The following is a 92,486-nucleotide window of genomic DNA, read 5'->3' as shown; positions in this document are numbered from 1 at the left end:
GGGGGTGCAGTTCTACACGCGGGGCAAGGTGGTGACCTCGCGTTGGCTGGACCCGTCCCACGGCGGTGTGAACCTCGGCTTCCCCACGAACGGGTGACCCCGCGCCCGCCCTCCTCACAGGATCGACTCGAAGCCTGTGCGGCCGTTGCATGAGGGCGGGATGATCGGGTAGGCAGGGCGGCATGTCACTTTCGCACTGTGCGGGCTGGTTGCTGGCCGGACGCTACCGGCTGCTGTCCGAACTGGGCCGCGGTGGCATGGGCCGGGTCTGGCGGGCCCACGACGAGCTGCTCGACCGGCAGGTCGCGGTCAAGGAGGTCACCCTCGGGCACGCGCTGGGGACCGAGCGGGAGCGGCTGCTCGGCCGGACGATGCGGGAGGCGCGGCTGGCCGCCCGGCTGAGCCATCCGCACATCGCCGCCGTCTACGACGTGGTGGTGGCCGACGAACGGCCGTGGATCGTGCTCCAGCTCGTGCCTTCGCGCAGCCTCGCCGACGTGATCGCCGAACGCGGGCCGCTGTCCCCGCCCGACGCCGCGCGCCTCGGGCTGCAGGTGCTGGAGGCGCTGAGCGCGGCGCACGCCGACGGCATCGTGCACCGCGACGTCAAGCCCGGCAACATCCTGCTGAACGGCGACCGGCACGCCCTGCTCACCGACTTCGGCCTGGCCACCACCCTCGAAGACCAGGCCGACATCACCCAGTCGGGCATGGTGGTGGGCACGCCCGCGTACATCGCCCCGGAACGCCTGCGCGGCGGCCACGCGACCCCGCAGGCCGACCTGTGGTCCCTCGGCGCCACCCTGTACGCGGCCGTCGAGGGCCAGTCGCCCTTCCCGCACAGCGGCCACCTGGCCGCACTGACCGCGGTGCTCACCTCCGAGCCCGCGCCGTTCCACCTGGCCGGGCCGCTCGCGCCGGTCATCGCCGGTCTCCTGACCAAGGACCCCGCCCGCCGGATCGACGGCGAGGAGGCCCGGCGGCGCCTGACCCGGGTGGCCGCGCTGCGCGACGAGGAACCCCACGACACCGCCGCCATCCCCCTGGCCGATCCCCTGCCCAACACCGGCGACCTCCTTCCTCCCACCCGCTTCCCCGCGGCGCCCGCCCCGGAGGTCTCCCTCCCCGCCCCGGAAGCCGTTCCCGATCCCGTCCCGGTGGCCGATCCCGTCGCGGTGGCCGATCCCGTCCCGGTGGGCGTCCGGGACGTGGGGGCCGTCGCCGGGGCGCGGCCGGACGCCAGGCGGCGGATCCCGGGCTCGGACCGCGCGGTACGCAGGACCGGCGAGCGGAACCACGCCGTGCGCCGGACCATGCCCGACGCCGCGCGCGGGCTTCGCGCGCACCGCGAGCTGCTGCCGTTCTCGGTGTCGATCCCGCAGCCGGGCAGGCCGCAGCGCTGGCGGCAGCTCACCGCCCTGGCCGCGCTCGTCGCCAGCGTGCTCCTCACGACGTCCTGGAACGGCGACGGCGGCCCGCCCGCCGCCACCCGCACGCCCTCCTACGCCGACCCGGCGCCGAACCAGGCCACCGAGCACGAGGGCATCATGCACGCCGTGGCCATCGCGCGCGACCGCTCTTCGGAGGGCGCCTCCGACCGCGCGGCCGAGCAGAGCGGCTCCCGCCGCCGTCCGCCCGCCCAGCCCGTCGCCCAGCCGCCGGCCCAGCGGCCCGCCGTGACCGGCGCCCGGTCCGGCGCCCGGTCCGGCGCCACGTCCGCCGCCGGCTCCGGCAAGGGGCGGAAGGTCGGCCATCAGGCCGCCAAGGCCAAGCACGGCAAGGGCCTGGCCCGCGGCCACGGCAAGCACTAGAACCCCGCGGCCACGGCAAGCACTAGAACCCCGCGGCCACGCCAAGCACCGGAACCCCGCGGCCACGCCAAGCGCCAGACCCCGCGGCTCCGCACCCGTCAGGCGAGGGGGAGGCGGAGGACGAAGCGGGCGCCCTTGGGGGAGTCCTCGATGGTCAGCGTGCCGTGGTGCGCGGTCGCGATCTCGCGGGCGATCGGCAGCCCGAGGCCGGTGCCGCCGGCGTCGCGGTTGCGGGAGTCGTCCAGGCGGATGAAGCGCTGGAAGACGAGCTCGCGCTGGGCCGGTTCGATGCCTGCGCCGTCGTCCAGGACCTCCAGCACGGCCCGGCCGCCCTCCTGCCGGACCGTCACGGCGACCTGAGTCTCGGCGTGCCGCTCGGCGTTGTCCAGCAGGTTCGTCAGCAGACGGGTGAGCTGCAGCCGGTCGCCCATGACCACCACGCCCTCGTCCGGGCTGGTGACCACGCGCTTGGCCCGCGGCCTGGCGGTCTCGGCGGCCACCAGCTCGCCCAGGTCCACCGGCTCACGCTCGCTCGGCGCTCCGGCGTCCAGCTTGGTCAGCGTGAGCAGGTCGGTGACGATGGCCTGCAGCCGGTCGAGGCTGGCCAGCACCTGGGTGCTGGTCTCCCGCCAGTCGGTCTCCTCCGGATGCAGCATGGCCTCCTCGACCTGCGCGCGCATGGCGGTGATCGGGCTGCGCAGGTCGTGCGAGGCGTCCCCGGCGAACCTGCGCTGCTGCTCCATCGCGGCCTCCAGGCGGGCCCGCGCCGTCTCCAGCCGTTCCAGCGTCTGGTTGGCGGTCTCGGCCAGGGCTCTGATCTCGTCGTCGGTGTCCGGGACGGGCACCCGCAGGCCGCCGCCGTCCGCGGTGATCTCGGCGAGCCGCTTGGTGATGCTGCTGACGGGGGCGAGCGTCCTGGCCACGACCCGCGACACCCCGAAGAAGGTCAGCCCGACCAGCAGCGCCGACACCACGATCTGGAACAGCACGACCTGCGGGCTGACGAACCAGGGGACCGCGGGGTCGAAGGCGTAGATGATCCAGGTGCCCTCGGGCTGGAAGGCGCGCAGGGCGACCACGAGCTCGCACCGGCCGGGGAAGGCCGGCAGGTCGCAGCTCCTGCTGACGTAGTTCGCCTGGTCACGGGGGACGTGGGCGGTCTGGCGGGGGGCGCCGGCCAGGTTGGGCGTCCAGGCGACGGCCCGTCCGGCCGGGTCGACGACCTGGATGCCGTCGAGGCCGAGGGGTTCCAGCACCTGGGGCAGCTGGTTGCGCTTGACCATGAGGAGCACGCGCAGGGCCCGCCCGGACACGTCGCTGGCGCGCACGTCGGCGACGTCGTCGTGGATGCCGAACATGACGAAGCCGCTGACGACGACGTTCAGCAGCAGCATGGCGATGCCGGCGAGCAGTGCCAGCCGCGTACGCAGCGACCGGCGCAACCGTGTTCTCACCCGTCTCCCCCCGGGATCAGCAGAACACGGTTGGTGCACCAGGCCCTAACTTAGGGAGATTCCTCGATAAATACGGTTACGCCGGGACGAGTCGCCCCCGCTGCTACTCCTCCACCGCCTTCAGCACGGCGTCCGCGATCGACCGCGGATCGACCCCGAAGTGCCTGCGCACGGCCTCCCTGGTGTCGGAGAGCCCGAACCCGTCGGTGCCGAGCGAGGTCCACGGCCGGTCGATCCACGGCCTGATCTGGTCGGGCACGGCCCGCATCCAGTCGCTGACCGCGATCACCGGCCCCTCGGTCCCGGCCAGCGCCTGCCGCAGGTACGGCACCCCGGTCGCCGACATGGCCTCGCGCCGCAGCTCGCTCCACGAGGTGACCGACCAGACGTCCACGCCCACCCCGTACTCCTCGGCCAGCAGCCGCTGGGCCTCCAGCGCCCAGTGGATCGCGGTGCCGCTGGCCAGCAGGTGCGCGGCGCCGCCGCCGGCGGAGTAGCGGTAGATGCCCTTGACGATGCCCTCCTCGACGCCCTCGGGCATCGCGGGCTGGGGCAGCGGCTCGTTGTAGAGGGTCAGGTAGTAGAACACGTCCTCGGCGGCCTCGCCGTACATGCGCCTGAGCCCGTCGCGGACGATGACGCCGACCTCGTAGGCGAAGGCCGGGTCGTAGGCCAGGCAGGCGGGGTTGGCGGAGGCCAGGAGCTGGGAGTGGCCGTCGGCGTGCTGCAGGCCCTCGCCCGTCATGGTGGTGCGGCCGGCGGTCGCGCCGAGCAGGAAGCCGCGGCCGAGCTGGTCGGCCAGGGCCCACATCTGGTCGCCGGTCCGCTGCCAGCCGAACATCGAGTAGAAGATGTAGAACGGCACCATCGGCTCGCCGTGGGTGGCGTAGCTGGTGGCCGCCGCGGTGAAGGAGGCCATCGAGCCGGCCTCGGTGATGCCCTCGATGAGGATCTGCCCGTCCACCGCCTCCTTGTACGCCAGCAGCAGCTCCCGGTCGACGGACTCGTAGCGCTGGCCGAGCGGCGAGTAGATCTTGGCCGTGGGGAACAGCGACTCCATGCCGAACGTCCTGGCCTCGTCGGGCACGATCGGCACCCAGCGCCGCCCGGTCTCCGGCTCCTTCATCAGGTCCTTGACCAGCCGGACGAACGCCATCGTGGTGGCGATCGGCTGCGTCGAGCCCTTGGCCAGGGCCGCGAACGGCCGCTCGCCCGGCTGCGGCAGCGGCCGGCCGGCGACCGTGCGGCGGGGGATCGGGCCGCCCAGCTCCCGGCGGCGCTCGGCGACGTACTCGGCCTCGGCCGAGCCGGGCCCCGGGTGCAGGTACGGCGGCAGCTCCCCGGCCAGCGCCGAGTCGGGGACCGGCAGGCCGAGCCGGTCGCGCATGACGCGGAACTCGTCGAGGGTGAGCTTCTTCATCTGGTGGTTGGCGTTGCGCGCCTCGACGCCCGCGCCCAGCGTCCAGCCCTTGACCGTCTGGACCAGGACCACCGTGGGCGCGCCCCGGTTCTGCAGCGCCCGGTGGTAGGCGGCGTACACCTTGCGCGGCTCGTGCCCGGCCCGCGAGCCGCCGACGATGCGCCGCAGGTCGTCGTCGGAGTACGGCACGTCGAGCCCCTGGAACAGGTGCTGCCTGATGTAGGCGCCGTCGGCGGCGGCGAACGTCTGGAACTGCCCGTCCGGCACCTCGCCGAGCCTGGCCACGAGTTCGTCGGAGCCGAGCAGGCCGTCCCACTCGGCGCCCCACAGCGCCTTGACGACGTGCCAGCCCGCGCCCCGGAAGACGCTCTCCAGCTCCTGCACGATCCGGGTGTTGCCGCGTACCGGGCCGTCGAGCCGCTGGAGGTTACAGTTGATCACGAAGGTGAGGTTGTCCAGCCCCTCCCTGGCGGCCAGCGTCAGCGCCGCGGTGGACTCCGGCTCGTCCATCTCGCCGTCACCCAGGAAGGCCCAGACATGGCTGTGCGAGGTGTCCTTGATGCCGCGGTTGTGCAGGTAGCGGTTGAACCGTGCCTGGTAGACCGCGTTGAGCGGGCCGATGCCCATCGACACCGTCGGGAACTGCCAGAAGCCCGACATCGCCCTCGGGTGCGGGTACGACGGCAGGCCGCCCTGCGTCTCGCGCCGGAACAGGTCGAGCTGCTCCTCGCTCAGGCGCCCTTCGAGGAAGGCCCGCGCGTAGACGCCGGGGGAGGCGTGCCCCTGGAAGAAGACCTGGTCGTCCGTGCCGTGGAAGAAGTGGTTGAAGCCGACCTCGTACAGCCAGGCGGCCGAGGCGTAGGTGGCCAGGTGGCCGCCCAGCCCGAGCTTGCTGCCCCGGCTGACCATGACGGCGGCGTTCCACCGGTCGTAGGCCGCGACGCGTTCTTCGAGCGCCAGGTCGCCGGGGTAGGCGGGCTCCTCGGCGGTGGGCACCGTGTTGAGATAGCGCGTGCTCGTGGCGAGCCTGCGCAGCAGGTAATCGGCCCGATCGGGGCCGGCCGCCCGCCGGACCGCCTCAAGCGATTCGAGCCATTCGGCGGTCTCCTGTGGATCCAGGTCTTTCTCCATGCTTCCATTAAACACCATATGATCGATCATCCGATGAAAGGATTATCTGTGGAGCCCGTGGTGCGGCCGCCGTTGCGCGAGGAGATCAGGAAAGTGCTGCTCGATGGCCTGATCAGCGGCCGCTGGGAGCCCGGCGAGCGCATCGTCGAGCGCCGCCTGGCCGCCGAGCTCCAGGTCAGCCAGGCCCCCGTACGCGAGGCGCTGCGCGAGCTGGAGGCGCTCCGGCTGGTCGAGTCGGCGCCCCACCGCGGTGCCCGGGTGCGCGGCTTCACCCTCGACGACCTGCGCGAGGTCTACCAGGTCCGGGCCGGGCTGGAGGAGACCGCCACCCGCCTCGGCCGGCCGCCGGTGGCCGCGCTGCGCGCCCACGTGGCCCGCCTGCACGCCGCCGCGGCCGCCGGCTCCCTCGACGACCAGGTCCGCCACGGCGTCGCCTTCCACCGGGAGATCGTCGCGGCGTCCGGCAACGCGCTGCTGGTGTCGGTGTGGGAGTCGCTCGGCGTCGAGGTCTGGACGCACGTGTCGATCCGGCTGTTCCGGATGCGGCCGCACGAGAACGCGGCCGACCACGAACCCCTGGTGGAGGCGTTCGAGCGGGACGACCCGCGGGCCGGCCGCCTGCTGCACGACCACGTCCTGGCCTACGCCCCCGACTGACTCGACGGGCCCGTCCCTTGAGGCCGTGCGCCGGTCAGGCGCGTTGCGCGGCGGGCTCGGACCGCGGGGCGCGCAGGCCCGCGGCGGCGACGGCGACCAGCGCGCACAGGCCGAGCATCGTCAGCCACACCCCCTGATACGCCCCGATCGCCCCGAGCCGGTCGCCCGACAGCACCAGCACCAGCGCCGAGACGCCGATGACGGCCCCGACGGCCCGCGAGGTCACCGACAGGGCGGTGCCGGTGGCCAGCCGCGCAGGCGGGATCTCGGCCACCGCCGCGCCGCTCAGCGACGTGATCAGCACGGCCACCGCGACCCCCGACAGCACCACCGCGGGCAGCACCACCGTCAGGTACGCCGGGGAGTCCCCCGTCGCGAACGCCAGGTACGCCGTGGACAGGGCCAGCAGCGCCACCCCGCACAGGGCGAGCAGGCGATGGCCGGTCCTGGCGGCCAGCCGCCCGGCCAGCGGCGCGGTCAGCACCTGGGCGAGCGCCCCCGGCGTGACGGCGAGCCCCGCGGCGGCCACGGAGTACCCCCAGATCCCGGTCAGGAACAGGATGTTGGCCAGCGGCAGCGCGAACATCACCAGCCCGACCAGGAACATCGCGAGGTTGGCCCGCTGCGTGCCGCGCGCCCGCAGCGCGCCCAGGTCCACGATCGGCGCGGGATGCGTGCGCGCCCGCCGGACGAACAGCACGGCCACGACGACGCCCGCGACCAGCGCCGCGATCGTGCCGGGGCTGCCCGGCCCCCACGCGTCGCTCTGCACGATCGCCAGCGAGGGCAGCCCGATGGCCCCCACCAGCAGCAGCAGCCCGGCGATGTCCGGCAGCCGGGACGTGGCCGCCTCACCCGCCCCCTTGGGCACGATCCGCCAGGCGCCCGCCAGCACGGCCGCCCCGACCGGCAGGTGCAGGAAGAACACCGTCCGCCAGTCCCAGACGCCGACCAGCATGCCGCCCAGCGACGGCCCCGACGCCGTCGCCACCGACTGCGCCGCGCTCCACAGCCCGATCGCCGTGCCCCGCCGTTCCGGCGGGTAGTACGGCAGGATCAGCGCGAGCGTCAGCGGCGTGATCACCCCGCCGCCCACGCCCTGCACGACCCGGGCGGCGATCAGCGCGCCGGCCGACGGCGCGACCGCGCACAGGGCGGCGCCGACCACGAACACCGCGAGGCCGGTCAGGAACACCCGCCGCGCGCCGAACCGGTCGGCCAGGCCGCCGGCCGGCAGCAGCGCCGCGGTGAACACGATCGCGTAGCCGTTGAACACCCACGACAGCTCCGGCAGGCTGCTGCGCGGGAAGCTGCGCAGGATGTCGGGGAAGGCGATGTTCGCGAGCTGCACGTCGATCGCGCCGAGGAAGGCGCTCCCGCACAGGACGGCGAGCGGGAGCGCCCGTGAGCCGGCCACCTCAGTCCGACGCCGCGCCGAACCGCTCCCGCAGCTCGACCTTGCGGATCTTGCCGGTGACGGTCCGCGGCATCTCCTCGACGATCTCCAGGCGCTCGGGCCAGAACCAGTCGTTCACGCCGGCCTCCTTGAGGTGGGCGCGCAACTCCTCCAGCGTGGGCGGCTCGCCCGACGGCGTGACGACGGCGCACACCTGCTCGACCAGCGCCGGGTCCGGGATGCCGATGAGGGCGATGTCGCGGATCGCCGGATGCCGCCCGAGCAGCGCCTCGATGTCGCTGACCGGCAGCTTGAGGCACATGTTGGCGATGATGACGTCCTTGGTCCTGCCGGAGATGCGCACGCCGCCGTAGCCGTCGTCGCGGGCCAGGTCGCCGGTGTCGAACCAGCCGTCCGGAGTGATCGACTTGGCGTAGATCTCGTCGCGCAGGTAGTAGCCGAGGCACTGGGCCGCGCCGCGTACCTGGAGCGCGCCGATCTCGCCCTTCTCGACCGGCTTGTTCTCCTCGTCGACGATGCGCACCTCCATGCCGGAGATGACCGTGCCGTCGCTCTCGCCGGCCCGCTCGGGCGGGTCCTCGGGCCTGGTCATGGTGACGCCGCCGTTCTCGGTCATGCCCCACAGCGCGTACACGCGCACGCCCAGCGTCTCGGTGACCCGTTCCACCAGGTGCGGGGGGACGGGGGCCGAGCCGGAGACGAAGACGCTCAGGCTGGGCAGCTCGCGCGGGCGGGCCGCCTGCTCCTCGCTGATCTCCCGGGCGAACGGCGGCGAGCCGTAGTACATGGTGACGTCGTGGTCGGCCATCAGGTCGAGGTAGACGCCTGGATCCCAGGCGTCGGCCGTGACCGCGGTGCCGCCCAGCGTCAGCGCCGTCAGGTACGCCATCACCAGGCCGACGTAGTGCATCGACGTCTGGGCCGTCATGATGACCAGGCTCGGGTCCAGCCCGAACGCCTCCGCGTAGCCCTTGATGTCGGCGTACAGGGTGTTCTGGCTGTGCAGGGCGCCCTTGGGCTCGCCGGTCGTGCCCGAGGTGAACAGGATGAGGAACGGGTCGTCGGGGCCCAGCTCGCGGCCCTCGATGTCGGCCGGGTCGCCCGGTTCCGGGTTGAGCAGGAGCTCGTCGAAGTCGAGCGAGCCGGGCGGGCCGTCGCCGCCGACGACGATCACGTGCTCCAGGCTCGGGATCTCCCGGGCCAGGGTCATCCCCGTCTCGGCCGTGTCCAGGTGGCCGATCCGGCTCGTGGTGACGAACAGCTTCGCCTCGGTCAGCCGGATCATGAAGTCCAGCTCGCGGTGCCGGTAGATGGGCATCTGCGGGGCGATGCGCGCGCCGACCTTCATGCACGCCAGCGCGAGGGGCAGCGTCTCCCTGCGGTTGGGCAGCTGGATGGCGACGAAGTCGCCCGGCCGCACGCCCAGCCGGACCAGGCCGTGCGCGATGCGGTCGGTCATCGCGCCCAGCTCGGCGTACGTGACGACGTCGGTGACACCGTCGGCGACCCGCCGGCTGATCAGTGCCGCCTTGTCGGGAGACGTACCTGTGTTGCGGCGTAAGTCGTCCAGAAAGGTCTCGTCGCGCCACCAACCATTGCGCCGGTATTCCTGGCTCGTGTCCGACACGGTCACCGCCTTTCGTCGTTCTCGTTCTACTCGATTGCTATGAAGTGGGAAATACGGTGTTTTCCCCGGCGGGGGTGACCAGGTAGAACAACCCCGGCAGATGCACTGCGACGCCCTCGTACACCTCCGCGCAGACGGCCACGCCCGGCCGGGCGAACGTGCCGGGCGGCGGCTCGGCCACCCGGATCACCGAGCGGCCCGCGTCCAGCAGCCTGGCCGCCACGGAGATGTCGCCGACCAGGGCGTCCCCGGGGGCGACCCACCGGTTGCGGCTGACCTTCATGCCGTTGCCCTCGGCCAGCTCGGCCAGCAGCCCGCCCCGGCCGATCAGCCGGTGGTAGTAGTCGCGCGGGTTGACGATCATCGCGTGCGGGGTCGCGCCCGACTGCTCGACCTCGTCGCAGGCCGACAGCACGCCGTGGACGTAGTCGTCGTACGGCAGGCGGGCGATCTCCGGATGGCCGAGCAGGGCGGTGGTCAGGGCCAGGTTCTCGGCCGTGGCCAGCCGGACCAGCAGGCGGTAGTCGAGGAAGGTGGCCAGGGCGTCCGGGTCGGCGGCCAGGCCGTCGGGGATCTGCACCCACGCCCGGATCGGATGCACCTTGGCCTCCGACATGCCGAACCTGAAGGCCGCCTCGCGGCGCACGTCCGAGTCGCGCACCGACCGCCGCTCCTCCTCGCCGGGCGGCGACTCCGTCCAGAACCGGGCCGTGTCGCCCTCGACGGGGACGACCTTGAGCAGGTTGCGCACGGTCAGGCGGGGCCGGTCCTTGGTCGGCTCGTGCGCCTCGGTGATGGTGTAGTCGAAGGTCACTTCCGCGTGGCCGGGGTCCTCGGCGTAGGCCCGCGCGAACAGCCGGCCCGGTGACTCTGACATGGATGCTCCCTATTCGTCCTGGACGAGGCGCTGGTAGAAGGGGAGGTGGTGGTCGTAGAAGGCCCGCAGGGCCGGATGGTTGTCCACGGTCGCGGCGTAGACGTTGCCGCGGTCCTCGAACCCGGCGCTGCCGCTCGCGTCCAGGTGCCAGCGGCGGGTCCGTCCCCACTCCGGGCGGTCACCGGCGGCCCAGCTGAGCGAGCCGGGCAGGAAGGGCAGGCCGGTGTAGGCGCAGAACTCCTCGACGACCGCCGCCGGCTCGCGGATCAGCCGTTCGGTGCGGATCACCAGCGGCCGCCGGCCGGTCGCCTCCCGGACCAGCTCGTGCAGCAGGAACAGCCGCTCGTAGCCGATCTCGTCGCAGGTCACCGCCGGTTTGATCGCGTAGTGCGAGGCGATGGTCGGCCGCGGGTCGCGCACGATGAACGTGTGGACGATCCCCGCCAGGTCTTCGGGATGCTTGAACAGGTGCGGGTACTCGTAGTCGAGCACCTCCTTGACGAACACCGGCCGCGCCCGCGCCAGCTCGGCCAGCCGGACCAGCAGGTCCTTCTCCGACCGGGCCGTCACCTCGCCGCCGTCCGGCGCGGGCAGCGTCAGCGAGCCCTCCTCGGTCAGCGCCAGGAACGGCTCGTGCAGGACGGCCACGTCGCCCCGCTCGATCATCATGCGCAGGAACGCCGTCGAGGCCGAGCGCGAGTGCGCCCACATGGCGACCAGCGGCCCGCTCACCCCGACCACCAGGCCGGCACCCGGTCCCAGCGGTGCCGCCGCAGCTCGCTCAGCAGGTCAGGGTCGAGCGGACGCCCGTCGGAGACGCCGAGATTGGCCCGCACGTGCGCCGGCCTGCGCATCCCCGGGATCACCGTGCTGACCGCCGGATGGTGCAGCACGAACCGCAGCGCGACCTCCGGCAGCGACAGCCCCTCAGGGAGCGCCGCCTTGAGCCGTTCGGCCCGCTCGACGCTCGGCCCCAGGTTCTCCGGCCCGAAGTACGTGCTGCGCCAGTCCTCCTCCGGCCACGTGCTGTCCGCGGTCAGGGTGCCCGTGAGGGTGCCCTCGTCGAACGGCACCCGGGCGATGATGCCCACGCCCTCGCGCAGCGCCCGGTCGAACAGCTCGTCCTCGGGCGCCTGGTCGAAGATGTTGTAGATCACCTGGATGACGTCGATCAGGCCGGTGTCGAGCGCGGCGAAGCAGTTGGCCGGCTCCCACCGGTTGACGCTGATGCCGACCGCGTCGATCAGGCCCTCGCTCTTGAGGTCCCTGATCGCCTCCTGCCACCGCTCGTCGCGGGCCCAGCGGTCCTCCCAGGTGTGGAACTGCATGAGGTCGATGCGCGAGACGCCCAGGTTGTCCAGGCTGCGGTGGGTGTACTCGCGGATGTGCTCGGCGGGGTAGGCGTCGTCGAGGGTGTCGTCCGGTCGTGGGGGCCATTCGCGGTTCTTCGGCGGGATCTTCGTGGCCACGTACAGCCGGTGGCCGGAGTGGCGGCGCAGCAGCGCGCCGAGCAGCTGCTCGCTGACGCCGCGGCCGTAGACCCAGGCGGTGTCGAAGAAGGTGCAGCCCAGTTCGACGGCCTCGTCGAGGCAGCGGGGGGCGACGTCGTAGTCCCAGCCGGTGAAGCCGCCGGGGCCGCCGCCGATGCCCCACATGCCGTAGCCGACCTCGCTGACCTCCCAGCCGAGGTTTCCCATCTTGCGGTAGCGCATTCCTGACCTTTCCTGATCAACCGGTGGGCACCCGCTGCCCGGCCGTGCCCGCCAGGCGGGCGTGGTAGGCGGCGATCGGGCCGTCGAGGGTGCCCTCGCCGAGCCGCCATCGCTGTTCGAGCCTGTGGCACTCGTCCTTGCGGAACAGCGCGGGGTTGTCGGTGAGCAGCCCGCCGAACGCCCGGCGCAGCTCCTCCTCGTCCGCCGCGGCGGGCAGCAGGGAGGCGAGCGTGATCAGCTCGCGGTCCCCGCTCGCCCGGCCGGTCTCGCGCACGAGCCGCGCGAAGTCGCCGCACGGGATCGGCGTGACCGGCACGCCCGCCCGCGCCGGCACGTCGTCGATGCGGACGCTCTCGGCGCGGAAGACGTGCAGCGTACGGCCCCAGACCTCCGGGTCGGCCACCGCCGCCCCGACCCGCGCGGCGACGTAGTCGACCGGCGTGTAGTCGGTGCGCGTGGCGACGTCCGGACGCACGCCGAGCCGCACGAACGCCGACAGCAGCAGGTGGGTGAAGGCGACCGGGTTCGGATAGCCGTTGTCGGCGCTCGGCATGATCTCGCCCAGCCGCAGCACGGTCACCAGCGCGCCCCGGCGCCGGGCCTCGGCCAGGTAGCGCTCGGCGATCCACTTGGACCGGCTGTAGCCGCCGCCCGGCGGCCTGGCCAGCGCCGGGTCGCAGTCCTCCGGGACGCGCTCGCCCCTGTGGAGCGCCTCCGTCTGCAGGGCGCCCAGCGTCGAGACGTAGTGCAGCGGCACCGGGTGGTGGGCCATCGCCAGCCGCACCAGCTCGATCGTGCCGCGCACGTTGGCCTGACGGTGGGCGCGGTAGTCGAACAGGAAGTTCACCATCGCGCCGTTGTGCAGCACCAGGTCGCAGGCTCGGGCCAGATGCTCCCAGGTGGAGCCGTCCAGCCCGAGGCCGGGTAAGGACAGGTCGCCCGCGTAGCCCTCCAGCCGGTCGGCGAAGCGCGGCTCCCACAACCCCCGCTCGGCGAGCGCCGCGACGACCCGGGCCGTGGCCGCCTCGTCGTCGGCCGCCCGCGCCAGGCAGCACACCCGCAGCCCGCCGCGGCTCAGCAGCTCGTGCACCAGGCGGCTGCCGACGAACCCGGTGCCCCCGGTGACCAGCACCGTGCGCAGCCGCTCCGGCCTGGACGCCCGCCGGATGGGCTCCCCGTCGGGCACCACGGAGTCGCGCGCCATCAGCACCGACTCCTCCTCGATGGCCTCGTGGTCCTGCCGTCGCCGCTCGATCAGCCGGGCCAGCGCGCCGGCCGTCGGGTGGTCGTACAGGTCCTTGACGTCCACGCGCACGCCGGTCTCGGCGGTGATCATGTGGACCACGGACAGGGCCTGGATGGAGTCGCCGCCCGACTCGGCGAAGTGCGTCTCGGCGGTCAGGCCCGGCCAGCCCAGCGCCGAGCGCATCGCCCGCAGCACCTGGTCGCCCAGGCACGCGGTCGGCGCGCTCTCGGCCAGCAGCGCGGTGTCCTCGGCCAGCCGGCCGTCGAGGATCTCCTGGAGCCGGCCGCGGTCCACCTTGCCGTTGTCGTGCAGCGGCATCTCGGCCAGCGGGAAGAAGTAGCGGGGGACGCTGGTCCGCGGCAGCGTGCGGCGCAGCTCGGCGGCCAGCGCGGCCTCGGTCAGGCCCCTGCCGGAGGCGAACAGCGCCAGCGCCTTGACGCCCGCCTGCTCGGCCACCAGCACCTCGGCCTGCAGCACGCCGGGGCAGCGCTGGGCCGCCGCGGCGATCTCGCCCAGCTCGATGCGCACGCCGTGGATCTTGACCTGGAAGTCCTTGCGGCCGGCGAAGAACAGGCGGCCGTCGTCGTCCAGGTGGCCGAGGTCGCCCGTGAGGTAGAGGCGCTCGCCCGGGATCTCGCCGGGGAACGGGTTGCCGACGAACGCCCTGGCCGTCGCGGCCGGGTCGCCCAGGTAGCCCGCGCCCAGGCAGACGCCGCCGATCGCGATCACGCCGGTCGTGCCGGGCGGGACCGGGCGCAGGTCGTCGTCCACCACGACGGCGTAGCAGTTGTCGATCGGGCGGCCCAGCGGGACCGCGTCGCCGTCGGCCGCCGACACCCGGTGGAAGACCATCCCGATCGACGCCTCGGTGGGGCCGTAGCCGTTGGTCAGGTCGAGGCCGGGCAGGAGGGCCATCAGACGGTGCACCGCGCGCGGGCTGACCGCCTCGCTGCCGACGACGAGCCGGCGCAGGGACGACAGCGCGCGCAGGGCGGCGGCGTCGCCGTCCACGATGGCGACCAGGGCGTTGAAGACGCTGGAGACGAAGTCGGCGGTGGTGATGCCGTACCGGGCGATCAGGTCGATGGTGTGCCGGAGGTTGAGGAAGTCGCCCTGCACGGGCAGCACCGTGCGCCCGCCCGTGGTCAGCGGCCAGAACAGCTGCCACAGCGCGGAGTCGGAGGTGTGCCTGCTGTTCTGCAGCACGACGTCGTCGCCGGTCGCGGCGAAGTAGCGGGTCATGAAGCGCAGCCGGTTGGCCAGGCCGCCGTGCCGGTTCATCGCGCACTTGGGGGTGCCGGTGGTGCCGGAGGTGAAGTAGCCGTACGCCAGGTCGTCAGGGCCCAGCTCGACCGCCGGGCGCTCGGCGGTCGGGACGATCGTGTCGATCCCGACGATCACCGCCCGATCGGCCGCGCCCGGCGGCAGCGGTTCGCCGCCCGCGCACAGGATCGGCCCGTCCGGCAGCACGTCCAGTGTGTCGCGCACGCGCTCGACCGGCCACGACGGGTCGAGCGGCACGAAGGCCGCGCCCAGCTTCATCAGCGCCAGGTACGCGACCGGCAGTTCCAGCGAGTTGACCAGCAGGGCGGCGACCACGTCGCCCTTGCCCACGCCGTGCCCGGCCAGCGTCGCCGCCAGGCCGTTGACCAGGTCGTCCAGTTGCCTGTAGGTGAGGGTCCTGCCGTCGTAGGTGACCGCCGGCCGCTCCGGGCACCGGTCGGTCTGCTCCTCGATCAACGCCGGGACGGGACGGAACGGGCCGAAGTCGACCGCCCGGCCGGTGAAGCCGCGGGTGTTGCCGGTCATCTCCACCTCTCTGTCAGGAATGTACGAACGGCGACCGGCCCCTTTGCCTCACACGCCCCCGTCGCCTTCCTCATAGGCGTTCCAAGTCGTTCCGGAGCCGGCCCGGCGCGTACGCCGGTTCGGCGGCCCCGTCCGTCGCCGCGGCGGCGGCGAGCCGGCCCGCCTCGGGCGACGTCTGCACCCCGTAGCCGCCCAGGGCGGCCAGCCAGACGAACCCCGGCGCGCCGGGCTCCGGCCCGATCACCGGCGTCCCGTCGGCCACCTCGCTGCGCAGCCCCGCCCAGGCGTGCCGGACGCTGCGGATCTCCAGCGTCGTGGCCTCCTGGACGCGCCGCACGCCGACGGCGACGTCCAGGTCGTCGGGGCGGGCGTCACAGGGCGGGACGGGCGTGGCGTCGGCGGGGGAGACCAGCAGCCGCCCGGACTCGGGCTTGACGTAGAACGTGTCCGCCACGTCGGTGACCATCGGCCAGGACCGGGCGTCCGTCCCCTCTGGCAGGTCCACCAGGAACGCGGTCCTGCGCAGCGGGCGCAGGCCCACCGGCCGCACCCCGGCCAGCCCGGCGACCTCGTCGGCCCACGCCCCGGCCGCGTTGACCAGGATCGGCGCGGCGTGCTCGCCCGCGTCGGTGACCGCCCGCCAGACGCCGCCCGTGCGCGACAGCGCCCGGACCCGGGCGGAGGTGACCACCTGGCCGCCGCGCGCCTTGATGCCGCGCAGGAAGCCCTGGTGGAGGGCGTCCACGTCGATGTCCATCGCGCCGGGCTTGAGCATCGCCCTGCTGAACCGGCCAGGACGCAGGATCGGGCAGTGCTTCGAAGCCTCGGCGGGGTCGATCTCCACCGCCGGAGTCGGGGCCCGCCGCCCTTCGGCCAGCACCTCGTCGAACAGCCTCTCGCCGCCGTGCGGGCACAGCGCGAGCACGCCGCGCGGGCTCAGCAGCGGGACGTCGGCGAAACCCGGTGGAGGCGCGGCGAGGAAGTCCCTGCTCGCCGCCGTGAGAGCCCGGACGGCCCGGTTGCCGAAGTACTCCGAGAAGAGCGCCGCCGACCGTCCGGTCGAGTGGTGGCCGGTGACCTGCTCGGCCTCGAGCAGGGTCACGGTGCCTGACCTGGCGAGGAAGAACCCCGCACAGGCGCCCGCGACGCCGCCCCCGACAATGAGAAAATCTCTCACGTCCGTAAACTGATCACATTTCACCGTGTTTCGGCAAACAGTTTGTACGTCCTGACAGAAATGACTTGTCCGAAATGCGTAGTAAGTCAGGTCGTAAATGCTGTAATTCAAGCATTTATATAAACGATCTTGTGATTACCGGCCTGTCAGGGCCTCGGCGGCGGTGGCCGGGCGTTCCGGCGGCGTCAACCCCTATGTCAGAAACGGCGCAGGCGTGCGCTCCGAGTGTCAGATCCGATCGCCATCAGGGGCTCGCTCCGCATGAGCGTCCGCGGGCCCGACGCCGCGAGCAGGTTCGCGGCGAGCGCCGAGGCGCGGCCCGTCCGCCGGCCCGCTGATCGCCGCCCCCGCCACCAGCGCCCGCGTGCCGCGTCGCCTCTACGAACCGTAGTACTACACGCTATAGAGGGGACTGGCGGGTGTGAAGCGGCCCATCGGTGGTAGCCGAGCGTCGGGAAGCCGACGACTTGGGGGGCAACATGGCCGAGCGCCTGACCGACGAGGACATCGACACCGCCCTGGCGGCGCTGGAGGGCTGGCGGCGGGACGGCGACGCCCTGGTCAAGGACGTGCCGATCACGCCCGACAGCTACGGCTGGCTGAGCGAGGCGGTGCACAACGAGGGCGCAACGCTGGGGCACCAGGCCGGGATCGAGCGCACGGCGGAGGGCATCCGCTTCCGGCTCTCGACGGGCGAGGCCGGCGGGGTCACCGAGCGCGACGTCGAGCTCGCCGCCCACATCGACCAGGTCCTCGACGGCGGCGCCCGCGACCGCGGCTGACCTGGCCTTTCAGCGGCTCGCGTCGCGTAGGGCCCCTTCTGCGGCCAGGCCGATGTGCAGGGCGCACAGGTTGTGCAGGGGGCACATCCTGTGTAGGGTGCATTCGGACAATAGGGGGATTAATGGTGCATTCCGCGCCCAGCCCGCGCTCCGGCGGCGGGATCGTCAGCGTGCTCGCGGTCGCCGGCATCGTCGGCTCGCTCATGCAGACGCTGGTGGTGCCGCTCATCGGCCAGCTGCCGCGGCTGCTGCACGCGAGCGCCGCCGACACGTCATGGGTGATCACCGTGACGCTGCTGGTCGGCGCGGTCGCCACCCCCGTGATCGGCAAGCTCGGCGACCTCTACGGCAAGCGCACCATGATGCTCGTCTGCTCGGTGCCGCTCGTCGCCGGGTCGGTGGTGTGCGCGCTGTCCGGCTCCCTGATCCCCATGATCGCCGGACGCGGTCTCCAGGGGCTGGGCGTCGGCATGATCCCGCTCGGCGTCAGCGCGCTGCGCGACCTGCTGCCGCCTCAGCGGGTCGGTCCGGCCATCGCGCTGATGAGCTCGTCCATGGGCATCGGCGGCGCGCTCGGGCTGCCGATCTCGGCCGCGGTCGCCGAGTACGCCGACTGGCGGGTGCTGTTCTGGGGCTCGGCCGCGCTGAGCGTGCTGGTCGGGGTGCTGATCTGGCTGCTGGTCCCGGCCACGCCCACCGCCGCCGTCCGGGGCCGGCTCGACCTGGTCGGCGCGTTCGGCCTGGGCGCGGCGCTGGTCTGCCTGCTGCTCGGCGTGTCGAAGGGCGGCGACTGGGGCTGGTCGAGCGGCACCACCCTCGGGCTGCTCGGCGGCGCGGTGCTGCTCGCCCTGCTGTGGGGGCTGTGGGAGCTGCGCGTCCGCGACCCCCTCGTGGACCTGCGCACCACCGCCCGCCCCCAGGTGCTGCTCACCAACGTGGCCTCGATCCTCGTCGGCTTCGCCATGTACGCCCAGTCGCTGGTCCTCATGCAGATCCTGCAGCTGCCCGCGGCGCTCGGCTACGGCCTGGGCCAGTCGATGCTGGCCGCCGGGCTCTGGATGGCGCCGTCCGGGCTGATGATGATGGCGGTCTCCTCGCTCGGCGCCCGGCTGTCGGCCGCCCGCGGGCCCAAGACCAGCCTGTTCGTCGGCGCGCTGGTCATCGCGGCCGGCTACGGCACCGCGCTCGGCCTGATGGGCTGGAGCTGGGGCCTGATGATCGCCGGTTGCGTCGGCAGCGCCGGGGTCGGCCTGGCGTACGGCGCGATGCCCGCCCTCATCATGGGCGCGGTCCCGAGGAGCGAGACCGCCTCAGCCAACAGCTTCAACACCCTGATGCGCTCCATCGGCACCTCGGTCTGCGCCGCCGTGATCGGCGTCGTCCTGGCCCAGCTCACCGTGACGGTCGGCGGCCACACGCTGCCCTCGGAGACCGGCTTCCGCACCGCCCTCCTGATCGGCTGCGGCGTCGCGGTGGTCGCCGCGCTGGTCACCCTCACGCTGCCGAAGACCAAGACCGCCGACGCCCCGGCCCCTGTCGCCGCCGCGACCCCCGCCGCGACCCCCGCCACGACCCCTGCCCCGGCGCCGGCGGCCGGGCCCGCCCCGGCCGCCGCCGACGTCCTCGGCCCCTGGGGGGACGCGTTCCGCACGCACGACCCGGCCCCCGAGGGCCGCCACCACCCGCGGCCGGTCCAGCCGGAGGAAACGGGCGTGCTCTCCCTGGAGGAGCGGGACGAGCTGCTCTGGCTGCGCCGCGAGAACGCCGAACTGCGCCGTGAGCTGGACGTGCTCATGCGGGGCGCCGGCGTGTGGCTCAAGAACCTGGCCGACGACAAGCCGGCGGGCTGACCTGCCGATCCACATGTCCGGCAAATAATGATTTGAACGAGCGAGTACTCACTCATTACGCTCGTCCGCATGACCAAGAGGCGACGGGTGCCCGCGATGGCGCCCGAAGACCGCCGTGCCGCCCTCATCGAGGCCACCGTCCCCCTGCTGCGCGCGCACGGCACCGCCGTCAGCACCCGCCAGATCGCCGAGGCCGCGGGCGTGGCCGAGGGCACGATCTTCGGCGTCTTCCCCGACAAGGCCACGCTGCTGCGCGCGGCCCTGATGAGCGCCTTCGACCCCCGTCCGGCCGAGGAAGCGCTCGCCGCCATCGGCGCCACCGCCGGGCTGCGCGCCCGGCTGCGTGAGGTGGCGGCGCTGCTGCGGGCCGGCATGAAGGCCAACGTCAACCTCTTCACCGTGCCCCGCGAGCTCATGGCCGAGGACGCCGAGTTCCGCGAGCACATGCTGGACAGCCGGGCCCGCATCACCGCCGCGATCGCCGCCCTCGTCGAGCCCGACCGCGACCATCTGCGCCGCTCGCCCATGGCCACGGCGCAACTGCTGCTCATGCTCGTCTCGGTGAGCGTCCACCGCGGTTTCGGCCTGTCCGACGACTTCGGCGACATGGACGACGAGGAGCTCGTCTCCGTCCTGCTCGACGGGCTGCTGCTGCCCTCCTACCGCACCCCCATCACAGAAAGCGTCCGTTGATGCTGCTGCGCCTGCTGCGGGTCCAGCTCAGGCCGTACGGGAAGGAGATCACCCTCGTGGTCCTCTTCCAGTTCGTGCAGACACTGGCCACGCTCTATCTCCCCACACTCAACGCCGACATCATCGACCACGGCGTCATCACCGGCGACACCGGTTACATCATGCGCGTCGGGCTGGTGATGCTCGGCGTGACGTTCGTCCAGATCGTCTGCTCGATCGTGGCCGTCTACTACGGCGCCAGGACGTCGATGGCCCTGGGCCGCGACCTGCGCGCCGCGATCTTCCACCGCGTGCAGGGCTTCTCGGCGCAGGAGGTGAACAGGTTCGGGGCGCCGTCGCTGATCACCCGGACCACCAACGACGTGCAGCAGGTGCAGCTGCTCGTGCTGATGACGTTCACGATGATGGTGGCCGCGCCGATCATGTGCGTCGGCGGCATCGTGCTGGCGCTGCGCCAGGACACCGCGCTGTCGTCGCTGCTGCTCGTCGTGCTGCCGGTGATGATCGTCATCGTCGGCCTGGTCGTCTGGCGGATGCGGCCGCTGTTCCGCACCATGCAGGAGCGCATCGACCGGATCAACCAGGTGCTGCGCGAGCAGATCACCGGCATCCGGGTCATCCGGGCGTTCGTCCGCGACCGGCACGAGCGCGAGCGCTTCGGCGTGGCCAACGACCGGCTCACCGACGTCTCGCTGCGGGTCGGCCGGCTGATGGCGCTGATGTTCCCCTCGGTCATGCTGGTCGTGAACGTCTCCAGCGTCGCCGTCATCTGGTTCGGCGGCCACCGCATCGCCGACGGCACCATGCAGGTCGGCGCGCTGACCGCGGTCATCTCCTATCTGATGCAGATCCTGATGTCGGTGATGATGGCCATGTTCATGTTCATGATGATCCCGCGCGCCGAGGTCTGCGCCGAGCGCATCGAGGACGTGCTCGGCACCGACCCGACCGTCCACCCGCCCGCGGACCCCGTCACCCCCGACGGCCACCGCGGCGAGCTGGAGCTGCGGTCGGTCGACTTCCGCTACCCGGGCGCCGAGGACCCGGTGTTGTGCGGGGTGAGCTTCGCCGCGCGGCCGGGCCGGACCACCGCGATCATCGGCAGCACCGGCAGCGGCAAGACCACGCTGCTCAACCTCGTCCCGCGGCTGTTCGACGCGACCGCCGGCGACGTGCTGGTGGACGGCGTCAACGTCCGCGACCTCGACCCGGCGGCGCTGTCCCGCGCGGTCGGCCTGGTCCCGCAGTCGCCCTACCTGTTCTCCGGCACCGTGGCCTCCAACCTGCGCTACGGCCGGCCCGGCGCCACCGACGAGGAGCTGTGGCGGGCCCTGGAGATCGCCCAGGCCCGCGAGTTCGTCGAGGCGATGCCCGGGGGCCTGGACGAGCCGATCTCCCAGGGCGGCACGAACGTCTCCGGCGGCCAGCGCCAGCGCCTGGCCATCGCCAGGACCCTCGTCCACCGGCCCGGGATCTACCTGTTCGACGACTCCTTCTCCGCCCTCGACTACGCCACCGACGCCCGCCTGCGGGCCGCCCTGGCCGAGGAGATCGCCGACGCCACGATCGTCATCGTCGCCCAGCGGGTGAACACGATCCGCGACGCCGACCTCATCCTCGTGCTCGACGAGGGGCGGGTGGTGGGCAGCGGCGACCACGCCGAGCTCATGGAGACCTGCCCGACCTACCGCGAGATCGTGCTGTCCCAGCTCACCGAACAGGAGGCCGCGGCATGACCGCCCAGGCTCCCGCGCGCCGCCCGCAGCCCGCCTTCGGGCCGGGCAGGATGATGGCCGGCCCGGCCGAGAAGGCGCTCGACTTCGGCGGCACGCTGCGCAGGCTGCTGCGCCTGCTGCGGCCCGAACGCGCGATGCTCGGCGTCGTGCTGGCGCTCGGCACGGCCAGCGTCGCGCTCACCGTCACCGGGCCCAAGATCCTCGGCCACGCCACCGACCTGATCTTCTCCGGCATCATCGGCGCCCGGCTGACCCCCGGGCTCACCAAGGAGCAGGCCGTGGCGGGCCTGCGCGCCAAGGGCGAGGACAACTTCGCCGACATGGTCGCCTCGATGAACGTCGTGCCCGGCCAGGGCATCGACTTCACCGCCCTGGCCCACGTCCTGGGCTGGGTGCTGGCGATCTACGTGGTGGCGGCGCTGCTCGGCATCGCGCAGTTCCGGCTCACGACGACCATCGTCCAGCGGGCGGCGTCCCGGCTGCGCGAGCGGATCGAGGCCAAGCTGGGCCGGCTGCCGCTCAGCTACTTCGACGGCCAGCCGCGCGGCGAGATCCTGAGCCGCGCCACCAACGACACCGACAACATCGCCCAGACCCTCCAGCAGACCATGAGCCAGCTCATCTCCTCGGTGCTGACCGTCGTGGGCGTGCTGGTGGTGATGTTCTGGATCTCGCCGATCCTGGCGCTCATCGCCCTGGTCACGGTGCCCGTGTCGGTCTACGTCACCACCGTCGTCGGCAAGCGGTCGCAGCCGCAGTTCGTCAAGCAGTGGTCGTCCACCGGCAAGCTCAACGGCCACATCGAGGAGATGTACGGCGGCCACACCCTGGTCAAGATCTTCGGCCGCCAGCAGGAGGCCGTCGCCACCTTCGAGGAGCACAACCAGGCCCTGTACGCCTCCAGCTTCCGCGCCCAGTTCATCTCCGGGCTCATCCAGCCGGCGATGATGTTCATCGGCAACGTCAACTACGTGCTGGTCGCCGTCGTGGGCGGGTTCAAGGTGGCCTCGGGCGCGATCTCGCTGGGCGACGTGCAGGCGTTCATCCAGTACTCCCGGCAGTTCAGCCAGCCGCTGACCCAGGTGGCCGGCATGGCGAACCTCGTCCAGTCGGGCGTCGCCTCGGCCGAGCGGGTCTTCGAGCTGCTGGAGGCCCCCGAGCAGTCGGCCGAGCCGGCCGAGCCCGCCCGTCCCGCCGAGCTGCGGGGGCGCGTGGCGTTCGAGAACGTCTCCTTCCGCTACGCCCCCGACCGGCCGCTGATCGAGAACCTGTCGCTGACCGTGGAGCCCGGCCAGACCGTGGCCATCGTCGGCCCCACGGGAGCGGGCAAGACGACCCTGGTCAACCTCATCATGCGGTTCTACGAGGTGACCGGCGGCCGCATCACCCTCGACGGCGTCGACACGGCCGAGATGTCCAGGGAGGAGCTGCGCGCCGACATCGGCATGGTGCTCCAGGACACCTGGCTGTTCGGCGGCACGATCGCCGAGAACATCGGCTACGGGGCCGAGGGCGCCACCCGTGAGCGCATCGAGGCCGCCGCCCGCGCCGCCCACGTCGACCGCATCGCCCACACGCTGCCCGACGGCTACGACACGGTGATCGACGAGGAGGGCGCCACGGTCAGCGCGGGTGAGAAGCAGCTCATCACGATCGCCCGCGCGTTCCTGTCCGAGCCGGCGATCCTCATCCTGGACGAGGCCACCAGCTCGGTCGACACCCGTACCGAGGTGCTCATCCAGCGGGCGATGAGCTCGCTGCGCGAGGGCCGGACCAGCTTCGTGATCGCCCACCGTCTGTCCACGATCCGCGACGCCAGCCTCATTCTGGTCATGGAGGAGGGCCGAATCGTCGAGCAGGGCACCCACGAGGCCCTCCTGGCGGCGGACGGCGCCTACGCCCGCCTCTACTCCGCCCAGTTCGCCCAGGCCGCCGTCGAGGTGGACTGACCGCCATTCTCCCGGGCCTTCGCTTTTACGTCATTGACGGCCGGACTATCTCCTGGTCAGCGGCGTTCTGACCAAAAAGCGAAGTGCCCGGGAGGCCATTCCCGGGCACGTGCTCTCTTTCGCCTTCCGCGGTGCACGGCCCGCCACGATGGAGGGCGGACCTCTCAGGACCGTTCCGGCTCGTAGTGCAGGCCCACCACGCCGCAGTCGAAAGCGCGCGCGCCGGCCAGACGCAGCCGGTGGTAACCCTCGCCCGCCGGGAACAGCGGCAGCCCGGCCCCGATCGCGACCGGGTTGACGAACAGGTGCAGCTCGTCGATCAGCCCCCGCGAGATCAGCTGCCGGCCGATCGAGGCGCCGCCGGCCACCATCACGTCGCCGCCGGGCTTCGCCTTCAGCTCCTCGACGGTCTCGGCCGGGTCGCCGCCCGCCACGACGGCGTTCTTCCAGGGCGACTCGGTGAGGCTGCGGGAGATGACGACCTTCGGAGTGTTGATCATCTTGTCGATGCCCTCCTCGGTCTCGCCCGCCGGCCGCGACTCCCAGGCCGGGATGAAGCCCTCGGCCAGCTTGCGGCCCAGCACGATGGTGTCGACCGGCTCCCAGAGCGCCGCGACGTGGGCGTTGATGTCGTCGGTCCAGGGGAACGTGACCCAGTCCATCTCGCCGGCGGGGCCGCCCACGAAGCCGTCCGTGGTGATCTGGAGCTGCAGCTTGACCTTGCGCATCTGATATGTCCCTTCCGGTTTCGCTCTGTGTGGTTCCCAGCTTGCCGGAGCCTGCTTACGGTCTGCTTCCGCCGGGCTTAAGGTCGCCGGTCTTGTGGCCGCCGGTCTTATGGTCGCCGGGCGGCCCGGCGCCTGGCCGACGACCAGGACGCCGCCCACAGGATCACGCCGATCACCAGCAGGATCCCGGCGATCTCGTACTGGCCCGCCGGACGCCCGGAGGACCACGGCAGCACCAGGTAGAGGCAGGTGACCGTGCCCACCACGGGGAGCACCCGGCCCGCGTTGAAGTGCTCGGCGCCGGTGACGTCCCGGCGCAGGACGAGGACCGCCACGTTGACCGCCGCGAAGACGGCCAGCAGCAGCAGCGAGGTCGTGCCGCCCAGCAGCGCCACGACGGGGCTGTCCGGGACCAGCGAGACGAACGTGATGAGGCCGATGGCGATCACCGTGGTGAACAGGATCGCCGCGTGCGGCGTGCGCCGGGTGGCGTGGACCGCCGACAGGAACGGCGGCAGCACCCCCTGCTTGCTCATGCCGTACAGCAGCCGGCTGGCCATCAGCATGTTGATCAGCGCCGAGTTCGCGACGGCGAACATCGAGATGAACGGCAGCAGCGAGGCGATCGGCACGCCGGGAGCCGCCGTCTGCACCACCGTGACCAGCGGCGTCTCGCTGGCGGCCAGCTGCCCGACCGGGACGACGGCGACCGCGCAGATCGACACGAGCACGTAGATCACCCCGGTGATGCCGATGCCGGCGAACATCATGCGCGGGAAGATCCGGGTCGGGTTCTTGGTCTCCTCGGCCATGTTGACGGAGTCCTCGAACCCGACCATGGCGAAGAAGGCCAGCGACGTCGCGGCGCTGACGGCCAGGAACACGCCCTTGTCGGAGGGCGTCTCGAAGGCGATGACGCGGGAGAAGTCGGCGTGGCCGCCGGAGATGAAGTACCCGCTGAGCACGATGACCATCAGCAGCCCCGACAGCTCGACCGCGGTGAGCACGACGTTGAGCTTGACGCTCTCGCCGACGCCGCGCAGGTTGACGGCCAGGATCAGCAGCATGAACCCCACGGCGATCAGCAGGATGACGCCGTTGCCCGCGTCGAGGCCGAACCCGGTGGCGAGGTTGGCGGCGAAGGCCCGCGAGGCCGCCGACGCCGACGTGATGCCCGAGCACATCACCGCGAAGCACACCAGGAACGTCAGCGCGTGCTTGCCGAACGCCTTGTGCACGTAGAGGGCGGCGCCCGCGGCCTCCGGATACTTGGTCACCAGCTCCAGATAGGAGCAGGCGGTGATCAGCGCGACGACGAAGGCGATCGTGAAGGGCAGCCAGGCCGCGCCGCCCACCTCGCCGGCGACCTGGCCGGTCAGGGCGTAGATGCCGGTGCCGAGGATGTCGCCGACGATGAACAGCAGCAACAGGCCGGGGCCCATCACCCGCTTCAGGCTGGGCTGGCCGCTGCCGGCCTCGGGCGGGCTGGGGGGACTGATCTGAGCCATGGGGGTGGTCCTTCTCGTCCGTGAGGATGACGGCTACGTCAGGTGCGCGGGCGACGGCGAGGCACGGCCGGTCGCCGCGCGCCGCCGCGACCACGTGATCTCGACCGTCATCCTGACACTGTACGATCCCGGCTTGTCATCCGTGAACAGGCCGTCACGCTGAGCATCCGCCCCGGCACGGGGGAAGCGGGGGCGGGGGTAAGGGTTGCAAGTCGGGAGCAATCCCTGCGCAAGGGGCGGGTCCTAACGTCGGGGCGTGTCCAGACGACTGGTTCTCGGCGGCGCCGTCCTCGCGGCGACCGCCACGCTGACGCTCGGCCTTCCCGCCGCCCCCGCGCTCGCCGCCGCGCCCGCGCTCGCCGCCGCCCCCGCGCTCGCCACCGCCCCTGCGCTCGCGGCCGCGCCCGCCCCCGGCAAGGTGGCGGGCGAGTTGTTCCGCGCGTGGCTGGCCGGCGACCGCGCCGCCGCGGCCGGGGTCGCCACCCCCGCCGCGGTGCGCACGATCTTCGGTTACGCCTACCGCGCGCCCGACCGCTTCGACGGCTGCTCGCGCGGCGTGTGCCGGTACGTGCACACCAGCGTGCGCGTGCCCGGCGGCCTCAACGGCATCGCGATGGCCGTGACCGGCTCCAAGGTCACCAAGGTCTACCTGTCCCGGCACGTCGTGCGGCCGTCCGCCGCGGCCGGGCACCTGTTCGCCGCCTGGAAGCGCGGCGACCGGTACGCCGCCCTGGAGGTCGGCGCCGAGGACGCGGTGCGGACGCTGTTCCGGGTCAGGTACGACCCGCGCGGCGTCACCCACCACTTCCAGGGCTGCGCCAAGGAGCCGAAGGGCTACGCGTGCGCCTGGTCCTACGAGGGCGGCGCGATGTTCATGCACGTCCGCGGCTCCACGGCGAGGGGCTACGACGTCCGGTCGATCACGTACACGGCCGACTGACGGTCAGCCGCCGGCCAGGTCGTTCGCGGCCACGTAGCCGAAGGTCATGGCCGGTCCGATGGTCGAGCCCGAGCCCGCGTAGCTGTGGCCCATGACGGCGCCGCTGGCGTTCCCGGCGGCGTACAGGCCGGGGATCACCGAGCCGTCGGCGCGCAGGACGCGGGCGCGGGCGTCGGTGCGCAGGCCGCCCTTGGTGCCCAGGTCACCAGGGACGATCTTGAAGGCGTAGAACGGCGGCAGCCAGAGCGGCGCCAGGCACGGGTTCGGCCGGACGTACGGGTCGGCGTAGTAGTGGTCGTAGGCGCTGTCGCCGCGGTGGAAGTCGGCGTCCCGCCCGGCCAGGGCGAACCCGTTGAAGCGGGTGACCGTGGCGCGCAGGGCGGCCTCCGGCACTCCGATCTTGCGGGCGAGCTGCTCGATCGTCGGGGCTCTGAACAGGGCGCCGCTGTCGTACCAGGAGTCGGGGAAGGGCAGCAGCGGCGCGATGTCCTTGAACAGGTACTTGTTGCGGTACTGCTGGTCGATGATCAGCCAGGCGGGGATGTGCGGGTCGGACGGGGTGTTGCGGTCGTACATGACGTGCACGACGTCGCTGTAGGGCGCGGCCTCGTTGACGAACCGCCGGCCGGCGCCGTTGACGATGACGCAGCCCGGCAGGGTCCGCTCGGCCAGGCAGAAGTACGGCTCGCCGGGCAGCGGGATCACCGGCCCCCACCAGGCGTCGTCCATCAGGTCCAGCGCGCCGCCGGCCTGCTCGCCGGCCTCGATGCCGTCGCCGGTGTTCTCCTTGGCGCCGACGGTCCAGCTCGTCCCGATGGGCTGGCGCTGGAACTCGGCCCGCATCACCGCGCTGTGCTCGAACCCGCCCGATGCGACGATCACCCCGCGCCTGCCCCTGACCACCCCGGCCGGGGTGACCACGCCCGCGGCCCGGCCGCCCTCGACGTGCAGGCCGAGCAGCGGGGTGTTCAGCCACACCGGCACCCCGGCGGCCAGCAGTCCGGCGCGCAGCCCGGCGGCCAGCGCCTGGCCCATCGTCAGCGGCTTCTCGCCGCGTAACGCCGCCTGCGTGCCCCGCAGCAGGCACGCCGCCGACACCTCCGCGCCCTTGGGGTTGACCAGGGCGAGCGTCAGCCACTTGTAGTCGGCGCTGAAGACGACCATGCCCGCCGGGGTCGCCATGTACGGCGGGTTGAGCCGGGCCAGCTCCGGGCCGAGGAGGTTGCCGTCGAACTGGTCGGGCTCGATGGAACGCCCGCCCGGCATCCCGCCGGGGAACTCCGGGTAGTAGTCGGAGTACCCCTCCATGAACCGGAAGCGCAGCGGGCTGTTGCGCGTCACGAACGAGATCATCTGCGGCCCCGCGTTCAGGAACGCCTGCTGCCGCGCGGCCGGGACGGTGTCGCCCACCACGCGGGCCAGGTACGCGGCGGCCTTGGCGGGCGTGTCGGGCACCCCGGCGGCCAGGATCACCTCGTTGCACGGGATCCAGATGCCCGCGCCCGACCGCGCCGCCGACCCGCCGAACGTCGGCGCCTTCTCCAGCACGACGGTGCTCAGGCCGCGCTTGGCGGCGGTGAGGGCGGCGGTCATCCCGGCGGCCCCGGAGCCGACCACCACCACGTCGTAGTCGGCCTCGGCGTAGGCCGGGTCCTGGCCGAGCGCCGCGCCGGTGACCAGGATCCCGCCCGCGACGAGCAGGGTACGGCGGCTGCGCCCGCGGGGGGTGAGGTCGTCGGAGGCCGGTGAGGCTGGTCGCATCGATGATCCCTTCGACAGGGGAGAGCCGGTCGGCCCCCTCGCCGAAACGAGCATGCGCTTGGTTGGTTACCCTGTCAACGGGCCCGCCGCACGGCCAGATCCTTGACGTGGCCCGACGTGGCGGTCGCCGTCAGGGCGGTGGCGAACAGGATGAGCTGGTTGAGCACCTTCAGGAACAGCAGCATGCCCGCCGCGCCCGCGACCACCCGGTAGGCGGGATTGGCCGCGGTGAGGTTGACGTAGACCTGGCCGATCGTCTTGAGGATCTCCAGCCCGGCGGTGATCACCAGCGCCGGGCCGATCACGCGGCGCAGCGGCACCCGCAGCCGCGGCGGCGCGGTCAGCAGCGCCATGGCCAGCAGCGTGTTCACGCCGAGCCCGAGCACGATCCCGGCCGCGGTGAGCACCCACTGGGCCGGAAGGGCCTCGACGCCCACGGTGAGCACGGCCAGCCAGGTCAGCAGCCGTTCGGCGGCGAAGGCGACGGCGAGCGAGAGGGCGAGCAGCATCCCGAGCCCGGCCATCACGCCCAGGTCGATGAGCTGGCGCAGGAGGAAACGCCCCGGATACTCCTCCAGCCCCCAGATCGCCCGGGTGGCCGAGCGCAGGGTGTCCATCCAGAACAGCCCGGTCATCGGCAGCGCGACGAAGGCCACCGCGCCGGCCGTGCCCCCGGCCTCCCGTAACGCCTGGACGTCGAGGCGCGGGAAGTTCTCGCTCAGGTAGTGCTGGACCGTGGCGAGGACCGTCGGGTCGTCCATGACGTGGCCGAGGATGCCGAACGCCAGCAGGGCCAGGGCGAAGGTGGCGAAGAAGGAGTAGTAGGTGAGGGCCGCCGACAACCGGCCGCCGTCGGCCTTGTCGTAGCGCAGCACGGCGCGGGACAGGTGGTCGAGCCAGCCGTGCCGGTCGCGGGCCCGCCGCCAGGCCGCCGCCGGGCCCTTGTCCGGTCCGGTGGCGTTCATGGTGCGCGGGTCCCTTCGCTTTCCGTCCCGGTGGCCGTACGCCGCCGGGTGCTCACCGTACCGCCATGAGCGGATCGGCAGGGCGGCGGCCCGCGCGCCGCCGTACGGCCTGCCGGTACCCTCCGGCAGGTGATCACGTACCGTCCCACGGCCCGCGTCGTCCTCGCCGAGCCCGCCGGCCGCGTCCTGATGTTCGGTTTCGTCCCGCCCGACCCGTGGCCCGCCGAGCCCGCCTGGCACCTGCCCGGCGGCGCGGTCGAGCCGGGGGAGACGGTGGCGGAGGCGGCCTGCCGGGAGGTGCGGGAGGAGACCGGGTTCGTGCTCGCCGCCGCGGACCTGGGCGGGCCGGTGGCCGTCAACGCGGGGGAGTGGTCGGTGCGGGGACACCGGTTCCACACCGTGCACACGTACTTCTTCGCCCGGGTGCCCGGCATGGAGCTGCCCGAGCCCGCTGACGACGGGCTCGGGCATCGCTGGTGGAGCGCGGGCGAGCTCGGCCGGGCCACCGAGCGGGTCTTCCCGCCGGGGCTGGCCGGGCTGGTCGAGGGGCTGCTCGAAGGCGTACGCCCAGACTCGCCCGTCACGCTGGACTGGTGACCGCGCCGGGAGGACCCGCGGATCCCGCCCGGCGGGTGACCGCGGCCGCCGGGTGGGCGGGCGGGGGGGGGGGGGGGGGGGGGGGGGGGGGGGGGGGGGGGGGGGGGGGGGGGGGGGGGGGGGGGGGGGGGGGGGGGGGGGGGGGGGGCGCCCCCCCCCCCCCGCGGGGTGGGCGGCCGCGGTCGGCGGGGTCAGCGGAGGTCGAAGGCGCGCAGGGTGGTCTGCCTGAGGCGGTTGCCCGCCGCGTCCCACGCCTCCACCTTCAGGCTCACCGCGCCCTTGGTGGCGCGGTGGGCCGGGTACTTCGCGCCGGCGGTGTAGACACCGTCCCGGCCCCGCCTGAGGTCGGCGGGCTGCCAGGTGGCGCCGTCGTCGGTGCTGGTCCACAGCCGCACGCCCGCGATCGCCGGCATCTTCGCCGCCGACGGCCCGTGGTAGGCCTCCAGCTCGAACGTGTGCCTGCGCCCGGCCGCCACCGTGTTGCCGGCGGACAGGGTGTCACCGAGGTCGTAGCTGACGTAGACCGCGGGGGTGGTGCGGCACTGCTCGACCAGCCCGTCGACGAACCAGGCGTAGCAGTTGGCGCCCGGCCTGAGCTGCTCCTTGGCCGGCGGCGCGGTGAACGTCCACTCGATGTCCGACAGGGCGTTCCTGGCCGTCAGCCGGTAGGTGCCCGGCTCCTTGGGCAGCGGGTAGCGCGGCAGCGTGTCGAAGCCCGGCAGGGGGGCGTTCGGCAGTTCCTTGCCGTCGCGGTACAGGTGCAGCTCGTACTGGGGCACCAGGTCGCCGAACGCGACGCCGTCGTCACGCCGGTCCCCGACCCCGTTGACCATCGACGGCGTCACCCACAGGTTGCCGTCGTGCACGCAGATCGCGCACGGCACGCCGATCACGAGCTGCCTGAGCGGGGGCGCGTCCGCGGGGCCGCCGAGCGCGTACAGCTTGTCGGAGGCCGTCGAGGCGCCCGGCGTGCTCGGGGTGGCGAACCACTTCTGGACGGTGGTGCCCGGCCGGTCGAACACCTCGTGCCGGTAGCGGGTCTCCTGGACCTCCTCGCCCGGCGCGGACGCGACCAGCGCGGACAGGCCCGCCTCGCTCACGACCTTGGGGTCGAGCGGCCAGATCCACTGCGTCCTGCGCTCGGGCAGCGGGGCCGACCACTGCAGGATGTTGGTGTTGGTCGTCGTGTACGAGATGTCGTCGGTCCGCCACGAGGCCCGCCAGTTCATGTACTTCGTGTACGGCCCGGCGTGCACGTCGAGGTCGACCCGGTGGAGCCGGCGCTCGGTCACCTCGTACCGCATCGAGTCGGGGACGCGCCCGTCCACGGACGGGCGGAACACGTACGAGTACGGCGTGTTCGGCGTGCCCTCGACCCGGACGGTCACCCCGCCCCGGCCGGCCTCCTCGCGGATCTTCAGGCCCTCGGCGTTGGAGACGTAGGCGACGGGGATGTTGACCGGCTGGAACGGGCCGCTGAACGGCTTCTGCGAGATGGGCAGCGGGATCGGGCAGGTGGCCGCCTTCTCGTTGAAGGCCAGGACGCCGGCGGCGCCCGCGTCCCTGATCGGGCCCACCCGCTCGATCTGCAGGCCGCACGCCACCCCGAAGATGCCCTCGGCGGGCTCGGCGTCGATCAGCACGAGCGCGCCGCGCAGGTCCTTGCCCGCGAGGTCCTCGGGACGGCCCTTGCCGGCGTCGACCACCCGCAGGTCCTTGGTGCCCTCGAACGGGACGTAGCCCGGGTGGATCTCGCCGGAGTCGATCGTGTGGACCCGGGAGACCGGGTGCAGGGTCGTGCGCCTCGGCGTGCGCATGGTCATGGTGACCTCGGGCACGCCCAGCTCCCACTGGCCGGCGAAGCGGAAGCCGCCCTTGGTGACCTTCTTCGTCGGCAGCGCCCACACCTTCTCCCAGCCGCCGAGCGGGCGACCGGACAGCAGCGTGCCGCCGAAGACCTTGCCGTTGGGCAGGGAGCGCTGGAAGAAGACGTCGTAGGTGTTGTTCAGCGGCTGCGCGGTCTTCGGCGCGCGGAAGCTGACCTCGGTGGCCTTGCGGGCGTCGAGAGTGATCTCCATGTCGCCTGTGACGGTCAGCTCGGGCTCGAACAGCCAGGCCCGGTTGGCGCGGTCGTCGGCGTCCACCCAGTCGAGCACCTGCAGCAGGCTGACGGTGCCGGCCGGGACGCGGCTCACCACCAGGCCCACGTCGTCGATGCGGTTGGGGCCGAGCTCGCCCTTGTTGCCGTCGACGTCCAGGACGCTCATGGCCGACGGGGTACGCGGCCTGCCGTCCCGGTCGATGGTGCGGATGGTCAGGTCGTACTTGGGGACGTCCCGCACCGCGCCGAGCGGCGTGCTGAGCCGGACGCCGTCCGCCTCGGCCGTCACGGCCCCGCTGTAGAGGCCGACGGGCAGCTCGGCCGGGTCGAGGGTGACGGTGGTGGCGGCGGTGCCGCCGGCGGGGACGGTCAGCGTCGCGTCGGCGAGGACCGGCCTGGCGGCGCCCATCGCCGCCTTCAGCGTGAGCGTGACGGGCTGGTCGCCCAGGTTGCGGTAGGAGATCTCGCCGGTCTTCGCCGCGCTGCCGGTCTCCAGCAGGCCGAAGTCCACGCCGCCGCTCGTCGCGAACACCTGCTGCCGGGTCGCGCGGTCCAGGTCCACCCGGCCGGCGCCCTGCTCGTAGACGGTGAAGCCGTCGTCCGTGGAGGTGGACATCAGGGCGGACTTGAGCTGCTGGGCCGTCCAGTCCGGGTGCCGCTGCGCCATGATCGCGACCGCGCCGGCCACGTGCGGCGTGGCCATGGAGGTGCCGGAGGCGCCGGTGTAGTGGTCGTCCACCGGGGAGCCCATGGCGGTGCCGGCCGCCCGCGCGGCCACGATGTCCACGCCGGGCGCGGCGATGTCGGGCTTGAGCCCGCCGCCGGGTCGCGGCCCGCGGCTGGAGAACGCGGCGAGCTTGTCGCTCTTGTCCACCGCGGCCACGGTCAGCGCGGCGTCGGCCGCGCCGGGCATGCTGATCGTCTCGGCCTCGTACAGGTTGCCCGCGGCGACCACGAACAGCGTGCCGGTCTCGGCGGTCAGGTCGTTCACGGCCTGGCTGAGCGGGTCGGTGCCGTCGCTGGGCGGGCCGCCGAGGCTCATGCTGACGGCCTTGGCGCCGCTGCGCGCGGCCCACTCCATACCCTCGATGATCCACGACTCCTGGCCGGAGCCGGTGTTGTCGAGCACCTTGCCGACGACGAGCTGCGCGCCCGGGGCGACGCCCTTGAACTTGCCGCCCGAGGCCGCGCCGGTGCCGGCGATGGTCGAGGCGACGTGGGTGCCGTGCCCGTGCCCGTCCTGGACGGGCTGGTCGGGGACGAACGACTTGCTGTCGGCGATCCTGCCGGCCAGGTCGGGGTGGCCGGTGTCGGCGCCGGTGTCCAGGACGGCGATCTTCACGCCGGTCCCGTCCTGGCCGCGTTCCCATGCCTTGGGGGCGCCGATCTGCGGGACGCTCACGTCCAGGTCGGCCTTGACCTTGGCGTCCAGCCACAGCTTGGCGATGCCGCCGCGCAGCGTGCCGGGCGACTTGGCCAGGCCCTCGCCGGCGGGCCGGCCGCCGCGCACGGCCTCCCAGAACGCGCCCGCCTCGGCCTTGGTGACGTCGAGGGCGGAGGCGTGGATGCTCTCCAGCGTCCGGGTGGGCTCGCTGGCGGGGACGGCGGCGGCCGAGCGCTTGACCGCGGCCTCCGGCTGGTCGCCCGGGTACTGCACGATGACCGGCAGCCGCTTGGCCACCTCGTCGGAGTAGCCGTTCTCGGCCAGGTACTTGACGTCGAACAGCCGCCTGTCCACCAGGCCCGCCTGGACGGCGGAGACCGCGTCGTCCGGCAGCACGAAGACGCCGTCCGGGGTGAACTGGGTGAACAGGTTGATGCGGCGGCCGTCCTGGCGGGTGCCGGGGGCCGGCTCGACGCGGTACCGGCCGGTGGCGGACCGGGTGAGCTGGACCTTGTCACCCGTGATCAGCGTGACGACGACCTTCTGGGCGCGCACCCCGGACAGGGCGACGTCCTTGGCGGGCTGCGCGGGCTGCGCGGGCTGCGCGGGCGCTGTGGGCGCTGTGTGCGCTGCGGGGGCGGCGGGGGCGCCGGGTGCGGGGGTGTCCGGTGTCGCGGCGGTCGCCGGTCCGGCGGTCAGCACGCCGGCGAGCGCGGTGACCGCGGTCAGCAGGACGCCTGTCCGGCGCGCCAGCGGGGGGCGGGGCAGTGCCATGGTGGCCTTTCTGGCGGGGGAGGGGTTCGGACGGCGGCGGCGGGCTCATGGCCCGGAAGGAGGAACCGTCCGTGAGGGTGTGGACGGGGGCATGACCGTCCGGGAAGGGCGGGGTTCCGTGACCGTCCGGAAGGGTCAGACGGGTTCGAAGCCGTCCGGTGGGCGGGGGGGCTCCGGGGTCTCCTCGTGCGGGGAGGGGACGTCGGGGGCCGGGTCGTCCGGGTCCGGCCGGTCGGGGTCTTGGATGGTGTCGGACATGCCGAAAGTGTCGCGGCAGACGTATGGGGTGGGGTATGGGGTGCCCTATGGGGAAAAATCCCCATTTTGGGGTTAGTCGCTGGGGAGGAGGTGGCGGGCCAGCTCCGTCCGCGACCGCGCCCCCACCTTGCGCATGGCCGCGCTGACGTGCTTGTCCACCGTCTTCGGCGACAGGAACAGCTCCCTGGCGATCTCCTGGTTGGTCAGCCCCTCGGCCGCCAGCCGGGCCACCTGCTCCTGCCGGGCCGACAGGGCGTGGTCGTTCCCCGCCTGCGCGGGCGCGCTCTGCGCCGCCGGGCGGACGCCCCACCTGCGGCCCAGCCCGGTCGCGCGGTCGAGATCCCAGCGCGCTCCGAGCTCGGCGTACACCGCGACGGCCCGGCCGAGCCGGACGGCCGCCTCGGGGTCGTCGAGGGCGAACAGGCAGGCGGCGGCCTGCTCGCTCGCCTGCGCCGCCTCGTACCGCGCCGGGACCGTCTCGAAGGCGTCGGCGGCGGCGGTGAACTCGGCCGCGGCCCGCGCCCACTGCTCCCCGGCGGCCGCCAGCAGGCCGCGGGCCTGCGCGAGCGCGGGCCCGGCCAGCGGCGCGTCGCGCCCGGCCAGCCGGGCGGCGTGCCGCGCGACGACGTCGGCGGCCTCCTGCGGACGGCCCGCCACGAGCAGCGCCTCGGTCAGCGCGGGCAGCGCGCGGACCGCCACCGGCCACAGCTCGCTCGCCTCCCAGTGGCGGCCCGCCTCGACGGCCGCCTCGATCGCCGCCTCCGGCTCGCCCCGCGCGGCGCTCAGCCGGAGCGACATCGCCAGCGGCAGCACCAGGTCGTCGTACTGCCCCCGGGTGCGGGCCTCGGCGGCGGCGTCGAGCAACGACGGCAGCGCGGCCTCCTGACGGCCCTGCACCACGGCCAGGCAGGCGGTCACGATGTCGAGGAGGATGCGCTCGTGCGGCTCGTCGCCGAACTGGTCGCGCAGCTCCTGGAGCCTGGCCGGCAGGCCCTGCCAGGAGCCCTCGAAGTAGTCGGCCGCGGCCAGGTTCACCAGGCAGCGCAGTTCCAGCCGCTCGCGCAGGTCGGGCTCGGCGCCCTCCTCGACCGCCGCGGTCAGCAGGCGGCGGCCCCGCCGGTGGTGCCCGCTGAACAGGGCCGCGCCCCCGATGGAACGGTAGGCGTTGACCTCGCGGCGCAGCAGCCGCCGTCCGCCGGTCTCGCGCAGCAGGTCGTCGGCGAGCACGGCCCAGCGCGGGTCGCCCATCACCACGAAGATCATCGCGATCTTGCCGAGCACCAGCATCCGCATGGCCGGGTCGGCGACCGCGGGCAGGGTCGCCAGCGCCCGCTCCAGCCACGACCTGCTCTCCTCCGGCGGCAGGCCGCTGGGCGGGCGGCCGACCCCGGCCATGGCCCACGCCGCCAGCCCCGGCTCGCCGGCCAGGTCGTCGGCGGCCCGCGCGAAGGCCTCGCCGATGCGGGCGCCGTCGGTGCGGGTGCGCTCCAGGTGCAGCGCGAGCAGCAGGCGCAGGTGGCCGCGCACCGGGGGCGGCACGTCCTGCTCCAGCGCGCCGGTGACCAGGTCGGCGACCGGCGGCGGGCGCAGCAGCTCCAGCGCGGCCCAGCCCAGCTTCACCGTCAGCTCGGCCCGCCGGGCGGCGGGCAGGTCGGCGCCGCGCAGGACGTCCTCCAGCAGGCGGGCGGCCTCGGCGTCGTCACCGAGCCGGGACGCCTGCTCGGCCGCCTCGATCGCGGCCGCCACCCACTGCCCGGCCCGGCCGGCCTGGCGCAGGTGGTGGGCCAGCCGGCCCAGCGGCACTGGGCGCAGCTCGCGTACGGTGTCGGCGGCGGCTGCGTGCAGGGCCTGCCGGCGGCCGAGCGGGATCGCCTCGTATACCGCCTGCGCCGCCAGCACGTGACGGAACCCGACCAGGCCGCCGGTGTCGGCGAACAGCCCTGAGCCCAGCACATCGTCGATCGCCCCGACGTCGGGCCCCGACAGCAGCGCGACGGGCACCGGGAGCTGCAGCACGGCGGCGCGCTCGGCCACCTCCTTGGCGCCCGGGGAGAGCCGGGCCACCCGTTCCTGCACCGAGGCGCGCACGCCGCTCGGCACGTCGAGCTCCTCCAAGGCCCGCCGCGCCCAGCCGCCCTCCCACCGGATCAGCGTGCCGCGGTCGCGCAGCAGCGCCAGCAGCTCCTGCACGGCCAGCGGCAGGCCGGAGGCCCGCCCGCACAGGTGCTCGGCGAACTCGGCCGTCACCTCCTCGGCCCCGAGGATCGCCGAGGCCATCACCCGGGTCTGGGCGGCGTCGAGCGGCGGCAGCACCAGGTGCTCGGCCGTGATCGTGTCGGGGGCGCGGGCCGTGATGGCCCGCACCGCCCCGGACGCCTCCTCGCTCCGGTACGTCAGCACCACCCGCAACGTGCCCGGCAGCACGGACATCAGGTACGTCAGGAACTCGACCGTCTGCCCGTCGGCCCAGTGCAGGTCCTCCACCGCCAGGACGGCGGGGCCGAGCGCGGTCAGCACCTCGGCGAGCCCGCGGAAGACCCGGTGCCGCTCGGCCGCCCGGTCGTCCAGCGGCGGCGGCGTCTCCGGCAGCACCCCGGCCAGCTCGGGCAGCAGCTCGCGCAGCGCCCCGGCGACCGGTGACAGCGCCGCGCCGGCCAGCTCGGACGCCCGTCCGCGTAACGCCTCGACGACGGGGCCCAGCGGGAACGGCTCCCTGATCTGCACGCAGGCCCCGCTCAGCACCCGCAGGCCCGCCACCGCGGGACCGCCGAGCAGCTCGGCCGTCAGCCTGGACTTGCCGATGCCGGCCTCGCCCTCGACGACGGCCACGGCGGGCGCCCCGGCGACCAGCGCGACGAGCCGGGCGAGCTCCTTCTCCCGCCCAACCAGAACAGGAGACACCACCCGCCCAGCACGCACCCGCTCATTCAACTGCACCCGAAGTCACAGATCAACGTCACAACCCCGCGAAACGCCCGAACCGGGAGGAAGCGACGGCAGCCTCCGGCTTCCGGCTCCAGCGGGGGCGCCGTGGGCGGGTCAGGCCGGGGCGATGCCGTCGTAGTCGATCAGGAGGTGGCGGGGGCCGCGGAGCACCGGGCTGGGGCGGTACGGCGGCGGGTCGGCGACCAGCCGCGGATTGCGCACCCTGCGCACCAGCTCACCCAGCACGATCTGCGCCTCCAGCCGGGCCAGCGGCGCGCCGAAGCAGTAGTGGACGCCGCCCCCGAACCCCAGGTGCTCGTTCGGCCGGCGGCACGGGTCGAACCGGTCGGGCTCGCGCACGTGGGCCGGGTCGCGGCTGCCCGCCGCCAGCGCCAGCACGACGGGCGAGCCGGCCGGGATGGTCACGCCGCCGACCACCACGTCGTCGAGGGTGACCCGCGAGGAGACGAGCTGCACGGGCGGCTCGAAGCGCAGCAGCTCCTCGACCGTGGTGATGACCAGGTCGGGGTCGGCGCGCAGGCGTTCCAGCAGCATGGGGTCGCGCAGCACGGTGAGCATGCCGTTGGCGATGAGGTTGATCGTGGTCTCGTGCCCGGCGATGAGCAGCAGCAGGGAGGTGGCGACGACCTCCTCGGGCGTCATGCGGCCGTCCGGGCCCTCGTAGGTGACGAACCCGGACAACATGTCGTCGCCCGGCTCCCGCCGCCGCGCCTCGGCCAGCCCGGCGAGGTAGCGTTCCAGGTTCTGCGACACCGCCTGGCGCTCGCGGGCCCGCTCGGCGCGGTCCTCCTCGCCCGGACCGAGCGTCTCGACGATCTGGTCGGCCCAGGCGTGGAACTGCTGCTCGTCCTCGGCCGGCACGCCGAGCAGCCGGCAGATGACGGCGATCGGCAGCGGGTAGGCGACCTCGTCCACGACGTCGGCCCGGTTCTTGCCGGCCAGGGCGTCGATCAGCTCGGTGGTGGTGGCCAGCATCATCGGGCGCAGCCCGTCCACGACGCCCGGCGAGTGCGGCGGGCCGAAGTGGCGCATGGTCAGGCGGCGCAGCCGGTCGTGCTCGGGCGGGTCGAGCCTGATGAAGGCGGGCGCGTGCTCCGGCTCCTCCGGCGCGTTCGCCAGGTTGCGCCGGTCGGAGCTGACCCGCGGGTCGTGCAGCAGCTCGACGATCTCCCGGTACGTGCTGACGACGTACGAGCCGTCCGCCAGCCGCGTCACCGGGTTGCGGCGCAGCTCCCCGAGGAAGGGGTAGGGGTCGGCGCGGCCGGCCGGGTCGAGGATGCGCTGCATGGCGGCGTCCGAGGTCATGTCCTGCACTCCTGTCCTGAGTTCCTGCCGGGTCAGCTCTGCGGCTCGTGCCGCAGCGAGGCGCGCCGCTCGGCCGGGTCGTGGCCGGTCACCACGACCGTCGCCCCCTCGGCCGCGACCAGCCGCTCGGGCACCCGGGCCGGTACGGGCCGCGCCTCCCCCCGCATGTCCATGTGCCGGAAGGCGGGCGGGAAGGGCGTGGCCCGCTCGATCAGCCGCTGGTAGAACTCCAGCCACATGCCCTGGTCGAAGGTGACCGCGGCGGTGATCCGGCCCTTGTAGCCGTAGACGGCGACGAAGCGGCGCTCGTCCGTCGAGCCCTGGGTGACGACGAGCTCGTCGGCGAAGGTGGGCACGCCCACCGACTTGATGTTGACCCCGAACTGGCTGGACCAGAACACCGGCACCGACAGGTGCGGCCAGCGGTGGGTCTGGTCGCTGACCATGTTGTGGGCCGCGATCTCGGCCTGGGTGACGGCGTTCCCCCAGTGCTCCAGCGTCATGAACTGGTACTGGTACAGCGGGTGCGGGAAGCGGGCGATGTCGCCGGCGACGAAGACGTCGTCGGTCACCAGGCCGTTGGTGTCCACGGCGCGGCAGCCGGCGTCGCAGGCCACGCCCCACACACCGGCGGCCAGCCCCGAGTCCAGCAGCCACTCGACGTTGCGCACCGAGCCGAGCGCGACGACGGCGACCTCGGCCTCGACCGTGCTGCCGTCCGACAGATGGGCGCCGCGCAGCCGCCCCTGCCCGTCGCCCTCCAGCGCGGTGACCGTGGTGCCGCACCGCAGGTCCACGCCGTGCTCGCGGTGGAGCTGGGCGGCGACGTCGCCGATCACGCCGCCGAGGGCGTTGACGAGCGGGGCCGGGCCGCGTTCGACGACCGTCACGGGCAGGTCCAGCTCGCGGCAGACCGAGGCGATCTCGCTGCCGGTGAACCCGGCGCCCAGGATGAGCACCCGGTTGGGGCGGGCGGCCAGCGCCTCCCGCAGGCCGGCGGCGTCCCGCATCGAGCGCAGCGTGTGGACGCCCGTCAGCCGGGCCTGCTCCTCGTGCGGCCAGGGCCGGGCGCGGGTGCCGGTGGCCAGCAGCACCCGGTCGAAGCCGACCTCGCGGCCGTCGGCCAGCAGGACGCGTTTGCCGGCCACGTCCAGGCCCGTCGCCCGGGTGCCCCACAACCATTCGGCCTCGACCTCGCGCAGGTGGGGCAGCATGACGTGGTCGGGCGCGACCTGCCCCATGAGCACCTGCTTGGACAGCGGCGGCCGGTCGTACGGCTCGGCGGGCTCGTCGCCGATCACGGTCAGCGATCCGGTGAAGCCCTCCCGTCTGAGGACGCCGGCGGCCCGCGCCCCGGCCAGGGACGCGCCGACGATGACGATGCGCCCGTCGGTCATCCCGCGCGCCGGCGGGCCGGGCGGCTCGGGCGTGAGCCGGGTGGCCGTCCAGTCGAGGTGGATGGCCTGGACGGGGCAGGCCGCCGCCGCGCGCAGCACGTGCTCGCGCCGCTCGTCGCCGGGGTCGAGGTCGTACAGGAGGGACTCCTCGCGCATGGTGAAGACGTCGGGCGCGAGGAAGGCACACTGCCCGTACCCCTGGCACCGCGTCAGATCGACGACGACTTTCACCGGCCATCCCCCTGTCGAGCGAGCCGCGCGCCCGTTCCCCGGTCGGCGCGCCCGGCCCGGACTGGCCTACCCCCGCCGCCCGCGCCCGTAGCCTGCGCGCGCCGATCCTGCCCTGCTCTTTAGGCGGTACGGACGGTCCTTAGGCGGTACGGACGGTCCTTGGGCGGTACGGACGGTCTTCAGGCGGTACGCACGCGATTCACGCCGTCCCGGACGGACCCCGCTCGCCGAGGGGACCCGGCGCCGTAACCGGGCCGTCGGGCAGTCGGTAGGCATTTGTCAGTGATCGCCGATAACGTTCCGCGCAACGTGGCGGCGGGAGATCCGCGCCGCGACACATTCCCATGGCTTGACGGCATGGCTGCATGCCATGGCTGCGCGAGGAGAGGCGGCGGCAATTGGGTTGGCTGGCGGCGGGCGACGCGTACGAGGTCGCCCTGATAGAGGGCCGGGTCACGGCCAGGGCCACGTCCGGCCGCTCGGCCGGACGGCAGCTGAAGACGCTGCCGAAGGCGGTGCGCGAGCACCCCGAGGCGGACCGGCTGCGCCGCTTCGCCGAATGGCTCGACCGGCACGCCGCGTCCTGCGTGGCGCACGTGGACGCCTGGATGGTGTCCTCGCTGCCCGTGCCGACCGAGCTGATCGCCCGGGTGTGGCCGGACGAGGCGTGGCAGACGGCGCTGCGTGACATGGCGGTCGTCGGCGACGACCCCGACGAGGTGGGCTTCCTGCGCGACGCGACCTCCTCCGGCGAACTGCGCATGGTCAACCTCGACGGCGAGACCGTCAGGCTGGCCCCGCGCACGGTGACGCTGCCGCACCCGGTGCTCCTGCCCGACCTCGACGACCTGCGCGAGTTCGCCGCCGAGCTGGGCATCACGCAGAAGGTCGAGCAGATCCACCGGGCCATCTGGCGCAAGCCCGCCGACCAGGGCGAAGGGGTGCGCCAGGTGAAGGACTTCGCGGGCGGCACGTACGCCTCCCGGTTCGGCGTGGCGGCCCGCGCCACCCAGCTCGGCTACCGCGTCTCCGGCGGCTACGCCACCTGCCAGGTGCGCGACGCCGGCCGGCTCACCGAGGCAGCCGTCTGGATCGGCGAGCCCTACTGGGACAGCGAGACGTCCACGGGCGATCTCACCTGGCGCGACCAGGACGGCAGGACGCTCACGCTGCGCGAGGTCGGCCCGGTCGCCTGGTCGGAAGGCATGAGGATGGCCGCCGCGCTGCACGCCGGCCGGCAGGTCGAAGAGGGGAAGGGCGCATGACCGGGGACATCTCGCAGAACGCCGAGGCGCGGGAGCTGCTCGACGCCGGCGCGGTGCTGCCGGCCGGCACCGAGGGCGCGGGGGAGCGGGCCGTGCCGCTGGTCGCCCGCGCCTACCGGCACCCCGGCCTCGACGACCGGGTGATCGTGCGTCTGGTCACCGAGGAGCTGAGCGGCGCCGAGGACGCGGTGGGCGGCTTCCTCGGCCTGGTGCCCGAGGGCGAGGCCGCGGTGGTCGGCCTGGGCCTGCGGCGCTCGCTCGGCTTCCCCGAATGGGTGCTGGTCCACCACCCGCAGGACGGGCACCACGCCCTGGCCGTCGTGCCGGAGCTGGAGCGCGTCGCCCGTCAGGCCAGGACCAAGCCCAAGACGGCGCTCGACGCCTACCAGCGCCTGGCCGGGCAGCTCGCCGCGGCCGTCCCGCACTTCCTGCCGACCTTCTACGAGCAGGCCGCCCGCGTGTTCGCCGCGGCCGACAACGCCCAGTACGCCGGGCAGCTCTTCTCCGCCGCCCGCCGGGCCGAGGCCCAGCACGGCCTCCCCGTGGACGACGACCGCCTCGACGCGGTGTTCCTGGAGTTCGCGCTGGCCGGGGCGCTGCCGGTCAAGGCGCTGTCCGGGTACGCCAAGGAGCTGACCGCCCGCCTGCCCGCCGCGGAGGCACTGAACAGGTACGCGCGGCTGTGCGTGCGCAGGACCGCCGGCGGCCTCGCCCCCTCGGCGCAGATGGCCGCCGACATCCGCAGGCTCGCCAGAGCCGCCGGCGTGGACGCCGAGGCGGCCGAGCAGGACTACCTGGCCGAGGTGCTGGCCCTGCCGGCCGCCATGCAGGCCCCGACCGGCTGGTGGAAGTCCCACGCCCCGGCCGTCGCGGCGCTGGCCAGGCAGCGGCCGGAGCTGCGCGGCACGCTGCTGAACGTCATCCCCGACAGCCACGACCGGGAGCTGCCGGGCATCTGGCTCGACATCCTGGAGAGCGCGGGCGCGACCGCCGGCCTGCACACCGACGTGCCCGAGGCCGAACGCCCGGCCGACGGCGCCGCCGGCTGGCTGCGCAGGTTCCTCGCCGCGCGGCAGCGGGCCTGGGGCGTCGCGCCGCGCCTGCCCGCCCTCCACGCCCTGATCGAGCGCATGGCCGACCGGCTGCGCGCCGAGCTGACCGCGACCGGCGCGACGATCGCGGTCGACGACGAAGCCGACCTGATCGACCTGCTGCTGGCCCTCGGCATCCCGCTGGCCGACCCCGGCGACGGCGCCCGGCTCCGGCTGACGCACTGGGCGGAGCACGACGACCGGCGCGACCTGCTCGCCCTGGCCGCCGACGGCCGCTTCCACACCGCCTTCCGGCACGGCGCCGACCACCTCGACGCCGACGACGTGGGCAGGGCCACCGTCCGCGCCCTGGCCGCCTCGCCGGGCGGGCGTCCGCTGCTGGCCGAGTGGGTACGCCTGGTCGCCCGCCGTTCGGCCGCCGCCGGCCTGCCCAACCTGCCCGACGCCCTGCGCCGCCTGTCCTGGCTGCCCGGCGAGGCCCTGGCCCTGGCCGAGGACGCGGTGCGCCAGGCGGTGACCGACGCCGACGTGGCCGGGGTGCTGGCCCGCGCCCTGCGGTCCGGCGTGATCGACGAGCTGGGCTGGCCCGCCTTCGAGCAGGCCGCCACCCAGCTCGTGCCGGAGAAGGACATCGACGACCTCGTCGTCTGCGACGCCTGGCCCAACCTGGTCGTCGCGGGCACCGCGCAGGCCCGGGTGCTCTCGGCCGACGGCGTCCTGCTCACCCACGACCTGCGCGTCCCCAGGGACGACACCTGGAGCGATCCCGGCTTCCACTACGTGGACGGCGAGCTGCTCGTCTACTGGGACTCCCGCGACCGCGCCAACGGCCTGCGCGGCTACTGGCACACCTCCGCCGACCGGGTGCGCGACCTGGACGGGAAGGACCGGAGCCGGGGCACGCGGCTGGACTACTACCAGGGCGACGACCCGGTCAGCCTGGCCGTGCCCGGCGGCGGCCGGACCACCGGGTACGGCGTGCTGCACGCCGGTGACACGGCCGTCCCCGACGAGCGGCACCTGCTCACCGACGGCACGTCCTTCTGGACGTGGACCTGGTCGGAGCACGACACCGGCTGGTACGAGTTCGACCCCGCCGGCGGCGGCGTCGGCAGGAAGTCGCTGCCCGGCTTCCTCGCCGGCACCCCGTACGTCCGGCCCGCCGAGGGCTGGCTGCTGCCCGCCCCCTCCGACGAGCCCACCCCGGTCGGCGCCCCCGTGGACGGCCTGTACGGCCTGCGCGTGGTCAGGCTGCCCGACGGCTCCCACCGCGCCGAGGACCTGTCCGGGATCTCGGTGACGCTGCCGCCGGACGCCGGCGTGCCGGTGCGCGTGCTGACCTTCCCGGGCGCGGAGCGGGCCTGCGCCGTCGTCCGCGGCAGCTACCGGATCAGCCTCGTGGACGCCGACGGCGTCGTCCTGGCCGAGTACCGGACCGACGCCAAGCCGGGCGCGTTCGGCGCGGGCACGCCCATCCTGCCGCCCGAGCGCTACTGGTACTGCCTGCGCCCCCGCGACCTCGAAGGCTCGGCGGCGCTGCGCCGCGCGGACCGCGAGACCGCCGCGGCCCTGCTCGAAGCGGCCACGCCCCAGGGCGCCGACCTGGCGGCGGCCGTCCGCGCGCTGCTGCCGGGCATCACCCACGAGGCGCTGGTCAAGGGCGTGGCCGGGATCGTCGGCTTCGCCGCCACCCAGCAGGACGCGGTGCGCACCGTCGTGGCCAACCTCAACCGCGCGCTGGCCGGCGACCCGGCCGCCGAGCGGGGCCCGTCCGGGCCCGCCGACCACCTGCTGGACGAGGCGCTCAACGGCCTCGGCGACGGCCGCGGCTACCACCGCCACAACGCCGACGCCGCCTTCCAGCAGATCCGCGCGGTGGGCGGGGCCGTGACCGCCGGGCAGGACCGCCCGCAGGTGGCCAACCACCTCCGCCTGCCCGGACTGCCGGCCTCCGGCCTGCGGTGGGAGCGCCTGCTCGACCACTGCGCCGCCGTGGCGTACCGGTGCGCGGCGCCGACCACCCCGGCCGAGCACCGGGACGCGCTGGGCGTCCTGCTCGGCGAGCTGCGCGACGGCGGCCTGCCGGTCGCGTCCGGCTCCTCCCGCTGGCGCCGCATGACGGTGACGCTCAGGCGCGAGCACATGGTGGCCGTGGACGGCACCCCGGCGGACGGCTCGCTCTCGGGCGTGCTGCCGCTGGGCGGCGGCGCGTTCGTCGTCTTCCTCGACCTGCGCGAGACGGACGTCGACGGGCTCGAATGGACGGCGCTGTGCCACGACCCCGCCGGGGTGTTCGAGGTGCCCGCGCCCTACACGGTCCGCGACACCTCGCCCGTCGGCGGGGACCGGGAGGCGAGTTGGCTCGCGGCGTTCCTCACCGAGCTGGCCGCGCGCGGCCCGGCGCCCTGGCACGACGCCGCCGCCGAGGAGTTCGCCCGGCTCACCGGGGTCTCCCGGACCGCCGCGCGGCTGGTCGTGGCCGGGTTCCCGCAGGTGGACACCTACGAGCGGACCTACCTCGACAAGGAGGCCCGCGCGACGATCGGCGTGAAGGTGGCCGAGGCCGCCGTCGCCAAGGACGAGCTGCGCGCCCTCGGCGCCGGCGTGCGGCGGGCCGTCACAGCGGCGCTGCTGCCCGCCGACCCGGCCCGCCTGTGGACCGACGGCCCCGACGCGGCCGCCGCCGCGCGGGTGTGGAACGAGCGCGTCGGGCAGCGGCTCGCCCTCCCCGAATGGCTGCTCGGCGAGGCCGCCCGCGCGCTGCGCACCGTCGAGGGCGACCCGGCGCCCGCCCTGCGCGCTGTGCTCGACCCCGCCGCCGCTCCCGAGCTGAGCGTGGACCTGGAGTGGGAGGTGCGCGGCGACCGCGTCCACCCCGTCGGCCAGGGCACCGGGTTCGGCGGGCGGTCGCTGGTCACGGCCGTCGCCACGGCCGCCTGGCTGGCCCACCGGCTGCCGGCCGGGGATCCGCTGCGCGCCGGGCTGCCCGCCGCGCTGTCGGCGGTCCGCGACCGGCTCGCCCACCCCGGGCTGCTGATCGACCTCGACGAGTACGTCGGCCTGCCCGCGTTCAAGAAGGTCGCGGGCACGCCGACCGAGGTCGGCGACGGCTACGAGCGGTACGGCGCGGTCGTCATGGCCACCTACGACAGCCAGCCCTCGCCCGCGCTCCGCCCGCACCTGCTCGACGCGGCCGGCGAGGACCCCTACCTGCGGGCCCTGATCGGGCTCAACGGCTCGTTCCCCGCCGTGTCCGCGCTGCGCACCGCCCTCGACCCGCGCTTCGCGGCGCTGCTGGCCGACCCCGGCGACCCCGCCCAGGGCGACCGGGACGCCGACGGGACCTGGTGGCCGCAGGACCCCACCCGCTCGGTGCCCGACCTGGTGGTGGACGTCGCCAAGGCGCACGGCCTCGGCGAGGACGCCGCCGCCGTCTACCTGATGCTGCTGGCCATGCCCGACCCCACCGACCGCAACACCGCCCGGTGGACCGGCTGGAAGCCGGCCCGGCTCAAGGCCGCGCGGGCCGAGCTGGCCCGCACCGACCTGGTCGTCCAGGCCGTGCGCGCCCGCGCCGGACGCTCGTTGTTCCTGACCGGCGGCTGGTCGGAGGAGCGCACGCCGCGGCTCCCGCTGGAGCAGTGGAAGCTCCCGATGTTCAGCCCGAACGCGGGCCTCGGCGGCCTCCTCGTGCCCGGCGAACCCGTGGCCGACCTGTACGCCAGGGCCTGGCGGCGCGTCCAGGACGGCGACGTGCCCCGGTTCGAGCAGCTCGACGTCAAACGCGGCCGCCGCCGCTGACCCTGTCATCACCACACGAAGGACACGAAACCCCATGACCCTCACCGACGAGGCGACCCCCGCCACGCAGGTGGTCTCCGCCGAGCAGCGGTACGCCACCGAACTGGCCTTCCTCGCCGCCCACGACGACGGCCCCCGCCCGCCCGGCTGGCTGCTGACGCCGCGCGCCGTCGTGACCTTCATCTGCGGCAGCGGCGAGGAGACCCTCTCCCTGCCCGCCCGGGACGGCCTGCCGTCCAAGCTCAAGGTGGCGCCCAAGTTCGTCGGCGAACGCGCGCTGGTCGAGCGCTGCGTCGTGACGCTGGCCGGCGAGCGCGGCCTGCTGCTGGTCGGCGAGCCCGGCACGGCCAAGTCGATGTTGTCGGAGCTGCTGGCCGCGGCGGTCTGCGGCACCAGCGCGCTCACCGTCCAGGGCACCGCCGGCACCACCGAGGACGCCTTCCGCTACGGCTGGAACTACGCGCTGCTGCTGGCCCAGGGGCCGAGCCGGGGCGCGCTGGTGGACTCCCCGGTGCTGACCGCCATGCGATCGGGGCGGGTGGCCAGGGTCGAGGAAATCACCCGCTGCCTGCCCGAGGTGCAGGACGCGCTGGTGTCCATCCTGTCCGACCGGCGGGTCAGCGTCCCCGAGCTGGCCGGGACCGACGACGCGCAGGTGGCCGCCGTCCCCGGGTTCACGGTGATCGCCACGGCCAACCTCCGCGACCGCGGCGTGTCGGAGATGTCGGCCGCGCTCAAGCGGCGCTTCAACTTCGAGACGGTCGATCCCATCTCCGACGCCGCGGCCGAGACGTCCCTGGTGCGGCGGCAGGCCACGGCGGTCGTCCAGCGCGCCGGCGCCGGGTTCGCCGTGGACGACGCGGTGCTGGAGGTGCTGGTCACGGTCTTCCGCGACCTGCGCACCGGACGGTCCGGCGAGGGCTGGGACGTCGAGCGGCCGGGCACCGTGATGTCGACCGCCGAGGCGGTGCAGGTGGCGGCCTCGCTCGGCGTCGCGGCCGCGTACCTGCCGGGCGGCGACGTCCTCGACCTGGTGCCCGGCCACCTGCTGGGCGTCGTGCGCAAGGACGACCCCGCCGACCACGGACGGCTGCTCGGCTACTGGGACGGGCCGGTGCGGCGGCGCGCCGAGGACGGCTCGGCCATGTGGCGCCGCCTCTGGGACCTGCGGGAGAACCTCCGTTGACGCCCCACACCCCGGCCGCCCCGGCCGCACCGGCCGCGCCGCTCGACCTGGCCGCGTCCCTCGACCCGGCGGATCCGCGGGTGGTGGTGGCCGGGCTGGCCGCCGCGACCCGGCCGTACCTTGTGGGGGTGCGGCACCACAGTCCGGCCCTGGCCGTCGTGCTGCCCGAGCTGCTGGAGGCGGCCGACCCGGAGACGGTGTGCGTCGAGCTGCCCGCCGACTTCCAGCAGTGGCTGCCCCACCTCGCCGACCCGGCCACCATCGCCCCGGTCGCCCTGGCCGGGAACGGCGCGGACGGGCTCGGCTTCTACCCGTTCGCCGACTTCTCCCCTGAGCTGGTGGCGATCCGGTGGGCGGTCAAGCGCGGCGTGGAGGTGCTGTGCTGCGACCTCCCGCTCTCGGACCCGGGCCGGCAGGCCGCCGGGCCTGAGGCCGCCGAGGGCCGGCAGGCCGCCGGGCCTGAGGCTGAAGCCGCCGGCGGGCCGCGCTTCGCCGACGCGCTGACCGCCGCGGGCACCGGGCGGGTGGGCGACGACATGTGGGACCGGGCCGTCGAGGTCCTGGCGCCGGGCTGCGAGCCGGAGGCCGTCCGCCGGGCCGCGCTCGGCGTGGGCTGGGCGCTGCGGCGCGACGCGGCAGCGGGCGGCGGCGTCCAGGCCAGGGACCTGGCGCGGGAGGCGTACATGCGCCGCGTGGTGTCCGCCGCCGCGGCCGGTGGACGCCGGGTCGCCGCGGTCGTGGGCGCCTTCCACGCCCCCGCCCTGCTCACCACCGACGAGACCCCCGCCTCCGCCTCCGCCCCCGCCTCCGCCCCCTCCGACTCCGCTCCCACCGCCTCCGCCGGGTCCGTGCCCGCCGGGTCCGCGCCCGTCGGGTCCGCGCCCGATGGAGTGCGGGCCGTCACCTCGCTGGTCCCGTACGCCTTCGATCTGCTCGACTCCCGGTCGGGCTACCCGGCCGGGATCCGCGACCCGCGCTGGCAGCAGGCGGTGTTCGAGGCGGACGGCGTACCGGACCGGGTCAGGGACGGCGCCGCCCGCGCGATCACCGACCTGTGCAGGGAGCTGCGGGCCGCCGGGCACACGGCGGGCACCGGCGAGGCCGTCGAGACGCTGCGCCTGGCGTGCGACCTCGCCCGCCTGCGCGGCCTGCCCGCCCCCGGCCGCGGCGAGCTGCTGGAGGCGGTGACGACCGTCCTCGGCCAGGGCGAACCCCTGGGCCGCGGACGCGCGCTGGCCAAGGCGCTCGACACGGTGCTCGTCGGGACGGCCAGGGGCCGCACCGCCCCCGGCACCCCCCGCTCAGGGCTCGGGCCCGCCGTCGAGGAGGAGCTGGCCGCGCTCAGGCTGCCCTGCCCGGACGACCCCGACCCGCGCGAGGTGCGCCTCGACCCGCTCCGCTCCGACCTGGACGCGCGCCGGGAGGTGCTGCTGCGCCGGCTGCACGTGTGCGGCATCGGCTACGGCGAGCCGATCCAGGTCGCGGGCACCGGCGACGCCGGCGCGCTCACCACCAAATGGCGCCTGTCCTGGACGCCCGCCGCCCCCGCGCTGCTCGACCTGGCCGGCGTCCGGGGCGTGACCCCGGCGCAGGCCGCGGCGGGCACCTTGCGGGAGACCTACCGGCGCGAGTCCGCGGACGGCGGCCCCACCTGCCGCACCATCCTCGACGGGCTGCGCGCCGCCGCCCGCTGCGACCTGCCGGAGCTGGTCGGGCAGCGGCTGGCCGACGCCGCCGGCACGCTGCCCGCCACGGCCACCCTCCCCGAGCTGCTCGACGCCCTCGACCTGCTGGAGGCGCTGCGCCGCGAGCACCTTCCCGGCACCACGCCGGAAGGACGCGAGCAGGCGGGCGAGCTGGCCGTCACGCTGCTGGAGGCCGCGGTCCGGTCGCTGCCCGGACTCGCCGGCAGCGACCGGCCCGAGGACGCGGTCGCGCTGGTCGCGCTCGCCACGCGGGCCGGGGAGGACCGGCTGGGCCTGCGGCTGGACGACGCGCTGGGCGCGCTCGCGAGCACCGGGGCGCCGCTCGTCCAGGGGGCCGCGCTGGCCGCCCGCGTGCTGCTCGACCTGGACGGCCCCGAGCTCCTGGGCGCGCGGGCCGCCGGCTGGATCGACACCGCCACCACCCCGGACGGCCGCCGCCGGCTGAGCCTGCTGCTGACCGGCGTGCTCACGGCCGCCGGACCGCTGCTCCAGGCGGCGCCCGCCGCGCTCGGCCCGCTGATGGACCGGGTGGACGAGCTGGCGGACAAGGAGTTCCTCGACCGGCTGCCCGCCCTGCGCGGTGGGTTCGACACGCTCGCCCCGGCGGCCCGCGGCCGGCTGCTGGCGGCGGTGTCCGAGCGGCTCGGGGACCGTCCGGACCTGACGCTGGACGCGCCGCCCGACCTGCTGGCCACCTGGACCGCCGCCGACCTGGCCGGCCTGACGGCCCTGCACACCCTCGGCCTCCTCACCCCGCACGACGTCCCGGCCTCGCAGGGCGCCCCGGCCTCGCAGGGCGCCCCGGCCTCGCAGGGCGCCCCGGCCTCGCAGGGCGTCCCGGCCGCGCAGGGCGGTCCGGTCCCGCCGGTGGAGGGCGGGGAACCGGTGCCTCTGGTGTCCACGCGCCAGGCGGAGGGCGGGGAACCGGTGTCCGGGCGGCGGGTGGAGGGCGGGACGCGGATCGGCCCCGCCGACCGGTGGCGGTTGCTGCTCGGGCGGGAGCGCGAACGGCTGCCCGCCGGCGCCCGCCCGTACGCCCGCGCCCTGGACGAGCTCTACGGCGCCGGCCGCGGCGAGGGCGCCGACGACTTCGGGCAGCAGGGCGACACCGGAGGCCAGGGCGACCCGTTCCCCACGGCCCGCGAATGGGCCGACGAGCTGGAGTCCCTGTTCGGCGGCGACGTACGCGAGGAAGTGCTGGCCAGGGCCGCCGACGCCGGACGGCACGACGTGCTCGCCGAGCTGGACCCCGCCGCCGTGCGGCCGTCCGTCGAGCTGCTGACGTCCGTGCTGTCGCTGGCCGGCGGGCTGCCCGAGCAGCAGGTCGCCAAGCTCAGGCCGCTCGTCCGCCGCCTGGTCGCCGAGCTGACCCGCGAGCTGGCGACCCGGCTGAGACCCGCGCTGACCGGCCTGGCCAACCCGCGTCCGACCAGAAGGCCCGGCGGCCGGCTCGACCTGCCGCGCACGCTGCGCGCCAACCTGGCCCACACCCGCCGTCTCGACGACGGGCGGCTCGTGGTGGTGCCGGAACGGCCGGTGTTCAGCACGCGGGCCAGGAAGGAGGCCGACTGGCGGCTGATCCTCGTGGTCGACGTGTCGGGGTCGATGGAGGCGTCGGTCGTGTGGTCCGCGCTGACAGCGGCCGTCCTCGCGGGCGTGCCGACGCTCTCGACGCACTTCCTGACGTTCTCCACCCAGGTGATCGACCTGACCGACCGGGTGGAGGACCCGCTGTCCCTGCTGCTCGAAGTGCGGGTCGGTGGCGGCACGCACATCGCCGCCGGGCTCGCGCACGCCCGGACGCTGGTCACCGTGCCGAGCCGTACGCTCGTGGTCGTCGTCAGCGACTTCGAGGAGGGCTACCCGGTGGGCGGCCTGCTCGCGGAGGTGCGCTCGCTGGCCGGGTCCGGCGTCCACCTGATGGGCTGCGCGGCGCTCGACGACCAGGGCGTGCCCCGTTACTCGCTGCCCATCGCCCAGCAGCTCGTCGCGGCCGGCATGCCGGTCGCCGCGCTCAGCCCGCTCGCCCTCGCCCGCTGGGTGGGGGACCGCCTCCGGGGAGAAGTCCGGTGAACACCTCTGCAACGCTCCCGCCTGCCGCGCCGCACGTGGTGGCCGCCGCCGTCGACGGCCTGACCAGCAGGTTGCGCAAGAAGCTGGACGCGGCCGTCGACCAGTACGCCGCCCTCGACCGGGTGGCCGACGGCATCGACGTGGTGGTCACGTGCGGCGAGGACGCGGTGGTCACGCTGTCGCCGGGGCCGTCGGGGGTGATCGCGGAGGAGGGGCAGGCCCGCTGCTCCTGCCTCCTCGCCCCCCGCTGCCTCCACCGCGCCGCCCTCCTCACCGCCTGCCCCCTGGCCGACCCGGCCGACACCCTGCCCCTGGACGTGGAGACGGACACATCCCCTTCCCCTTCCGGGCAACCGGACACGCCCTCCACCGACGGACGTCCCGCCCAGCCGGCCACCGAACCCGGCCGGCGACCGGACACCGACCAGGCGGGTGCCGAGCCGGCGCCCGGCCCAGGAGCCGGCCAGGCGGGTGGCGACTCCGGGTCGGGTCCACGGTCCGGGCAGGCGGATGCCGCGTCCGGGTCGGGCTCAGGGGAGGCGGTCGTTCCGGCTGCGCCCGGGGCGGCGCAGGTGGCGGCGGCCGCGGGGTTGTGGCGGGCGGCGGCCGCCGTGCTGTCGGCGGGTGTGCCGGGCGCGGGCGCGGTGCCGCAGGCTGAGCTGCTCAGAGCCGCCCACACCGCCCGCCTGGCCGGGCTGCCCAGGGCCGAGGCCGCCACGCTGCGGGTGGTGCGCGGGCTGCGCGCCGCCCGTGCCCGCTACGACAGCCACCGCCTCGCCGACCTGGTCTCCGCCCTGCGGGAGCTGCTGCTCACCGTGGGCCGGCTGGCCGCGTCCGATCCCGACCCGGCGCTGGTCGGCACCGTACGGCGCGGCTACCGTCCGAACGGCGGCCTGAAGGTGTACGGCGTCTTCCGCGAGCCCGTGATCAGCAGCACCGGCTACGGCGGGGTGGTCACCCACCTCCTCACCGAGGACGGACGCTGGTTCTCGGTGGCCGACGTCAAGCCCGGCGGCCCGGCCCGTGCCCGTGGCGCGGCGACCGCGACCGTCGCCATCGGGGCGGCCATGATGAGCCACGCGCAACTGGCCCGCGGCGGACTGCTGATCGCCGGGGCCACCGTCTCCCCGGACGGCCGCCTCGGCGCGGGCAAGGGCGTACGGGCCACCCCGGTCGCCGGCCTGGCCTGGACGGACGGGCCGCTCGGCGCGCTGTTCGCCCGGCCGCTGTCCGAAGCGGTGGGGGCCCGGCTGTCGGCGGGGGCGTGGAGCGAGGAGGAGTCCGCCGAGCAGGTACGGGAGCCGGTCGGCTGCGACCTGGTGATCGTCGGCGCGGCGGGCGACCACGTCCTGGCCCGCCACCTCCCACCCACCGCCCCGCCACAACCGGCCGAAGCCGAGGGAACGGCGGAAGCCGGGGGGGCGGCGGTCGGCGGTGAGGGGCCGGTGGTCCGGCTGGTTCCGGCGAACCGTCATCCCGAGCTCGCGTACGTCGAGAACCTGCGGCGGCTCGCCTCGCGCCCCGGCCTGCGGGTGCGCGTGGTGGCCAGGGTCGAGCCCGGCCGGGCGGCGACGCTCGTCCCGCTCGCCGTGGGGCCGGTCGCGGGGGAGGAGGTGACGCTCAGGCTGCCCCCCGAGTGGCAGGGCCGGGCCGACCTCGGCTACGACCGCCTCCAGGGCTCGCACCTGCCACCCGCCGACGCCTGCCCCCCACCCGCCGACGCCAGCCCCTCGCCCGGCCGGGACGCGTACGCCGAGGTGGACCCGCTGGACGGCGCGCCGCTGTGGCGGGTGCGCCGGCTGGTCGAGCTGGCGGTCTCCGGCGGACGCAGGGCGGTCGCCGAGTCCGCGCGCGGCGGCGACGCCCGCGGGCAGGCCGCGTCCCTGCGCCGCGCCGGGTTCCGCACGGCCGCCGACCTGGCCGTCGCGCTCGCCGACGAGGCCGACCGGCGTGAACGTGACGTGTTCGGCAGGCTGGCCGAGGCCGAACCGGACGGGTACGCGCGGGCCTGGCTCGCGGCGGCGACCCATCTGGCCGCCACCGAACGCGCCCTCGTCCGCACCTCCTGGCAGGCCACCCCCTGAAACCCGGCGACCGGGCCGCCCGCCCCACGGGCGGCCCGCTCCCCGGGGCAGGCGAAAGGGTGCGGTGGGGGCGAGAAGGCAGCCGCGCGCGACGACGGCCCCGGCCCCGATAGCTGGCCGCCCTCCCAGGAGGTGTGGGGGGAGACGGCCCCAAGCCCGGGTGCGGGAGGGGGCCGTCCTATTCGGAGGTGTGGGGGGTGAAGCGGGGGCGGAGGCGGTTTTCGTACAGGGTGAGGGCGGCGGCGATGGCCATGTGCATGTCGAGGTACTGGTAGGTGCCCAGGCGTCCGCCGAACCAGACGTCCCGCTCGCCCTTGGTCAGGTCGCGGTACCGGCGCAGCCGGGCGCGGTCCTGCGGCGTGTTGATCGGGTAGTACGGCTCGTCGGCCCGGCCGGCGAAGCGCGAGTACTCCCGCATGATCACGGTGGCGTCGGACGGGTACCAGGTGCGTTCGGGATGCAGGTGGCGGAACTCGTGGACGCGCGTCCACGGCAGGTCCTCGTCGGCGTAGTTGATCACCGACGTGCCCTGGAAATCGCCGGTCGGCAGCACGGACGTCTCGAAGTCGAGCGTCCGCCAGCCCAGCTCGCCCTCGGCGTAGCCGAAGTAGCGGTCCAGCGGCCCGGTGTAGACGACGGGCACCGCGCCGGCCAGGCTCTCCCGCAGGTCGAAGAAGTCGGCGCCGAGCCGGATCTCGATGTTGGGATGGTCGGCCATGCGTTCCAGCCAGGCGGCGTACCCGTCGGTGGGCAGGCCCTGGTAGAGGTCGTCGAAGTAGCGCCCGTCGAAGGTGTAGCGCACCGGCAGCCGGCCGATGATCTCGGCGGGCAGCTCGGCCGGGGCCGTCTGCCACTGCTTGGCGGTGTAGCCCCGGATGAACGCCTCGTACAGCGGCCGGCCGATCAGCGAGATCGCCTTCTCCTCCAGGTTGCCGGCGCTGGTCACCTCGGCGGCCTGCCGGGCGACCAGGTCGCGGGCCTCGTCGGGGCTGAGGTGGCGGCCGAAGAAGGCGCAGATCGTGCCCAGGTTGATGGGCATCGGGTAGACCTGCCCCTTGTGCACTGAATAGACCCGGTGTTCGTACGGCGTGAACGACGTGAACCTCTGGGCGTACTCCCACACGCGCGCGTTGGACGTGTGGAACAGGTGCGACCCGTACCGGTGGACCTCGATGCCGGTCTGCGGCTCGCGCTCGCTGTAGGAGTTGCCGCCGACGTGGTCCCTGCGCTCCAGCACCAGCACGCGCATCCCCAGCTCGGACGCGCACCGCTCGGCCACGGTCAGCCCGAACAGACCGGAGCCGACGACGACTAAGTCGGCGTTCATGCGGCCGCGGGGACGAGCCGGTCAAGCCAGCGCCGCACGGGCAGCGCCAGCACGACCCCGGCCAGGGCGAGGTGGACGAGGAAGAAGATCACTGCCACGGCGACGCTCGGCGGCCCGCCGACGAACACCGCGATGTGCGAGGCCCACGTCAGCGTGCCGGGCCGGCCCTGCGGCCAGTCGCCGAGCAGCCACATCGACAGGTCGTTCAGCCCGGAGATCACCACCAGGACACTGGCGAGCCCGACCTTCAGCACGCGGTCGGAGCGCGCCCCGCCCAGCCGGTAGGCGAACAGCACGGCCAGCACGGTGAAGGAGTTCATGAAGAGCATGAACTGGTAGAGCTCGGGGAAGGCGGCCTTCTGGTCGGCGGACTCGGCGTAGGAGAAGATGTGCAGCACGTTGACCGTGTCGAGCACGCCCATGTACCCCACGACCAGCGCGCACATCAGCGCCATGCCCAGCCCCGGACGCCGGGGGAACCCGGCCACGGCCAGCACCGCGAACACCAGCGGGCTGACCTTCCACAGCGCTTCGAGCGGGTTGTCCAGAGTACGGTCGGGCGGCAGGATCACCATGATCAGGGTGGCCGCCCCGGCGCCCAGAACGGCGGGCGCCAGCCACAGCCAACGCCTCAACGAACGTCCTTCTCGGTGAAGAACGGTCCCAGGGCCAGGGCGTCCATGTCGGTCTTGAGGTAGCAGCGCACGGCGTCCTCGGGGGTGCACACGATGGGCTCCTCGTTGTCGTTGAACGAGGTGTTGACCACCATGGGCACGCCGGTCAGCTCCGCGAAGCGGGAGATCATCGCGTGGTAGCGCGGGTTGTCGGCCGCCGAGACCGTCTGGACGCGGGCGGTGCCGTCCTCGTGCGTGATCGCCGGCACCTTGTCCCGCTGGTGCTCCAGCACGTCGAACACGAGCAGCATCACGGGCGAGGGGTAGCCGCTGGCGAAGTACTCGCCGGCGTGCTCGGCCAGGCAGGAGGGCGCGAAGGGGCGGAACGGCTCGCGGTGCTTGACCTTCTCGTTGAGCCGGTCCTTGGCGTCGGCGCGGCGCGGGTCGGCCAGGATCGAGCGGTTGCCGAGCGCGCGCGGCCCGCACTCCATGCGGCCCTGGAACCAGCCGACGATCTTGCCGTCGGCCAGCGCCTGTGCCGTCGTGTCGTTGATGTCGTCGGTGCGCCGGTAGTCGAGGCCGGCGTCCTGGAGCGCCCGCTCCATCTCCTCCTCGCCGAACTGCGGGCCGAGGAAGATGTACTCCTCGTCGCGCGGGCGCCGCATGCCGTACTTCTCCACGCCCAGCAGCAGCGCCGCACCCAGCGCCGAGCCGTCGTCGGCGGCGGCGGGCTGGGCGAAGAAGTCCTCGAACGGCGTCTCCAGCAGGATGCGGCCGTTCATGACGCTGTTCAGCGCGACGCCGCCGGCGGTGACCAGGCGGGTCTGCCCGGTCTTGGCCTGCAGCCAGCGCGCCACGTGCAGGCCGGTGCGCTCCAGCGTGGCCTGCAGCGCGTACGCGACGTCGGCGTAGTGCTGGTTGGGGATGGCGCGCTCGCGCGGCCTGGCCGGGCCGAAGCGCTCCAGGAACTTGGCCGACATCTGGTGCTTGCCGGTGGCGTGGTGCCGGAACCAGCTCAGGTCCAGCTCGAAGTGGCCGTCGGGGCCCAGGCGGACCAGGTCGGCGAAGTCGTCCACGTAGCGGTCGGTGCCGTACGCGGCCAGGCCCATGACCTTGCCCTCGTCCCGGGTCGGGTTGAAGCCGAGGTAGCCGGTGACGCCGGCGTACATGGCGCCCAGCGAGTGCGGGAACTTGACCCGGCGGATGTCGTGGATCCGGCCGCCCTTGCCCAGCCCGAGGTAGGTGGAGGTGCCGTCGCTGCCGATGCCGTCCCAGGTGATGATCGCCGACTCCTGGTACGGCGAGATGAAGAAGGCGCTGGCGGCGTGGGCGCGGTGGTGGTCCATCAGGTGGACCTTGAACTTCGTCCGGCCCCGGAAGTTCTGCGACTCGCGCAGGATCTTCTCCAGGGTGAACCCGCGCCGCAGGTGCAGCAGCAGCGCGCCGCCCACGTTGTAGTCGTCCGGGTGGGCCTGGCCCTTCTGGTCGGACAGCGTCTCCAGCAGGCCGCTGGCCTTGTCGCCGTAGTCGCCGGCGTCGTTGCGGAAGACGGCCAGCGTGTGGGGCAGGTGCCGGGCGAAGTGGCCGAGCGCGTGCAACGTCTCGCGGGGCGCCTGCCAGTAGTAGGCGACGTGGTCGACGTCGGCCAGCGTGATGCCGGCCTCCTCCAGGCAGTAGCGCACGGCCTGCGCGGGAAACCGGCCGTCGTGCTTGACCCTGGTGAACCGCTCCTCCTCGGCGAAGGCCACGATCTTCCCGTCGGCCACCAGGGCCGCCGCCGAGTCGTGGACCTGGCTGATGCCGAGCACAAACATGAATGCCCCCTGACAATGCGCATGACCCAGCGGCCCCGCGTCGGAGATCTTCCTAACAAACCGGCCGTAAAGAAATCAATACCTAGCTTTTGTCTGACACGTATGGATATATTCCGCAACCGGGGTCGTAGCCGGGTGGGAATGCCCGGGCCCTGTCACAGGGTGAACCGGGGTTGATACACGTGGTGAAGACCGTTCCATGAATGAGCATCCGCTTCCGGTTCCGCCGGACGGCCTGGCACTCACCGTGGTCGTTCCGTGCCTGAACGAGGCCGACAACATCCCTGACACCTATCGCGAAATCGCAGACGCGCTGGGTGACCAGGGAGAACTCGAAATTCTCTTCGTCGACGACGGCAGTACGGACGACACGCTCGCGCGCATTCGCGCGATCGCCGAGAGTGACAATCGTGTGTCGTTCATATCGTTGTCCAAGAATTTCGGCGTGGAGGCCGCCTTCTCGGCCGGTTATCGGTACGCCCGGAACCCCTGGGTGCTGCACCTCGACGCCGACCTGCAGTTCCCGCCCACCGAGGCCAAGCGGCTGATCGAGCGGGCGGCCGACGGGTACGACGCGGTGTTCGGCATCCGGGTGGACCGCAAGGACCCCTGGCCGCGGCGGACCGCGTCGATCGTGCACGACTGGCTGGCGCGGCGGCTGCTGGGCATCGAGATCCCGCCGCGCGCCACGACGTTCCGCCTGGTCCGCACGGAGATCGCGCGACGGATCGTGGACCTGCGGCTCGGCACGCCGTACTTCCTGGCCACGCTGCCGCGCCTGACGCGCGCCTGGACGACCGTGCCGACCGCGCACCGGCCGCGGGTGCACGGCTCGTCCAAGGTGACCGTGCGCGGGCTGGCCAGGCACTCGCTGGACCTGTTCTTCGGCTTCTCGTCGCGGCCCATCTCGGCCGCGGTGTGGGCGGGGCTGATCGGCCTGCCCGTGGCGCTGCTGGCCGGGATCACCGGCAGCGCGCTGCTGTTCGGGCTGGCGCTGGCCGCCGCCCTGTTCGGGCTGAGCATGATGGCCCGCACGCTTCTGCACATCTCTCGCGGTCAGGCCCGTCCGCCGCTGTTCCTCGTACGGGAGGCCAACGTGCCGGTCGATTCCGCTGACCTGCTCGCCGGGAGGCTCACGTGACCGGCGCCGGCCGCACCATCGCGGTCCTCGGCGGCGCGGACGGCGCCATCAGCACCATCCGCGCCGCGGCCCGCCTCGGCGTGCGCACGATCTGCGTGGACATGCGGGCCGACGCCCCCGGCGTCGCGCACGCCGACGAGTTCCTCGACCTCAGCACCCGCGACGTGCCGCGGGTCGCGCGGGCCCTGGCCGAGCGCGACGACCTGGCCGGCGTGGTCTCCCCGGCCAGCGACGTCAACCTGCCCTCGCAGCTCGCCCTGGCCGCCCGGCTCGGCCTGCCGTGCGGGCTGTCGGAGGGCGCGGTGCGCGGCTCGGTCGACAAGGGCTGGTTCCGCGCGATGTGCGCCCGGCTCGGCCTGCCCGGTCCCCGCCACGTGAGCGGCGCTGCGGAGGAGGTGCTGCGCGACGCCCCTGAGCTGGGCTTCCCGCTCATGGTCAAGCCGGTGGACTCCTCCGGCAGCCGCGGCGTGTCGCTGTGCCACGCGCCGGACGAGCTGCCCGAGGCCGTGGGGCTGGCCAGGGAGTGGTCGCTGTCCGGCCGCGTCGTGGCCGAGGAGTTCCTGGAGGGCACCCACTACACGGCCGAGGCGTTCGTGATCGGCGGCAAGGTGGCCCTGATCGGCCTGGCCGAACGGGAGCTGACCCCGCCGCCGCTGTTCATCACCGTCCAGCACACCATGCCGGGCCCGGACCACGTCACCGACGCCGTGCGCCCGATGCTCGACGCGATCTGCGCCGAGACCGGGCTGCGCGAAGGGCCGCTCAGCGCCGACGTGCTGGTCACCGGGGCGGGCGAGGTCGTGCTCGTCGAGATGGGCGCCCGCCTGGGCGGCAACGGCCTGGCCGAGCTGCTGGGCCTGGTGCACGGCGTGGACGTGGTCGAGCAGTACGTGTTGTCGGCCATGGGCGAGACGCCGTCCCTGACCCCGGCGGCGACCCGGTACGGCGCGGTCCGCGTGCTCAACGCGGAACGCGACGGCAAGCTGGTCAGGGTGGACGGCGAGGAGCAGGTCAGGGCGCTGCCCGGCGTCGTCGACCTGGTGCTGGCCGCCGCCCCCGGCGACCACGTGGAGCGCTACACGCGGGCGGGCGCCAAGCTCGGCTACCTGACCGCCGCCGCCTCCGGCCGGGACGCCCTGGCCGGCGTGCTGGCCGAGGCCATCGGGCTGCTCCGCTTCGAGATCGGGGACGGCCTGTGAGCCATGGACTGGGCGTAGCCGTGCGGGAGGTGCGGCACGTCGTGGACGCCTTCCGCGCCATCCGCCGCCCGCGCGCCGAGACCGACCGGCTCACCCTCGACGGCCTGCGCGACCTGCTGGCCTTCGCCCGCGCGCACGTGCCGCACTACGCCGACCCGCGCTACGACGTGCCCCTGCACAGCCTGGCCGACCTGGCGAAGCTGCCGATCCTGGACAAGGCCACCGTGCTGGACGGCGACCTGTCCCGCTTCCACACGCCCGGCCTGAGCACCAAGGACTACCGGCTGGACCGTACGAGCGGGACCACGGGCCGCGTCCTGGAGGTGCGGCACGACGTGGCCGCCTACGGCTACCACGGCGCGACCATCTTCCGCCGCTTCCTGCTGTCGGGCTACCGGCCGTGGTGGCGGATCGCGCACATCAAGCCGTTCCCCCGCCCGCTGCGCTGGTTCCAGCGGCTCGGCCTGTTCCCGCGCACGGTCATCGGCGCCGGGCAGGGCGACGCGAAGATCCTGGCCGACGTGCTGAAGGTGCGCCCGCACCTGATCATGGGCTACCCGGTGGTGCTGCGCGGGCTGCTGCGCGCCGCCTCGCCGGCCCAGGTGGCCGAGCTGCGGCGCACGCTGCGCATGGTCATGACCGACTCCGAACTGCTCACCGACGAGGTGCGCGAGCTGCTGCAGAACGGCTTCGGCGTGCCGGTGTACGACGAGTACTCGGCCTACGAGGTGCTGACCGTCTCCACCCAGTGCGACCGGGGCGCGATGCACGTGGACGAGGACCGCGTCCGCCTGGAGATCGTGGACGACGACGGCATGCCGGTGCCCGACGGCCAGGACGGCGCGGTCGTGGTGACCCACTTCAGGGAACGGGCGATGCCGCTGATCCGCTACCGCCTGGGCGATCGCGGCATGATCGTGCCGGGGGAGTGCGGCTGCGGCAACCGGTTCACGCGCATGCGGGTGACCGGCGGCCGGTCCGACGACTACATCACCTTCCCCGGCGGCCACCGCGTCTACACCGCCACGTTCCTGTCGCTGGCCATGTGGACGCCGGGCGTGGCCGAGAGCATGGTCCGCCAGGACGCCGACGGCAACGTCACCGTCCACCTGGTCCCCGAGGCGGGCCGGGACTTCGACGAGGTGGCCGCGGCCTACCGGGACGGGCTGGCCAAGCAGGTGGGCGGCCCGGTCGAGGTGCGCTTCGAGCAGGCCGAACGGGTCACGCTCACCCCCGGCGGCAAGGGCAGGTTCGTCGAGTCGGCACAGGCCGGCCCGTGACCGTGAGCCTGCGCCGCAGGCCGCCGCCACGCCTCGTGGCGGTGACGGCGGCCCTGTTCGCCGGGCGCGGCGCGTTCCGCGCCGCCCTGTGGACCGCCAACCTGGTGCTGCTCGGCCTCTGGGGCGCCGACGAGTTCGCCCTGTACGCCACCGCCAACGGCGTGTCCGGCTGGCTGCTGGCGCTGACGTCCAGCGGCATCGAGAAGGCGGCGCTGGCGCTGGTGCCGCGGCGCGGCGGGCAGACGTTGCGGCCGCTGTTCATGCTGCTGGCGGCCACGCCGTTCACGCTGGCCGTGCCCGTCTGGCTGGCCCTGGCGGCGGCCGACCCCGGCGGCGCGCCCGCCCGGTACGCGGCGGCCGCCGCCTACGCCTGCGGGCTGGGCTGCTGCGCGGTCATGGCGGCGCTGAACCGGCTGCGCGGGCGGGCGCGGGCCGACGTGTTCGCCTACCTGACGCTCGCCGTCGCGCAGGCGTCCGGCGTGGGGCTGGTGGCCCTGACCGGGATGCGGGCCAACGCGCTGCTGGCCCTGCACGTCGGCGTGCTGGCGGTGCTGAACGCCGTGCTGGCGGCCGGGCTGATCCGCGGGCGCTCCGGCAAGGCGGACAAGGGCGCCTACCGGCCGGCCGTGCGCGCGGCGGCGCTGCTCAGCGTCGGCGAGGTGACCGCGGTCGCGGCCACCTCGGTGACGTTCGCGTACTTCGCGCACCTGGACGACGCGCAGCAGACCAGCGTCTTCTACGTGTGGTCGGTGGCGCTGTCGGTGGTCGTGATGGGCGTGTCGTACCTGCTGCGCATCCTCCAGCCGCGGGTGGCGGTCTGGATCGAGGGCACGGGCGAGGCCGGCGCCCGCCGGATGGCGCGGCGCATCCTCGCGCCCGCCGTGCCGGCCGGCGCCCTGGCGGTGGTCGTGCTCGGGGTGGTGCTGGCGGGCGGCCAGCGGGGCATGGTGGCGACCGGCGCGGCGCTGCTGGCCGAGGCGGCCCTGACGGTGGCCGTGCTGCCCGCGTTCCTGCTGGTGGAGAACACCGACGACCGGGGACGGCGGCTGGCCGCGGTGGCCGCGTGCCTGCAGTTCGCGGTGGTCGCCGCCGCCGGTTGGTTCCTGGTGCCCGCCGCGACGGCGTTCGGCGCGCTGCTGGCGTACTGCGCGGGCGAGGTGGTCAAGGGCGGCGTCATGCTGGCCACGCTGAAGAAGGAGACCTCATGAAGGGCTTGCCCAGCACGATCCCGGTGGTGCCGGTGGTGCGGAACCTGTACCTGGCGCGCTCACGGGACCGGATGGACCCGGCCCGGCTCCAGGTCGTGCAGGACCGGCTGCTGACGGGGCTCGTCCGGCACGCGCACGCCAACGTGCCGTACTACCGCCGCGTGTTCCCGGCCGACGCCGTGGCGGCGCTGTCCACCGCCGCCGACCTGGCCGAGCTGCCGATGCTGAACCGGACGACGCTGCGGGACCTGCCGCCCGCCGAGCTGATGGCCACCGGGTTCACCCCCGACAACACCCGCGAGGCGCCCACCAGCGGCTCCTCCGGCGTGCCCATCCGGCCCTTCTACTCCGAGGGCGACCTCGGCTACCTGCGCGCCACCTACCTCCAGGACCTGCTGGCCTCGGGCCTGCGCCCCTGGGACCGGATCGGCTACTTCCGGGTGGGCGAGTTCCGGCCGCACCGGCTCCAGCGGCTCGGCCTGGCCCGTACGGTCCACGTCAACACCAGCCGCAGCCTGGACGAGCAGGTCGAGGCGTTCCTGCGCGGACGGCCGACGTTCCTGTGGGGCTTCCCCGGCTGCATCGTCACCCTCGTGGACGAGCTGCGCCGCAGGAAGATCGCCTACCGTCGCGTGCACACCGTCATCTTCGCCGGCGAGACGCTCACCCCCGAGGCCCGCGAGCACGTGCTGAACTACTTCGGGGCGCGCGGCCACGAGGTGTACGCCTCGGTGGAGGCGTACACGATCGGCCGCACCTGCCCCGAGGGCGCGATGCACCTGCGCTCGGCCGACGTGGTGGTGGAGGTGCTGCACGACGACGGCGGCGTGTCGCTGGCCGACGGCGAGGGTGAGGTCCTGGTGACCCGGCTGCACGCCGAGGCGATGCCGCTGATCCGCTACCGGCTCGGCGACCGCGTGCTCATCGAGCCGGACGACTGCCCGTGCCGCGCCTTCCACACCCCGATCATCCGCCGGATCCAGGGACGGACCGAGGACCGCGTCGTGGCCGCCGACGGGCGCACGGTGCACGCCAACTTCCTCACCAACCCGGCCGTGATGCCGACGGCGGGCGTGCGCGGCGTGCAGGTGCTCCAGTACCGGCCGGGCGCGGTGGAGATCCTGCTGGTGCCCTCGCCGTCGGCCCCCGCCGACCTGGCCGGGCGGGTCCGCGACGCCGTGGCCGCCGTCGCCAAGGACTTCGAGGTGACCGCGCGCACGGTGGACAGCATCACCCCGGAGCCCAACGGCAAGGTGCGGATGGTCAAGATCATGCACAACACCCCCGCCTCCTGACGCCCGCCGCGGCCCGGCCGTTCGCCGCCGCTCTGCCCGCCGTCAGCTCGGCCCGAGCCATTCACTCAGATCGGCGAGGTGGCCGAGCTCGGACTCGACGCGCCGCCTGTCGTCGGGGGTGAGCTCGGTGCCGCGCAGGTCGGCCAGCCACGGCTCGGCGGGCTCGCCGAGCGCCGTGGCGAGGTCGGCGAGGTGGCACAGGGCGATGGCCCGCTCGGCCGCCGGAGCCTGCGGGCCGTGCCGGCGCACGGCCGACTTGAGCGCCCGGTAGGCCTGCAGGTCGTCGTTCTTGAACTCGCGCAGGATCCGGGCGTTGTCCAGCGCCTTGGCCAGGCCCGTCAGCTTCGTGGAGCCGCCGTACTCCAGCTCGGCCGGCTCGTCCCGCTGGATGAACATGATCGAGTTCCCGGACGGGTCCATCAGCGTGAACCTGGACGCGCCGGGCCGGTAGCGGGTGATCCGCGGCAGGCCCGAGCTCAGCACCTTGCCGTAGGCCCGGCGCATGGCCGCGACGAGCGCGGCGTGGTACGGCGCCACGGCGTCGACCAGGACCAGGCACGCCCCGGTCGCGTCCCGGGCGGGGTCGAAGTCCTTCGGCGCGGGGCCGAAATGCAGGTCGAACCCGCTCCAGCGCATCGCCAGATAGACGTAGGGCCGGGTCTGCCGGTGGGTGACGGTGAACCCGAGCGCCTCGAAGAACTCCAGGGTCTGCTCGGGGGAAGGGCAGGGCAGCACCGGAACCGTCGTCTCGTTGGGACGGATCGCGGGCTCGCTCACGGATTCCACCTCTCGGGTCATCCGACGATGCTGGCATCTCCGGCGGCCTCTCGCATATGGATCGTTCCAGGACGGTTCCGCAGCCTTGTTCGCTGAATTCCGGGACGCAATTGATCGGACAATGCGCTTTTCCCGAATCATTTGAACAGCGATCGGGCGGCGGTGAATTTTCGGCGATCCACCCGCCCTGAATTCGCCGATGAATTGTTTTCCACTGAATCATGCGCGAGGCGAAGAATGCATGGGAAAGGAGCGCCGATCACGTTTCGGTGACTCCGGCGGCCGGAGGCGCGCATCGAGGCTGGTGGCGTCCTGTTCGCGCGGGTCTGGGCCAATCGCCGCCGGGGCGTGGGGCGCGGACCTTCCTTGACACCGCCTCCGACCGCCTTCTCCACAAGGGAGCCGCTTTATCGGCCGACCGAAATTCCGGCCGACGCCATCCTTGAAGATCAAAAAGGATGGCGTCCCCCGAACCGGTCCGCGCCCCGCGACCGGCCGGTCAGGCGGGCAGGGCCGGGTAGTCGGTGTAGCCCGCGGCGTCGCCGCCGTAGAAGGTGGCCGGGTCCGGGGCGTTGAGCGGCGCGCCGGTCGCCAGCCGGCGGGGCAGGTCGGGGTTGGCGAGGAAGAGCCGGCCGAAGGCGATCAGGTCGGCGGTGCCGTCCTCGATCAGCGCGAGGTCCTCCGGGCCGGTCGGGCGGTCGCCGGTGTGCGGGTTCAGGACGAGCGGGCCGGGGAAGAGCCGTCGCAGGGCACGCGTCAGCTCCCGGTCGGCGGCCTCCATGACGTGCAGGTACGCCAGCCCCAGCCCGGACGTCCGGCCCAGCAGCTCCTCGTAGACCGGCCGCGGGTCGGGCTCGTGCATGTCGTTGTTCGGCATCCCGGGGGAGATCCGCAACGCGGTGCGGTCGCCGCCGATCGCGCCGGCCACGGCCGAGACGACCGCCACGGCGAACCTGGCGTGCCCGGCCGCCGAGCCGCCCCAGCCGTCGGTGCGCCGGTTGCTGCCGGGGGCGAGGAACTGGTGGATCAGGTAGCCGTTGGCGCCGTGCAGCTCCACGCCGTCGAAGCCGGCCTCGACGGCGTTGCGGGCGGCGTCCGCGAAGTCGGCGACGGTCCGCTCGATCTCGGGCTCCGTCAGCTCGCGCGGGGTGACGAACTCCTTGACGCCGTCGGGGGTGAAGAGCTGCCCGCGCGCGGCCACCGGCGACGGCGCGACGGGGACCGCCCCCTCGGGCAGCAGCACCGGATGGCCGATCCGGCCGGTGTGCAGGAGCTGGGCGAAGATCTTGCCGCCCGCCGCGTGCACCGCGCCGGTGACCTCCCGCCAGGCGGCGACCTGCGCCGCACTGTGCAGGCCGGGCGTGAAGGGATAGCCCTGGCCGATCACCGACGGCTGGACGCCCTCCGTGACGATCAGCCCGGCGGAGGCGCGCTGGGCGTAGTACCGCGCCGTCAGGCTCGTCACCAGCCCGTCGCGGGCGCGGCTGCGGGTCATCGGGGCCATGACGACCCGGTTGGCCAGCTTCGTGCCGCCCACGGCGATCGGATCGAAGGCGATGGACATGGAAATCTCCTTGGTGGAAGGGGTGGGGGTGGGTCAGGCGCGGCGCGGCAGCAGGAAGCCGCCCGCCGCCAGGGCCAGGCCGAGCCCGGCCGCGATGAGGAAGACCAGGCCGTAGCCGTCGGCGAGGGCTTCGGGGGAGCCGGCGGCGCCCGCGGCCGTCGCGAGGACCGCCAGGCCGATCGACGAGCCCACCTGGCTGGTGGTGTTGGCCAGGCCCCCGACGACGCCCGCCGATCCTTCGGGCGCCTCGGCGGTCGCCGCGGCCATGAGGGTGGGGAAGGTCAGCCCGATGCCGGCCGCGACGAGCAGCGTGGGCCCGAGGACGCCGGTGAGGTAGCCGCTGCCGGCCTGCGCCAGGGACAGCCAGCCGAACCCGGCCACGAACAGCGCGCCGCCGCCGAGCGTCAGCGCACGCGCCCCGGCCCGCGGCAGCAGGGTGGCGGACGCCCGGGCGACCAGCATGAACGTCACCGCCGCGGGCGTCTGCCCGAGCCCCGCGAGCAGCGCGCTGAAGCCCAGGACGTTCTGCAGGAACAGCGACGTGAAGTACCACATCGCGATGGTGATCCCGCCGAACAGCAGCAGCATGCCGTTCCCGACGGCCACCCCCCGGATCCGGAGCAGCCGCAGGGGCAGCATGGGCCTTCCGGCGAAGCGCGCCTCGACCACGACGAAGACGGCGAGCAGCAGCAGGCCGGCGAGCACGGGCACGAGCACCCGTCCGGACGACCAGGCGTGCTCGGCGCTCTGCATGACCCCGTAGACCAGCGCCGCCAGGCCGGCGGTCGCGGTGACCGCGCCGGCCAGGTCGAGCGGCTCGCGCCGCGCGTTTCGTACGGTGACCAGCGCCGCGAGGGCCACGGCGATCAGCAGCGCGCCGACCGGCACGTTGATCAGGAAGACCCAGCGCCACGACAGGCCGGTGGTGATGGCGCCGCCTGCCACCGCGCCGATCATCCCGCCGACGCCGCCCGCGGACGACCAGGCGCCGAACGCCCTGGCACGCGCGCCCGGCTCGGTGAAGTACGTGTTGATCACGGCCAGCGTGGCGGGGGCCATCATGGCGGCCCCGGCGCCCTGTGCCACGCGGGCCGCGACCAGGACCTCCGCCGCGGTGGCCAGGCCGGCGGCCAGGCTGGCGGCGGAGAACAGCAGCAGCCCGGCGACCAGCGTCCGGCGCGGGCCGAACAGGTCGGCGGCCCGGCCGCCCAGCAGCATGAAGCCGGCGAAGGCCAGCAGGTAGCCGTTCACCACCCAGGCGAGCCCGGTGGGGGTGAAGCCGAGCTCCGCGCGGATGGCGGGGAGGGCGACGTTCACGATGGAGGCGTCCAGGATGACCATGAACTGGCCGGCGCAGGCCAGCGCCAGGATCAGCCAGGACGGGATGGTTCGTGGGGTGGCCCGCCGGGCGGCGGCGCCGATGCTCGTCATGAGGTGTTCCGTTCTTGTCTGCTTGCCCTGGGGACGCGCCGCGTCGGGGCTCTTCGCAATCCCGGCTCCTGTGGGCGGTGCCCGGCCGTGTAGGATTGGTTACGCGAATAACTATTATGCACATAACTAATTTGCGTCAAGGAGCGATCATGGACTTCGCGCAAGCCGACGCCGTCAACCAGGCGATCCGCCTGCTGAGCCTGCGCCACCGGGCCAGGGCAGCCGCCCTGCTGGCCCCGCTCGGCCTGCATCCGGGGCAGGAGGCGCTGCTGCTCGAACTCGCCCGCACCGGGCCGAGGATCCAGGCGCAGCTCAGCGAGGCGCTGGGATGCGAGCCGCCCAGCGTGACGCTCATGAGCCGCAAGCTGGAGGCCTCCGGTCACATCCGCCGCACGCCTGCGCCGTCCGACAAGCGGGCCAGCGTGGTCGAGCTCACCGACAGCGGCCGGGCGCTGGCCGAGCAGGTCAAGCGGCTCTGGGTCGACCTGGCCGAGGAGACCGTGGCCGGGCTGCCGGCCGAGACGGTGGCCGGGCTGCCCGCCCTGATCAACACCCTCACCGACAACGTGGACAAGCGCCCCGGCCGGCGGCACGGCCCGGCGGAGGCGGCGCGGCGGGCCGGGCAGGGGCCGACCGGCGAGTACGAGCCCAGCACGTCGGACTGGGTCCGCGAGCACGTCGAGCAGATCATGCGCACCGGCACGACCGACGGCGTCACGATCAAGGACCGGCCCGTCGTGCTGATGACCTACCGGGGCGCGAAGACCGGCAAACTGCGCAGGACGCCGGTCATGCGGGTCGAGCACGAGGGGCGCTACGCGGCCGTCGCGTCCCTGGGCGGCGCCCCGGTCAACCCGCAGTGGTACGCCAGCGTGCTCGCCGAGCCCGTCGTCGAGCTCCAGGACGGCACGGCGACCGGCGTCTACCGGGCGCGCGAGGTGTCGGGGGAGGAGAAGGACGCCTGGTGGCGGCGGGCGGTGGCGGCCTACCCCGACTACGCCGACTACCAGACGAAGACCGAGCGCCTGATCCCGGTCCTCGTCCTCGAACCGCTCGCCGGAGAGCGGTGACGACGGCGGCCCGTGGGTAGACGGAAGGGCACCCGCCGGCCCAGGAGGAGGGACACTCGATGATCGAGACGCTCGTCCCGGACAACGTCGCCGTCTCCACCGCCTACGGCGACCCGCCCGGCGTGCGGCTCTTCCCCGAGGAGCGGCACGCCGTCAGGAAGGCGGTCGCCAAACGCCGGCGCGAGTTCGCCACCGTCCGCCACTGCGCCCGCGAGGCGCTGGCGGCCCTCGGCATCCCGCCCGCGCCCATCGTCCCCGGCCGGCGCGGCGCGCCGCGCTGGCCGGCGGGCGCGGTGGGCAGCATGACGCACTGCGCCGGGTTCCGCGCGGCGGCCGTGGCCGACGCCGGCGACGTGCGCAGCATCGGCATCGACGCCGAACCGCACGAGCCGCTCCCCGAAGGCGTCTTCCGCATGGTGGCCAGGCCCGAGGAGGCCGCGATGGTCCGCGAGCTGCGCGACCTGCGGCCCGGCACCTGCTGGGACCGGCTGCTGTTCAGCGCCAAGGAGTCGGTCTACAAGGCGTGGTTCCCGCTGACCGGCGAGTGGCTGGGGTTCCACGACGGCTCACTCGCCTTCTCCCTCGACGGCCGCTTCCGCGCCAGGCTGCTGCCGCCGGACGCGCCGCTGGCGGAGTTCGCGGGCCGCTGGACGGCCGCCCCCGGGCTGCTGGCCACGGCGATCGTCGTCCCCCGATAGGTCAGCCGCGGCGGCCGGGCTCGACCAGCTGCTCGTGCTCGGCCCGGCGCAGGCGTTCCTCGGCGGTGAGCTCGACGCGTCTCATCGCGACGCGCAGGATCGGCGGCGCCATGAGCGAGGTGACGATCGCGACGACGATCACGATCGTGTACATCGCCGTGTCGATGATGCCGATGCGCAGCCCGACCATAGCCACGATCACCTCGATGACGCCGCGCGCGTTCATGCCCGCCCCCAGCGCGAACGCCTCCCACGCGCTCAACCGGCTCAGCAGCGCCCCGAGGTACGCGCCCAGGAACTTGCCGACGATCGCCACCCCCAGCACGACCCCGGCCGCCGCCAGCACGTCCGGCCTGGCCAGCAGCGTGAGGTCCATGCGCAGGCCGGCCGTCGCGAAGAACAGGGGCGCGAGCACGCTCAGGACGATCGTGCGCAGCGGGGCCAGCCACGCGGCGTCGGCGTGGCCGGACCGTCCGATCAGCGCGCCGCAGACGAACGCCCCCAAAATGGCCTCCAGGCCGAGCGCGTGCGTGCCGGCGGCGGCCAGCAGCACCAGCACCACGGCGGTGGCCACGGCCGGGCCCGGCTCGTCCGAGCGGGTGGCCGCCCGCATCGTCCAGCGGACCAGCGGCCGGCCCACCCACAGCGCGAACGGCACCAGCGCGACCAGGTAGACCAGCGACAACACGATCTGCCCGGTGCGCACGCCGGTGGTCGCCATGGCCGAGACGACCGAGAGCATGAACCAGCCGAACGCGTCGTCCACCATCCCCGCGGTCAGGCAGAGCTGGCCGACGTCGCGGTGCAGCAGCTTCATGTCCGTCAGCGTCTTGGCGATCACGGGGATGGCGCTGACGCACGTGGCCACGCCCAGGAACAGCGCGAAGACGGTCACGCTGGTGCCCTCGACGAGCAGGGAGGCGGGCAGCAGGAAACCGGCGGCCACGCCGAGCCCCAGCGGCACGACCAGACCGGCGACGCTCACCTTGACGGCCGTCGCGCCGCGCCGCCGGACCAGGCCGAAGTCGAGCTGGACGCCGGTGATGGCGACCAGCAGCAGGACGCCGACCTGGCCCACCGCGTCCAGCAGGTGGAGCTGGGTGAACTTCAGGGCGGGGGCCAGATGGTTCAGCAGCGACGGGCCGAGCAGCACGCCCACGGTCAGCTCGCCGACGATGGCGGGCATGCGCAGGCGCACGGCCAGCCGGCCGAGCAGGACGGCGAGACCGAGGAGCAGGCCCAGCTGCAGCATGAAGACCAGCAGTTCGTGGGCTCCCAGAGGCATGTCAGGCACAGGAGAGGCTAGGCCGATCGGGCCGCCGTCCTGCTGCTCAATATTGAGCCCGCCCGCGACGGGCGCGCCGGGGGCCTGCTCAATATTGAGCGGAGCTTCCCGCCCCTGTGGGCGACATTCGGGGCATGACGAAGCCGGCGCAGTATCAGACCACCCTGCCCCCCGACCAGTTGCTGCACTCGGGCAACGCGGGCCTGATCATCCACCGCGTGGGGATGCTGGAGTACGGCATGGCCCGCGAGGGCCGCGACTTCAGCGTGGACCTGCTCGACTACATGAACCGCGCCCAGGCCGGCGTCGCCACGACCTTCTGCTACGAGGAGGTCTTCGGCGTACGCGAGCGGCTGCACTGGTTCGTGCACATGAAGTCCCCCGAGAAGTACAGCAAGCTCATCGAGATGGTGGACCACGACGAGGCGTTCCAGCAGATCTCGCTCAAGGACCGGCTGCCCAAGAAGGGCGGCGGCAACTGGGAGAAGATGTTCGTGCACGGCAGTCTCCAGGAGACCGTCATGTGCCCGCAGCACGGGTTCACCGACGACGTGCACGACGTGCCCGGCACGTTCGTGCCGCCCGCGACCTACCAGACCACGCAGCAGGAGCAGCTCAACTCGGCGACCGCCGGCGCGATCGTGCTGCGCACCGCCGACGCGCGCTACGAGCTGCGCGAGGAGGGACGGCAGTTCCTCTACGACTGGTCCCGCTACCTCAACGCCAACCTCGAAGGCCGCGCCACCGCCTTCATCTACGAGCAGACGTGGGGCCGGCAGGACCGCCTGCACGCCCTCATCCACCTGCGCGAGCTGGACGACTACCAGGCCGTGCGGGAGCTGGACCGCGGCGAGGGCATGCGCAAGGAGGTCTACGACGTGGAACGGGTCCCGGAACGGCACGGCGGCGGGCAGTGGGACCGGCTGTTCGTGCCGACCAGCATCCACGACGTCCTGATGGTGCCCTAGGCCATGGCTCTCGGGATCGAGGCGATCAACGCGTACGTCGGCAGGGCGTACACGGACGTCCGCGCGCTGTTCGACGCGCGCGGCCTGGACGTGAACCGCTTCGGCAACCTGATGATGGAGCAGCGCTCGGTCAACCTGCCCTGCGAGGACCCGGTCACCAACGCGGTCAACGCCGCCAAGCCGCTGCTGGACGCGCTCGCCCCGGAGGAGAAGGACCGGATCGAGCTGCTGGTCGTCGGCACCGAGTCGGGGCTCGACTTCGGCAAGCCGATCAGCACCTACATCCACCACCATCTCGGGCTGAACCCGGCGTGCCGCTCGTTCGAGGTCAAGCACGCCTGCTACGGCGGGACGGCCGCGCTGCAGTGCGCCGCCGCCGTCGTCGGCGCGAGCCCGATCCCTGGCGTGAAGGCGCTGGCCATCGCCACGGACGCGGCCAGCGGCACCGCCAAGTCCACCTACTGGGAGCCCTCCGAGGGCGCCGGCGCGGTGGCGATGCTGGTCGGCGCGGACGCGCGGGTGCTGCGGCTCGACCCGGGCGCCAGCGGCTACCACACCTTCGAGGTGATGGACACGGCCCGGCCGCGCCACGACACCGACGCCGTCGATCCGGACCTGTCGCTGCTGGCGTACATGCGCTGCGCCGAGGAGTGCTTCGCGGCCTACGGGCGGCGGGTGGCCGGGGCCGACATCGTGGACACCTTCGACTACCTGGCGCTGCACACGCCGTTCGCCGGGATGGTGAAGGGCGCGCACCGGATGTTGCTGCGCAAGCTCAAGGGCATGGGGGCGCGGGAGATCGAGGCCGACTTCGCGGCGCGGGTCGCGCCGTCCCTGGCCTACGGCGTGCGGGTGGGCAACACCTACTCGGCCGCGCTCTACCTGGCGCTGTGCTCGCTCATCGACCACGGCGCGTTCGACGCGCCGAAGCGGGCGGGGCTGTTCTCGTACGGGTCGGGCTGCGCGTCGGAGTTCTACAGCGGCGTGATCCCGGCCCAGGGGCGCAGCGGCATCGGCCGGGCGCTGGACGAGCGGCGCGAGATCGGCGTCGCGGAGCTGGACGCGCTGACCGAGCTGAGCGCCGACCGCGCCTTCGGGGTGCGGGACGCCGTGCTCGACCCCAAACCGTACGGCGACCTGTACGAGGACGCCTTCGACGGTCGCGGCCTGCTGGTGCTGGACCGCATCGCGGACTTCCACCGGGAGTACAGATGGAGCTGACCTCGGCGACCCTGCGGCACCGGCTGCGCAGCCGCACGATCGACGACCGCGCCATCGACGAGCTGGGCGCCGCCCTGGACGAGGCCGAGCGCGCGCCCGGCTGCCGCATCCTGCTGCTGGAGGGCGGCGACGGCGTCTTCTGCACCGGCATGGACCTGGAGGAGGCGGCCGGCAGCGACGTCGCCGACGGCGGCCGGGCGTTCTACGGCCTGCTGCGCCGCTTCACCGAGACGCCCGTGACGGTGGTGGCCCGGGTGGACGGCCGGGTGGCCGGCGGCGGCGTCGGCCTGGCCGCGGCCAGCGACTTCGTCTTCGCCAGCGAGCGCAGCACCTTCAGCCTCCCCGAGGCGCTGTGGGGGCTGCTGCCGTGCTGCGTGCTGCCGTTCCTGATCCGGCGCACGGGCTTTCAGAAGGCGTACGCGATGACGCTGAGCACCCAGCCGGCGAGCGCCGCAGAGGCCGCCGCCTTCCACCTGGTGGACGAGGTGTCGGACGACCCGGAGGCGCTCGTGCGGCGGCTGGCCTACCGGCTGACCAAGCTGGACAGGTCGATCGTCACGGACATGAAGCGCTACTTCCGCGAGCTGTGGATCCTGTCGGACGAGACCGAGCAGGTGGCGGTCAAGGAGTTCGGCCGGCTCATGTCCAGCCCCGAGGTGCGCCGCAGGCTCGTCGACTACGCGACCGAGAAGAGATTCCCCTGGGAACGCTAGAGAGGAACGCGCCTGATGTCCGTCGTGTGGGTTTTCCCCGGGCAGGGGTCGCAGCGCAAGGGCATGGGCGCGGGCGTCCTGGAGCGGTACCCCGACCTGTGCGCCCGCGCCGACGAGATCCTCGGCTACTCCGTCGCCGAGCTGTGCGACGACCCCAAGCGGCTGCGGGAGACCCGCTACGTGCAGCCCGCCCTGTTCACGGTCAACGCGCTGAGCTTCCTCGCCCAGCAGGACGAGGGCGGCCGGCCCGACTACCTGGCCGGGCACAGCCTGGGCGAGTACGCGGCGCTGTTCGCGGCCGGCTGCTTCGACTTCGAGACCGCGCTCGGCCTGGTCAAGCGGCGCGGCGAGCTGATGTCCGCGGCGGGCGGCGGCGCCATGGCGGCGGTGCTCGGCGCCGACCGGGAACGGCTGGAGGAGCTGGTGGCGGGCACCGGCGTCGACATCGCCAACTACAACTCCCCGGAACAGGTCGTCCTGGCCGGGCCCAAGGACGAGCTGGACGCGCTCAGCCGCGGCGGCCCCGGCAAGTGGGTGCCGCTGAGCGTGAGCGTGCCCTCGCACTCGCGCTACATGGAACCGGCCGCCGACGCCTTCGCCGAGGCGCTGGAGGGCGTCCGCATCGAGGAGCCGCGGGTGCCCGTCGTCTCCAACGTGACCGGACGCCCGTACCGGGCCGGCGAGGCGGCCGAGCTGCTGCGCCGCCAGATCTGCAACCCGGTGCGGTGGGTGGACGGGCTGCGCTACCTGATGGACCAGGGCGTCTCCGAACTGGAGGAGATCGGCCCCGGCGACGTGCTCACCAAGCTGTGGACGGTCACCCGCCGCTACCCGCCCGAGCCCTCTGCCGAGCAGGAGCCGGCCGAGAAGCCCCCCGTCCGGGAACCGGCCGAGAAGCCCCCCGTCCGGGAACCGGTCGAGGCGCCCGCCGTCCGGGAGGCCGGGATCGTGCTCGGCTCGGCCGAGTTCCGCGCCGACTACCGCGTCCGCCACGCCTACCTGGCCGGGTCGATGTTCAAGGGCATCGCCTCGGCCGAGCTGGTGATCAGGATGGGCCGGGCCGGGCTGATGGGCTTCCTCGGCGCGGGCGGCCTCACCCTGGACCAGATCTCCGACGCGCTCGACACCGTCCAGTCCGCCCTCGGCCCGGACGGCTCCTACGGCGTGAACCTGCTCTACGGCTTCGACGAGGACGGCCTGGAGCGCGAGACGGTGGACCTGCTGCTCCGCCGCGACGTGCGGTACGTCGAGGCCGCCGCCTACCCGCACATCACCGCGCCCCTCGTCCGCTACCGCTACAGCGGCGCGCACCGCGACCCGGCCGGGCGGCCGGTCGCCGTCCGGCACGTGGTGGCCAAGGTCTCCAGGCCGGAGGTCGCCGCCGCCTTCATGCGGCCCGCCCCGCAGGCCGTCCTGGACCGGCTCGTCCGGGAGGGCGCGCTGAGCGCGGCCGAGGCGGAGGTCGCCGCCGAGCTGCCGGTCAGCGCGGACGTCTGCGTCGAGGCCGACTCGGCCGGGCACACCGACGGGCGCTCTCCGTACGCGCTGATGCCGGCGATCCTGCGGCTGCGCGACGAGGAGATGGCCGCCCACGGCTACGCCCGGCGCATCAGGGTCGGCGCGTCCGGCGGCATCGGCGCACCGGAGGCGGCCGCCGCGGCGTTCGTGCTCGGCGCGGACTTCATCGTCACCGGCAGCGTCAACCAGTGCACCCCGCAGGCCGGGACGTCCGACGCCGTCAAGGACCTGCTGGCCGGGCTCGACGTGCAGGACACCGCCTACGCCCCGGCCGGTGACATGTTCGAGATGGGCGCGCAGGTGCAGGTCGCCAGGAAGGGCACGCTGTTCCCGGCCCGCGCCAACAAGCTCTACCAGCTCTACCGCCAGTACGGCTCGCTGGAGGAGATCGACGAGCGGACCAGGCGGACGATCCAGGACAAGTTCTTCCGCCGCTCCTTCGAGGAGGTGTGGGAGGAGACCCGGGCGTTCCTGGCCGCGCGCCGGCCGGCCGAGCTGGCCCGCGCCGAGCGCGACCCCAAGCACCGGATGGCGCTCGTCTTCCGCTGGTACTTCGTGCACACGATCAGGCTGGCGCTGCGCGGCGAGACCGGGCGGCAGGTGGACTACCAGGTCCACTGCGGGCCGGCGATGGGCGCGTTCAACCGGTGGGTGGCGGGCACGGAGCTGGCCGACTGGCGGGCCAGGCACGTGGACGTCATCGCCGACCGGCTGATGGAGGCCGCAGCCGGGCTGCTCGAAGCCCGGCTGCGCGACCTGTCCAAGGACGGTTAGACGCTGAGGACGGCTAGACGTTGAGCAGATGGCGGTTCAGGTCCTCCTGGACCGCCGTCAGCACCTCGGGCCGCGGGCCCTTGAGGTAGAAGTGGTCGCCGCCGAACACGCGCAACGTGAAACCGCCGCCGGTGGCGTCGGCCCAGGCGCTGATCTCGTCCGGGTCGACCTCCGGGTCGGCGTCGCCGGTCAGCGCCGAGATCGGGCAGTCCGGACGCGGGCCGGGCAGCGGCGTGTACGACTCGTTCAGCTCGAAGTCGGCGCGCAGGCCCGGCAGGAACACCTCCAGCAGGCTGCGCTGGTCCATCACCTCCGACGGCGTGCCGTTCAGCTTGCCCAGCTCGCTCAGCAGCTCGTCCTCCGACAGGTCGGTGAAGCGGCGGCGGCGGGTCGGCAGGTGCGGCGCGCGGCGTCCGGACACGAACAGCACCGCGGGCGGGAAACGGCGGGCCGTCTCCCAGGCCACCACGGCCCCCATGCTGTGCCCGAACAGCGCGAACGGCCGGTCGGTGTACGGCTCGATGGCCTCCGACAGCGGCCCCACGAGCTGCTCCATGCGGTTGTAGGGCCGCTCGCGCAGGCGTGACTCGCGCCCCGGCAGCACCACCGGGCAGACGTCGACGTCCGGCGACAGGTGGTCGTCCCATTTGCGGAACAGCGCCGAGCCGCCTCCCGCGTGCGCGAAGCAGAACAGTCTGATGCGGGCGTCGGCTCTGGGCTCGCCGCCCGCTATCCAGGAACCAGGCATGGTCAGAAAGCTACGGCCGATCGCCTTGCGCCGCCTGCTCAGTCTTGAGCAGGCAGCGCCCGCCGTCCTCACTAGCGTCGCAGTGAGGGAGGAGGCCCATGGAGCACGACGAGCGCGTGACGGAGACGGTCATCCGCCTGCTGGCCGAGGTGCTGCCCGGCGGCGCGGAGCTGACCCCCGACGCTTCACTCAAGGACAGCGGACTCGACTCGATCTCCGCGGTACGGGTGTGGTTCGAGATCCAGCGGGAGTTCTCGCTGGACCTCCCCGTCGAGCGGCTGGGCGGCTGCGCGACGCCGGCCGAACTGGCCGCGCGGATCGCCGAGCTGGCCGGGACGGCGGAGCGCGACACCCCCGTGACCGTGGCGGAGATCAGCCCGGCCCCCGGCGACCGGCACGAGCCGTTCCCCCTGACGCCCCTGCAACAGGCGTACGTCATGGGCGCGGACGAGGACGCCACCCCCGACCCGGTCGGCTGCCAGGTCTACCGCGAGTTCGAGGTGCCCGGCGTGGACCCCGACCGCCTGCGCGCGGCCTGGCAGCGCGTCGTCGACCACCACGACGCCCTGCGCCTGGAGCTGGGCGAGGACGGCACCCAGCGGATCCTGGAGCGGGCCCCCTCCTGGGACCTGCCGGTGGACGAGCCCGGCGCCCGCGAACGCCTCGCGCACCGGCGTTACGAGCCCGGCGTCTGGCCGCCGTTCGCCGTCGAGGTCACCACGCCCGGGACCGTGCACTTCGGCATCGACGCGAGCGTGACCGACGGCCGCGGGCTCGACGTGCTGCTGCGCGACTGGTGGCGCTGCTACCGCGACCCCGGCCACACGCTGGAGGAGAGCGGGCTGTCCGTCCGCGACTGCCTGCTGGCGCTGGACGCCCAGCGGCGCGGCCCCCGCCACCAGGAGGACCTGGACTACTGGCGGGAACGCCTGGCCGACCTGCCGCCCGGCCCCGCCGCCGGCGTGCCCGACGGGTCGCCGCGCTCCGCGCTGACCGGCTCGCTGACCGCCGCCCAGTGGGGCGCCCTGCGCGCCAGGGCCGCCGAGCTGGACGTCTCGCCGACCGCCCTGGTGCTGACCCTGTTCGCCGAGACGGTCGGCAGGGGCGAGGACTGCTCCCTGGCCGTGACCACGACCGGCCGGGCCTGGCTGCCGCGCGAGGTGGACGAGGTGGTCGGGCCGTTCACCGGCACCGCCGTGTTCGCCGCCGAGAGCACGCTCGGCGAGCCGCTCCCGGAGGCGGTCCAGGAGGTGCACCGGCGGCTGTGGCGCGACCTCGGCCACGCGGGCGTCCCCGGCGTGACCGTCATGCGGGAGCTGCGCGAGCGCACGGCGCTGCCCGTGGTCTTCACCAGCCTGCTGGACGCCCGGCCCGACGAGGCCGTGCCGCCGGTGACGTACGCGCTGAGCCAGACCTCCGGCGTCGCGCTCGACCACCAGATGTGGGAGCACGACGGCGAGCTGCGGGTGCGCTGGGACCTGGTGCCCGGCTGCTTCGCGCCCGGCGAGCCGGAGACCCTGTTCGCCCGCTTCACCAACGCGCTGCGCGCCCTGGCCGCCGACACCGGCGAGGAGAAGATCCGGCCGCTCAACGAGCTGCAGAAGGCGTACTACGTGGCCCGCGCGGGCGGCTCGCACCCGTACGACGGCTGCCAGGTCCACCACAGCTTCCACGTCCGCGACCTGGACCGGGACCGGCTCGAACGGGCCTGGCTGCGCCTGGTGGCCGCGCACGACGCGCTGCGCTCGGAGGTCACCCACGACGGGACGCTGCGGGTCAGGCCGCACGCGCCGGAGAACTGGGACATCCCCGAGATCCCCGGCGCCGAGACGGGGGAGACGGCGGGGGAGACGGCGGGGGAGACGGTCGCGGAGATGGCCGGGCGGGCGTTCCCGCTGGGCCGCTGGCCGCACTGGGAGCTGCGGGTCAGCGGCGAGACGGTGCACGCGGCCGTCGACCTCGCCGTGCTGGACGGCCGGAGCATCCACATCGTGCTGCGCGAGCTGTTCAGGCTGTACGCCGACCCGTCCGCCGAGCCGCGGCCGCCCGCCGAGGCTCCGGCCGCCCCGGAGCGTCCGCGCGAAGGGGGCTACTGGGACGAGCGGTTCCGCGACCTGCCGCCGGGGCCCGAGCTGGCCACCACGCCCGCGCGCCGCGTCCGGCTGAGCGGCAGCGTCGCCGCGGTGTCCGACGAGACCGTCTTCGCCGCCCTGGCCGGCGCGCTGCGCGGGCGCTTCGCCGATCCGTTCAGCGTGTCCGTGGTGCGCTGGACCGCCGAGTCAGAGCCGCGGCGACCCGGCGAGCACACCGCCCTGAGCTGGGTCACCGACGCGGAGTCCTACCCCGACCGGATCGCCGCCGACGCCGCGAACGGCGCCCTGACCGGCCTGGCCACGCTGCGCGGCCACGTCATGAAGGAGCGCCGCCGCCGCGCCTACGCCTTCCCTGTCGTCTACACCAGCACCCTCGACCTGACCGAGCACCCCCTGCCGGACGGCGTCGAGGCCGGGCCCTGGATGACCTACACCCCGGACGTCGCGCTCGACTGCATCGTCATCAGGGAGGGCGACCGGCTGCACTACCACTGGGACGCGCTGGAGCCGGAGTTCCCCGACCTCGCCGAGCTGTTCGCGGCCTTCGAGGACCGGCTGCGCCCCGCGCACCGGCTGTTCGAGCGGCAGGCCGCCGCCCGTTCCGACGCGGTCGCGCTGCGGCACGCCGGCGGCACCATGACGTACGGGGAGCTGAACCGGCGTGCCAACGCCGTCGCCTGGCGGCTGAAGGAGCTGGACGTGGGGCCGGGGACGGTGGTCGCCGTGCGCCTGTGCCGCGGGCCCGACATGGTGGCCGCCGTCCTCGGGATACACAAGGCGGGCGGCGCCTACCTGCCGGTGGAGCCGTCCCTGCCCGACGAGCGGGCCGCCGTCATGCTGGACGACGCCGCCGCCGGGATCGTCCTCACCTGCGCGCAGACGCCCGGCTGGGCCGTGCCCGAGGGCGTGCGCGCCGTCGAGCTGGACGCCGGCGGCGACGACCGCGGCGACCCGCCCCTCGCCGGCACCGTGGACGACCTCGCGTACGTGATCTTCACCTCGGGCAGCACCGGCAAGCCCAAGGGCGTCGAGGTCAGCCACCGGCCGCTGCTCAACCTGCTCGACTGGTGCTACCGCACCTTCGACTTCGACGCCTCCGACGTCGGGCTCTGCGTCACCTCGCTCGGCTTCGACCTGTCGGTGTTCGACATCTTCGGCCTGCTCGGCCGGGGCGCCTCGCTCTACATCGCCGACGAGGGCCAGCAGCGCGACCCAGAACTGCTGCTGGACGTGCTCATCGACGAGCCGATCACGTTCTGGAACTCCGCGCCCACCACGCTCAACCAGCTCGCCCCGCTGCTGGCCGAGCGGCAGGGCGGGGAGGGCACCGGCGACCTGCGGCTGGTCTTCCTCAGCGGCGACTACACGCCGCTGCCGCTGCCGGACGCCGTGCGCGCGACCTTCCCGCGGGCGCGGGTGGTCAGCCTGGGCGGCGCCACCGAGGCCACCGTCTGGTCGAACTGGTTCGAGGTGGGCGAGGTCGACCCGTCGTGGCGGAGCATCCCGTACGGGCGGCCGATCGACGACGCCCTCTACTACATCCTCGACGAGGACCGGCGGCCCTGCCCCGAAGGCGAGGAGGGCGACCTGTTCATCGGCGGCAGGTGCCTGAGCCTCGGCTACCGCAACCAGCCCGAGCTGACCGCCGAGCGGTTCGTGCCGGACCCGTTCGCGGGCGGGCGCATGTACCTGACCGGCGACCGGGCCGCGCTGCTGCCCGACGGGAACATCACGTTCCTCGGGCGGGCCGACAACCAGGTGAAGATCCGCGGGTTCCGGGTGGAGCTGGGCGAGATCGAGCACCGGCTGCGGCAGCATCCGGGCGTGCGGGACGTCGTCGTCCTGGCCCGCGACGACCGGTCGGGGGAGCGGAAGCTGGTCGCGTACGTGATGGCCGAGGGCGCGGAGCCGGACGTGGGGGAGCTGCGGGCGCACGCGGCCGGGACGCTGCCGGCGTACATGGTGCCCAACCACGTGGCGTTCGTGAGCACGTTCCCGGCCACCGCCAACGGCAAGCTGGACCGGGACGCGCTCCCGTGGCCGCTCACCGATCGCGCCCCCGAGCCCGAGCCCGAGCCGGAACCGGAGCCCGAGCCCGCGGTGACGGGGCGGACGGTGACGGAGATCGCCGAGCTGTTCGCCGAACTGATCGGGGTCGAGGAGGTCGATCCCGGCCAGGACCTGTGGGACCAGGGCGTCACCTCCTTCACCATGGTCCAGGTCTCCAAGGCGCTGCGGAAGCGGTACGGCAGGCGGGTGCCGGTGGCGCTGCTGCTGGAGAACCCGACCGTCACCGGCATCGCCACCGTCGTCGGCGCCCCCGCCGACGAGCCCGCGCCGAAGAAGCCCGCCACCGAGAAGCCCGCCACCGAGAAGCCCCCCGCCGAGAAGCCCGTCGAGCAGCCTGTGCGGGCCGACGTCGAGGCGGACGGGCCGGGGGAGGTGGACTTCTTCTCGCCCGAGGACCGGGAGGCGTTCAAGGCGGGCCGATGGAACCTGCGCCCGCTGGAGCCCGACGCCAGCCTCATCCGCCTCGACCGCCTGGACGTGCCCGAGGAGCACTACGCCTGGCGGGCCAGCGTGCGCGACTTCGCGCCCGGCTCGCTGCCGTACCGGTCGTTGTGCCGGCTGCTCGGGCTGCTGCGCGAACGGCGGCTCGGCGACCGCGCGCGCCACCTGTACCCGTCGGCCGGGGACACCTACGCCGTGCAGGCGTACCTGCACGTCGCCAAGGGCGCGATCAGCGGCGTCGCCGAGGGGATCTACTACTACAACCCGGTCGAGCACGCGCTCCAGCTCGTGAACGGCCGCCCGGAGCTCGACCGTACGGCCCACTTCGTCTACAACCGCGACCTGTACGACCGCGCCGGCTTCAGCCTCTACCTCATCGGCCAGACCAAGGGCATCGAGCCCCTGTACGGCGAGCAGAGCCTGCGCTACCTGACCCTGGAGGCGGGCTACCTCGGCCAGCTCCTGATGACCGGCCAGGCGGCCTGCGGCATCGGGCTCTGCCCCATCGGCGAGGTCGCCTTCGACCAGGTGCGCGACCAGTTCGACCTGGACGACGGCCACCGCTTCCTCCAGGCGTTCCTGGGCGGCCCCGCCGAGTACGCGACCGGCGACGCCACCCCCGTGTTCGCCACTCCCGTTCTCTCCGCCCCCGTGCCCTCCACCCCGGAGACGGAACCGGCCCTCCGCGCCGAGCCCGCCCGGCACGAGGAGCCGGCGCCCGAGGAGCCGGCGCACGGGGAGCGGCCGGGCGGGCTCGCCGTGATCGGCATGGCCGGACGCTACCCCGGCGCCGACGACCTGGACGGCTTCTGGCACAACCTCAGCACCGGCACCCGCAGCCTGGGCCCGAGCCCCAGGGGCGAGCGTCCCGGCGGCTACCTGGAGCACATCGACCGCTTCGACAGCCTGCTCTTCCACGTCTCGCCGAAGGAGGCCGCGACGCTCGACCCGCAGCTCCGGCTCCTGCTGCACAGCGTCTGGGAGTGCCTGGAGCACGCCGGTCACACCCCCGCCTCGCTGCACGCGACCGCGCCCAGGGTGGGCGTCTTCGTCGGCTCGATGTGGCACGACTACCAGCACGCGGGCGCCGCCGCCTGGCGCGCGGGCGGCCCGGCCGTGGTCTCGGCGACCGCGTCCGACATGGTCAACCGCGTCTCGTACTTCTTCGGCTTCACCGGGCCGAGCATCGCCGTGGACACGTCGTGCTCGTCCACGCTGACCGCCCTGCACCTGGCCGCCCAGGCCATCCGTACGGGCGACTGCGACGCGGCCGTGGTCGCGGGCGTCAACCTGCTCGCCGACCCCTACCACGCCGGGCTGCTGGCCGGGCTCGGCCTGCTGGCCGAGGAGGCCGGCGCCGCCGCCTTCGACCCCGACCGGCCCGGCTGGACGGTCGGCGAGGGCGTCGGCACCTTCCTGCTGCGGCCCGTCGCGGACGCCGTCCGGGCGGGGGACGCCGTCCACGGCGTGGTCGAGGCCACCTGGGTCGCGCACACCGGGCGTACCGGGCGGTTCACCGCGCCGAGCGCCGACGCCATGGCGGCGTCCATGCGCCGGGCCCTGGAGCGGGCCGGGGCCGGGCCCCGCGACGTCTCCTACGTCGAGTGCGCGGCGGCCGGCGCCGCCCTGGCCGACGCGGCCGAGGCGGAGGCGCTGGCCGAGGTCTTCGGCGAGCGGGCCGAGCCCGTCGCGGCGGGCACGCTCAAGCCGAACATCGGCCATCTCGAAGCCGCGTCCGGCGCCTCCCAGCTCGCCAAGGTGCTGCTGCAGCTCCGGCACGGACGGCTGGCGCCCACTCTGCTCGCCGAGCCGCCCACCGACGCGGTCACCGTGCCGGAGCAGCCGCAGCCGTGGACCGGCGAGCGGCGGGCGCTGATCAACGCCTTCGGGGCGACCGGCACGCACGCCCACGCCGTCGTCCGCGCGCCCCTTCCCGAGGAGACCCCGGGCAGCGCGGCCGAGGACGGACGGGAGCACGCCGTCCTGGTGTCCGCCGCGACCCCGGAACAGCTGGTCACCGCCGCCCGCCGCCTGGCCGAGACCGGGGAGCGGGACGTGCGCCGGATCGCCTACACCACCCAGACCGGGCGCGCTGCCCTCGCGCACCGGCTCGCCGTCGTCTGCCGTGACGCGGCCGGGCTGCGGGAGGGGCTGGAGGCGTTCGCGGCGGGCAGGACGCATCCGTCCGTGCTCGCCGGAGGCTCCGGCGGGCGTCCGACCGGCGCGGAGGCCGAGGCGGCGGCCGCCTGGGTGGCCGGTCAGGACGTCGACTGGGCCCGGTTCTGGCCGGAGCCGCCCGCACGGGTCGCGCTGCCCGCCTACCCGTTCGAGGCCGAGCCGTACTGGATCGAACGGGCGGAGCCGGTCGCGTCGGAGGCCGCCGCCGGGGACATGGAGGACTACCTCAAGGGCGTCTACGCCGAGGTCTCGGGCATCGACGCCGACCGGCTGGGGACGCGGGTGCCGCTGGAGCAGTACGGGCTGACGTCGTCCCAGATCGTGGAGCTCAACGCGCGGCTGGAGCGGGACCTGGGCGAGCGGTCGCGCACCCTCTTCTTCGAGCACAAGGACCTGGCGGGGGTCGCCGCCGCGCTGTCCGCCAGAACCCCCGCCCCGCCCCCGACGGACCGGACCGATCGGACCGAACCGCGCTCCGCCGGGACGGACAGCGCAGACGACGGCGCGATCGCCGTCATCGGGATCGCCGGGCGCTACCCCGACGCCCCCGACCTGGGCATGTTCTGGGAGAACCTGGCGGCCGGGCGGCACTCGCTCTCCCGCGTCCCCGCCGACAGGACCCGCGACGGCTGGCCCGTGGACCTCATGTGGGGCGGCTTCCTCGACGGCGTCACCGACTTCGACCCGCTGCTGTTCGGCATCACCCCGCGCGACGCGGCCCTCATGGACCCGCAGGAGCGCGTCTTCCTGGAGGTCACCTGGGAGGCCCTGGAGGACGCCGGCTACCCGCGCACCCGCCTGCGCGACCGGCACGGTTCGAACGTCGCCGTCTACGCGGGCGTGATGTACAACGAGTACCCCTTCTTCGGCGTCGAGCAGAGCCAGCGCGGCACGCCCCAGGACACCGGCGCGACGCTCGGCGGCGTGGCCAACCGCGTCTCCTACCACCTGGACCTCAAGGGGCCCAGCATGTCGGTCGACACGATGTGCTCGTCGTCGCTGGCCGCGCTGCACCTCGCGGTCCGGTCGCTGCGCCAGGGGGAGTGCGAGCTGGCGATCGCCGGCGGCGTCAACCTCAACCTGCATCCGAACAAGTTCGTCCAGCACGCCCGCATGCGGCTGACCGCCGGTGACCGGCGCTGCCACAGCTTCGGGGCGGGCGGCGACGGCTTCGTGCCCGCCGAGGGCGCCGGGGTCGTCCTGCTCAAGCCGCTGTCCAGGGCCAAGGCGGACGGCGACCGCATCCACGCCGTGATCAGGGGCACCGCCGTCGTGCACTCGGGCCGGACGAACGGCTGGGTGGTGCCGAGCCCCGTCGAGGAGGGCGAGCTCGTCGCCCGCGCGCTCGCCGACGCGGGCGTGGACCCCGCCGGGATCGGCTATCTGGAATGCCACGGCGCGGGCACCGCGCTCGGCGACCCCATCGAGATCAACGCCCTCATGCGGGTGTTCGGGCAGGTGGGGGCCGCGCCGGGCAGCATCCCGATCGGGTCGGTCAAGTCCAACCTCGGGCACGTCGAGTCGGGCGCAGGCATCGCCGGGCTCACCAAGATCGTGCTCCAGCTCCGGCACCGGCGGCTGGTGCCCTCCCTGCACGCCGACGAGCTCAACCCGGACATCGCCTGGGACGAGATCCCCTTCCGCGTGCAGCGCGAGGCGGCCGACTGGCCCGAGGGGCCCGGCGGCGCGCCCCGGCGGGCGGGCCTCAGCTCGTTCGGCGCCGGCGGGACGATCGCCCACGCGGTGATCGAAGAGGCCCCGCCCACCGCGACCGGCACGCCCGCCACGCCCACCGCGACTGCCACGCTCGCCGCGACCGGCACGCCCGACGACGGACCGCAGCTCATCGTGCTGTCGGCCCACGACGAGCGGCGGCTGCGGGCCATGGCGGGCCGGCTGGCGGGCCACCTGCGCGCGACGCCCGAGAGTCTCGCCGACGTCGCCCACACCCTCCGCACCGGCCGGGAACCGCTGCGCGAACGGCTCGCGCTGGTCGTCGCGGACGTGGCGGAGCTGTGCGAACGGCTGGAGCGCTTCGCCCGGTCGGAGCCCGCCGATGTGCTGCGCGGCCGGACCCGTCCCGGCGTCCCGCCGTCCGGGTGGTCCGGCGACCAGCTGTCCGGACGGCCTGGCGACCTGCTGGAGCTGGGGCGGCACTGGGTGGACGGCGGCCACGTGGACTGGACGCCGTCGCCGGGCGCGCGGCTGGTGGGCCTGCCGTCGTACCCGTTCGACCGGATGCGGTGCTGGCCCTTCGAACCCGCCTCCGGCGACCGGGAGCCCGCCGCCGACGCCCCGGAACCGGCCGCCGCCGACCGGGAGCCCGCCGTCGGTGATCGGGGACCGGCCGTCGCCGAGACGCCGCTCTTCGAACGGACCTGGGCGCCGTCCGGGGAGCCCGCCCACGACCCCGGGACGCTCGGCGGCGGGACCGTGGTGTGCCTGTTCGGCGACGCCTCCGAGGAGCTGGCGCGCTCGCTCGGCGACCAGGTCGTGCCCGTGGGCGCGGGCGACCCCGTCCCGGAGGAGTTCACCGGCTGGATCGACCTGCGCGACCTGGGCGAGGCCGACCCGGCGGGCGAGCTGGACCGGCTCGCCGAGCTGCGGGACGCCCTGGCCCGTCGCCGCCCGCTCCGGATCCTGCACGTCACCAGCGGCCTGCTGGACCTCGGCGGCGCGTCGCCGAGCCTGGCGGGGGCGCGGATGGCGGGGTTCGTGCGGATGCTCGCCGCCGAGTACCCGGCGGTCACGGCCACCGTGCTGGACAGCGACCGGCCCACGGCGGCGCAGATCCGCGCCGAATGGGCGGCCGCTGAGCCGTACGGGGAGGTCTGTTACCGCGACGGTGAGCGGTTCCGTCCCGATCTGCGGGAGTTGTCCGCGCCGTACGCCGAGCCGCGGCTCGACCCCGCGGCCGTCTACGTCGTGAGCGGCGGCACCAGGGGGCTGGGCGCGTTGGTGGCCCGCCACCTGGCCGATCGCGGCGCGCGCCGGCTCGCCCTGCTCGGCGCGCGTCCGCTGCCGCCGCGCGAACAGTGGGACGGCTCCGGTGAGGAGGCCGTCGCCACCGTCCTCGACCTGGAACGCGCGGGCGCCCGGGTGGTCGTGCACACCGGGCCGCCGTCCGGGGTGGCCGCCTTCCTGGACGGCGTGCGGCGCGAGCTGGGCCCGATCGGCGGCGTCGTCCACTGCGCGGGACGCTCCAGCCAGGGCCGTCCGTCGCTGGCCCACAAGTCCGAGGACGACCTGCGGGCCGTGCTCACGCCCAAGGCCGACCTCCTGGAGGCGCTGGACGAGGCGTGCGCCGGCGACCGTCCGGCCTTCTTCGTCACCTTCTCCTCCGTGTGCGCCGCCGTGCCCGCGCTGGCCGCCGGGGTGGCCGACTACGCGGCCGCCAACGCCTTCCTCGACTACTGCGCCGGGGTCAGGCGGCGGTCCGGGCGGACCGAGTTCCGGTCGGTCGACTGGCCGCAGTGGCGGGAGTCCGGCGGGGCGCGCGGCAAGCCGAACGTCGGCGAGGCCGTCGGGCTCGCGTCGCTCGGCGACCGGGAGGGGCTGCGGGTGCTGGACCGGGTGATCGGGTTGCCGCGCGGCGCGACCGTGCTGCCGTGCCCGCCGTCCGGCGCGTCCGTGGACGTCCCGGCGCTGATCCGGCTCCCCGAGCGGGCGGACCGCCGCCCGGCCTCCGCCCGCCCGGTTTCCGAGCCGGCGCGGACCGGTGGACCCGACTGGCTGGCCGTGCTGTTCTCCGAGACGATCGGCATCCCCGTGGACGCCCTGGACCCGACGGCGGAGTTCGGGGACCTCGGCGTCGAGTCGGTGATGCTGGCCGAGCTGGTGCAGCGCATCGAGGAACGGCTCGGAGAGAGCCTGGAGCCGTCGCTGCTGCTCGACTATCCGACGCTGGAGCAGCTCCGCGACCGCCTGGGCGTTCCGGAGCCGGACACCGACCGCGTGAACGCCCCCGAGCCGACCGCCGACCGTCCAAACGTCCCCGAGCCGACCGCCGTTCTCCCGGACGCCCCCGAGACGGGCGTCCCCGAGACGGGCGCGCGGGGGGAGGGCCGGGAGAGTGCGCCGGGCGGCGCCTCCGGGTCCGCCCTTCCGGGCGCCGAGGATCGCAGAATCGCGATCATCGGCATGGCCTGCCGGTTCCCCGGCGCCCCGGACGTGGCCGCGTTCTGGCGGAACCTCACCGAGGGCCGGTGCGACGTGCGCGAGGTGCCCGCCTCCCGCTGGGACCACCGCGAGCTGTACTCGCCCGAACCGGCCCTCGGCCGCAGCATCAGCAAGTGGGGCGGCTTCGTCGACGGCATCGAGGACTTCGACAACGACTACTTCGGCCTGGGCGAGGACGAGGCCCGCGCCCTCGACCCGGCCATCCGCATGTTCCTGGAGTGCTGCGCGGCCTGCCTGGCCGACGCCGGTTACGACCCCGCCGAACTGCGCGGACGCCGGGCCGGCGTGTTCGCCGGAGCCCGCATGTCCGACTACGGGCGCCGGGTCGGCGTCCGGCCGGGCGGGCTGGCCTCCGACCAGAACTTCATCGCGGCCAGGGTCGCGCACCACTTCGACCTGCGCGGCCCCAACCTCGTGGTGGACAGCGCCTGCTCCTCCTCGCTGGTCGGCGTGCAGCTCGCCGCGCAGAGCCTGCTCGCCGGGGAGGCCGAGGTCGCCCTGGCGGGCGGGGTGGAGGTGCTCCTGGACGAGAACGACTACCTGCAGCTCAGCGCGGCCAAGGCGCTGTCGCCCACCGGACGGTGTCACACGTTCGACGAGCGCGCCGACGGGTTCGTGCCGGGGGAGGGGTGCGGGGTCGTCCTGCTCAAGCCGCTGCGCGCGGCGCTGGCCGACGGCGACCGGGTGCACGCGGTCATCGAGGCGGTGGCGGTGAACAACGACGGACGCACCATGGGCGTCACCACGCCCAACCCCGAGGCCCAGGCCGACGTGGTCCGCCGGGCCCTGGCGGCGGCCGGCCGCACGCCGGGCGAGATCGGCCTGATCGAGGCGCACGGCACCGGCACGCTCATCGGCGACCCCATCGAGCTGCGCGCCCTGACGCGGGTGTTCGCGGAAGGCGGCGGCGACCCGGGAACGTGCGCGATCGGCAGCGTGAAGACCAACATCGGGCACACGCTCAGCGCGGCCGGGATCGCCGGGTTGATCAAGGCGGCGCTGGCCGTCGAGCACGGGCGGATCCCGCCGACGTTGTCCTGCGAGCGGCCCAACCCGCGCTTCGACTTCGCCGCCTCGCCCTTCGAGCCCGCCACCGAGCCGCGGGACTGGCCCTCGCCCAGGGTGGCGGGCGTGAGCTCGTTCGGGCTCGGCGGCACCAACGCGCACCTCGTGCTGAGCGAGCCGGACCCGCGGCCTGGCGTGCGGCCGGAACGCGAGCCCGCCCCCGCGCCGGTCTTCCGGCGCAGGCGCCTGTGGCTGGAACGCGACCCGGCCCCGGCCCGTGACACGGCCCGTGACACGGCCCGCGACCCGGCCCGCGACCCGGTTCCGGCCGGCGCCTCCGGCACCGCTCCCGGTCCCGGTCCCGATCCTGGTCCGCCGGACGACGCCAGCTCGCTGCTCGACCTGAACATCACCACGGGGAGGCGCTGACTCCATGCCCGCGATCGAGTGTCACACCACGCTGAAGCACACCGACTTCATCATGCGGAACCACCGGGTGCACGACGTGTCCGTCATGCCCGGGGTGACGTTCCTCGATCTGGTGTTCCGCACGCTGATGGCGACCGGGCGCGACGCCGGGGAGATCGTCCTGCGCGAGGTGCTGTTCACCGAGGCGATCGTCACCAAGCCGGAGGCCGACCGGGAGATCCGCGTCACCGTCGACGGCGCCGACGTGCGGGCGGAGAGCCGCTGGAGCAGGGACGGGACGCCGCTGTCCGGCTGGCGGCGGAACTTCACCGGCAAGGTGGGCACGCCGACCGGCCCCGAGCCCGGCCCGATCGACCTGGACGCCCTCCGTCGCGGCGCCCGGCGGCACGGCGACATGGAGGACCTGTACGCCCGCGCCAGGGCCGAGGACATCAGCCACGGCGCCCCGATGAAATGCGCGGGACGGCTGCACCACGGCGACGGCTACCTGCTCGCCGAGCTGCGGCAGGACGCGCCCGCCCCCGGCCATGAGGGCTTCCACCTGCACCCCGCCCGGCTGGACGCGGCCACCCTGGCCGGGCTGGGCCAGACCCAGGCGTCGGGGCGGGAGCCGTTCATCCCGGTCTACATCGCCGAGTTCCGCGCGCCACGGCGGCTCGGCGCGGCCTTCCACGTGTACGCGCCGCGCCCGGAGAGCATCGCGCCGTCCGGCGACGTGATCACCAACGACTTCGGCCTCTACGACGAGCGGGGGCGCTTCGTCGCGGGGTTCGGCGGGCTGTCGTGCAAGCGCATCAGGTCGCCGCGGCTGATCGAGCGGCTGCTCGACGACCCGGCCCGCCCGGAGCAGCCGTCCGCCACCGGCCACAACGGCTCCGGCGACCTGGTCGGCCGCCTGCGCGAGCTCGTCGCCGGGCCGCTCGGCCGCCCGCCCGGCGAGGTGCCCACCGGGACCGGCTTCTACGACCTCGGCCTGGACTCGGTCACGCTCGTGGAGATCAGCGAACGGCTGGAGAAGATCGTCGGGCGGCGGCTCTACCCGACCCTGCTGTTCGAGTACGGCGACATCGACAGTCTCGCCGCCCACCTCTCCTCCGCCTACGACCTCGCCCCGGCGGAGCCGGAGCCCGAGCCGGGCGAGACGCGTTGCTTCCGCGACGTGTGGGTGCCGCAACCCGAGGACGGCGACGACCCCGGCGAGTACCGCGAGATCACCCCCGGCGCCGGGTACGACGGTTCCCGGCACCTGGTGATCCGGGCCACGCCGGGGGAGCCCGCCGACCCGTGCCTGGCCGTCTGGGAGACCGCGAAGGCCGTCCTCGCCGCGAAGCCGGAGCGGCCGGTCACCCTGACCTACGCCCACACCGGCGACGACCCCGCCCACGAGGCCGTCGGCGCGCTGGCCAGGACGATCACCGCCGAGACCCCGCTGATCCGCTGCCGCAGCATCCGCCTGGACCCTGCCGACGCCCCCGCCCCCGCCGACGCCCCTGCCTCCTCCGCCGACGTGCTGCGGGACGCCTCCGCCGAGCCCGAGATCCGCTACGAGCGCGGCGAACGCCTGGTGCGCCGCTGGCTCCCGATGGAGCAGCCCGAGCAGCCCGAGCAGCCCGAGCAGCCCGAGCAGCCCGAGCCCGGCGGGCGCGTCCCGATCAGGAAGGGCGGCGTGTACGTGATCGCCGGCGGGACGGGCGGCATCGGCCGCCTCCTCGCCGAGCACCTGGCACGCCGCCACCAGGCCACGGCCGTGCCGGTCAGCAGGAACGCGGAGATCTCCGCCGACCTGACCGACCCGGACCAGGTCGAGCGCGCCCTCGCCACGGTCCGGGCGCGCCACGGCCGCATCGACGGCGTCGTCCACTGCGCGGGCGTCAACCGCGACGGGCTCTACCCGGGCAAACGGGCCGCCGACATCGAGGCCGTGGTGGCGGCCAAGGCCCTGAGCGTGCGCCACCTGGACGCCGCGACCAGGGACGACGACCTGGACTGCTTCGTGGTGTTCTCGTCGGTGTCGGCGTCGCTGGCCAACCCGGGGCAGGCCGACTACGCCTTCGCGAACGCGTACCTGGAGGAGTTCGCCCGGCGGCGGGCGGCGCGGCGGGACCGGCCGGGCCGGACCCTGGCGATCGCGTGGCCGTACTGGGCCGAGGGCGGGATGCGGGTCGGGCCGGAGACGGTCGAGCGCGCCCGCACGGCCACCGGGATGGTCCCGCTGCCCACCGAGGCCGCCCTCGACGTGTTCGACCGCGCCCTGAGCGGCAGCGAGGACGTCGTGACGGTGCTGCACGGCGACGCGGACCGCGTCCCCACGCTGCTGCCGCCCGCCCCGCCGCAACCCTCGCCCCGCCCGGCCTCCCGGCCCGCGGCCGCCACGCCCCGCGCGGAGGCGCGGGCGGCGGGCGGCGGCGAGCCCGGCGAACTGCGCGGCGAGGAGCCCATCGCGGTCGTCGGGCTGGCCGGACGGTACCCGCAGGCCCCCGACCTGCGCGCCTTCTGGCGCAACCTGGCCGAGGGACGCGACTGCATCGAGGAGATCCCGGACGACCGCTGGAACCACGACGAGATCTACGACCCCGAGAAGGGCGCCCGTGGCAGGACGTACGGCAAGTGGGGCGGCTTCCTCGACGGCGTCGACCGCTTCGACCCCGCCTTCTTCGGCATCTCCCGCCGCGACGCCGAACGCATGGACCCGCAGGAACGGCTGTTCCTCCAGACCTGCTGGCACGCGCTGGAGGACGCCGGCCACCCGCCGGAGTCGCTGTCGGCGCACAACGTCGGCGTGTTCGCGGGCGTGATGTGGAACCACTACCAGCTCGTCGAGGGCGGGGAGGGCGGCGTCGCCCCCACGGCCATGCACGCCTCCATCGCCAACCGCGTCTCCTACACCCTCGACCTGCACGGCCCGAGCATCGCGCTGGACACCGCCTGCTCCTCCTCGCTGACCGCCGTGCACCTGGCCGTCGAGAGCCTGCGGCGCGGCGAGTGCGACCTCGCCCTGGCCGGCGGCGTGAACGCGACCGTCCACCCGCAGAAGTACCTGCAACTCGCCCAGGGACACTGGCTGTCGGAGGACGGCCGGTGCCGCGCCTTCGGCGCCGGCGGCAGCGGGTACGTGCCCGGCGAGGGCGTCGGGGCCGTCCTGCTCAGGCCGCTCTCGCGGGCCCTGGCGGACGGCGACCACGTCTACGGCGTCATCGCCGCCACCGCCGTCAACCACACCGGCCGGACCAGCGGCGCCACGGTCCCAAGCCCGCGCTCGCAGGCCCAGCTCATCGGCACGGCGATCCGCAGGTCCGGCTGGGACCCGGCGAGCATCGGCTACATCGAGGCGCACGGCACCGGCACCTCGCTCGGCGACCCGATCGAGGTCGAGGGCATGCGCCAGGCCCTGCCGGAGGGCGCGGACTGCGCGATCGGCTCGGTCAAGTCCAACATCGGCCACCTGGAGGGCGCGGCCGGGATCGCCGGGCTGACCAAGGTGCTGCTCCAGCTCCAGCACGGGCAACTGGCGCCGTCCCTGCACGCCGACGAGCTCAACCCGAAGATCGACTTCGCCGCCACGCCCTTCCACGTGCAGCGCGCGCTCGAACCCTGGCCCCGCGCGGACGGCGCACCCCGGCGGGCCGGGGTCAGCGCGTTCGGCGCGGGCGGCACGAACGCGCACGTCCTGGTCGAGGAGGCGCCGGAGCCCGCTCCCGGGCCGGGCGCGGACGGGCCCTGCCTGGTCGTGCTCTCCGCCCGTACGCCCGAGGCGCTGCGCGACTACGCCCGCGCCTGGACCCGCTTCCTGGCGGAGACGGCCACGGCGGACGGCTCCCTCTCAAGCTCCCGGGGCGCCGTCGAACGGGTGGCCGCGCTGCTCGGCATCCCCGCCGACCAGCTCGACCCGGCCGACTCGCTGGGCGACCTCGGCCTCGACCCGGCCGCGCTGATCCAGCTCGGACAGGGCCTCTCGCTGGACGACACCGTCGCCGACCTGGCCGGGCCCGGCACGGCTCTGGCCGACCTCGCCTACACCTCGCAGGTCGGACGGACC

General features: G+C 74.1%; 53 protein-coding genes (1 of these 53 cut by a window edge). 27 read left to right on the top strand and 26 right to left on the bottom strand.

Features of this window, described 5'->3' with window-relative positions; genetic code table 11:
• The first annotated feature begins 182 nt into the window (after positions 1-182).
• Complete coding sequence (locus ACIBQ6_RS44675; RefSeq protein WP_397218878.1) at positions 183-1,811, top strand: protein kinase; 1,629 nt, start codon at positions 183-185, stop codon at positions 1,809-1,811.
• A gap of 98 nt (positions 1,812-1,909) precedes the next feature.
• Here the strand turns inward: ACIBQ6_RS44675 and ACIBQ6_RS44670 are convergent, their stop codons facing one another.
• Together ACIBQ6_RS44670 and aceE are read right to left on the bottom strand one after the other, a co-directional pair.
• Complete coding sequence (locus ACIBQ6_RS44670; protein WP_358298343.1) at positions 1,910-3,265, bottom strand: HAMP domain-containing sensor histidine kinase; 1,356 nt, start codon at positions 3,263-3,265, stop codon at positions 1,910-1,912.
• A 103-nt stretch (positions 3,266-3,368) separates the two neighbouring features.
• On the bottom strand, positions 3,369-5,816 hold the full coding sequence (aceE, locus tag ACIBQ6_RS44665) for a pyruvate dehydrogenase (acetyl-transferring), homodimeric type (RefSeq protein WP_358298342.1): 2,448 nt from the start codon (positions 5,814-5,816) through the stop codon (positions 3,369-3,371).
• 18 nt (positions 5,817-5,834) lie between these two features.
• Between aceE and ACIBQ6_RS44660 the strand changes: the two genes are divergently transcribed.
• Positions 5,835-6,473 carry a GntR family transcriptional regulator gene (locus tag ACIBQ6_RS44660; protein WP_397218877.1) on the top strand — a complete coding sequence of 213 codons (639 nt, stop codon included), beginning with the start codon at positions 5,835-5,837 and terminating at the stop codon, positions 6,471-6,473.
• Positions 6,474-6,507: 34 nt separating this feature from the next.
• Here ACIBQ6_RS44660 and ACIBQ6_RS44655 read toward each other — a convergent pair whose 3' ends face one another.
• The 7 genes from ACIBQ6_RS44655 to ACIBQ6_RS44625 form a co-directional block, all read right to left on the bottom strand.
• A complete protein-coding gene (locus ACIBQ6_RS44655; RefSeq protein WP_397218876.1) occupies positions 6,508-7,890 on the bottom strand; it encodes a DHA2 family efflux MFS transporter permease subunit in 1,383 nt (460 codons plus the stop codon).
• 1 nt (position 7,891) lies between these two features.
• The gene (locus ACIBQ6_RS44650) at positions 7,892-9,517 is read right to left on the bottom strand and encodes an AMP-binding protein (protein WP_397218875.1); all 1,626 of its coding nucleotides are present in this window, start codon (positions 9,515-9,517) and stop codon (positions 7,892-7,894) included.
• Between the two features lie 37 nt (positions 9,518-9,554).
• On the bottom strand, positions 9,555-10,394 hold the full coding sequence (locus ACIBQ6_RS44645; protein WP_358298335.1) for a family 3 encapsulin nanocompartment shell protein: 840 nt from the start codon (positions 10,392-10,394) through the stop codon (positions 9,555-9,557).
• 9 nt (positions 10,395-10,403) lie between these two features.
• Complete coding sequence (locus ACIBQ6_RS44640) at positions 10,404-11,126, bottom strand: sulfotransferase family protein (protein ID WP_358298333.1); 723 nt, start codon at positions 11,124-11,126, stop codon at positions 10,404-10,406.
• On the bottom strand, positions 11,123-12,106 hold the full coding sequence (locus ACIBQ6_RS44635) for an aldo/keto reductase (protein ID WP_358298331.1): 984 nt from the start codon (positions 12,104-12,106) through the stop codon (positions 11,123-11,125). Before ACIBQ6_RS44635 ends, ACIBQ6_RS44640 begins: the two co-directional genes overlap by 4 nt.
• A gap of 16 nt (positions 12,107-12,122) precedes the next feature.
• A complete protein-coding gene (locus ACIBQ6_RS44630; protein WP_397218874.1) occupies positions 12,123-15,161 on the bottom strand; it encodes an amino acid adenylation domain-containing protein in 3,039 nt (1,012 codons plus the stop codon).
• 70 nt (positions 15,162-15,231) lie between these two features.
• Positions 15,232-16,338 (bottom strand): NAD(P)/FAD-dependent oxidoreductase, encoded by a 1,107-nt coding sequence (locus tag ACIBQ6_RS44625; protein WP_397218873.1) that lies wholly within the window; start codon positions 16,336-16,338, stop codon positions 15,232-15,234.
• Positions 16,339-16,817: 479 nt separating this feature from the next.
• On the opposite strand from ACIBQ6_RS44625, the gene ACIBQ6_RS44620 reads away from it, so the two are divergent.
• The 5 genes from ACIBQ6_RS44620 to ACIBQ6_RS44600 all read left to right on the top strand — a co-directional run bounded on the left by ACIBQ6_RS44620 (position 16,818) and on the right by ACIBQ6_RS44600 (position 23,348).
• Positions 16,818-17,120 carry a 4a-hydroxytetrahydrobiopterin dehydratase gene (locus ACIBQ6_RS44620; protein WP_397218872.1) on the top strand — a complete coding sequence of 101 codons (303 nt, stop codon included), beginning with the start codon at positions 16,818-16,820 and terminating at the stop codon, positions 17,118-17,120.
• 122 nt (positions 17,121-17,242) lie between these two features.
• A complete protein-coding gene (locus ACIBQ6_RS44615; protein WP_397218871.1) occupies positions 17,243-18,970 on the top strand; it encodes an MFS transporter in 1,728 nt (575 codons plus the stop codon).
• A 69-nt stretch (positions 18,971-19,039) separates the two neighbouring features.
• Positions 19,040-19,663 (top strand): helix-turn-helix domain-containing protein, encoded by a 624-nt coding sequence (locus ACIBQ6_RS44610; RefSeq protein WP_358298322.1) that lies wholly within the window; start codon positions 19,040-19,042, stop codon positions 19,661-19,663.
• Positions 19,663-21,399, top strand: a complete 1,737-nt coding sequence (locus ACIBQ6_RS44605) for an ABC transporter ATP-binding protein (protein WP_397218870.1) — start codon at positions 19,663-19,665, stop codon at positions 21,397-21,399. The genes ACIBQ6_RS44610 and ACIBQ6_RS44605 overlap by 1 nt, the downstream gene beginning before the upstream one ends.
• On the top strand, positions 21,396-23,348 hold the full coding sequence (locus ACIBQ6_RS44600; RefSeq protein ID WP_397218869.1) for an ABC transporter ATP-binding protein: 1,953 nt from the start codon (positions 21,396-21,398) through the stop codon (positions 23,346-23,348). Before ACIBQ6_RS44605 ends, ACIBQ6_RS44600 begins: the two co-directional genes overlap by 4 nt.
• Before the next feature lie 164 nt (positions 23,349-23,512).
• Here ACIBQ6_RS44600 and ACIBQ6_RS44595 read toward each other — a convergent pair whose 3' ends face one another.
• Both ACIBQ6_RS44595 and ACIBQ6_RS44590 read right to left on the bottom strand, forming a co-directional pair.
• Positions 23,513-24,076: a dihydrofolate reductase family protein gene (locus tag ACIBQ6_RS44595; RefSeq protein ID WP_358298316.1), complete on the bottom strand. Its 564-nt coding sequence runs from the start codon at positions 24,074-24,076 to the stop codon at positions 23,513-23,515.
• 107 nt (positions 24,077-24,183) lie between these two features.
• On the bottom strand, positions 24,184-25,584 hold the full coding sequence (locus ACIBQ6_RS44590) for an APC family permease (RefSeq protein WP_397218868.1): 1,401 nt from the start codon (positions 25,582-25,584) through the stop codon (positions 24,184-24,186).
• Positions 25,585-25,840: 256 nt separating this feature from the next.
• Between ACIBQ6_RS44590 and ACIBQ6_RS44585 the strand changes: the two genes are divergently transcribed.
• The gene (locus ACIBQ6_RS44585) at positions 25,841-26,524 is read left to right on the top strand and encodes a hypothetical protein (RefSeq protein WP_397218867.1); all 684 of its coding nucleotides are present in this window, start codon (positions 25,841-25,843) and stop codon (positions 26,522-26,524) included.
• A 3-nt stretch (positions 26,525-26,527) separates the two neighbouring features.
• Here ACIBQ6_RS44585 and kstD read toward each other — a convergent pair whose 3' ends face one another.
• On the bottom strand, positions 26,528-28,285 hold the full coding sequence (gene kstD, locus ACIBQ6_RS44580) for a 3-oxosteroid 1-dehydrogenase (RefSeq protein ID WP_397218866.1): 1,758 nt from the start codon (positions 28,283-28,285) through the stop codon (positions 26,528-26,530).
• 74 nt (positions 28,286-28,359) lie between these two features.
• Positions 28,360-29,250 carry a YihY/virulence factor BrkB family protein gene (locus ACIBQ6_RS44575; protein ID WP_358298309.1) on the bottom strand — a complete coding sequence of 297 codons (891 nt, stop codon included), beginning with the start codon at positions 29,248-29,250 and terminating at the stop codon, positions 28,360-28,362.
• Positions 29,251-29,379: 129 nt separating this feature from the next.
• Between ACIBQ6_RS44575 and ACIBQ6_RS44570 the strand changes: the two genes are divergently transcribed.
• A complete protein-coding gene (locus ACIBQ6_RS44570; RefSeq protein ID WP_397218865.1) occupies positions 29,380-29,847 on the top strand; it encodes an NUDIX hydrolase in 468 nt (155 codons plus the stop codon).
• A 191-nt stretch (positions 29,848-30,038) separates the two neighbouring features.
• On the opposite strand, the gene ACIBQ6_RS44565 is transcribed toward ACIBQ6_RS44570, so the two are convergent.
• From ACIBQ6_RS44565 to ACIBQ6_RS44545, 5 genes are all read right to left on the bottom strand, one after another.
• Entirely contained in the window at positions 30,039-34,106 is a 4,068-nt protein-coding gene (locus ACIBQ6_RS44565) for a S8 family peptidase (RefSeq protein ID WP_397218864.1), read from the bottom strand.
• A gap of 135 nt (positions 34,107-34,241) precedes the next feature.
• Positions 34,242-34,364 carry a hypothetical protein gene (locus tag ACIBQ6_RS44560; protein ID WP_357978876.1) on the bottom strand — a complete coding sequence of 41 codons (123 nt, stop codon included), beginning with the start codon at positions 34,362-34,364 and terminating at the stop codon, positions 34,242-34,244.
• 72 nt (positions 34,365-34,436) lie between these two features.
• Positions 34,437-37,268: an ATP-binding protein gene (locus ACIBQ6_RS44555; protein ID WP_397218863.1), complete on the bottom strand. Its 2,832-nt coding sequence runs from the start codon at positions 37,266-37,268 to the stop codon at positions 34,437-34,439.
• A 135-nt stretch (positions 37,269-37,403) separates the two neighbouring features.
• Complete coding sequence (locus ACIBQ6_RS44550; RefSeq protein ID WP_358298301.1) at positions 37,404-38,615, bottom strand: cytochrome P450; 1,212 nt, start codon at positions 38,613-38,615, stop codon at positions 37,404-37,406.
• 32 nt (positions 38,616-38,647) lie between these two features.
• Positions 38,648-40,243 carry an FAD-dependent oxidoreductase gene (locus ACIBQ6_RS44545; RefSeq protein ID WP_358298299.1) on the bottom strand — a complete coding sequence of 532 codons (1,596 nt, stop codon included), beginning with the start codon at positions 40,241-40,243 and terminating at the stop codon, positions 38,648-38,650.
• A gap of 365 nt (positions 40,244-40,608) precedes the next feature.
• Between ACIBQ6_RS44545 and ACIBQ6_RS44540 the strand changes: the two genes are divergently transcribed.
• The 5 genes from ACIBQ6_RS44540 to ACIBQ6_RS44520 are packed head-to-tail and all read left to right on the top strand — an operon-like array spanning position 40,609 to position 53,410.
• Complete coding sequence (locus ACIBQ6_RS44540; protein WP_397218862.1) at positions 40,609-41,508, top strand: DUF4132 domain-containing protein; 900 nt, start codon at positions 40,609-40,611, stop codon at positions 41,506-41,508.
• Complete coding sequence (locus tag ACIBQ6_RS44535; RefSeq protein WP_397218861.1) at positions 41,505-46,361, top strand: DNA-binding protein; 4,857 nt, start codon at positions 41,505-41,507, stop codon at positions 46,359-46,361. Before ACIBQ6_RS44540 ends, ACIBQ6_RS44535 begins: the two co-directional genes overlap by 4 nt.
• Positions 46,362-46,395: 34 nt before the next feature.
• Positions 46,396-47,547, top strand: a complete 1,152-nt coding sequence (locus ACIBQ6_RS44530; protein WP_397218860.1) for an AAA family ATPase — start codon at positions 46,396-46,398, stop codon at positions 47,545-47,547.
• Positions 47,544-51,326, top strand: coding sequence for a DUF5682 family protein (locus tag ACIBQ6_RS44525; RefSeq protein WP_397218859.1), 3,783 nt, complete (start codon positions 47,544-47,546; stop codon positions 51,324-51,326). Before ACIBQ6_RS44530 ends, ACIBQ6_RS44525 begins: the two co-directional genes overlap by 4 nt.
• Positions 51,323-53,410, top strand: a complete 2,088-nt coding sequence (locus ACIBQ6_RS44520; RefSeq protein ID WP_397218858.1) for a hypothetical protein — start codon at positions 51,323-51,325, stop codon at positions 53,408-53,410. The genes ACIBQ6_RS44525 and ACIBQ6_RS44520 overlap by 4 nt, the downstream gene beginning before the upstream one ends.
• A 178-nt stretch (positions 53,411-53,588) precedes the next feature.
• Here the strand turns inward: ACIBQ6_RS44520 and glf are convergent, their stop codons facing one another.
• The 3 genes from glf to ACIBQ6_RS44505 are packed head-to-tail and all read right to left on the bottom strand — an operon-like array spanning position 53,589 to position 57,165.
• Positions 53,589-54,737, bottom strand: a complete 1,149-nt coding sequence (gene glf, locus ACIBQ6_RS44515) for a UDP-galactopyranose mutase (RefSeq protein ID WP_397218857.1) — start codon at positions 54,735-54,737, stop codon at positions 53,589-53,591.
• On the bottom strand, positions 54,734-55,372 hold the full coding sequence (locus ACIBQ6_RS44510; RefSeq protein ID WP_358298284.1) for a hypothetical protein: 639 nt from the start codon (positions 55,370-55,372) through the stop codon (positions 54,734-54,736). Before ACIBQ6_RS44510 ends, glf begins: the two co-directional genes overlap by 4 nt.
• Positions 55,369-57,165 (bottom strand): carbamoyltransferase, encoded by a 1,797-nt coding sequence (locus ACIBQ6_RS44505; RefSeq protein WP_397218856.1) that lies wholly within the window; start codon positions 57,163-57,165, stop codon positions 55,369-55,371. Before ACIBQ6_RS44505 ends, ACIBQ6_RS44510 begins: the two co-directional genes overlap by 4 nt.
• Positions 57,166-57,364: 199 nt before the next feature.
• Between ACIBQ6_RS44505 and ACIBQ6_RS44500 the strand changes: the two genes are divergently transcribed.
• Genes ACIBQ6_RS44500 through ACIBQ6_RS44480 form a run of 5 tightly spaced genes read left to right on the top strand, consistent with a single transcriptional unit; the run spans position 57,365 to position 63,288 of the window.
• A complete protein-coding gene (locus ACIBQ6_RS44500; RefSeq protein ID WP_358298280.1) occupies positions 57,365-58,306 on the top strand; it encodes a glycosyltransferase family 2 protein in 942 nt (313 codons plus the stop codon).
• Positions 58,303-59,505, top strand: a complete 1,203-nt coding sequence (locus tag ACIBQ6_RS44495) for an ATP-grasp domain-containing protein (RefSeq protein WP_397218855.1) — start codon at positions 58,303-58,305, stop codon at positions 59,503-59,505. Before ACIBQ6_RS44500 ends, ACIBQ6_RS44495 begins: the two co-directional genes overlap by 4 nt.
• Positions 59,502-60,785 (top strand): phenylacetate--CoA ligase family protein, encoded by a 1,284-nt coding sequence (locus tag ACIBQ6_RS44490; RefSeq protein WP_397218854.1) that lies wholly within the window; start codon positions 59,502-59,504, stop codon positions 60,783-60,785. Before ACIBQ6_RS44495 ends, ACIBQ6_RS44490 begins: the two co-directional genes overlap by 4 nt.
• Positions 60,782-61,993, top strand: a complete 1,212-nt coding sequence (locus ACIBQ6_RS44485) for a hypothetical protein (RefSeq protein WP_358298275.1) — start codon at positions 60,782-60,784, stop codon at positions 61,991-61,993. Before ACIBQ6_RS44490 ends, ACIBQ6_RS44485 begins: the two co-directional genes overlap by 4 nt.
• Entirely contained in the window at positions 61,990-63,288 is a 1,299-nt protein-coding gene (locus ACIBQ6_RS44480; RefSeq protein ID WP_397218852.1) for a phenylacetate--CoA ligase family protein, read from the top strand. The genes ACIBQ6_RS44485 and ACIBQ6_RS44480 overlap by 4 nt, the downstream gene beginning before the upstream one ends.
• Before the next feature lie 42 nt (positions 63,289-63,330).
• Here the strand turns inward: ACIBQ6_RS44480 and ACIBQ6_RS44475 are convergent, their stop codons facing one another.
• The 3 genes from ACIBQ6_RS44475 to ACIBQ6_RS44465 all read right to left on the bottom strand — a co-directional run bounded on the left by ACIBQ6_RS44475 (position 63,331) and on the right by ACIBQ6_RS44465 (position 67,060).
• A complete protein-coding gene (locus ACIBQ6_RS44475; protein WP_358298272.1) occupies positions 63,331-64,065 on the bottom strand; it encodes a glyoxalase in 735 nt (244 codons plus the stop codon).
• A gap of 499 nt (positions 64,066-64,564) precedes the next feature.
• Positions 64,565-65,629: an alkene reductase gene (locus ACIBQ6_RS44470; protein WP_397218851.1), complete on the bottom strand. Its 1,065-nt coding sequence runs from the start codon at positions 65,627-65,629 to the stop codon at positions 64,565-64,567.
• Between the two features lie 33 nt (positions 65,630-65,662).
• Positions 65,663-67,060, bottom strand: a complete 1,398-nt coding sequence (locus ACIBQ6_RS44465) for an MFS transporter (RefSeq protein WP_397218850.1) — start codon at positions 67,058-67,060, stop codon at positions 65,663-65,665.
• Between the two features lie 149 nt (positions 67,061-67,209).
• Between ACIBQ6_RS44465 and ACIBQ6_RS44460 the strand changes: the two genes are divergently transcribed.
• Positions 67,210-68,130, top strand: coding sequence for a nitroreductase/quinone reductase family protein (locus ACIBQ6_RS44460; protein ID WP_397218849.1), 921 nt, complete (start codon positions 67,210-67,212; stop codon positions 68,128-68,130).
• Positions 68,131-68,189: 59 nt separating this feature from the next.
• Positions 68,190-68,828 carry a 4'-phosphopantetheinyl transferase superfamily protein gene (locus ACIBQ6_RS44455; RefSeq protein ID WP_357978830.1) on the top strand — a complete coding sequence of 213 codons (639 nt, stop codon included), beginning with the start codon at positions 68,190-68,192 and terminating at the stop codon, positions 68,826-68,828.
• Position 68,829: 1 nt separating this feature from the next.
• Here ACIBQ6_RS44455 and ACIBQ6_RS44450 read toward each other — a convergent pair whose 3' ends face one another.
• Positions 68,830-70,113, bottom strand: a complete 1,284-nt coding sequence (locus ACIBQ6_RS44450; RefSeq protein ID WP_397218848.1) for a cation:proton antiporter — start codon at positions 70,111-70,113, stop codon at positions 68,830-68,832.
• Positions 70,114-70,247: 134 nt separating this feature from the next.
• Between ACIBQ6_RS44450 and ACIBQ6_RS44445 the strand changes: the two genes are divergently transcribed.
• The 4 genes from ACIBQ6_RS44445 to fabD are packed head-to-tail and all read left to right on the top strand — an operon-like array spanning position 70,248 to position 75,307.
• The gene (locus tag ACIBQ6_RS44445) at positions 70,248-71,081 is read left to right on the top strand and encodes a DUF6039 family protein (RefSeq protein WP_358298262.1); all 834 of its coding nucleotides are present in this window, start codon (positions 70,248-70,250) and stop codon (positions 71,079-71,081) included.
• Positions 71,082-71,084: 3 nt separating this feature from the next.
• Entirely contained in the window at positions 71,085-72,302 is a 1,218-nt protein-coding gene (locus ACIBQ6_RS44440) for a hydroxymethylglutaryl-CoA synthase family protein (RefSeq protein ID WP_397218846.1), read from the top strand.
• Positions 72,293-73,015 (top strand): enoyl-CoA hydratase-related protein, encoded by a 723-nt coding sequence (locus ACIBQ6_RS44435; protein WP_397218845.1) that lies wholly within the window; start codon positions 72,293-72,295, stop codon positions 73,013-73,015. The genes ACIBQ6_RS44440 and ACIBQ6_RS44435 overlap by 10 nt, the downstream gene beginning before the upstream one ends.
• Before the next feature lie 15 nt (positions 73,016-73,030).
• On the top strand, positions 73,031-75,307 hold the full coding sequence (gene fabD / locus ACIBQ6_RS44430; RefSeq protein ID WP_397218844.1) for an ACP S-malonyltransferase: 2,277 nt from the start codon (positions 73,031-73,033) through the stop codon (positions 75,305-75,307).
• A gap of 13 nt (positions 75,308-75,320) precedes the next feature.
• On the opposite strand, the gene ACIBQ6_RS44425 is transcribed toward fabD, so the two are convergent.
• Positions 75,321-76,055 (bottom strand): alpha/beta fold hydrolase, encoded by a 735-nt coding sequence (locus ACIBQ6_RS44425; protein WP_358298255.1) that lies wholly within the window; start codon positions 76,053-76,055, stop codon positions 75,321-75,323.
• 98 nt (positions 76,056-76,153) lie between these two features.
• On the opposite strand from ACIBQ6_RS44425, the gene ACIBQ6_RS44420 reads away from it, so the two are divergent.
• Both ACIBQ6_RS44420 and ACIBQ6_RS44415 read left to right on the top strand, forming a co-directional pair.
• Complete coding sequence (locus ACIBQ6_RS44420; protein ID WP_397218843.1) at positions 76,154-88,450, top strand: amino acid adenylation domain-containing protein; 12,297 nt, start codon at positions 76,154-76,156, stop codon at positions 88,448-88,450.
• A gap of 4 nt (positions 88,451-88,454) precedes the next feature.
• On the top strand, positions 88,455-92,486 hold the 5' portion of the coding sequence (locus tag ACIBQ6_RS44415; protein WP_397218842.1) for an SDR family NAD(P)-dependent oxidoreductase. 16,164 nt of this gene lie beyond the right edge of the window; the window shows 4,032 of its 20,196 coding nt (coding positions 1-4,032); its start codon is at positions 88,455-88,457; its stop codon lies off the right edge, out of view.

The organism is Nonomuraea sp. NPDC049655 (assembly GCF_044465465.1).
Lineage (GTDB): Bacteria > Actinomycetota > Actinomycetes > Streptosporangiales > Streptosporangiaceae > Nonomuraea.
This window is presented reverse-complemented; position numbering and strand designations above follow the sequence as displayed.

Coding starts and splice junctions, on each gene's coding strand:
- ACIBQ6_RS44675 (WP_397218878.1), top strand. CDS start 183: ATGTCACTTTCGCACTGTGCGGGCTGGTTGCTGGCCGGACGCTACCGG.
- aceE (WP_358298342.1), bottom strand. CDS start 5,816: ATGGAGAAAGACCTGGATCCACAGGAGACCGCCGAATGGCTCGAATCG.
- ACIBQ6_RS44660 (WP_397218877.1), top strand. CDS start 5,835: ATGATCGATCATCCGATGAAAGGATTATCTGTGGAGCCCGTGGTGCGG.
- ACIBQ6_RS44645 (WP_358298335.1), bottom strand. CDS start 10,394: ATGTCAGAGTCACCGGGCCGGCTGTTCGCGCGGGCCTACGCCGAGGAC.
- ACIBQ6_RS44635 (WP_358298331.1), bottom strand. CDS start 12,106: ATGCGCTACCGCAAGATGGGAAACCTCGGCTGGGAGGTCAGCGAGGTC.
- ACIBQ6_RS44630 (WP_397218874.1), bottom strand. CDS start 15,161: ATGACCGGCAACACCCGCGGCTTCACCGGCCGGGCGGTCGACTTCGGC.
- ACIBQ6_RS44620 (WP_397218872.1), top strand. CDS start 16,818: ATGGCCGAGCGCCTGACCGACGAGGACATCGACACCGCCCTGGCGGCG.
- ACIBQ6_RS44615 (WP_397218871.1), top strand. CDS start 17,243: ATGGTGCATTCCGCGCCCAGCCCGCGCTCCGGCGGCGGGATCGTCAGC.
- ACIBQ6_RS44610 (WP_358298322.1), top strand. CDS start 19,040: ATGACCAAGAGGCGACGGGTGCCCGCGATGGCGCCCGAAGACCGCCGT.
- ACIBQ6_RS44605 (WP_397218870.1), top strand. CDS start 19,663: ATGCTGCTGCGCCTGCTGCGGGTCCAGCTCAGGCCGTACGGGAAGGAG.
- ACIBQ6_RS44600 (WP_397218869.1), top strand. CDS start 21,396: ATGACCGCCCAGGCTCCCGCGCGCCGCCCGCAGCCCGCCTTCGGGCCG.
- ACIBQ6_RS44595 (WP_358298316.1), bottom strand. CDS start 24,076: ATGCGCAAGGTCAAGCTGCAGCTCCAGATCACCACGGACGGCTTCGTG.
- ACIBQ6_RS44590 (WP_397218868.1), bottom strand. CDS start 25,584: ATGGCTCAGATCAGTCCCCCCAGCCCGCCCGAGGCCGGCAGCGGCCAG.
- kstD (WP_397218866.1), bottom strand. CDS start 28,285: ATGCGACCAGCCTCACCGGCCTCCGACGACCTCACCCCCCGCGGGCGC.
- ACIBQ6_RS44575 (WP_358298309.1), bottom strand. CDS start 29,250: ATGAACGCCACCGGACCGGACAAGGGCCCGGCGGCGGCCTGGCGGCGG.
- ACIBQ6_RS44565 (WP_397218864.1), bottom strand. CDS start 34,106: ATGGCACTGCCCCGCCCCCCGCTGGCGCGCCGGACAGGCGTCCTGCTG.
- ACIBQ6_RS44560 (WP_357978876.1), bottom strand. CDS start 34,364: ATGTCCGACACCATCCAAGACCCCGACCGGCCGGACCCGGACGACCCG.
- ACIBQ6_RS44550 (WP_358298301.1), bottom strand. CDS start 38,615: ATGACCTCGGACGCCGCCATGCAGCGCATCCTCGACCCGGCCGGCCGC.
- ACIBQ6_RS44540 (WP_397218862.1), top strand. CDS start 40,609: ATGCCATGGCTGCGCGAGGAGAGGCGGCGGCAATTGGGTTGGCTGGCG.
- ACIBQ6_RS44535 (WP_397218861.1), top strand. CDS start 41,505: ATGACCGGGGACATCTCGCAGAACGCCGAGGCGCGGGAGCTGCTCGAC.
- ACIBQ6_RS44530 (WP_397218860.1), top strand. CDS start 46,396: ATGACCCTCACCGACGAGGCGACCCCCGCCACGCAGGTGGTCTCCGCC.
- glf (WP_397218857.1), bottom strand. CDS start 54,737: ATGAACGCCGACTTAGTCGTCGTCGGCTCCGGTCTGTTCGGGCTGACC.
- ACIBQ6_RS44505 (WP_397218856.1), bottom strand. CDS start 57,165: ATGTTTGTGCTCGGCATCAGCCAGGTCCACGACTCGGCGGCGGCCCTG.
- ACIBQ6_RS44500 (WP_358298280.1), top strand. CDS start 57,365: ATGAATGAGCATCCGCTTCCGGTTCCGCCGGACGGCCTGGCACTCACC.
- ACIBQ6_RS44480 (WP_397218852.1), top strand. CDS start 61,990: ATGAAGGGCTTGCCCAGCACGATCCCGGTGGTGCCGGTGGTGCGGAAC.
- ACIBQ6_RS44470 (WP_397218851.1), bottom strand. CDS start 65,629: ATGTCCATCGCCTTCGATCCGATCGCCGTGGGCGGCACGAAGCTGGCC.
- ACIBQ6_RS44465 (WP_397218850.1), bottom strand. CDS start 67,060: ATGACGAGCATCGGCGCCGCCGCCCGGCGGGCCACCCCACGAACCATC.
- ACIBQ6_RS44460 (WP_397218849.1), top strand. CDS start 67,210: ATGGACTTCGCGCAAGCCGACGCCGTCAACCAGGCGATCCGCCTGCTG.
- ACIBQ6_RS44455 (WP_357978830.1), top strand. CDS start 68,190: ATGATCGAGACGCTCGTCCCGGACAACGTCGCCGTCTCCACCGCCTAC.
- ACIBQ6_RS44450 (WP_397218848.1), bottom strand. CDS start 70,113: ATGCCTCTGGGAGCCCACGAACTGCTGGTCTTCATGCTGCAGCTGGGC.
- ACIBQ6_RS44445 (WP_358298262.1), top strand. CDS start 70,248: ATGACGAAGCCGGCGCAGTATCAGACCACCCTGCCCCCCGACCAGTTG.
- ACIBQ6_RS44440 (WP_397218846.1), top strand. CDS start 71,085: ATGGCTCTCGGGATCGAGGCGATCAACGCGTACGTCGGCAGGGCGTAC.
- ACIBQ6_RS44435 (WP_397218845.1), top strand. CDS start 72,293: ATGGAGCTGACCTCGGCGACCCTGCGGCACCGGCTGCGCAGCCGCACG.
- fabD (WP_397218844.1), top strand. CDS start 73,031: ATGTCCGTCGTGTGGGTTTTCCCCGGGCAGGGGTCGCAGCGCAAGGGC.
- ACIBQ6_RS44425 (WP_358298255.1), bottom strand. CDS start 76,055: ATGCCTGGTTCCTGGATAGCGGGCGGCGAGCCCAGAGCCGACGCCCGC.
- ACIBQ6_RS44420 (WP_397218843.1), top strand. CDS start 76,154: ATGGAGCACGACGAGCGCGTGACGGAGACGGTCATCCGCCTGCTGGCC.